129 protein-coding genes, 5 pseudogenes, 4 riboswitches and 1 other annotated feature (2 of these 139 running past the window's edge) are annotated in these 114,891 nt (G+C 35.5%); of the genes and pseudogenes, 37 read left to right on the top strand and 97 right to left on the bottom strand.

Annotated elements, in window-relative coordinates; translation table 11 throughout:
• The 5 genes from sat to AC1Q8N_RS16460 form a co-directional block, all read right to left on the bottom strand.
• Positions 1-66 carry the 5' end (the start) of a sulfate adenylyltransferase gene (sat, locus tag AC1Q8N_RS16480; RefSeq protein WP_098077892.1) on the bottom strand. The gene continues 1,071 nt to the left of window position 1, outside the view, so the window shows 66 of its 1,137 coding nt (coding positions 1-66); it begins with the start codon at positions 64-66; the stop codon falls past the left edge of the window.
• 38 nt (positions 67-104) lie between these two features.
• Positions 105-809 (bottom strand): phosphoadenylyl-sulfate reductase, encoded by a 705-nt coding sequence (locus AC1Q8N_RS16475; RefSeq protein ID WP_098068892.1) that lies wholly within the window; start codon positions 807-809, stop codon positions 105-107.
• An 86-nt stretch (positions 810-895) separates the two neighbouring features.
• Entirely contained in the window at positions 896-1,039 is a 144-nt protein-coding gene (locus tag AC1Q8N_RS16470; RefSeq protein ID WP_000116163.1) for a YezD family protein, read from the bottom strand.
• Between the two features lie 72 nt (positions 1,040-1,111).
• A riboswitch (SAM riboswitch) is annotated at positions 1,112-1,220 on the bottom strand.
• Between the two features lie 116 nt (positions 1,221-1,336).
• Entirely contained in the window at positions 1,337-2,653 is a 1,317-nt protein-coding gene (gene lysA / locus AC1Q8N_RS16465) for a diaminopimelate decarboxylase (protein WP_048544900.1), read from the bottom strand.
• Between the two features lie 180 nt (positions 2,654-2,833).
• Positions 2,834-3,015, bottom strand: a riboswitch (Lysine riboswitch).
• Positions 3,016-3,104: 89 nt separating this feature from the next.
• Positions 3,105-3,500 carry a DUF3888 domain-containing protein gene (locus AC1Q8N_RS16460; protein WP_001228833.1) on the bottom strand — a complete coding sequence of 132 codons (396 nt, stop codon included), beginning with the start codon at positions 3,498-3,500 and terminating at the stop codon, positions 3,105-3,107.
• Positions 3,501-3,754: 254 nt separating this feature from the next.
• On the opposite strand from AC1Q8N_RS16460, the gene AC1Q8N_RS16455 reads away from it, so the two are divergent.
• Positions 3,755-5,641 carry an LTA synthase family protein gene (locus AC1Q8N_RS16455; RefSeq protein ID WP_493521281.1) on the top strand — a complete coding sequence of 629 codons (1,887 nt, stop codon included), beginning with the start codon at positions 3,755-3,757 and terminating at the stop codon, positions 5,639-5,641.
• 182 nt (positions 5,642-5,823) lie between these two features.
• Complete coding sequence (pssA, locus tag AC1Q8N_RS16450) at positions 5,824-6,525, top strand: CDP-diacylglycerol--serine O-phosphatidyltransferase (RefSeq protein WP_098077888.1); 702 nt, start codon at positions 5,824-5,826, stop codon at positions 6,523-6,525.
• 29 nt (positions 6,526-6,554) lie between these two features.
• Here the strand turns inward: pssA and AC1Q8N_RS16445 are convergent, their stop codons facing one another.
• From AC1Q8N_RS16445 to AC1Q8N_RS16345, 21 genes are all read right to left on the bottom strand, one after another.
• Complete coding sequence (locus AC1Q8N_RS16445) at positions 6,555-7,526, bottom strand: NAD(P)-dependent oxidoreductase (protein WP_098077886.1); 972 nt, start codon at positions 7,524-7,526, stop codon at positions 6,555-6,557.
• A gap of 144 nt (positions 7,527-7,670) precedes the next feature.
• A complete protein-coding gene (locus AC1Q8N_RS16440) occupies positions 7,671-7,838 on the bottom strand; it encodes a DUF4025 domain-containing protein (RefSeq protein WP_098077884.1) in 168 nt (55 codons plus the stop codon).
• Positions 7,839-7,906: 68 nt separating this feature from the next.
• Positions 7,907-8,926, bottom strand: a complete 1,020-nt coding sequence (locus tag AC1Q8N_RS16435; RefSeq protein ID WP_098077882.1) for a histidinol phosphate phosphatase domain-containing protein — start codon at positions 8,924-8,926, stop codon at positions 7,907-7,909.
• A gap of 13 nt (positions 8,927-8,939) precedes the next feature.
• Complete coding sequence (gene hisE / locus AC1Q8N_RS16430; RefSeq protein ID WP_098048925.1) at positions 8,940-9,263, bottom strand: phosphoribosyl-ATP diphosphatase; 324 nt, start codon at positions 9,261-9,263, stop codon at positions 8,940-8,942.
• Positions 9,264-9,273: 10 nt separating this feature from the next.
• On the bottom strand, positions 9,274-9,579 hold the full coding sequence (gene hisI / locus AC1Q8N_RS16425) for a phosphoribosyl-AMP cyclohydrolase (protein WP_048544916.1): 306 nt from the start codon (positions 9,577-9,579) through the stop codon (positions 9,274-9,276).
• Positions 9,576-10,334: an imidazoleglycerol phosphate synthase cyclase subunit gene (gene hisF / locus AC1Q8N_RS16420; RefSeq protein ID WP_048544919.1), complete on the bottom strand. Its 759-nt coding sequence runs from the start codon at positions 10,332-10,334 to the stop codon at positions 9,576-9,578. The genes hisI and hisF overlap by 4 nt, the downstream gene beginning before the upstream one ends.
• Entirely contained in the window at positions 10,328-11,047 is a 720-nt protein-coding gene (gene hisA, locus AC1Q8N_RS16415) for a 1-(5-phosphoribosyl)-5-[(5-phosphoribosylamino)methylideneamino]imidazole-4-carboxamide isomerase (RefSeq protein WP_098077880.1), read from the bottom strand. Before hisA ends, hisF begins: the two co-directional genes overlap by 7 nt.
• On the bottom strand, positions 11,020-11,649 hold the full coding sequence (hisH, locus tag AC1Q8N_RS16410; protein WP_000560363.1) for an imidazole glycerol phosphate synthase subunit HisH: 630 nt from the start codon (positions 11,647-11,649) through the stop codon (positions 11,020-11,022). The genes hisA and hisH overlap by 28 nt, the downstream gene beginning before the upstream one ends.
• Positions 11,650-12,234: an imidazoleglycerol-phosphate dehydratase HisB gene (gene hisB / locus AC1Q8N_RS16405; protein WP_098048929.1), complete on the bottom strand. Its 585-nt coding sequence runs from the start codon at positions 12,232-12,234 to the stop codon at positions 11,650-11,652.
• Positions 12,234-13,523, bottom strand: coding sequence for a histidinol dehydrogenase (gene hisD, locus AC1Q8N_RS16400; protein WP_098077878.1), 1,290 nt, complete (start codon positions 13,521-13,523; stop codon positions 12,234-12,236). The genes hisB and hisD overlap by 1 nt, the downstream gene beginning before the upstream one ends.
• Before the next feature lie 11 nt (positions 13,524-13,534).
• Positions 13,535-14,170, bottom strand: a complete 636-nt coding sequence (hisG, locus tag AC1Q8N_RS16395; protein WP_001244476.1) for an ATP phosphoribosyltransferase — start codon at positions 14,168-14,170, stop codon at positions 13,535-13,537.
• Positions 14,146-15,408 (bottom strand): ATP phosphoribosyltransferase regulatory subunit, encoded by a 1,263-nt coding sequence (gene hisZ / locus AC1Q8N_RS16390; protein ID WP_098077876.1) that lies wholly within the window; start codon positions 15,406-15,408, stop codon positions 14,146-14,148. The genes hisG and hisZ overlap by 25 nt, the downstream gene beginning before the upstream one ends.
• A 308-nt stretch (positions 15,409-15,716) precedes the next feature.
• Entirely contained in the window at positions 15,717-16,298 is a 582-nt protein-coding gene (gene leuD / locus AC1Q8N_RS16385; protein WP_048544930.1) for a 3-isopropylmalate dehydratase small subunit, read from the bottom strand.
• Complete coding sequence (gene leuC, locus AC1Q8N_RS16380) at positions 16,276-17,670, bottom strand: 3-isopropylmalate dehydratase large subunit (protein WP_048544931.1); 1,395 nt, start codon at positions 17,668-17,670, stop codon at positions 16,276-16,278. The genes leuD and leuC overlap by 23 nt, the downstream gene beginning before the upstream one ends.
• A complete protein-coding gene (gene leuB / locus AC1Q8N_RS16375) occupies positions 17,670-18,734 on the bottom strand; it encodes a 3-isopropylmalate dehydrogenase (protein WP_048544933.1) in 1,065 nt (354 codons plus the stop codon). The genes leuC and leuB overlap by 1 nt, the downstream gene beginning before the upstream one ends.
• Before the next feature lie 78 nt (positions 18,735-18,812).
• Complete coding sequence (gene leuA / locus AC1Q8N_RS16370; protein WP_098077874.1) at positions 18,813-20,333, bottom strand: 2-isopropylmalate synthase; 1,521 nt, start codon at positions 20,331-20,333, stop codon at positions 18,813-18,815.
• Position 20,334: 1 nt separating this feature from the next.
• Positions 20,335-21,351: a ketol-acid reductoisomerase gene (gene ilvC / locus AC1Q8N_RS16365; RefSeq protein WP_493521280.1), complete on the bottom strand. Its 1,017-nt coding sequence runs from the start codon at positions 21,349-21,351 to the stop codon at positions 20,335-20,337.
• Between the two features lie 20 nt (positions 21,352-21,371).
• Entirely contained in the window at positions 21,372-21,881 is a 510-nt protein-coding gene (ilvN, locus tag AC1Q8N_RS16360) for an acetolactate synthase small subunit (protein ID WP_000822948.1), read from the bottom strand.
• Entirely contained in the window at positions 21,878-23,578 is a 1,701-nt protein-coding gene (ilvB, locus tag AC1Q8N_RS16355; RefSeq protein ID WP_098077870.1) for an acetolactate synthase large subunit, read from the bottom strand. The genes ilvN and ilvB overlap by 4 nt, the downstream gene beginning before the upstream one ends.
• Before the next feature lie 73 nt (positions 23,579-23,651).
• Positions 23,652-23,879 (bottom strand) — a binding site (T-box leader).
• Between the two features lie 17 nt (positions 23,880-23,896).
• Positions 23,897-24,793, bottom strand: coding sequence for a branched-chain-amino-acid transaminase (gene ilvE, locus AC1Q8N_RS16350; protein ID WP_048544941.1), 897 nt, complete (start codon positions 24,791-24,793; stop codon positions 23,897-23,899).
• Positions 24,794-24,912: 119 nt separating this feature from the next.
• Positions 24,913-25,140 (bottom strand): hypothetical protein, encoded by a 228-nt coding sequence (locus tag AC1Q8N_RS16345; protein WP_098077867.1) that lies wholly within the window; start codon positions 25,138-25,140, stop codon positions 24,913-24,915.
• A gap of 68 nt (positions 25,141-25,208) precedes the next feature.
• On the opposite strand from AC1Q8N_RS16345, the gene AC1Q8N_RS16340 reads away from it, so the two are divergent.
• Both AC1Q8N_RS16340 and AC1Q8N_RS16335 read left to right on the top strand, forming a co-directional pair.
• Entirely contained in the window at positions 25,209-25,448 is a 240-nt protein-coding gene (locus AC1Q8N_RS16340) for a DUF3911 family protein (RefSeq protein WP_000752504.1), read from the top strand.
• Positions 25,449-25,534: 86 nt separating this feature from the next.
• Positions 25,535-25,774, top strand: coding sequence for a YkuS family protein (locus AC1Q8N_RS16335; protein ID WP_000101010.1), 240 nt, complete (start codon positions 25,535-25,537; stop codon positions 25,772-25,774).
• 363 nt (positions 25,775-26,137) lie between these two features.
• Here AC1Q8N_RS16335 and AC1Q8N_RS16330 read toward each other — a convergent pair whose 3' ends face one another.
• Together AC1Q8N_RS16330 and ytfJ are read right to left on the bottom strand one after the other, a co-directional pair.
• The gene (locus AC1Q8N_RS16330) at positions 26,138-26,227 is read right to left on the bottom strand and encodes a hypothetical protein (RefSeq protein WP_000608225.1); all 90 of its coding nucleotides are present in this window, start codon (positions 26,225-26,227) and stop codon (positions 26,138-26,140) included.
• Between the two features lie 108 nt (positions 26,228-26,335).
• Positions 26,336-26,803, bottom strand: coding sequence for a GerW family sporulation protein (gene ytfJ, locus AC1Q8N_RS16325; RefSeq protein WP_053078521.1), 468 nt, complete (start codon positions 26,801-26,803; stop codon positions 26,336-26,338).
• Positions 26,804-27,005: 202 nt separating this feature from the next.
• Here ytfJ and AC1Q8N_RS16320 point away from each other — a divergent pair, with 202 nt between their 5' ends.
• Positions 27,006-27,398 carry an imidazole glycerol phosphate synthase gene (locus AC1Q8N_RS16320; protein ID WP_116442972.1) on the top strand — a complete coding sequence of 131 codons (393 nt, stop codon included), beginning with the start codon at positions 27,006-27,008 and terminating at the stop codon, positions 27,396-27,398.
• A gap of 33 nt (positions 27,399-27,431) precedes the next feature.
• On the opposite strand, the gene AC1Q8N_RS16315 is transcribed toward AC1Q8N_RS16320, so the two are convergent.
• Entirely contained in the window at positions 27,432-28,775 is a 1,344-nt protein-coding gene (locus tag AC1Q8N_RS16315; protein ID WP_098068902.1) for a TrkH family potassium uptake protein, read from the bottom strand.
• Between the two features lie 995 nt (positions 28,776-29,770).
• On the opposite strand from AC1Q8N_RS16315, the gene AC1Q8N_RS16310 reads away from it, so the two are divergent.
• Positions 29,771-31,006: a dicarboxylate/amino acid:cation symporter gene (locus AC1Q8N_RS16310; protein WP_000814822.1), complete on the top strand. Its 1,236-nt coding sequence runs from the start codon at positions 29,771-29,773 to the stop codon at positions 31,004-31,006.
• A 22-nt stretch (positions 31,007-31,028) separates the two neighbouring features.
• Here AC1Q8N_RS16310 and AC1Q8N_RS16305 read toward each other — a convergent pair whose 3' ends face one another.
• Both AC1Q8N_RS16305 and AC1Q8N_RS16300 read right to left on the bottom strand, forming a co-directional pair.
• The gene (locus tag AC1Q8N_RS16305; RefSeq protein WP_000184933.1) at positions 31,029-31,184 is read right to left on the bottom strand and encodes a hypothetical protein; all 156 of its coding nucleotides are present in this window, start codon (positions 31,182-31,184) and stop codon (positions 31,029-31,031) included.
• A 135-nt stretch (positions 31,185-31,319) separates the two neighbouring features.
• The gene (locus AC1Q8N_RS16300; protein WP_000081442.1) at positions 31,320-31,739 is read right to left on the bottom strand and encodes a MarR family winged helix-turn-helix transcriptional regulator; all 420 of its coding nucleotides are present in this window, start codon (positions 31,737-31,739) and stop codon (positions 31,320-31,322) included.
• A gap of 162 nt (positions 31,740-31,901) precedes the next feature.
• Between AC1Q8N_RS16300 and AC1Q8N_RS16295 the strand changes: the two genes are divergently transcribed.
• Positions 31,902-32,333, top strand: a complete 432-nt coding sequence (locus AC1Q8N_RS16295; protein WP_046958205.1) for a regulatory YrvL family protein — start codon at positions 31,902-31,904, stop codon at positions 32,331-32,333.
• Positions 32,334-32,366: 33 nt separating this feature from the next.
• Positions 32,367-32,954, top strand: a complete 588-nt coding sequence (locus tag AC1Q8N_RS16290; RefSeq protein ID WP_098068903.1) for a thioredoxin family protein — start codon at positions 32,367-32,369, stop codon at positions 32,952-32,954.
• 29 nt (positions 32,955-32,983) lie between these two features.
• Here the strand turns inward: AC1Q8N_RS16290 and uppP are convergent, their stop codons facing one another.
• Positions 32,984-33,778: a bacitracin resistance undecaprenyl-diphosphatase gene (gene uppP, locus AC1Q8N_RS16285; protein ID WP_000796251.1), complete on the bottom strand. Its 795-nt coding sequence runs from the start codon at positions 33,776-33,778 to the stop codon at positions 32,984-32,986.
• Between the two features lie 181 nt (positions 33,779-33,959).
• On the opposite strand from uppP, the gene AC1Q8N_RS16280 reads away from it, so the two are divergent.
• The 3 genes from AC1Q8N_RS16280 (at position 33,960) to AC1Q8N_RS16270 (ending at position 35,736) form a co-directional block, all read left to right on the top strand.
• Positions 33,960-35,318, top strand: coding sequence for an MATE family efflux transporter (locus AC1Q8N_RS16280; RefSeq protein WP_098077864.1), 1,359 nt, complete (start codon positions 33,960-33,962; stop codon positions 35,316-35,318).
• A 76-nt stretch (positions 35,319-35,394) separates the two neighbouring features.
• Positions 35,395-35,568: a 2-isopropylmalate synthase gene (locus AC1Q8N_RS16275; RefSeq protein WP_046958206.1), complete on the top strand. Its 174-nt coding sequence runs from the start codon at positions 35,395-35,397 to the stop codon at positions 35,566-35,568.
• Between the two features lie 18 nt (positions 35,569-35,586).
• On the top strand, positions 35,587-35,736 hold the full coding sequence (locus AC1Q8N_RS16270) for a hypothetical protein (protein ID WP_098077861.1): 150 nt from the start codon (positions 35,587-35,589) through the stop codon (positions 35,734-35,736).
• A 63-nt stretch (positions 35,737-35,799) separates the two neighbouring features.
• Here the strand turns inward: AC1Q8N_RS16270 and AC1Q8N_RS16265 are convergent.
• Positions 35,800-36,319, bottom strand: a pseudogene (locus AC1Q8N_RS16265) (biotin transporter BioY).
• Between the two features lie 83 nt (positions 36,320-36,402).
• Between AC1Q8N_RS16265 and AC1Q8N_RS16260 the strand changes: the two are divergent.
• A pseudogene (locus AC1Q8N_RS16260) lies at positions 36,403-37,311 on the top strand (aminoglycoside phosphotransferase family protein).
• On the opposite strand, the gene AC1Q8N_RS16255 reads toward AC1Q8N_RS16260, so the two are convergent.
• The 5 genes from AC1Q8N_RS16255 to AC1Q8N_RS16235 form a co-directional block, all read right to left on the bottom strand.
• Positions 37,308-37,469: a hypothetical protein gene (locus AC1Q8N_RS16255; RefSeq protein WP_046958209.1), complete on the bottom strand. Its 162-nt coding sequence runs from the start codon at positions 37,467-37,469 to the stop codon at positions 37,308-37,310. The pseudogene AC1Q8N_RS16260 and the gene AC1Q8N_RS16255 overlap by 4 nt on opposite strands.
• A gap of 98 nt (positions 37,470-37,567) precedes the next feature.
• Positions 37,568-38,341, bottom strand: coding sequence for a hypothetical protein (locus AC1Q8N_RS16250; protein WP_098077855.1), 774 nt, complete (start codon positions 38,339-38,341; stop codon positions 37,568-37,570).
• 24 nt (positions 38,342-38,365) lie between these two features.
• Positions 38,366-38,812, bottom strand: a complete 447-nt coding sequence (locus AC1Q8N_RS16245; protein WP_087979909.1) for a flavodoxin — start codon at positions 38,810-38,812, stop codon at positions 38,366-38,368.
• Positions 38,805-38,981 carry a hypothetical protein gene (locus tag AC1Q8N_RS16240; RefSeq protein WP_000929010.1) on the bottom strand — a complete coding sequence of 59 codons (177 nt, stop codon included), beginning with the start codon at positions 38,979-38,981 and terminating at the stop codon, positions 38,805-38,807. The genes AC1Q8N_RS16245 and AC1Q8N_RS16240 overlap by 8 nt, the downstream gene beginning before the upstream one ends.
• Before the next feature lie 226 nt (positions 38,982-39,207).
• Complete coding sequence (locus tag AC1Q8N_RS16235; protein ID WP_098078580.1) at positions 39,208-40,377, bottom strand: M20 metallopeptidase family protein; 1,170 nt, start codon at positions 40,375-40,377, stop codon at positions 39,208-39,210.
• 328 nt (positions 40,378-40,705) lie between these two features.
• Here AC1Q8N_RS16235 and AC1Q8N_RS16230 point away from each other — a divergent pair, with 328 nt between their 5' ends.
• The 5 genes from AC1Q8N_RS16230 (at position 40,706) to dltD (ending at position 45,022) form a co-directional block, all read left to right on the top strand.
• Positions 40,706-40,852 carry a teichoic acid D-Ala incorporation-associated protein DltX gene (locus AC1Q8N_RS16230; protein WP_000440293.1) on the top strand — a complete coding sequence of 49 codons (147 nt, stop codon included), beginning with the start codon at positions 40,706-40,708 and terminating at the stop codon, positions 40,850-40,852.
• A gap of 12 nt (positions 40,853-40,864) precedes the next feature.
• Positions 40,865-42,379 (top strand): D-alanine--poly(phosphoribitol) ligase subunit DltA, encoded by a 1,515-nt coding sequence (dltA, locus tag AC1Q8N_RS16225; RefSeq protein ID WP_000770525.1) that lies wholly within the window; start codon positions 40,865-40,867, stop codon positions 42,377-42,379.
• On the top strand, positions 42,376-43,542 hold the full coding sequence (dltB, locus tag AC1Q8N_RS16220; RefSeq protein WP_048544963.1) for a D-alanyl-lipoteichoic acid biosynthesis protein DltB: 1,167 nt from the start codon (positions 42,376-42,378) through the stop codon (positions 43,540-43,542). Before dltA ends, dltB begins: the two co-directional genes overlap by 4 nt.
• Before the next feature lie 68 nt (positions 43,543-43,610).
• On the top strand, positions 43,611-43,850 hold the full coding sequence (gene dltC, locus AC1Q8N_RS16215) for a D-alanine--poly(phosphoribitol) ligase subunit DltC (RefSeq protein ID WP_000807310.1): 240 nt from the start codon (positions 43,611-43,613) through the stop codon (positions 43,848-43,850).
• Positions 43,847-45,022 carry a D-alanyl-lipoteichoic acid biosynthesis protein DltD gene (gene dltD / locus AC1Q8N_RS16210; RefSeq protein ID WP_048544965.1) on the top strand — a complete coding sequence of 392 codons (1,176 nt, stop codon included), beginning with the start codon at positions 43,847-43,849 and terminating at the stop codon, positions 45,020-45,022. Before dltC ends, dltD begins: the two co-directional genes overlap by 4 nt.
• A gap of 17 nt (positions 45,023-45,039) precedes the next feature.
• Here the strand turns inward: dltD and AC1Q8N_RS16205 are convergent, their stop codons facing one another.
• A complete protein-coding gene (locus AC1Q8N_RS16205) occupies positions 45,040-46,134 on the bottom strand; it encodes an NAD(P)H-dependent flavin oxidoreductase (RefSeq protein WP_098077847.1) in 1,095 nt (364 codons plus the stop codon).
• A gap of 115 nt (positions 46,135-46,249) precedes the next feature.
• Here AC1Q8N_RS16205 and AC1Q8N_RS16200 point away from each other — a divergent pair, with 115 nt between their 5' ends.
• Positions 46,250-47,170 (top strand): S66 peptidase family protein, encoded by a 921-nt coding sequence (locus AC1Q8N_RS16200; RefSeq protein ID WP_098077935.1) that lies wholly within the window; start codon positions 46,250-46,252, stop codon positions 47,168-47,170.
• 27 nt (positions 47,171-47,197) lie between these two features.
• Here the strand turns inward: AC1Q8N_RS16200 and AC1Q8N_RS16195 are convergent, their stop codons facing one another.
• From AC1Q8N_RS16195 to AC1Q8N_RS16185, 3 genes are all read right to left on the bottom strand, one after another.
• On the bottom strand, positions 47,198-47,596 hold the full coding sequence (locus tag AC1Q8N_RS16195; protein WP_000435201.1) for an SseB family protein: 399 nt from the start codon (positions 47,594-47,596) through the stop codon (positions 47,198-47,200).
• An 85-nt stretch (positions 47,597-47,681) separates the two neighbouring features.
• On the bottom strand, positions 47,682-48,236 hold the full coding sequence (locus tag AC1Q8N_RS16190) for a cysteine hydrolase family protein (RefSeq protein ID WP_048544974.1): 555 nt from the start codon (positions 48,234-48,236) through the stop codon (positions 47,682-47,684).
• A complete protein-coding gene (locus AC1Q8N_RS16185) occupies positions 48,226-48,720 on the bottom strand; it encodes a carboxymuconolactone decarboxylase family protein (RefSeq protein WP_098077844.1) in 495 nt (164 codons plus the stop codon). Before AC1Q8N_RS16185 ends, AC1Q8N_RS16190 begins: the two co-directional genes overlap by 11 nt.
• Positions 48,721-48,783: 63 nt before the next feature.
• Here AC1Q8N_RS16185 and AC1Q8N_RS16180 point away from each other — a divergent pair, with 63 nt between their 5' ends.
• On the top strand, positions 48,784-49,236 hold the full coding sequence (locus AC1Q8N_RS16180; RefSeq protein ID WP_001175500.1) for an Lrp/AsnC family transcriptional regulator: 453 nt from the start codon (positions 48,784-48,786) through the stop codon (positions 49,234-49,236).
• Between the two features lie 100 nt (positions 49,237-49,336).
• A complete protein-coding gene (locus AC1Q8N_RS16175; protein WP_000707104.1) occupies positions 49,337-49,519 on the top strand; it encodes a DUF3913 family protein in 183 nt (60 codons plus the stop codon).
• 29 nt (positions 49,520-49,548) lie between these two features.
• Here AC1Q8N_RS16175 and AC1Q8N_RS16170 read toward each other — a convergent pair whose 3' ends face one another.
• The 12 genes and pseudogenes from AC1Q8N_RS16170 to ykzS all read right to left on the bottom strand — a co-directional run bounded on the left by AC1Q8N_RS16170 (position 49,549) and on the right by ykzS (position 59,424).
• Entirely contained in the window at positions 49,549-50,562 is a 1,014-nt protein-coding gene (locus tag AC1Q8N_RS16170; RefSeq protein ID WP_098077842.1) for a CPBP family intramembrane glutamic endopeptidase, read from the bottom strand.
• Between the two features lie 202 nt (positions 50,563-50,764).
• Positions 50,765-51,541: an ABC transporter permease gene (locus tag AC1Q8N_RS16165; protein ID WP_098077839.1), complete on the bottom strand. Its 777-nt coding sequence runs from the start codon at positions 51,539-51,541 to the stop codon at positions 50,765-50,767.
• The gene (locus AC1Q8N_RS16160; protein ID WP_048544983.1) at positions 51,541-52,443 is read right to left on the bottom strand and encodes an ABC transporter ATP-binding protein; all 903 of its coding nucleotides are present in this window, start codon (positions 52,441-52,443) and stop codon (positions 51,541-51,543) included. Before AC1Q8N_RS16160 ends, AC1Q8N_RS16165 begins: the two co-directional genes overlap by 1 nt.
• A gap of 14 nt (positions 52,444-52,457) precedes the next feature.
• Positions 52,458-53,252, bottom strand: a complete 795-nt coding sequence (locus AC1Q8N_RS16155; protein ID WP_048544985.1) for a hypothetical protein — start codon at positions 53,250-53,252, stop codon at positions 52,458-52,460.
• Complete coding sequence (locus tag AC1Q8N_RS16150; RefSeq protein WP_098077837.1) at positions 53,249-53,947, bottom strand: ABC transporter ATP-binding protein; 699 nt, start codon at positions 53,945-53,947, stop codon at positions 53,249-53,251. Before AC1Q8N_RS16150 ends, AC1Q8N_RS16155 begins: the two co-directional genes overlap by 4 nt.
• The gene (locus AC1Q8N_RS16145; RefSeq protein WP_000687513.1) at positions 53,944-54,324 is read right to left on the bottom strand and encodes a GntR family transcriptional regulator; all 381 of its coding nucleotides are present in this window, start codon (positions 54,322-54,324) and stop codon (positions 53,944-53,946) included. Before AC1Q8N_RS16145 ends, AC1Q8N_RS16150 begins: the two co-directional genes overlap by 4 nt.
• 216 nt (positions 54,325-54,540) lie before the next feature.
• Positions 54,541-55,509: a class 1b ribonucleoside-diphosphate reductase subunit beta gene (nrdF, locus tag AC1Q8N_RS16140; RefSeq protein ID WP_493521279.1), complete on the bottom strand. Its 969-nt coding sequence runs from the start codon at positions 55,507-55,509 to the stop codon at positions 54,541-54,543.
• Positions 55,510-55,602: 93 nt separating this feature from the next.
• Positions 55,603-56,553, bottom strand: a complete 951-nt coding sequence (locus tag AC1Q8N_RS16135; protein ID WP_306295567.1) for a ribonucleotide reductase barrel domain-containing protein — start codon at positions 56,551-56,553, stop codon at positions 55,603-55,605.
• Between the two features lie 383 nt (positions 56,554-56,936).
• A pseudogene (locus AC1Q8N_RS16130) lies at positions 56,937-58,064 on the bottom strand (ribonucleotide reductase barrel domain-containing protein); the annotation flags it as partial.
• Complete coding sequence (gene nrdI / locus AC1Q8N_RS16125) at positions 58,051-58,410, bottom strand: class Ib ribonucleoside-diphosphate reductase assembly flavoprotein NrdI (protein ID WP_000634376.1); 360 nt, start codon at positions 58,408-58,410, stop codon at positions 58,051-58,053. The gene nrdI and the pseudogene AC1Q8N_RS16130, both read right to left, overlap by 14 nt.
• A 476-nt stretch (positions 58,411-58,886) precedes the next feature.
• A complete protein-coding gene (locus AC1Q8N_RS16120; RefSeq protein ID WP_097816701.1) occupies positions 58,887-59,204 on the bottom strand; it encodes a hypothetical protein in 318 nt (105 codons plus the stop codon).
• A 25-nt stretch (positions 59,205-59,229) separates the two neighbouring features.
• Complete coding sequence (gene ykzS, locus AC1Q8N_RS16115) at positions 59,230-59,424, bottom strand: protein YkzS (RefSeq protein WP_000356682.1); 195 nt, start codon at positions 59,422-59,424, stop codon at positions 59,230-59,232.
• Between the two features lie 245 nt (positions 59,425-59,669).
• Here ykzS and AC1Q8N_RS16110 point away from each other — a divergent pair, with 245 nt between their 5' ends.
• A complete protein-coding gene (locus AC1Q8N_RS16110) occupies positions 59,670-60,248 on the top strand; it encodes a GNAT family N-acetyltransferase (protein ID WP_048544992.1) in 579 nt (192 codons plus the stop codon).
• Positions 60,249-60,285: 37 nt separating this feature from the next.
• Here the strand turns inward: AC1Q8N_RS16110 and AC1Q8N_RS16105 are convergent, their stop codons facing one another.
• Positions 60,286-60,888 carry a histidine phosphatase family protein gene (locus AC1Q8N_RS16105; RefSeq protein ID WP_075308623.1) on the bottom strand — a complete coding sequence of 201 codons (603 nt, stop codon included), beginning with the start codon at positions 60,886-60,888 and terminating at the stop codon, positions 60,286-60,288.
• Between the two features lie 88 nt (positions 60,889-60,976).
• Positions 60,977-61,132, bottom strand: coding sequence for a hypothetical protein (locus AC1Q8N_RS16100; protein WP_048545344.1), 156 nt, complete (start codon positions 61,130-61,132; stop codon positions 60,977-60,979).
• Between the two features lie 263 nt (positions 61,133-61,395).
• Here AC1Q8N_RS16100 and AC1Q8N_RS16095 point away from each other — a divergent pair, with 263 nt between their 5' ends.
• Positions 61,396-61,581 (top strand): YkvS family protein, encoded by a 186-nt coding sequence (locus tag AC1Q8N_RS16095; protein WP_001165081.1) that lies wholly within the window; start codon positions 61,396-61,398, stop codon positions 61,579-61,581.
• Positions 61,582-61,636: 55 nt separating this feature from the next.
• On the opposite strand, the gene queF is transcribed toward AC1Q8N_RS16095, so the two are convergent.
• From queF to queC, 4 genes are read right to left on the bottom strand one after another with little or no spacing between them, the layout of a single operon-like run.
• Positions 61,637-62,134, bottom strand: coding sequence for a preQ(1) synthase (queF, locus tag AC1Q8N_RS16090; protein ID WP_000918895.1), 498 nt, complete (start codon positions 62,132-62,134; stop codon positions 61,637-61,639).
• 18 nt (positions 62,135-62,152) lie between these two features.
• Complete coding sequence (queE, locus tag AC1Q8N_RS16085) at positions 62,153-62,869, bottom strand: 7-carboxy-7-deazaguanine synthase QueE (RefSeq protein ID WP_098077831.1); 717 nt, start codon at positions 62,867-62,869, stop codon at positions 62,153-62,155.
• Positions 62,862-63,353 (bottom strand): 6-carboxytetrahydropterin synthase QueD, encoded by a 492-nt coding sequence (gene queD / locus AC1Q8N_RS16080; protein ID WP_000368411.1) that lies wholly within the window; start codon positions 63,351-63,353, stop codon positions 62,862-62,864. The genes queE and queD overlap by 8 nt, the downstream gene beginning before the upstream one ends.
• Positions 63,353-64,015: a 7-cyano-7-deazaguanine synthase QueC gene (gene queC / locus AC1Q8N_RS16075; protein WP_000711595.1), complete on the bottom strand. Its 663-nt coding sequence runs from the start codon at positions 64,013-64,015 to the stop codon at positions 63,353-63,355. The genes queD and queC overlap by 1 nt, the downstream gene beginning before the upstream one ends.
• A 93-nt stretch (positions 64,016-64,108) precedes the next feature.
• A riboswitch (PreQ1 riboswitch) is annotated at positions 64,109-64,152 on the bottom strand.
• A 207-nt stretch (positions 64,153-64,359) separates the two neighbouring features.
• Here queC and AC1Q8N_RS16070 point away from each other — a divergent pair.
• Positions 64,360-65,568, top strand: a complete 1,209-nt coding sequence (locus AC1Q8N_RS16070; RefSeq protein WP_098077829.1) for an ATP-binding protein — start codon at positions 64,360-64,362, stop codon at positions 65,566-65,568.
• Between the two features lie 11 nt (positions 65,569-65,579).
• Here the strand turns inward: AC1Q8N_RS16070 and AC1Q8N_RS16065 are convergent, their stop codons facing one another.
• From AC1Q8N_RS16065 to AC1Q8N_RS16050, 4 genes are all read right to left on the bottom strand, one after another.
• Positions 65,580-65,696: a DUF6254 family protein gene (locus AC1Q8N_RS16065; protein WP_000038254.1), complete on the bottom strand. Its 117-nt coding sequence runs from the start codon at positions 65,694-65,696 to the stop codon at positions 65,580-65,582.
• Between the two features lie 100 nt (positions 65,697-65,796).
• The gene (locus AC1Q8N_RS16060; protein ID WP_048545002.1) at positions 65,797-66,330 is read right to left on the bottom strand and encodes a DinB family protein; all 534 of its coding nucleotides are present in this window, start codon (positions 66,328-66,330) and stop codon (positions 65,797-65,799) included.
• A 144-nt stretch (positions 66,331-66,474) separates the two neighbouring features.
• Complete coding sequence (locus tag AC1Q8N_RS16055; protein WP_075308615.1) at positions 66,475-68,169, bottom strand: M3 family oligoendopeptidase; 1,695 nt, start codon at positions 68,167-68,169, stop codon at positions 66,475-66,477.
• Between the two features lie 160 nt (positions 68,170-68,329).
• Positions 68,330-68,776, bottom strand: a complete 447-nt coding sequence (locus AC1Q8N_RS16050) for a MarR family winged helix-turn-helix transcriptional regulator (protein ID WP_000203344.1) — start codon at positions 68,774-68,776, stop codon at positions 68,330-68,332.
• Between the two features lie 194 nt (positions 68,777-68,970).
• Here AC1Q8N_RS16050 and AC1Q8N_RS16045 point away from each other — a divergent pair, with 194 nt between their 5' ends.
• Positions 68,971-70,467 carry a DUF3149 domain-containing protein gene (locus AC1Q8N_RS16045; RefSeq protein ID WP_098047505.1) on the top strand — a complete coding sequence of 499 codons (1,497 nt, stop codon included), beginning with the start codon at positions 68,971-68,973 and terminating at the stop codon, positions 70,465-70,467.
• Between the two features lie 29 nt (positions 70,468-70,496).
• Here the strand turns inward: AC1Q8N_RS16045 and AC1Q8N_RS16040 are convergent, their stop codons facing one another.
• Complete coding sequence (locus AC1Q8N_RS16040; protein ID WP_000495532.1) at positions 70,497-70,778, bottom strand: aspartyl-phosphate phosphatase Spo0E family protein; 282 nt, start codon at positions 70,776-70,778, stop codon at positions 70,497-70,499.
• Between the two features lie 397 nt (positions 70,779-71,175).
• Between AC1Q8N_RS16040 and AC1Q8N_RS16035 the strand changes: the two genes are divergently transcribed.
• Positions 71,176-71,946 carry a divergent polysaccharide deacetylase family protein gene (locus AC1Q8N_RS16035; RefSeq protein ID WP_046958227.1) on the top strand — a complete coding sequence of 257 codons (771 nt, stop codon included), beginning with the start codon at positions 71,176-71,178 and terminating at the stop codon, positions 71,944-71,946.
• Between the two features lie 66 nt (positions 71,947-72,012).
• On the opposite strand, the gene cbpA is transcribed toward AC1Q8N_RS16035, so the two are convergent.
• The 12 genes and pseudogenes from cbpA to ykzP form a co-directional block, all read right to left on the bottom strand.
• Positions 72,013-72,636, bottom strand: a complete 624-nt coding sequence (gene cbpA, locus AC1Q8N_RS16030) for a cyclic di-AMP binding protein CbpA (RefSeq protein WP_048545012.1) — start codon at positions 72,634-72,636, stop codon at positions 72,013-72,015.
• Positions 72,637-72,760: 124 nt separating this feature from the next.
• Positions 72,761-73,390, bottom strand: coding sequence for a class II aldolase/adducin family protein (locus AC1Q8N_RS16025; RefSeq protein ID WP_048545015.1), 630 nt, complete (start codon positions 73,388-73,390; stop codon positions 72,761-72,763).
• A 247-nt stretch (positions 73,391-73,637) separates the two neighbouring features.
• Positions 73,638-73,736, bottom strand: a pseudogene (locus AC1Q8N_RS16020) (S-layer homology domain-containing protein); the annotation flags it as partial.
• Positions 73,737-73,742: 6 nt separating this feature from the next.
• Positions 73,743-74,991, bottom strand: a pseudogene (locus AC1Q8N_RS16015) (leucine-rich repeat domain-containing protein); the annotation flags it as partial.
• Between the two features lie 378 nt (positions 74,992-75,369).
• Entirely contained in the window at positions 75,370-76,152 is a 783-nt protein-coding gene (locus AC1Q8N_RS16010) for a DeoR/GlpR family DNA-binding transcription regulator (protein WP_048545017.1), read from the bottom strand.
• 40 nt (positions 76,153-76,192) lie between these two features.
• Positions 76,193-77,377 (bottom strand): saccharopine dehydrogenase family protein, encoded by a 1,185-nt coding sequence (locus AC1Q8N_RS16005; protein WP_048545019.1) that lies wholly within the window; start codon positions 77,375-77,377, stop codon positions 76,193-76,195.
• Positions 77,374-78,471, bottom strand: a complete 1,098-nt coding sequence (gene phnW, locus AC1Q8N_RS16000) for a 2-aminoethylphosphonate--pyruvate transaminase (RefSeq protein WP_000138234.1) — start codon at positions 78,469-78,471, stop codon at positions 77,374-77,376. The genes AC1Q8N_RS16005 and phnW overlap by 4 nt, the downstream gene beginning before the upstream one ends.
• Before the next feature lie 15 nt (positions 78,472-78,486).
• Positions 78,487-79,281, bottom strand: a complete 795-nt coding sequence (gene phnX, locus AC1Q8N_RS15995) for a phosphonoacetaldehyde hydrolase (protein WP_048545023.1) — start codon at positions 79,279-79,281, stop codon at positions 78,487-78,489.
• A 172-nt stretch (positions 79,282-79,453) separates the two neighbouring features.
• Positions 79,454-81,211 carry a putative 2-aminoethylphosphonate ABC transporter permease subunit gene (locus tag AC1Q8N_RS15990; protein WP_141501639.1) on the bottom strand — a complete coding sequence of 586 codons (1,758 nt, stop codon included), beginning with the start codon at positions 81,209-81,211 and terminating at the stop codon, positions 79,454-79,456.
• On the bottom strand, positions 81,212-82,213 hold the full coding sequence (locus AC1Q8N_RS15985; RefSeq protein WP_048545027.1) for a putative 2-aminoethylphosphonate ABC transporter ATP-binding protein: 1,002 nt from the start codon (positions 82,211-82,213) through the stop codon (positions 81,212-81,214).
• A 20-nt stretch (positions 82,214-82,233) separates the two neighbouring features.
• Positions 82,234-83,310 carry a putative 2-aminoethylphosphonate ABC transporter substrate-binding protein gene (locus AC1Q8N_RS15980; RefSeq protein ID WP_000750887.1) on the bottom strand — a complete coding sequence of 359 codons (1,077 nt, stop codon included), beginning with the start codon at positions 83,308-83,310 and terminating at the stop codon, positions 82,234-82,236.
• Positions 83,311-83,538: 228 nt separating this feature from the next.
• On the bottom strand, positions 83,539-83,691 hold the full coding sequence (ykzP, locus tag AC1Q8N_RS15975) for a protein YkzP (protein ID WP_000240799.1): 153 nt from the start codon (positions 83,689-83,691) through the stop codon (positions 83,539-83,541).
• A gap of 146 nt (positions 83,692-83,837) precedes the next feature.
• On the opposite strand from ykzP, the gene AC1Q8N_RS15970 reads away from it, so the two are divergent.
• Positions 83,838-84,173: a DUF3905 domain-containing protein gene (locus AC1Q8N_RS15970; protein WP_000725963.1), complete on the top strand. Its 336-nt coding sequence runs from the start codon at positions 83,838-83,840 to the stop codon at positions 84,171-84,173.
• A 38-nt stretch (positions 84,174-84,211) separates the two neighbouring features.
• Here the strand turns inward: AC1Q8N_RS15970 and AC1Q8N_RS15965 are convergent, their stop codons facing one another.
• From AC1Q8N_RS15965 to phaR, 5 genes are all read right to left on the bottom strand, one after another.
• Entirely contained in the window at positions 84,212-85,561 is a 1,350-nt protein-coding gene (locus AC1Q8N_RS15965) for a TrkH family potassium uptake protein (RefSeq protein WP_001204694.1), read from the bottom strand.
• Between the two features lie 24 nt (positions 85,562-85,585).
• On the bottom strand, positions 85,586-86,779 hold the full coding sequence (locus AC1Q8N_RS15960; protein WP_431096780.1) for an NAD(P)/FAD-dependent oxidoreductase: 1,194 nt from the start codon (positions 86,777-86,779) through the stop codon (positions 85,586-85,588).
• 94 nt (positions 86,780-86,873) lie between these two features.
• Positions 86,874-87,959, bottom strand: coding sequence for a class III poly(R)-hydroxyalkanoic acid synthase subunit PhaC (gene phaC, locus AC1Q8N_RS15955; protein WP_000206842.1), 1,086 nt, complete (start codon positions 87,957-87,959; stop codon positions 86,874-86,876).
• Positions 87,960-88,041: 82 nt separating this feature from the next.
• Positions 88,042-88,785 carry an acetoacetyl-CoA reductase gene (locus AC1Q8N_RS15950; protein ID WP_000250411.1) on the bottom strand — a complete coding sequence of 248 codons (744 nt, stop codon included), beginning with the start codon at positions 88,783-88,785 and terminating at the stop codon, positions 88,042-88,044.
• 153 nt (positions 88,786-88,938) lie between these two features.
• Positions 88,939-89,421, bottom strand: coding sequence for a polyhydroxyalkanoic acid synthase subunit PhaR (phaR, locus tag AC1Q8N_RS15945; protein ID WP_000566954.1), 483 nt, complete (start codon positions 89,419-89,421; stop codon positions 88,939-88,941).
• 199 nt (positions 89,422-89,620) lie between these two features.
• On the opposite strand from phaR, the gene phaQ reads away from it, so the two are divergent.
• The 7 genes from phaQ to AC1Q8N_RS15910 all read left to right on the top strand — a co-directional run bounded on the left by phaQ (position 89,621) and on the right by AC1Q8N_RS15910 (position 95,094).
• Positions 89,621-90,073 (top strand): poly-beta-hydroxybutyrate-responsive repressor, encoded by a 453-nt coding sequence (gene phaQ / locus AC1Q8N_RS15940; protein ID WP_000903018.1) that lies wholly within the window; start codon positions 89,621-89,623, stop codon positions 90,071-90,073.
• A 42-nt stretch (positions 90,074-90,115) separates the two neighbouring features.
• On the top strand, positions 90,116-90,640 hold the full coding sequence (gene phaP, locus AC1Q8N_RS15935) for a polyhydroxyalkanoic acid inclusion protein PhaP (protein ID WP_000448583.1): 525 nt from the start codon (positions 90,116-90,118) through the stop codon (positions 90,638-90,640).
• A 101-nt stretch (positions 90,641-90,741) separates the two neighbouring features.
• Positions 90,742-91,185, top strand: a complete 444-nt coding sequence (locus tag AC1Q8N_RS15930) for a MaoC family dehydratase (RefSeq protein ID WP_001067917.1) — start codon at positions 90,742-90,744, stop codon at positions 91,183-91,185.
• A 147-nt stretch (positions 91,186-91,332) separates the two neighbouring features.
• A complete protein-coding gene (locus AC1Q8N_RS15925) occupies positions 91,333-91,518 on the top strand; it encodes an alpha/beta-type small acid-soluble spore protein (protein ID WP_000241212.1) in 186 nt (61 codons plus the stop codon).
• Positions 91,519-91,632: 114 nt separating this feature from the next.
• Positions 91,633-92,952: a TrkH family potassium uptake protein gene (locus AC1Q8N_RS15920; RefSeq protein WP_048545032.1), complete on the top strand. Its 1,320-nt coding sequence runs from the start codon at positions 91,633-91,635 to the stop codon at positions 92,950-92,952.
• A gap of 38 nt (positions 92,953-92,990) precedes the next feature.
• Positions 92,991-93,156: riboswitch (yybP-ykoY riboswitch) on the top strand.
• Positions 93,157-93,246: 90 nt separating this feature from the next.
• On the top strand, positions 93,247-94,041 hold the full coding sequence (locus AC1Q8N_RS15915) for a TerC family protein (protein ID WP_048545033.1): 795 nt from the start codon (positions 93,247-93,249) through the stop codon (positions 94,039-94,041).
• A 201-nt stretch (positions 94,042-94,242) separates the two neighbouring features.
• A complete protein-coding gene (locus AC1Q8N_RS15910; protein ID WP_048545034.1) occupies positions 94,243-95,094 on the top strand; it encodes a formate/nitrite transporter family protein in 852 nt (283 codons plus the stop codon).
• A gap of 27 nt (positions 95,095-95,121) precedes the next feature.
• On the opposite strand, the gene AC1Q8N_RS15905 is transcribed toward AC1Q8N_RS15910, so the two are convergent.
• The 9 genes from AC1Q8N_RS15905 to AC1Q8N_RS15865 all read right to left on the bottom strand — a co-directional run bounded on the left by AC1Q8N_RS15905 (position 95,122) and on the right by AC1Q8N_RS15865 (position 103,278).
• A complete protein-coding gene (locus tag AC1Q8N_RS15905) occupies positions 95,122-95,433 on the bottom strand; it encodes a cyclic-phosphate processing receiver domain-containing protein (protein WP_048545036.1) in 312 nt (103 codons plus the stop codon).
• A 14-nt stretch (positions 95,434-95,447) separates the two neighbouring features.
• The gene (locus AC1Q8N_RS15900; RefSeq protein ID WP_098077823.1) at positions 95,448-96,170 is read right to left on the bottom strand and encodes a prepilin peptidase; all 723 of its coding nucleotides are present in this window, start codon (positions 96,168-96,170) and stop codon (positions 95,448-95,450) included.
• Between the two features lie 112 nt (positions 96,171-96,282).
• Positions 96,283-96,993: a LutC/YkgG family protein gene (locus AC1Q8N_RS15895; protein WP_000147203.1), complete on the bottom strand. Its 711-nt coding sequence runs from the start codon at positions 96,991-96,993 to the stop codon at positions 96,283-96,285.
• Positions 96,993-98,414: a LutB/LldF family L-lactate oxidation iron-sulfur protein gene (locus tag AC1Q8N_RS15890; RefSeq protein WP_000061936.1), complete on the bottom strand. Its 1,422-nt coding sequence runs from the start codon at positions 98,412-98,414 to the stop codon at positions 96,993-96,995. Before AC1Q8N_RS15890 ends, AC1Q8N_RS15895 begins: the two co-directional genes overlap by 1 nt.
• 16 nt (positions 98,415-98,430) lie before the next feature.
• Positions 98,431-99,150 carry a (Fe-S)-binding protein gene (locus AC1Q8N_RS15885; RefSeq protein WP_000869144.1) on the bottom strand — a complete coding sequence of 240 codons (720 nt, stop codon included), beginning with the start codon at positions 99,148-99,150 and terminating at the stop codon, positions 98,431-98,433.
• A gap of 168 nt (positions 99,151-99,318) precedes the next feature.
• Positions 99,319-100,008 (bottom strand): FadR/GntR family transcriptional regulator, encoded by a 690-nt coding sequence (locus AC1Q8N_RS15880; RefSeq protein WP_255256195.1) that lies wholly within the window; start codon positions 100,006-100,008, stop codon positions 99,319-99,321.
• Between the two features lie 227 nt (positions 100,009-100,235).
• Positions 100,236-101,636: a sensor histidine kinase gene (locus AC1Q8N_RS15875; protein ID WP_000494801.1), complete on the bottom strand. Its 1,401-nt coding sequence runs from the start codon at positions 101,634-101,636 to the stop codon at positions 100,236-100,238.
• A gap of 3 nt (positions 101,637-101,639) precedes the next feature.
• Positions 101,640-102,311, bottom strand: coding sequence for a response regulator transcription factor (locus AC1Q8N_RS15870; protein ID WP_098077820.1), 672 nt, complete (start codon positions 102,309-102,311; stop codon positions 101,640-101,642).
• Positions 102,304-103,278: a YncE family protein gene (locus AC1Q8N_RS15865; RefSeq protein ID WP_001234162.1), complete on the bottom strand. Its 975-nt coding sequence runs from the start codon at positions 103,276-103,278 to the stop codon at positions 102,304-102,306. The genes AC1Q8N_RS15870 and AC1Q8N_RS15865 overlap by 8 nt, the downstream gene beginning before the upstream one ends.
• A gap of 136 nt (positions 103,279-103,414) precedes the next feature.
• Here AC1Q8N_RS15865 and AC1Q8N_RS15860 point away from each other — a divergent pair, with 136 nt between their 5' ends.
• The 4 genes from AC1Q8N_RS15860 (at position 103,415) to AC1Q8N_RS15845 (ending at position 108,678) form a co-directional block, all read left to right on the top strand.
• A complete protein-coding gene (locus AC1Q8N_RS15860; RefSeq protein ID WP_048545040.1) occupies positions 103,415-104,530 on the top strand; it encodes a CdaR family transcriptional regulator in 1,116 nt (371 codons plus the stop codon).
• Between the two features lie 117 nt (positions 104,531-104,647).
• Entirely contained in the window at positions 104,648-106,060 is a 1,413-nt protein-coding gene (gene glcD, locus AC1Q8N_RS15855) for a glycolate oxidase subunit GlcD (RefSeq protein ID WP_493521278.1), read from the top strand.
• Positions 106,057-107,385 carry a (Fe-S)-binding protein gene (locus AC1Q8N_RS15850; protein WP_048545043.1) on the top strand — a complete coding sequence of 443 codons (1,329 nt, stop codon included), beginning with the start codon at positions 106,057-106,059 and terminating at the stop codon, positions 107,383-107,385. Before glcD ends, AC1Q8N_RS15850 begins: the two co-directional genes overlap by 4 nt.
• A 465-nt stretch (positions 107,386-107,850) precedes the next feature.
• Positions 107,851-108,678 carry a CAP domain-containing protein gene (locus AC1Q8N_RS15845; RefSeq protein ID WP_493521277.1) on the top strand — a complete coding sequence of 276 codons (828 nt, stop codon included), beginning with the start codon at positions 107,851-107,853 and terminating at the stop codon, positions 108,676-108,678.
• 40 nt (positions 108,679-108,718) lie between these two features.
• On the opposite strand, the gene AC1Q8N_RS15840 is transcribed toward AC1Q8N_RS15845, so the two are convergent.
• The 6 genes from AC1Q8N_RS15840 to potD all read right to left on the bottom strand — a co-directional run.
• Positions 108,719-109,324: a DUF1648 domain-containing protein gene (locus AC1Q8N_RS15840; RefSeq protein WP_060489453.1), complete on the bottom strand. Its 606-nt coding sequence runs from the start codon at positions 109,322-109,324 to the stop codon at positions 108,719-108,721.
• A 91-nt stretch (positions 109,325-109,415) separates the two neighbouring features.
• Entirely contained in the window at positions 109,416-110,339 is a 924-nt protein-coding gene (locus AC1Q8N_RS15835; protein ID WP_048545049.1) for an RluA family pseudouridine synthase, read from the bottom strand.
• Positions 110,340-110,439: 100 nt separating this feature from the next.
• Positions 110,440-110,856: a YodN-related protein gene (locus tag AC1Q8N_RS15830; protein WP_000490295.1), complete on the bottom strand. Its 417-nt coding sequence runs from the start codon at positions 110,854-110,856 to the stop codon at positions 110,440-110,442.
• Between the two features lie 101 nt (positions 110,857-110,957).
• Positions 110,958-113,150, bottom strand: coding sequence for an MMPL family transporter (locus AC1Q8N_RS15825; protein WP_098077817.1), 2,193 nt, complete (start codon positions 113,148-113,150; stop codon positions 110,958-110,960).
• A 109-nt stretch (positions 113,151-113,259) separates the two neighbouring features.
• Positions 113,260-113,907: a phosphatase PAP2 family protein gene (locus AC1Q8N_RS15820; RefSeq protein WP_098077814.1), complete on the bottom strand. Its 648-nt coding sequence runs from the start codon at positions 113,905-113,907 to the stop codon at positions 113,260-113,262.
• Between the two features lie 59 nt (positions 113,908-113,966).
• Positions 113,967-114,891 carry the 3' portion of a spermidine/putrescine ABC transporter substrate-binding protein PotD gene (gene potD, locus AC1Q8N_RS15815; protein WP_000772499.1) on the bottom strand. It continues 125 nt past the right edge of the window, so the window shows 925 of its 1,050 coding nt (coding positions 126-1,050); its start codon lies beyond the right edge, outside the window; it ends in the stop codon at positions 113,967-113,969.

Raw genomic sequence — 114,891 nt, 5'->3', positions numbered from 1 at the left:
TTTTTCGATTTGTGATACGTCGTAAGTCTCGTCTATACGATTTATTAATTCGTTTCTTGTACTCATTTTCTATTTCCTCTCTTAGCTTTATTTTCAAATTCATCTTATTGGTAATGAAGACCACATTCTGTTTTCACTTTCCCAGACCACCTACCATCTCTCGAATCGCCACCCTCACCTACAGGTAACGTACACTTCTCACACCCAATACTTGGATATCCAACATCATGCAGCGGGTTATACGGTAAGCTATGTTTGTATACATATCGCCACACTTCTTTCCACGTCCAATGAATGAGTGGACAAACTTTAATAGATTGAAAGCGATGATCTTGATTTATAAACTTTGTATGCTTACGTGTTTCTGATTGTTCCCTCCTTAAGCCCGATATCCACGCTTTTTCCGCTGCCAATGATTTTTCTAACGGTAAAATTTTTCTAATTTTACAACAAAGATTCGGATTACTTTCCCATAATTTCTCACCATGCAACTTCGCTTGTTCATCAAGCGTAAGTTCCGGCTGTTTTTCTATAATATTTAATGAAGGAAATCGTTTACGCACTTTTTGAATTAATTCATACGTTTCTTGAAAATGAACATTCGTATCTAAAAATACAACTTTAGCAGATGGATTTACTTGGTTTATAAGATGCAGCAATACCATCCCTTCCACTCCGAAGCTACATGCGTATACAATTTCATTTTTATATTCTTTATAAGCCCAACTTAATACAGATAGCGCGCCTTTCGTTTCATCTTCTTCTGAAAATGAAACATTATTTTCTTCCCACGTTTCATACGTCAACATGTTCTTTCCCCCTGTAAAAGCAAAAAGACGGTTTTAACCTAATATAATAGGTTAAAACCGCCTCTAGTTTTTCTAGTCAGCGCTTTTTACTTTAAACGTACCTTTTCACTTTTCTCTAATTGAATGACTTTCCCATCTTGCACAACAATTGTAATTGAACCATATTTCATATCAGCAAGCATCGCTTGAATTTTCTCAGATACTTCCTCAAAATGTTCCCGTACGCTCACGCGAACAGCCCCCCTTTTTATTCATAAAAAAAATCTTTCCCATTTCGAAAAGACTGTTCGGTAATATATTTTACCTTATCTTTCAAAATGGATTCCATTTTGCTGGATTTAGCACCTTGCTTTCTATAAGCAGGTTGCCGAGCTTCTTCGGGCCAGTTCCCTCCGCTTCTCTTGATAAGCTTTGTATTTGTATTTTATCACAATTCTGATTTTTTTCAATCCTAGTTTTCCGATATATTTTAATTATTTTATTTTATAAAAAAGGAATTGCCCATCCGAACAACTCCTTTTTCCCATTCACACAAGTTCTTTAATACGTATGCGATCGTTCCCAATAATATTTTCATATGTTTCACGCTCTACAACAATTTGTGATGTGCCGCCTTTCGCGAAGACGACAGCTGGTCTACGAATCCGATTATAATTATTCGCCATCGAGTATCCATATGCCCCTGTACAAGAAATTGCTAATAAATCGGCTGAAGCAACTTTCGGTAGAGTGATATCCCAAATTAACATATCTCCACTCTCACAGCACTTCCCAGCAATCGAGACAAGTTCCTCATTCTCATCATTCCCTCGATTCGCTAACATCGCTTCATAACGAGCGTTATATAAAGCAGGTCTTAAATTATCAGTCATCCCACCATCCACTGATACATATTTCCGAATACCAGGAATGTCTTTCACAGATCCGACTGTATAAATTGTCGTTCCAGCATCCCCTACAATACTACGGCCTGGTTCAACCCATATTTCTGGCAGGGGATAATTACATACTGTAAATTGTTCCCTCACAGCACTTGTTACAGCTCGCACATATGTCTCAAGAGTTAATGGTGTATCTGACTCTGTGTAGCGTATTCCGAATCCTCCGCCTACATTTAGCACTTTTACTACATAGTTTGTTCGCTCTCTCACTTCTTCTAAAAATTGACGAAGAACTTCAATCGCTCGCACAAAGCCGGCCGTTTCAAATATTTGTGATCCGATATGTGAATGAATTCCTAACACATTATAATTTGATTTTTGTAAAGCAATCTCAATTACTTGCATCGCTTGACCATTTGACACGCCAAATCCAAATTTCGAATCATCTTGGCCTGTTGTAATATATTCATGTGTGTGCGCCTCTACTCCGGGCGTTACACGAATTAATATGTTCACAAATTTCCCATGTTGCACTGCTAAATCATGCAAAATTTCTAATTCTAAGAAATTATCTACGACAAAACAACCAATATTCGCCTGAAGAGCCATCACAATTTCTTCTTCTGTTTTATTATTGCCGTGAAAATGAATGCGTGATGCCGGAAATCCTGCTTGCAGCGCAGTATATAATTCTCCTCCAGAAACAACATCTAATGACATATTCTCTTCACGAGCCACTCGGCACATCTCCATGCACAAGAACGCCTTGCTTGCATATGCTACTTGATAAGAGAAACCACTTTCTTTAAACGCACGATGAAACGCGCGGCACTTTCCTCGAATAGACTCTTCATCGTATACATAAAGTGGTGTTCCGTATTGTTTTGCTAGCTGCGTCGTATCGCACCCTCCAATTTCTAAGTGTCCTTGCCCATTGATTCGGCTTGTGCCGTGTAAATACATTTGAATTCCTCCCTTATTTCCTCTAAAACTCATAACCCCAATCTTCTATTCATTGCAGCACGCTTTTAGATAGACAAAAAACGCGCGGAACAATGTTCACACGCGTTTCTTATTAGGAAAAATATATATTGAAAAAATAAACGAGTTGTTATCTCCTCAAAATAAGAAACCGCATCAACATCTCCAAATAGCTCTCCATAAAAGAAATATTATGACAGTACTACATTTATTCAATGTAGTCCCAATATATGAATAAGATGGTTATTCTTATATTTCGGCAATAGTCCCTTTCAACCTATGATCACAGATTCCATTAAATCTCCCATAGCTTACTCTTTCCTATCGCGGCCTCTACCTTTGAGAGTAGATGAGGTAAGTCTATTTAATTTTCAAACATCTAATTGTTGCTATTAACAATACCAAAGGACCATTTTATTTGTCAAACAATTTTTTATATTGTTTTTTTACAGTTTAATTTCGTATCATTTGGTAAGCGCTTTACTGAAATCTTTGACACTTCCCATTCGCCTTCTTCATTATTAAATGTAATCGTTACCTTCTCAAATGGTGGAGCAATTTTCCCAGCAACTCGTTCATACTTCGTTACTTCAATACTTGCTTGAAATAAATATGTACCGCTATACACTTTTTTTAAACTAATAATTTTAGGACATTGATAAGGCTTCAAGCTCCCATATTGTTTTTCAATTGCTTTATTTATTTTCGGAAATAAAACAGAATAAAGGGCATCTTCCATAAGAGGTGCATCATATTGGGCTACCGACACACTCGGTGAAGCAAAAAGTATAACACTACTGCATACTATAAAATATAATAATTTTCGCATTATAACCTCCGTATTATTACACGATTCTTTCTGCGCACGATAATTATCATACATAGAAACTCCGTTTTATTGTCTCCCACTGCCCTTTTTCTACTCAATTATTATAAAAAAGTCCACAACTCTCTTTTATTTTCGTATAATGATACTCATAGTATAATAAACATAATAACAAAGGACTGTTCGTATATATAAAATGAGGCGCTAATCAAACCGGCTCACAAGAACTGTCATGCTTTTTAGGAGAGGAGTATATTATGCTACAACGCCTGTTTCCAAAACTGCGATTTGCACTCGTTGCAGTCGTTTTATTATGGATAAAAACATATATTGTGTACAAGCTAGCATTTGATATTAAAATTGATAACTTCTTTGAAGAATTTATGCTTTTTATTAATCCACTAGCTGCGTTACTTTTATTTTTCGGTTTTGCTTTACTTGCATCTAAACACCGAAACCGCATTATAGTTGGAATCAGTTTTATACTGTCCTTTATTTTATTTGGAAATGCAATGTTTTATGGGTTTTATAACGATTTCGTTACGTTCCCAGTTTTATTTCAAACAAATAATATGGCTGATTTAGGGACAAGTATAAAAGAACTCTTTACGTACAAAACATTACTTTTATTTGCAGATGCAATTATTTTAATGTTTCTTTCACGTAAATTCCCAGCATTTTGCGACAAGACGCCACTTTCTCGCTCTGAGAAGCGAACTTTCTTTAGCGGTGTAACAGCTCTATTAGCATTACAAATTGTCGTTTCAGTTATTTATAAGCCACAAATGTTCTCACGCTCATTTGATCGTCAAACTGTCGTGAAAAATTTAGGTTTATACACATATCATCTATTTGATATTACACTTCAATCTAAATCTTCGGCTGAACGTGTATTTGCAAGTGGTGACGGATTCTCTGAAATTAAAAACTATACAGACTCAAAAGATAAGCAAGTTGATAAAAACTTATTTGGAGCTGCAAAAGGTAAAAATGTAATTTTGATTTCAATGGAATCTACACAAAGTTTTGTTATTAATAAAAAAATAAATGGAAAAGAAATTACTCCATTTTTAAATGAATTTATTAAAGATAGTTTTTATTTCGATAACTTCTATCATCAAACGGGACAAGGTAAAACTTCTGATGCTGAATTTATCGTTGAAAATTCGCTTTATCCGTTAGACCGCGGTTCTGTATTCTTTACTCACGCAACAAATGAATATACAGCTACACCAGAACAATTAAAAAAATACGGATATTCTTCTGCTGTCTTCCATTCAAACGATAAAACGTTTTGGAATCGTGATGTAATGTATCCTGCACTTGGATATGATCGTTACTTTAATTTAAATGATTACGTAGGCACAGAACAAATGTCTGTCGGTTGGGGATTAAAAGATAAAGGGTTCTTTGAACAATCGATTCCAAAGCTAAAATCTTTACCACAACCGTTCTATACAAAATTTATTACTTTAACAAATCATTTTCCATTTCTTCTAAATCCAGAAGATCAATATGTTGATGAGTTTAATTCGGAAAGTGGTGTTGTAAACCGCTACTTCCCAACCGTTCGTTACACGGATGAAGCTCTTAAACTATTTATTAAACAATTAAAAGAGGAAGGACTGTATGATAATTCCGTTATTGTCATTTATGGAGATCATTACGGTATTTCTGAAAACCATAATGCAGCTATGGCTCAGTTCCTTGGTAAAGACGCTATTACACCGTTTGATTCTATGCAATTACAACGCGTCCCTCTCATTATTCATGTACCTGGTCAAGAAGGAAAAGTCATTTCTAAAGTATCTGGTCAAATTGATATTAAACCAACGCTATTTCATTTACTTGGTATTAAAACAAATCAATCAGTTGAATTTGGAACTGACCTATTTATTAAAGAAGAAGATCCACTTATGGTAATGCGTGATGGTAGCTTCGTTTCGGAAAACTATGTTTATACAAAAAACATGTGCTATAAACGAAATACAGGTGAAGAAGCGGACATTTCATTATGTCAACCAAATATTGAAAAAGCAAAAACTGAATTGAAACTCTCCGACAAACTCATTTATGGAGACTTATTACGTTTCGACCCTAACAATCATTATAAAACCGGAACAATGACAACGAAATTTGAATAGCGCCAGAAGCAACTTTTATAAAAGTTGCTTCTTTTTTCACTTATTTTTCAAATCATTCCGCTATGAAATCTTTCACAAATTGGGAATTTTTTTCGTATGAGGAAGAAATTTATGGTATGATAAAATAAGTAAAATTTCATAAACTAATTAAGAATTTATTACAGAAAGCAAGGGATCAGATTTTGTATAGAGCAGCTATTCCAAACTTATTTACGCTCGGAAATTTATATAGTGGATTCTTGTCAATCGGCTATGCATCTTTAGGATATTATAAATCAGCTGCTATTTTAGTACTTATCGGGATGATGTTAGATAGTCTTGATGGACGTGTTGCTCGTTTATTACGTGTTGATTCACAAATGGGAAAAGAGCTTGACTCGCTGGCGGATGTCGTAACATTTGGTGCAGCACCTGCTGTTCTTATGTATTACACATCTTTCTCCAATTACGGAATCATCGGACTATACATAGCGGGATTATTCCCTCTTTTCGGAGCATACCGTTTAGCACGATTTAATGTAACACCATCTTCTACTTCAATGAAATATTTCACTGGCGTACCGATTACAGCAGCGGGAGGGCTTGTTGCTTTCTTAACATTATTTTCACATACCATTCCAAAAATCGTTCTTATTACAGTATTTGTAACGTTCGCATTTTTAATGGTGAGCCGCATTCGTATCCCAAGTTTAAAAGATGTACCAATTCCACGATATAGTATCATTATTACACTATTTTTAGTTGGAATCATTATAACAATGTACCAAACAGGGTTCGGTAATTTTTCTGTTTTCTTATTCATTGCTATTCCACTATATATTTTGTATATGCTATCTCAATTTCTTAGACAAAGACCATCTAAAAGAACAAATAAAGAAAAATAAGAAACCTTCCGGAATCGGAAGGTTTCTTTTTATTTTGTAACTACTACTTTTTGATTTACAGGTGTTACAGGCTCTTCCCCTTTTAATACGGCTAAAATATTTCTTACTGCCATTTCAGCCATCGCATCACGAGTTTCGAACGTAGCATTTCCTACGTGAGGAGCAAGTACTACATTCTTTAATCCTTTTAGCTCTTCTGTAATTTTCGGTTCAAATTCAAATACGTCAAGAGCTGCTCCTTCAATTTCATTCGTTTTTAATGCATGAGCAAGTGCCGCTTCATTCATAATTGGTCCACGTGAAGCATTTACAATATACGCTGTTTTCTTCATCATTTTAAACTGTTCATCATCAATCATATGATGCAATTTCGGATTATAAGCACAATTAATTGTAATAAAGTCTGCTATTTGTAATAATTCTTCCAATGTTACATATGTTGCTTCCAGTTCACTTTCAGCTTCAGGCTTTCGATTTGGACCTGTATATAAAACATTCATTCCAAACGCTTTCGCACGCTTTGCAACTGCCTTTCCGATTTCTCCAAGCCCAATAATTCCAATTGTTTTACCATGTACTTCACGGCCTAAGAAAAATAATGGCGCCCATCCATTAAATCCAGTTGTACGACATAATGTATCGCCTTCAGGAATTCTACGTGCAGCTGCTAAAAGAAGTGCAAATGTTAATTCTGCTGTCGCTTCAGTTGATACTTTCGGTGTGTTCGTTACCGCAATCCCTTTTTCTCCGGCATACGAGTAATCAATATTATCGTAACCAGCACCGTAGTTTGCAATAATCTTCAAATTAGGTGCCGCATCAATAACTTCTTTTGTCACCTTTGTAGAAAGTAGACTTAACAATGCATCTTTATCTTTTACACGATCTGTTAATTCATCTAAAGAAATTAACGCATCTTTATCGTACATTTCTACATCATGATCCTTTAATAGTTCTAATCCGATTGCTGGAATTTTCCCTGCTACTAATATTTTTGCCACTACTAACACCTCTTCTATAAAAAATAAGATATCTCTTATCTTTCATTGTAAGAAATCCACCTATAAAAACCAAGGAATTTGATTATAGTTTTGAAAATCGACACTTTTCCACAAAAAAAGAGGAGATGCAAGTCTCCCCTCTTCTTATGCCTTTTCTTGCGATTGTTTTCCAAGCTTCACATCGATCGTTCCTTCTGCAACTGTATCACTAATTTGTTCCTCAATAACGGATTGAGATGTAGCATTCGTTTCAGAAGTATACGCTTGTTCCTGTGCACCTTGTACATTTTGTTTATTTTGTTGTTTCGTCATTTCTTTACCCTCCTTTTTATTCTTTCTTATTTTGAACAAAAAGGTGAATTTTCATCAAAAAATCGTGATCATTTTGAAATTGTTACTTCTTCTTCCAGTAATCGCATCGTTCTGACTCGTTTCGTAAATGTAGCTAAATGCGAAATATCATGATTGCGTAACGTCTTTATATTCTCTTCCACATATTTTCCTAAATCATGCGGATAATGAGCATCTGAGGAAAGTGTAATCGGGATCCCATGCTTAGCTAATACTTGTAAATATAGTGGACTCGGGCACATCTCGCGCACAGGGTAGCGATAGTACAACCCCGCATTTATTTCCGTTGCCGTATTAGTTTCTACTAACGCACGCGCAATTTCCGTATAATAAGAAAGTTGTTCATTCTCATCTAGCCGGTAGTTAAATACTTTTATGTTATCAAGATGAGCTATTATATCAAATAACTTAGAACGAACTGCACGATCCACCGTTTTGAAAAACGTATCATATAAAACATATAAGTCATGTTCCTTAAAATATTCTTTCGTATCTGGATTATCAAATCCCCAGCCATTTAAAAAATGAACAGAACCTATTACATAATCAAAATCCCCTAATGCGAGTAAAGATTGTAATTCTTGTTCACCACCAATAAAATAATCCGCTTCAATTCCAAGTTTAAGCGTAACACCTCTTTTACTCCATCGTTCTTTCGCCTCTTCAATTGCCTTTGTAAAATCATGTAGTGACGCTACCCTTACTTGGTCTAACCATTCCTTCTGTAAATGACCAAGCCTCGAATTACTAATATCGACATATCTTTCATAGTATTCTTTCGCTTCATAAAAACGGTATAAATGATCGACAATCCCGACTTCTTTTATACCTTTTCGCAAAGCTTCTTCTAAATATAAATCAATCCATTTCACCGTAAATGGCCCTTCTTTCACACGTCTTTGCAGGCGTTCTTGTGTTTTCACAAGCCATTCCATAGAATGTTTTTCTTCTTTAAGTGGTTCATAATGTTGCAGTGCTTCATTTATTTTAGCTAGCCATCCTATTGAATATGGCCCTTCTTCTAAATGAATGTGATAATCCACCTTCATCTACATTTCCCCCTTATAATGTATCTATTTCTCTCCTGTCTCCTACTCTCGAATGCTTCCCATTTCTTTCTTTCACTTCCTCCATAATATCTTCTAATGGTATATTTTTTTCGGCTAATAAAACGAAGCAGTGATACATTACATCAACCATTTCTTTCACTAACTCTTCTTTATCATTATTTTTAGATGCGATAATTACTTCGGAACATTCCTCACCAATTTTCTTTAAAATTTTATCTTCCCCTTTTGAAAACAAGTAATTTGTATATGATTCAGGAAGCGGACTTCTCTTTCGTTCTTCAATTGTTTCAAATAGTAATGTAAAGGCGTTTTTCATATGTATCCCCCTATATAATTTTGTAATGAAAACATGTCTTTTCTCCCGTATGACATGCAGGTCCTACTTGCTTTACGACAACAACAATTGAATCTTGATCACAATCTAAATAAAGAGATTGCACATATTGGATATTCCCTGATGTTTCCCCTTTATTCCATAACGACCTTCTTGACCGAGAATAAAACCAAGTTCTTTTCGTTTCTAACGTTTTTTCATATGCTTCTTCATTCATATAAGCTAGCATTAAAACTTCTTTTGTACCTTCTTCAATTACAACTGTTGGTAGTAATCCTTTTGAAAAGTTAGGTTTCATAACCGCACCTCGACGTTTGCATTTCTTAATTTTCTCTTTACATCCTGCATTGTCGCCTCACCATAATGAAAGATTGATGCCGCTAACGCTGCATCAACTGTTGTCTTTTGAAAAACTTCTATAATGTGATCAACATGACCGCACCCGCCTGACGCGATGACTGGTACGGAAACGCTTTTTGAAATTTTTTCTGTTAAGCGAAGGTCATATCCATTTTTCGTTCCATCTGCATCCATACTCGTTAATAAAATTTCCCCTGCGCCTAGCTCGGTAACGCGCTTTGCCCACCAGATGGCATCCATTCCTGTATCAACTCTTCCGCCGTTCACATATACATTCCACTTACCTTCTGTTACTTTTCTAGCATCAATTGCGACGACAATACATTGTGAGCCAAAGTGTTCTGCTCCTTCTTCAATTAATTTTGGATTTCGCACTGCTGCTGAGTTAATTGAAATTTTATCTGCTCCCGCTCTTAGTAAATTGTACATATCTTTAACACTTGAAATTCCCCCGCCAACTGTAAGAGGAATAAATACTTTTGAAGCTGTTTTTTCTACAACATCTAGAATTGTTTTTCGTCCTTCATGCGTTGCCGTAATATCTAAAAATACAATTTCATCTGCTCCCGCCTCATTATATAAAGCGGCTATTTCAACAGGATCACCAACGTCTTGTAATCCTATAAAATTTACACCCTTTACGACTCGGCCCTCTTTCACATCTAGACATGGAATAATGCGTTTCGCTAACATAACTTTGTTACCTCTAACACTTCTTCTAAATCAATCGTTTTCTCATAAAGAGCCTTACCAATTATGACGCCGTATATATTCATATCATTTAATTTTTTCACATCTTGAATAGATGCCACTCCTCCAGAAGCAATAAGACGAATAGCAACGCTTTTTTGTAGTAACTCCAATTGCTCTAAATTCGGCCCTGCAAGCGTCCCGTCTTTCGAAATGTCTGTAAACACAATCGTTTGAACACCTACATTCTCCATTTGCTTTGCTAAATAAATGTAAGAAATTTCAGACACATCAAGCCAGCCTCTCGTTGCTACGAAACCATTTTTCGCATCAATTCCAACAATGATTTTCTCTTTATATAGAAGAACTGCTTCTTCTAAAAATTCCTTATCATAAAGAGCAGCTGTTCCTAAAATCACTTTATCTACACCTACTGACAATAACTTCTCTACCGCTACAAGTGATCGAATTCCCCCTCCAACTTGCACAGGAATACGTACTGCCTTGCAAATCCTTTCAATAACGAGCAAATTTACTGACTCGCCAGCAATTGCGCCATCTAAATCAACAATGTGCAACTTTTTCGCTCCCAATTTTTCGAATATAATCGCTTGCGCAACCGGATCTTCATTCATTACTGTTTCTTTACTAAACTCTCCTTGATAAAGTCTAACGCATCGCCCCTCTTTTAAATCGATAGCTGGGAAGATTTCCATGCCTCTACCACCCCTTTGAAATTTTTCAACATTTGCATTCCAATGTCACCGCTTTTTTCAGGATGAAACTGTGCGCCGTATATATTTCCTTTTGCTACAAAACCAGGTACTTTCACTCCATATTCACTTATTCCATACACAATTTCATTTGGACAATCTGCATAATAAGAGTGAACATAATATACGAAAGAGCCGTCCTCTACTCCATTCCAAAGTGCTATTTCTCCCTCTTTCTTTAACTCATTCCATCCCATATGTGGAATTTTATAAGGAACCTTTAACTTTCGAATAACACCTGGCAATAAACTTAATCCGTTACAGTCTTGTAGTTCCTCACTTTTTTCAAATAAAAGCTGCATCCCTAGGCAAATGCCCAGAAGCGGTTTTCCTGAACGCCCGACTTCTTTTAACACGCGCACTAAATTTTTTTCTTCCAATACATCCATCGCTTTCGGAAATGCACCTACTCCTGGTAAGATCACTCCATCACTTCTAAAAATCTTTTCTTTATCACCCGTTACGATGTACTCTGCTCCAATATATTGTAATGCTTGTTCCACACTGCGAATATTTCCCATTCCATAATCTATAATAGCAATCAATTACAACATCCCTTTCGTTGAATTTACACCAGTAATGCTGGCATTTCTTTCGACTGCTTCTCTAAGCGCTCTACCAAACGCTTTAAATAACGCTTCAACTTTGTGATGTGTATTGCTTCCGTATAAAATGCGAGCGTGTAATGTAATATTGGCAGCATGAGCAACTGCTCTAAAAAATTCTTCTGTTAGTTCTGTATCAAAATCCCCTAGCTTCGGATTCGTTAATTCTCCTTGAAATACAATATATGAGCGCCCGCTAATATCAATTGCGACAAAACCTAAAGATTCATCCATCGGTACATATGCGGAGCCATAACGGTTAATCCCCTCTTTATTTTGCAATGCTTCTTTCAAACAATTTCCGAGTACAATTCCAACATCTTCAACTGTATGATGCGCATCAACGAATACATCGCCTTCCGCCTCCACTTGTAAACCGAATCTTCCATGCCTTGCAAATAAAGTTAGCATATGATCAAAAAATCCAATTCCCGTTTGTACAGAAACGTTTTTGCCTTCATCAAGCTGCAAACTTAATTTGATTTTTGTTTCTGTCGTCTCACGTATTTGACTGCACTCACGCATTATTCTTCCTCCTCAAATCTTATTTGAATTGCTCTCGCATGCGCATGTAATCCTTCTTTATTGGCAAGTTCTACAATATGATGTTGTACATCTCTTAACGCTTCCTCCGTATAAGACAGAAAGCTTGATTTTTTCACGAAATCATCGACTGATAACGGTGAGAAAAATCTTGCTGTTCCACTTGTCGGTAACACATGATTCGGTCCTGCTAAATAATCACCGAGCGGTTCCGGTGCATATGGTCCAAGAAAGATAGATCCCGCATGTTTCACATAAGCTAGAGCATTCATCGGTTCTTTTATATGTAACTCTAAATGTTCTGGAGCAATTTCATTGGATAATTGTAGCGCCTCATTTAAAGAAGGAATGATAAAAATGGCTCCATTTCTATTTATCGATTCACGTGCAATTTCGCTTCTTGGTAATGTTTCTAACTGTCTTTCTATCTCTTTTTCTACCTCTTTTGCTAACTCTATATTCGTTGTAATACAAATTGCTGTTGCTCTCACGTCATGTTCTGCTTGTGATAATAAATCAGCAGCAATGTATTTTGCATTGCCAGTTTCATCAGCGATAACTACAATTTCTGACGGTCCAGCAATCATATCAATATTTACTATCCCGTATACTTCTCGTTTTGCCAGAGCGACGTACAAATTTCCCGGTCCAACTATTTTATCCACTTTCGGAATCGATTCCGTCCCGTATGCTAAAGCAGCAATTGCTTGCGCGCCACCTATCGTATAAATTTCATCTACTCCTGCAAGGCTTGCAGCAACTAAAATATGTGGATCAATTCCTCCTTCCCTCGGCGGTGTTACCATTACAATTTTTTTCACACCAGCGAGTTTTGCTGGCAATACATTCATTAATACTGACGAAGGATACGAAGCAGTTCCGCCTGGCACATATACGCCTACATTCTCTAACGGCCGAATGATTTGTCCTCTAATGATGCCATTACTCTCGCAATCGAATATGGATTGCCTTTTTTGTTTTTCGTGATATGAAATAATGTTTTTCTTCGCCTCTTGTAACGCTTCTAAAAATGAATTCTCTACAAACATACCCGCTCGTTTTATTTCTTCTTCACTTACGCGAAATTCTTTAACTTTTACACCATCAAACTTTTTTGTATAAAAAGATAGGGCCTCATCCCTACTCTCCCTTACATTTCGAACAATTTCATTTACATTTCTTTGAACAGTTTCTTCTATTACATTAGCGTTTTCTCGTAGCAATTTTATTTTTGATAACGCCTTTTGAAAATCTTCATAAACGATTTCCATTACAAGTCCCCCTATTTTCCTGACAAAATTTCTTGCTCCATCATATTTACAATACTGAATATTTCGTCTTTTTTAGTTTTTAATGCAGCCTTATTTACAATCATTCGAGCAGATATAGAACACATTTCCTCAAATACAATGAGCCCATTTTCTTGTAATGTTTTTCCTGTTTCCACAATATCAACAATTGCATCTGCCAATCCAAGAATAGGAGCGATTTCTACAGAACCTTCTATTTTAATAATTTCTACATCTTCCCCTTTATCATGAAAATAGTTAGAAGTAATATGTGGATATTTCGTCGCAATGCGTTTCTTTCGGTAGCTCTTCGGATTATACGTAGGAATAGAAGCAACACAAAACTTACACACGCCCACTCCTAAATCTAACATTTCATAAATATCTTTCTCGTTTTCCATTAAAATATCTTTTCCAACGACCCCAATATCAGCTACTCCATGTTCTACATAAGTAGCAACATCTACTGCTTTCACTAAAATAAATGAGATATCTGTATTTTTACTTTGAAAGACAAGCTTTCGTCCTTTATTTTTGAGCTCCGAACAATCAATTCCAATCTGCTCAAAGAGCGGAATCACATGTTTTTCTAATCTTCCCTTCGTTAACGCAATTTGAATGTTACGCATGAAGTTTCTCCTTCTTTCTGGACTACCCATTTCTCTTTCCATACATATTCCACTAATGATTCGTTCTTCGCCTCAACGACCGTTACTATTTGATTTTTTCTTGCAAATTGAAAGGTGTCGTTTACATTAGAGTATAAGGATAGCTCTACTTTTTTCCCGTCCTTTTGAAGTAAATTTCGTAATCTTTCCGCTTCTGCTAATCTATTTAACTCATAATGAATAATAATATCTATTTCCTTTCGTTCATATGGTTCTTGTTGCTCTTGCAGCGCCTTCACAATTTGATTGACTTGCACCGCGAGTCCAACAGCCGGCAGCATCTCTCCAAAATTTCCAATTAACTCATCATATCTTCCGCCACTAACAATTTCTTCTCCTATTTCATATATATACCCTTTGAAAATAACTCCCGTATAGTAATCTAAATGTTGGATCATACCTAAATCAATTGATATGTAAGATCCATAGCCTAGTTTTTCAATTGCTTCATATATTTCTTTCACTCTTGCAATCGCCATTTTCATTTCATTACTTGAGGCGAGTTTTTCTGCTTCCTCAATCACTTCTAAGTTTCCAAATAGCCTTGGTAACTTCTCAAGTAATCTTACTGTTTCATCACATCGATCTAATTTCTTTTCTCTAATAAAATTTGATAGAGCCGCATAATTTTTACTTTCAATGTATGTCCTAAGTACTCTCTCTTCTTCCTCATGAATGGAGAGTTTTTTTACAATACATTTATATAATTGCACTTGCCCAATCTCTATTGTAAAAGATTGTACCTTCACCTTTTGAAGTGATTGAATGACGCTTATGACGCATTCAATTTCAGCTCTTACGTTATCAATACCTATAATTTCAATACCACTTTGTACAATTTCATTATATTTTCCAGTAAGGGACTCATTCGCCCGAAATACATTCCCGCCATACGTCAGTTTAAGCGGCGTATCCCACCTCTGCGTTCCCATCACTCTCGCTAAAGGAATTGTCATATCTGGACGCAATACGATAATCCGTCCCTTTTCATCAAAAAATTTATACATCTTTTCTTCATCTATCGGTCTATTTTGAAAGGCAAAAACATCATAAAATTCAATTGTAGGTGTCCTTATTTCCTCATAACCTCGCCCTAAAAAAGTACGTCTTAATTTTTGCTCCACTTCCTCAATTAACGTACATTCTTCGAATAAATAGTCTCTCGTTCCATTTGGGTTTGCACGTTTCCATTTTGTCATCTAAATTCTCACACCTTTCCCTTTCTAATGTATGCTCATTTCATTCACCTAAACCGAAAATAAAAAGAGCCTTGTAGACAAAATACCTACAAGGCTCTTTAGTAGAGTGTAGGTACAACGGGAATAACCCTTGTACCCACACGTTTTCACGCTAGGTTCAAGGGCTTTATGTATGATGATGTAGTTGTGTAAGCACTTTAATAGATTGCATGATATTCATAATACTTACTCCCTTTCTCCTCTGATTTTTACATAGTATATAATACTTAATTCTGAATGTAAATACTTTTTGAACATTCCGTTATTTCTTAATGTAAAGCTACTTTCCTTTCATACTCTACAATTTCTTGTTCATATTGCATCGTAATACTAATTTCGTCTAGACCATTTAATAATTTCTCTTTCCACATTTTCTCGATTGTAAAATGAAACCTGTGCGTACTTGTTTTAATTACCTCATTCTCTAAATCTACTTCTATTTGTTCTCTCGCATCCGTTATGGCAAGTTGTTCTCGCATTTCTTTATCCATTACAATTGGTAACATACCATTTTTCATACAATTCATATAAAAAATATCTGCAAACCCGCCGGCGATAATAACGCGAAAACCATAATCAGCAAGCGCCCACGGAGCATGTTCTCTTGAAGAACCACAACCAAAATTATCACCTGTAATTAATATACTTGCTCCTTTTCTATTTTGTGCATTAAGCGGAAAATTAGGGTTTTCATGGCGGTTATTATCATAACGCCATTCATCGAATAAATATTTTCCAAATCCCGTCCTTTCAATTCTCTTTAAATATTGCTTCGGAATAATTTGATCTGTATCAATGTTATCATTCATCAGTACTGCAGCAGTACCTTTATGAATACGAAATGGCTCCATCATAACTCTCCTTTCTAGTATCAACAAAATGACCGTATAACGCAGCTGCTGCCGCCATTGCCGGGCTAACTAAATGTGTTCGTGCCCCTTTTCCTTGTCTTCCTTCAAAATTACGATTTGAAGTCGAAGCACAATGTTCTCCTGCAGGTACTTGATCTGGATTCATTCCAAGACACATTGAACATCCAGGTTCTCTCCATTCAAATCCAGCTTCTTCAAATATGTGATGTAGCCCTTTTTGCATCGCAGCTTCTCTTACTCTTTTCGATCCAGGCACAACGAGCGCTCGCACACCTGCTTTTACCTTTCTCCCTTTCACAACAGATGCAGCAATTTCTAAATCAGAAAGCCTGGAATTTGTACAGGATCCAATGAAAACATGCTGAACAGGAATGTCATACGTGCTTTGTCCAGGGCTTAATCCCATATAAGAAAATGCTCTTTCGTCATTTGTATCCTGCTTTTCTGGCAATTTTTCATCAATACGAACACCCATACTCGGGTTTGTTCCCCATGTAACGTACGGTGCTAAATCCGTCACATCTATCGAAATATGCAAATCATAAATTGCATCTGAATCTGTATAAAGTTCAGACCATTTCTTCTCGAATGTTTCAAATTCTTTCGGTGCATATTTACGTCCTTTTACATAAGCAAATGTTTTTTCATCTGGTGCTATAATACCAGCCTTTGCTCCTCCTTCAATTGCCATATTACAAAGCGTCATTCTCTCTTCCATCTCCATAGCCTCAATCGTATCTCCGTAAAATTCCATTACATATCCAGTTCCAACTGCTACACCGTACTTTGAAAGGAAATGCAAAATAATATCTTTTGCGTAAACACCTTTCTGTAATTTTCCTTTTAACTCAATACCCATCGCTTTCGGCTTTCGTTGCCATAACGTTTGCGTTGCCAATACATGCTCCACTTCACTCGTACCAATGCCAAATGCTAGTGCGCCAAACGCACCATGCGTTGCTGTATGACTATCACCACAAACAATTGTTTTTCCTGGTTGTGTAAGTCCAAGTTCTGGTCCGATAACATGAACAATCCCTTGCTCTTCATCCCCGATATCTGCTAACGGCACCTGAAATTGTTTACAATTTTCCCGGAGTGTATCTAGTTGCTGCTTCGCAATGCGATCGGTAATATTCCAAACATCTTTCGTTGGAATATTATGATCCATCGTTGCGAATGTTAAATCCGATCTGCGAACCGTTCGATTTGTAAGCCGCAAGCCTTCAAAGGCTTGCGGTGACGTTACTTCATGAACAAGATGAAGATCGATATATAATAAATCTAATCCATTTTCGTTTGTCGTAACTACGTGTCTTTCCCAAAGTTTATCTAGCAGCCTTTTTCCCATTATCTCCCTCTCCCTACTAACGCTTGCTCTTCCATCTCTTGTATAACTGCCTTCGTAAATGAAGTTGTCGTCTCATCTCCTCCGATATCTGCTGTACATTTTCCTAATTTAAGAACTGCAGATATCGCAGATTCAATTGCATTCCCTTCTCTCGTTAATTCAAATGATTGCCCAAGCATCATTGCAACAGAGCGCATCATTGCAATTGGATTCGCCTTATTTTTCCCCGCAATATCCGGTGCTGATCCGTGAATAGGCTCGTATAATGAAGGCCCCTTTTCCGCGTGACTTGCTGATGGAAGCATTCCTAATGATCCCGCTAATACTGAAGCCTCGTCACTCAAAATATCCCCAAATAAATTTTCCGTTACAATTACATCAAACCGTCCTGGATTCCGTATTAACTCCATCGCAGCTGCATCTACTAAAATATGTTCTAGTTCAACGTCTGGATAACGAAGTGCTACTTCTTCCGTAACAGTTCTCCATAGTTTACTAGATTCTAAAACATTCGCCTTATCAATAGATGTTACTTTTTTCTTCCGCTTACTCGCTAATTGAAAGGCATAAGAAACGATTCGTTCAATTTCATGACGATGATACGTAAGTGTATCTGTTGCTACTTCGTCCGTTCGTTCTTTCGGATAAGAAAAATAAATTCCGCCTGTTAATTCACGAACGACAACGAAATCAATTTCATCAGCGTTTTTTAATGGCGATAAATGTGCCGTTGCGCTTTCTACCGTTACAGGGCGAACGTTCGCAAATACTCCAAGTCCTTTTCTTAGAGCTAATAATCCTTTCTCCGGTCTTTCTTTCGCGCTATCCCACCTTGGTCCACCAACCGCTCCAAGTAAAACCGCATCACTTGCTAAACAAGCGGCAAGCGTTCGTTGTGGTAATGGTTGCCCATTTAAATCGATAGCACTCCCGCCAAAGTACTCATCTTGTAAGTGAAAATGATGTCCATATAACCTTTCTACCATATGCAATACTTCTTTCGCACTTTCCATAATTTCTGGGCCAACACCATCACCAGCTAAACAAACGATACGTTTTTCCAATTTCAACACTCCTTTTAATTGAATTTTCAGAACTTTAATTTGATAGGTAAGGAAACTTCTCCCTCACCCATCAAACACTTATTTCACAAGCGCTATCAGAGATTTTAATTTCCCTGCTGCATGGACATATGCTCTTGCCGACGCTTCCAATACATCTTGCGCAACACCAAAACCTGATACTTGATGCGTTCCTTCTTTTAATTCAACATGAACATGAGCCAGTGCGTCTTGACCTTGTGTAATAGATTGTATGCGATAATCCGCCAATTCACATTCTAATCCTAAAATTCTTTGGATTGCATTATAGATCGCCTCAATACTACCAGAACCAGTGGCTGCATCTTCGTATGCATTTCCTTCTTCGTCTTTTAGTACAACTGTCGCGCATTGTGTACTATTTGATACGAAATGAACTTGTAGTTGCGTAATGTTATATTGCTGAGCTGCAAATGCTGCTTCACCAAGCATAAGCGCACGTAAATCTTCCTCAGTAATTTCCTTCTTACGATCAGCTAATTTTTTGAACGCTTCAAACACCGCATCTCGTTCTTCCTTTGTAAATTCATAGCCAAGCTCTTTCATTTTTTCTGTAAACGCGTGACGTCCAGAATGTTTTCCAAGTACGAATAGATTTTGAGATTCGCCTATTAGCGCTGGTTCAATAATTTCATATGTTGTCACTTCTTTTAAAACACCATCTTGATGAATTCCGGATTCATGAGCAAATGCATTCGCTCCAACGATCGCTTTATTTTTCGGTACAACCATACCTGTTAATCTACTTACTAATGTACTCGTCGCTTTAATTTCTTTTAGCGTCATAGAAGACTCCGCCTTATAGAAATCTTTTCTAATATGAAGAGCAACTGCGACCTCTTCTAGCGCCGCATTACCTGCTCTTTCTCCAATTCCATTAATTGTTCCTTCTACTTGCAACGCTCCGCCTTCAACCGCAGCTAATGAATTTGCTACTGCCATCCCAAGATCATCGTGACAATGACAAGAGAAAATTGCTTTTTCATATGAAGGAACGGATTCTTGTAAGTATTTAAAAAGAGAATAATATTCTTCTGGATTCGTATATCCAACTGTATCTGGAATATTAATTACATTCGCTCCTGCACGAATCGCAACTTCAACTGCTTCAGCTAAAAAATCTCTTGCTGTTCTTGTCGCATCTTCTGCAGAAAATTGTACTGTCGGAAATAATGATTTCCCGAGTGTAACCGAGCGGTGAATACTATCTAATACATCTTCTTTTGACATACAAAGTTTATATTTCATATGAATATCACTTGTGGCTAAAAATACGTGTAAACGAGGAGATACAGCACCTTTCACCGCTTCATATGCTCTTCGAATATCACTTTCTTTCGCTCTAGCTAAACTCATAACTGTAGCATTTTGAATGGTATTTGCGATGCGTTTTACCGATTGAAAATCCCCTGCGGAAGCTGCTGCAAAACCAGCTTCCATGACATTAATACCTAGTCTCTCTAATTGCCTTGCAATTTGCAATTTCTCTTGTTCATTTAAATTTACTCCTGGTGATTGTTCGCCATCACGTAGCGTCGTATCCATGAACAAAATCTGCTTCATATTATTTGACCCCTGCCTTTACTCGCGGCTGTACAAACGGCATCATTTCACGTAATTTACGTCCAACTACTTCAATTTCGTGTTCATTCTCTTTCTCATTTGTCGCATGGAAATTTGGTTTTCCTGCTTTATGCTCTGCAATCCAGCCTCTTGCAAATGTACCATCTTGAATTTCTGCTAGCACTGCACCCATCGCTTTCTTCGTATCTTCCGTTACAACGCGTGGTCCTGATACGAAGTCGCCCCACTGCGCTGTATCTGAAACTGAATATCTCATATTTTCAAGTCCGCCTTCATACATAAGGTCAACGATTAGTTTTAGTTCATGTAAACATTCAAAATATGCAAGTTCCGGTTGATAACCAGCATCAACTAACGTTTCAAATCCAGCTTTTACTAGCGCAGTTACTCCGCCGCAAAGCACAGCTTGCTCTCCAAATAAATCTGTTTCTGTTTCTTCTTTAAATGTCGTTTCTAATACACCAGCTCTCGTCGCTCCAATCCCATCAGCATAAGAAAGTGCCTTTTCAGTCGCAACTCCTGTTGCATCTTGGTATACTGCAAATAATGCAGGAACAGCTCCGCCTTCAGCAAATGTACGGCGCACAAGATGACCTGGCCCTTTTGGCGCTACTAGAAATACATCTACATTAGCTGGTGGTTTCACTTGATCAAAGTGAACATTAAATCCGTGTGCAAAAACGAGAGAATTTCCTGCCTTTAAATTTGGCGCAATTTCCGCTTCATATACTTCTGACTGGAGTTCATCTGGTAGTAGAATCATTACTACATCAGCTTTTTCCGCTGCTTCTGCTACTGTATATACAGAAAATCCATCTTCTTTCGCTTTATCCCAAGACTTCCCTTTTCTTAAACCTACTACTACATCAAATCCGTTATCACGTAAGTTTTGCGCATGCGCATGACCTTGCGAACCATATCCAATGATTGCTACTTTCTTTTCTTTTAATACATTTACCATTACATCTTTCTCATAATAAACTTTTGTCATTTTCATTTCCCCCTATATTTAAATGATTATTGAATTAACATAACTTGCTTATCTTGTTTTTTCATACTACGCGTAAATGCTGTTACACCTGTTCTAGCAATTTCTTTCAAACCATACGGACGAAGTAATTCAATTAATGCTTCTACTTTCTCTTGCGTACCAGTTACTTGCACAACTATGGAATCCTTCCCAACATCTATTACAGCGGCTCGAAACGGTTCAATTAAACTATATAATTCTGCTCTTGCTACTGATGTTGCTACTTTAATAAGTGCAAGTTCTCTTGCGATCATCGCTTCTTCTGTAATATCTGATACTTTCAGAACATCAATTTGCTTATGAAGTTGTTTAATTAACTGCTCCACTTGCTGTTCATTTTCAACGTGTACAACAATCGTCATCCGCGATATGTCCGATGATTCCGTATGACCTACTGAAATACTTTCAATATTAAAATGTCTTCGTGTCATAACACCCGTAATTCGGTTTAACACACCACTTTGATTTCGAACTGTCGCTGTAACAATTCTCTTCACCTTTTTTCCACTCCCTCCATTTGGTGAACACCTTTCCCTGGCGCAACCATCGGCATTACCTTTTCTGATTGAAGTACACGGCAATCAATTACGACCGGTTCTTTTAATTCAATCGCCTGCTGTATTTGCTTCTTTGCAAGAAGTGGATCCTCTATGCGAACTCCTTTTATGCCATACGCATTCGCAAGAGCGACGAAATCTGGTTGACACGACAATAAAGAGTGTGAGTATCTTTGATTATAAAATTCATCTTGCCATTGTCTTACCATTCCTAAAGCTTCATTATTTAAGATAAATACTTTAACAGGCAACGAATGTTCTTTTAACACACTTAATTCTTGCAAGGTCATTTGAAATCCGGCGTCACCGACAATTGCAATAACTAGTTCCTCAGGCTTTGCAATTTGCGCACCAATTGCTGCTGGAAACCCAAATCCCATCGTTCCTAATCCTCCTGAAGTTACCCATTTATTTGGATTTTTGAGCGGATAATATTGTGCCGCCCACATTTGATGTTGCCCAACATCTGTTGTTACAATCGCTTCTCCTTTCGTAATTTCATATAACATATCAATTGCGTATTGAGGCTTAATACTTTCCGAATTTCGTTTGTAAGAAAATGGATACTTTTCTTTTCTACTCTTTAGTAAAGAGATCCATTCATGATGATTTTCTTTCTTTCCTTCTGGTTGAAGTAATACTTCCAAAGCTCGCTTAGCACTTGCAACAATAGGAATTTCAGTCGGCACATTTTTTCCGATTTCGGCTGGATCAATATCGATATGCGCAACAGTCGCCTTTTTAGCAAAATAAGCTAAATTCCCAGTAAGACGATCGTCGAATCTTGCACCTATATTAATAAGTAAGTCGCATTCATATAACGCCATATTGGCTGTGTAAGAACCGTGCATTCCTCCCATCCCTAGAAAAAGTTCATCATCTGGCGGAAACCCACCAAGACCAAGTAATGTATGCACAACAGGAATTTCATATTTACGAGCAAAACTTGTTAACTCTTTCGAAGCCTTCGCATGCAATACACCTGCTCCAGCTAAAATTAACGGCTTGTTTGCAGCCCTAATTGCTTGTAATAATTTGTTTATTTGGAGTAAATTTGGTTCATAATTAGGGTTGTATCCTGGTAAATCCATTTGTACGTCATTACAGCGTTCTCCTTGCTCTACTACCATATCTTTCGGAAGGTCAATAACGACTGGGCCTGGTCTTCCTGTTCTAGCAATATGAAATGCTTCTTTAATAATTCGAGGTAAATCTGAAGCCTTTCGCACTTGATAGTTATGTTTTGTCACTGGCATCGTAAGCCCCATAATATCCGCTTCTTGGAAAGCATCACTTCCAATTAACGTCGTTGCTACTTGCCCTGTAAATACAACAAGTGGTAATGAATCAATCATCGCATCTGCTAGACCGGTAATAACATTTGTAGCACCTGGCCCACTCGTTGCAATGACAACCCCTGGATTGCCAGTAATTCTGGCATACCCTTCCGCGGCGTGAATAGCTCCTTGCTCATGCCTTGTTAAAATATGCGGAATTTCACAGTCATAGAGTGCATCATAAAGAGGTAAAACAGCACCACCAGGATAACCGAAAATCACTTCTACTCCTTCCTTTTCTAACGCTTCTAACAATAGCTGTGCACCCGTTGCCAGTTTCTCTTCCGTTTTTGAAGACATTGTTCTTATAAGCCCCCTTTTTGAAAATTTTTATCAATAAAAAAAATCCTACGTCCACACTCCAGCTATGTGCTGAAGGGACGAAAGATTTCGCGGTACCACCCTTCTTCGCAAGAATACTCTTGCCTCAGTGACTCATAAATGAGTCTAGCTAATAACGGAGCTACCGTCTAAGCCTAGACAAATGCTTCAGCTTAGCACTCAAGGGCGATGTTCGTCGACGTGAACCATCGGTTTTCAGCAACCACCGACTCTCTGTGAGGCTTCACAATCAACTACTCCTCCCTCTCAACGCTTTCTTATTGTTATAAAGAGTTGTTATCCAACTTTATTTTCTTCGTAAATCTTCTCTCCATCTTCTACAACTAACTTTCGGAATTCTTCTAATAAACGATTCGTATGTGGACCTGTTTGCCCTAAACCAATCGTTCTACCATCTACTGTCGTAACAGCAATTACTTCAGCAGCCGTTCCTGTTAAAAATACTTCATCAGCTACATATACATCATGCCTTGTAAATAACTCTTCTCTAACGTCATATCCAAGTTTTTCACCGATTTCTAATATAGCGTTTCGTGTAATGCCTTCTAACGCTCCAGCAGAACTTGGTGGTGTAATTAATTTATTTCCTTTTACAATAAACACGTTATCTCCTGAGCCTTCAGCTACGTATCCTTGATCATTTAACATAAGTGCTTCTTGTACTCCAGCTAATTTCGCTTCAATACGAACTAAAATATTGTTTAAGTAATTTAAAGATTTTACTTGAGGCGACAAAACATCTGGACGGTTTCGGCGCGTTGCAACTGTTACAACCGGAATCCCCTTTTCATAATATTCTTGCGGGAATAAAGATAGTTGTTCTGCAATTACTACTACATTCGGTTTCTTACAAGAATCAGGATCTAATCCAAGATTTCCTGCTCCTCTCGATACAACAAGGCGAATGTATCCATTAGATAATTTATTTTGTCGAATCGTCTCAACAACAATATTCGTTACTTCATCTAAAGAATATGGAATTTCTAACATAATGGATTTTGCTGATTCATATAACCGGACAAGATGCTCTCTCAAACGGAAAACATTACCGCTATATACTCTAATTCCTTCAAATACTCCATCGCCATATAAATAACCATGATCATATACTGAAACTTTTGCCTCGTCTTTTGGAACAAATTCTCCATTTAAGAAAATCCATTGCTCGTTCACTGGAAAGCGCCTCCTATGTTCTATGAATTTTTTATTGTTTCCTAGTTTACTCTCCTTTCTAAATAAATCAAGTTAATTTTTAGAAAATTTATAATTTTTAATCGTACGTACATCTTTGATTATATTGATTTAACAGCATTGTTAACGTTTACAAAAAATAAAAAATTTTTTTCGTCAATTTCTACTAAAAAAATTATTTGTTTAAAAGAAGGATTTTCATCAATTGATACGAATCTATTGTATTCAATAAACGGACGTCCGTTTTTATAAATTCGGGAATATATAACGACTTTTGCTGAAAAAGGGGGGAAATAATAAGAATAACGCTGTCTAAAAATAACATTCATATTTTTCGTTTCGTAATCATAATCCTATTTTTAAAAAACAATTTGTCAAAATGAAGGAGGAAATCAATATGGCGTGTGTACAAATTAAAGGAACGAGACAAGAGGTAGTAGAAATGCTTCAACTATTTGATCTAATGGATACGAAAGGTTTTTGTAAATTCGATAATTATGTAGAGGTAGAACCAAATAATAAAGAACATAATAATTTTATTGCTTCAATTGACATTCATTCAAATACTTCTTCTGCCCAAGATACTTTAAACGATCAATTCGTAAGTCAAATGCTTACTGGTGTATATAACGACTAAACAAAGATTTACTTCCTACCGTCTTTTCATAAATATATGCAGTGGACTTGAGCATACTAGCAACTAGATGGTAGGAGGTGAGAATTATGGCTAGAATTGGCGTTGAAAACTCATTAACAGATGTTCAACAAGCTCTTCAGCAACAGGGACATGAAGTTGTTACCTTGGGCTCCGAACATGATGCACAAGGGTGCGATTGTTGTGTTGTAACTGGGCAAGATTCTAATATGATGGGTATTGCAGATGCATCAATTAAGGGATCGGTAATTGCAGCTCATGGTCTAACAACAGATGAAATTTGTCAGCAAGTAGAGAGCCGCACTTAAATGTATTATACAAAAAGAAAGAGGACTCCTTTTGAAAAGGAGTCCTCTTTTTTATATTCACCTAACGGGAAAGTAACATATACTGGATGAAAGCCCTACCTCTCTCTCATCATTACGGTTCCACTGACCGCTCCTTGATTCACTAGTATACATATAAAGCCTACAATAATAATTTATAGGGTTTGTTCACAAAAGTTGTTGGTAAGACTACCCGATCTTTCGCAAACTTTTCGTATTATATTTATAAGATTTATTTACTTTACACTAGCTGTAACCGAGACACGAATTAAAATTTTAACACTAATACAATAACTTGTCAACGTTTTTTGTAAATTTAAAACAGACAGTAACGGTTTGTCTGTTTTAGAATGGAGCTTTTTCTTTTATTACATATACAACAAAACCGCTTACTAACATACATAAGCCAACTACTAAGTTTTTGATATTAATCATAAATTCCTCTCCCTTATTCCACACATCATATATATTTACAGTTCAATTATTCCGATCATCTTAAAGCGCACTTTTTCTAATATATCATAATTCCTAAAAAATGCAAGTTCACTTTTGGCGACCATTTACAAATTTATCTACAGTGCTTGGTACCGTATTTAAAGCCTTTTCAATTAAATGTGTACTACTATTGAGGTGTAATACTTGCACACCGTTCGAACCGACTACTAAAAAAGCAACTGGGCTAATAGAAACCCCAGCCCCGCTTCCGCCTCCAAATGGATGGCTTTGCTTCTTCTCTTTATGCTGCCCTTGTCCGTTATTATGCTTTTCGGAAATAAAATCACCTTTAAAGTCACTTCCGCCGGCACCAAAACCAAAAGCCACTTGAGATACTGTTAATACTACATTTCCATCAGCTGTTGAAACTGGACTTCCGACAATCGTATTTACATCTACCATCTCTTTTAAATTTGTCATTGCTGTTTTCATTAAATCTTCAATTGGATGTTCCATTATGTATTGCACCCTTTCCTCATTATTCTTTTTTATACTTTCCAAAATAGAGGAAGTCATACTAACTTTTCCTATTTCAAAAAAACAATTTTACTCTTCTAAGTGGAATTACGCCTTGTACTCGTTCGGATAAAGTGAAACTTTAATCAGCAGGGCTTTGTTCATCCCCCACTGATTATTAGCCATCAGCAATCAGATGTTTACGGGCTACAATAGCGGGATAAAAAAGAAAAAGAGATGCATACTACTATTGAACCTTGTTATGAAAGGAGTCATGACTTTGACTGAGAAATTTGATGAGTATAAAAAAAGAGATAGAATAGATAGTGATTATAGTGACTATAAAGAAGAATATGCAGCTGAGGTTGCACCACAGCACATTGATTATGATTACGATGAGAAAGATAATAAAGATGATGTAAGATCGTCCGCCGCTGGATCAACTGCTGGCTTTATCGCTCTTGCCTTATCTATCTTATCACTCTTTACCTTCCCAACATTATTTGGTCTTGTTTCTGTATTACTAGGAATTTACGCTTATAATCGCGGAGCTACTGTAACTGGTGGTATCGCTGCGATTGTCGGCGGAATTGCAGCACTCATTGCAATTTTATTCCGAGTAGCACTTGTCGGATTATTGTTCTCCCTTTTTTAAAAAGAAAAAGGTATCTCGCTTATGCGGGATACCTTATCCTGTAAATACATCTTCCCATGGATATTTAATTTTTTGTTTTGCTGGTCGCGCTAAAGAAAAAACAAGTGTTAACGGTCCAATTAATCCACAAAACATAACAAACATAATAATACATTTTCCAAACGCTGATAACTTTGCAGTAATCCCCATCGTTAACCCTACTGTTCCAAACGCTGAAATTGTTTCAAATAGTAACTGAATAAAACTAAAGTTTTCTGTAAGCATTAATACAAATACTGCTGCAAAAATGAGTATTTGACTGGCAACAGCAATGGCTAACGCTCTCGTTACTGTTGACATTTTTATCGTGCGCTGAAATAAAACGATTTCCTCTTTTTTTCTAAAGAAAGAAAGGACGGATGTAACTAAAATAACAAACGTTGTTAATTTAATCCCTCCACCTGTCGATACACTTCCTGCACCAATAAACATTAAAACCATCGTAAGTAATATAGATGATTCTTCCATCCCCCCGTAGTCAACTGTATTAAATCCAGCAGTGCGAGGAGTAATACCTTGGAAAAAAGAAGCCCATAACTTTTCATTTAAAGGTAAATTCCCCAACGTCTTCACATTATTATATTCCAATACAAAAATCACAATCATCGCTATCACATTTAGCGCTACTGTTCCAACAATCATGATTTTGGAATGAAGCGATAATTTTCGAAAACTCCGGCTATACCATATATCAATTAATACAGTAAAACCGAGACCACCTATTACGATTAAAGAGCAGATCCCAATATTAATAATTGGATCTCCTACATACCTCGTTAAATTATCTGGCCATAGAGCAAATCCGGCATTATTATATGATGCGATCACGTGAAAAATACTATAGTATACACCTTTTCCAAAGCCAAACTCTGGAATAAAGCGAAATGATAAAAAGATAACTCCAATCAATTCAATACAAATTGAAAATATAAAGACACGTTTTACTAATTTTACAAGACCACCTATATTTGTCTGATTAAATGCCTCTCCGATTAATAATCGATGGCGTAACCCGATTTTTTTACCTAATACCCAAACAATTAAAATGGCAATTGTCATAAGACCTAAACCACCTGTTTGAATTAAAAACATAATAACAATCTCGCCAAACATCGTAAACGTACTTGCAGTATCTACTACTCCTAATCCGGTTACAGTTGCTGCTGACGTTGCCGTAAAGAAAGCATCTACCCAACTAATATGTACTTTCGTTGCGAATGGTAACTTTAATAACAAACCGCCAACCAGAATTAAGCAGAAAAAACCTAGTGCTAATATTTGTGGTGGATTTAATCGTATAAAACGATTATACAGCCCTTGTCTTTTTGTTACTTCCATGTTCACTAACTCCCTTTTCCCCTCATAACTAAAGGCTTATAAGAAACCTTACATAGCGGGATAAACCTTATATTCTTATAATATAGTTGAGCATAATCCTTTTTTTTAAAGATTTCAACTTTTATTTATACTCGAACTCCACTTCATTTTATGACAAGAAACTTTCTATTATATTTATTCGTACTCTACAACTCTCGTAACAATCATTTTATATGTATCATTTCTCAAATTCTCATACCTTTCACTCTATGTTCACATGGGGGTCACATCCAACTTTTATAGTATATATATCGAAGTTGTTCCTCCCTAATTTATAAGACATTCCCCAGTGTCTTGAACAACTTCCATCCCTAATTAAATTGACATAAATTGTCCCCTTCCTTAGGCCATCATTTGTGATGGTCTTATTTTTTGTTTACTCTACCTCTTATTTAAAACTCCCTCTCTCTTTCACTCTATGTTCACATGGGGGTCACATCCAACTTTTATAGTATATGTATCGAAGTTGTTCCTCCCTAATTTATAAGACATTCCCCAGTGTCTTGAACAGCTTCCATCCCTAATTAAATTGACATAAATTGTCCCCTTCCTTAGGCCATCATTTGTGATGGTCTTATTTTTTTATTTACTCTATCTTCTATTTAAAACTCCCTCTCTCTTTCACTCTATGTTCACATGGGGGTCACATCCAACTTTTATAGTATACGTATCGAAGCTGTTCCTCCCTAATTTATAAGACATTCCCCAGTGTCTTTGAATAGCTTCCATCCCTAATTAAATTGACATAAATTGTCCCCTTCCCTAGACCATCCTATGTGATGGTCTACTTTGTGTTCTAACTAAATTCCCCAAATTTTTTGCTTACTTTAGCAAAAGCAATCTATATTTAAATACATATTTTCATACAAAATATTCAGAAAATACTGTCGAAACAGGCGGTTTTTCTGTACAATTAATGTAGAAAGTAATTTCACAAAAATAAAGGGGGGGTTTTATTGAAACAAACAAAAGCAATCTTAATCGCATTATTTCTCGGTTTAGTCGTCGGACTCACTTTAAATTTAGCTGCACCATCCATTTTTGAACCATTAAATCAATATGTGTTCAATCCACTTGGTCAATTATTTATTCGCCTCATTAAAATGCTAGTTGTTCCTGTTGTATTCATTTCTATCGTGCTTGGATCTGCTGGGCTTGGAGACCCGAAACAACTTGGAAGAATCGGCTTAAAATCAATTTCATTCTTTCTTGTAACTACAGCCGTTGCCATCTCTATTGCAGTTACATTTGCACTGATTATACAACCAGGATCTGGCGGTAACTTTAAAACCGAAGGGCTTAAATATGAAGGGGCAAAAACCGAAACATCTTTCGTCGATACATTGCTAAATATCGTACCAGATAACCCAGCAAAAGCGATGGCTGATGGAAACATGTTACAAATTATTGCCTTTGCCGTATTAATCGGACTCGGTATAGCTATTTTAGGAAAACGAGTTCAAGGTATCCATTCATTACTTGAACAGGGCAACGAATTAATGATGTATCTTGTTAATCTCGTTATGAAATTAGCTCCAATCGGAACATTTGGATTGCTCGCTTCATCCGTTGGTAAAATGGGTCTTGCAGGCGTCGCTGCGATGTTCAAGTATATGATTGTCGTTATGCTAGTACTTATTATTCACGGCGTCTTCGTCTATGGCGGATTATTAAAGGTATTAGCAAAAGAAAGTATTGTCCGTTTCTTTAAACATTTCGGACCGGTAATGGCAATTGGGTTTAGTACATCTAGCTCTAATGCATCTCTTCCGTTTGCAATGAAAACAGCACAAGAAAAACTTGGCGTTCCAAAAGCGATAAGTTCTTTTGTACAACCACTAGGTGCAACAATTAATATGGATGGTACTGCCATTATGCAAGGTGTAGCAACTGTGTTTATCGCTCAAGTATACGGAGTTGAGCTTACTATGTCCCAATTAGCTGTCGTCGTATTAACTGCTGTACTAGCTAGTATCGGTACTGCTGGTGTACCAGGTGTTGGACTTGTAATGCTTACGATGGTTTTAAATCAAGTAAATCTACCCGTAGAAGGTATTGCCTTAATTATCGGTATTGATCGCATTTTAGATATGTCAAGAACAGCTGTAAATATTTCCGGTGATGCAATTTGCGCAATGATCGTCGCAAAATCAGAAGAAAAATATAATACGGATCAATCCGCAGCATCTTAAATCAAAAAAGGAGTGAATTATTTCACTCCTTTTTTGATTTACTTCCTTTTTTCGAACGATATTCTTTTCCTTTATTATCATTACCAGTCTCAAATTCAGTACTAAACTCTTGCTGAAATTGCCCTGATTTCGGTGAGCCTTGATTTCCGCTCCCTTTACTACCATTTCGATTTGTCATATGTCTGCCCCCTTCCTTACTAGTAGTATGTTACATATTTTCTTTTTTATAATCTTTTACATACGAAAGAAGACCTTCCTCACATAGGGAAGGTCTTCTCCTTTATTACGTAAGCGTTTTCTTACTTGTAATGAATTAAATAAGTTTTTTAGAAATTGATATCATTATATTCATTTCTTCTTCTGAAAGCGCGGAGAATCTTTCTTGTAAATATTTCTTTTTCTCCCCTTCCATTTTCGCAACTAAATCTTTTCCTTGTTCTGTAATCTCCAAATATACAACTCTGCGATCTGACGTAGAACGTGAACGAGTTACAAAACCTTTATTAATTAATTTTTCTGTAACAGCTGTAATATGACTATTCGACACATTTAACTCATTGGCTACACGTGATACCATTTCTTTATTCGTACGATTCAATATTCTAAGGACAATGAACTCATTCCACGGTATGTAACCACCAAATATCTTTCCAATATCATTACGCAACGTGCGGAACATAGCAAAAACATTTGTCGATAGTTCTTCCATTAATTGCTCTCGATTTTGAGACAACTTTGACAGCCCCTTTTATTTCATTTAGTTAAATAAAAACCTTATTAATAATTTTACATGAAATCTTACTTTTTGTCACCTTATTTTCCCATAATTCGTAGTTTTTAAATAGATATTTCATGATACAATAAAGTTGATTTTCCAGAAAAAGGGGATGAAATAGTGAGTGAAGAAGACAAATTTTCTAATCTCAATCTAAAAGATAAGACTTTGATTATTGGTTTTGTTATTCTGTTTCTCATTATAACTTTTGCATTTATATTCTTTGTATATGTAGGAATCTTTCATATTACAGGTATAGAGTATAGATCACGCACTGCTTTACTTCTATTTTTTCTATTAATCACTTTCTTAGACGGTATTACATTCTTTATCTTCGGCTTCCTCAAGGCGTTGCTATATCCAATGACAAAAAACATGCCAAATTGGCTGGCTATTACTCTTTTTGCAATCATTGAAATTACGCTAGATTGGTTCGTCATTCATACTGCCGATGATTGGATAGAGAGCGTACAACTGTCCAATCTTACTGAATTATGTGTCGTACTATTCTTTTTCCTATTAAATCAATTATTAAGTGACAAGAAAGAGTAAGAATACAAGCTTTTCTATATAAAAATTGGTACAATGAAAACAAATCATACTAAAGAGGTGTTACTTATGAACTTACAACAATGGGCTGATAAAGGTATGTCCTTTGATACATATGTGAATGAAATGAAAGTCAATCAATACGAGCTACTACACATTTACAATAACTTTTTAATTCCAAATGAATTACTTCCTGTATTAGAAGAACGCCAAAATGATGGCTGGCGTGTTATCGTATTAACAGCTGATTGGTGTGGTGACGCTCTTTTATGCGTACCTGTTATGAAACGAATTTCTGAAGTTGCAAATATTGATATGAAATTATTAATTCGCGATGAAAACTTAGAATTAATGGATCAATATTTAACAAATGGAACAGCACGTGCCATTCCAATTTTTATTTTCATTGATAAAGATGGAAATGAACAAGCCGTTTGGGGACCACGCGCTCCAAAAGTACAAGAATTAGTAACTTCAATGCGCGCTACATTGCCTGAAAAAGAAGATCCAACATTCGAAGAGAAACAAAAAGAAATGTACGCTAATTTCCGTGCCACATTAGCGGATGATACTACTCTTTGGGAACATGTAATGGAAAGCATGATGGAAAAAGTAGTAAAATAAAAAAACTGCCGAACTCGGCAGTTTTTTTATTACATAATGAAGAAGAAATAGAATACCGCAGCTAAAATGAAACGGTAGTAAGCGAACGGTGTTAGTTTTACACGAGCTAATAATTTTAAGAATGAAACAATTGCAAGCATCGCAACAACGAATGCTGTAATGAATCCTGTTGCAAATAATGGGATATCAGCCGTACTTAATATATCCCAGCTTTTAATTAAATCTAAACCACTTGCAGCTACCATCATTGGTACTGCTAAAATGAATGTATATTCAGCCGCCGCTGTATGTGACACGCGAGCTAATAAACCACCACTTATTGTAGATCCAGAACGAGAAAATCCTGGCCAAAGCGCTAAACATTGGAACATTCCAATTGTAAATGCTTGCTTATATGTGATTTCATCTAATGTTCTTGCTGTACTTGGTTTCGAAAACTTTTCAGCAACAATCATTAAAATACCACCAGCCACTAAACTGATGACAACTGGGCCTGGCCCAAATAAAACTTCTTTAATCGCGCTATGGAACAATACGCCAAGTACGCCGGCAGGAATCATCCCGATAATAATATGTAATAAATTTAACGATGGTCCTTCTGTTACTTTCCCTATACCTACTAAAGACCATAGACGCTTCCAAAATATAACAACAACTGCTAAAATCGATCCCAATTGAATAACAACTTCGAAAACTTTCGCTCTCTCATCGTCAAATCCAAGTAAATGACCTGTTAAAATCATATGTCCTGTTGATGAAACTGGTAAAAACTCTGTTAAACCTTCAACAGCACCCATGATTATTCCAATTAACCAATCAGCCACGAGTAGTGCCTCCTTAATAACGAATATGTAATTTTTCACACCTTATCATAATACCTTATCCCCTTTTAAAGTGCATCTTTTTTTTATTGATTGTACATGTTGTATGCGCGTATTTCTTTTCTATTTTTTGATTAAATTGTATGATAGTAAGAGTTTGTTTTTTTAGCGGAAAGGGGATTTTATGAAGGAAACTAATTCATTCTCACAAAAATTAAAGCAATTTGTATTACTATTTTTCCCGATTTTCGTAACGCAAATGTCATTATTTGCAATGAGTTTTTTCGATACGACAATGTCAGGGCACGCAAGTCCTATTGATTTAGCTGGTGTTGCTATCGGAACAAGTATATGGCTTCCCGTTAGTACCGGATTAACAGGAATTTTAATGGCTACTACTCCAATTGTTGCGCAGCTCGTTGGATCAAAGAAAAAAGAAGATGTTCCCCAAGTTGTCATACAAGCAGTATATTTAGCAATTTGTGCTAGTTTCGTGGTCATCCTTATCGGTTTCTTCGCTGTTTCACCTATTTTAAACGGCATGCGCCTGGAAGAACCTGTGGAACGTATTGCGGCACAATTTTTAAGTATTATTGCAATTGGAATTATCCCTTTATTTACTTACACTGTTTTGCGCGGGTTTATTGATGCATTAGGAAAAACTCGCACAACGATGATTATTACATTACTATCATTACCAATTAACGTAGTATTGAATTATGTATTAATTTTCGGTCATTTCGGTTTTCCAAAACTCGGTGGTGTTGGAGCGGCAATTGCTTCTGCAGCAACCTATTGGTGCATTTTAATTATTACCGTTATTATTATTCGTACGAAAGAGCCTTTCGCATCTTTCAATATATTTAAACAATTATATCGTCCTTCTCTTTCAAGTTGGACTGAATTCTTAAAACTTGGCGTCCCTATCGGATTTGCTATCTTTTTTGAAACGAGTATTTTTGCTGCAGTGACACTTATGATGAGTAATTTTAGTACGACAACAATCGCTGCTCATCAAGCAGCTATGAACTTCGCTTCCTTGTTATATATGACTCCTTTAAGTTTAGCAATGGCAATGACCATCGCTGTTGGATTTGAAGTTGGAGCAAAGCGATACAATAACGCAAAACAATATGGATTTATCGGGATTGGCTTAGCACTTGCATTCGCCCTATTATATTCAATTCTTCTCTACTTCTTTGATGATGCAATTGCTTCAATTTATACGACAGATATACAAGTTCATCATTTAGCAAAAGAATTTCTTATATTTGCGATTTTATTTCAAATTTCAGATGCAATTGCAACTCCCGTACAAGGGGCACTGCGTGGTTATAAAGATGTCAATGTCGCCTTAATTATGACGCTAATTGCTTATTGGGTAATCGGTCTTCCTCTTGGCTACATATTAGCAACTTATACGGAATGGGCAGCGAAAGGTTATTGGATCGGTCTTATTATCGGTCTAGCATTTGGAGCTAGCTTCCTACTTATCCGTCTCTTTCAAGTCCAGAGAAAATATACAACGCAAAACAGCCGCTAATGATATAGCGGCTGTTTTCTTCATGCATATTTTTTCTTTGAACGTATAACATAATGAAAAAGAAAGGTGGATACATATGGACGAAAAAGAAAAAAAGCAAGCATTCAATGAAGAATTCGCCCCTGAAATTTCACCTGGATATCGGCAAGATGTACATAAGCCACCTAAATATAAAAACACCTCGTTTTTAATGGGCATTACCATTTTTGCTGCGGTGTTACTCGTACTCATCATTTTCGTTTATTTTTAAGGAAAGGTGACATATTATATGAAGAAAAAAGATTCCAATCGTTCAAAAAGAACTGTGAAAACAGAAAAAGGGTATGCAGGTGATTCTGTTCTTACTCAGAAACAAGTCGAGCAAGGAAATTTATATATTGCTCAAAAAGAACTTGGTCAACAAAATGAAAACCTTTAGAATCCCTCAAAGAACTGGGGGATTTTTTTATCCGCTATTTGTAGCACTCATTCATGTTTCACTTTATTGTACATACTGTTTTTGTTCTAACACCTTAAATAAATTATTAACCTTTACAATTTTTATTTCATAATTCAATTTCATTTCGCTTCTCTTACCATTTTCAGTACCCGCAACGTACGCTGCAGTTTGATAACGAAAACTCTCATCTGTCTCTTCACGTATGTCCCTCGTCTGTAAATTTATACTCTAAATCCCGAAAGCGATTTGGATAATAATTTCTCATTAATTGTTCACACTCTCTATTTACAAATAGTTCTTCACCTTTTCGTTTCACATCTTCTTTATTATTAAACTCAAACACTGATAATTGCTCTGTCACAAAATGTTCTCCTACCTTTTTCATTTCATTATGAGTTAAAGTTTCTATACTTTTATTCTTTAATTCCTTATTTAACCCGTACTGATCAATCAGTTTAAAGGTAGCAAAAACCTCCTCTTTATATGACCAAAACAAGCCAAAAGCGATACATAGAGCAATGATGAATAGTCTTTTCTTCGTAATACTCCCGCCCTTCTTCATAATGATAGTTATATTTTAACATATAGAAAGAAAATTCTGATATCATAAAGTGGAATAACTTAACTTAGAAATGAGGAACAATTATGGACTCTTACAAACAGTATATAAAAGAAGCTTTGCCTAATCTTTCTATACATTCATATAAATAAAATGAAGAAGGCTGGGATAATGTAGCGGTTATAGTAAATGAGGAGCTACTGTTTCGTTTCCCTCGAAAACAGGAATATGCAACGCGAATTCCGTTAGAAAAAGAACTATGCACACTCCTCTCTTGTTCACTACATGAAATTGAGGTTCCACAGTATCACCTATTATATAGAAATGATGCTGATGCGGTTCCACTTTGTAGTTACTATACACTCATTCATGGTGAACCATTAAAAACAGACATAGTAATCAAGCTTGAGGATAAAGAACTGAAAACTATTATTACACAATTAGCCACCTTCCTTGCAACCTTACATAGTATTCCTTTAAAACAAGGTACAACGTTAGGATTCCCTGTTGAAAAAACACTCACCTACTGGAAAGAGCTACAAACAAAATTAACTCAATATCTTACTAACAGTCTTACTTCATACCAGAAATCAGCGTTAAATTGTTTATTTGAAAATTTCTTTACATGTATCGATACATCCACTTTTCAAAAAACAATTATTCACGCTGACTTTACACATCATCACATTTTATTTGATCACCAAAATAAAACCATTTCAGGTATTATCGATTTTGGTGATGCTCAAATTGGAGATCCTGCCTTTGATTTTGCTGGGCTATATTATGATTTCGGACATGAATTTACTACATCAGTATATGAACAATACAGTACGCTTATTTCACACTATGATCCATTACTCATTCATCGCATCACGACCTTTTATCAATACAGTCCTTTATTACATAATATGATTTATAACTTAGAAACAAAGAATGAACTTAAATTCCTAGCAGGTACAGAAAAACTGAAAGTAATACTACAGGGCCGAGATTAAATTCTCTCCCGATATTCTCTCTCTTCATACATCATTAACTTTTTATCCATTTCAACAATAATTTGATACAGTTGAAACGCTTGTAAAATTTGCAGTTGAATTCCAAAAGGAGCATTCTGTTCTTTTAACCATTGAAATACTTTCGTTTCATCTTTCATTGATTATTCCTCCCTTTATTAAAATCTGCTACAAATATACGTTAAATGATGAAAAGCTTTTCATGTCAATAACAAAAAAGGATGCAAAATTGCATCCTTTAATGTACGATATTTTTCTTCTGCTTCGCTTCTTTCTTTACTTCTTCCCTTTGGCATTCACTACGAAACGCACAACTCATACACTCAGAACGAAAATGACGCTCTGTATAATGCTCAGGTTGTTGCAACATTTCTTTCATTCTAGATAAATCAGCCATGCCAGTTATAATATCTTCCTGTTTCGGAATGTACTCATACTTAGTTCCTTCTATTAAATTAATAACTTCAATTTTTCCTGGAAGAATACCGAAAGCTTTATAACTGAATACTGTCATTAACTTTTGACAAAGAGCAAGCATTTCCTCATCCGCATCGACAACATACTTTTTAATTACAAACGACTCAGTACGCCACTCACCAACTTCTAATGTCAATGACATGTGGACACCTAACTCTTCCATATATGTTTGAAATTTTTCATATAAAAATAACGGTGGTGTCTGACTATCATCTCTTTCAACAAACTGTAATAAGTGATCCGTTAACTTCGCTAACACAATATAATACTCCGTCTTTGAAGCGAACATATTAATCCTTACTCTTTTCCAATACTTTTCTATTAATATTAAAAGTACGATTTTCGTTTGTTGGCCCGCAGGTAGTGTGTAATATTCATTAATAATTCGATTCACAATCATTTGTGCGATTTGTTGCCATTCAAATGAAGAAGGTTCTCTTCTTTTTATATGACGGAAATAAAATTTATGCGGACAACGCATAAAATCATACAAATGATAATCTGTCATCGTTTTGATTGCGATTTTCTCATGCACTTGCTCTTCATCTCCCTTCTGCCATTAAGAAAGGTGTTTTACAAATTCAGCTCCAAACTGTAAACATTTTTCTACATCTTCATCTTCTGGCGTTAATTCTACTTTTAGTCCTTCTAACACAACTGCAGCTCCGCGCTCTTGTAGCTTTTCTATTAAAATGTCAACCGCCACGCCGTATTTCGGATAAGCCGAATCACATGATCCGAATACTGCTGCTTTTTTCCCGGTTAAATCAATAGAATCCATTGCATCATAAAAATCTAAGAAATCATCAGGAAGGTCACCATCTCCCCAAGTGTAAGCACCTAAAATAATTCCGTCATACTGTTCTAGTATAGAAGCTTCTGGTGAATCCATAATATCGATAACTTCAATTTCATTTTCTGTTTCACGAATTGTACCTGCAATATGATCAGCCATTTCCTCTGTATTTCCACTCATACTTGCAAAAATCATTACTAACTTACTCAACTGAATCTCTCCTTTTACCTTGTATCTCTTTTTCTGTTGGAAGCGGACTCTTCTCATCTACATATTCAGAACGAATTACATTTCGTTGCCATTCCATATGCTGATCAACATCTTTATTTTTATCTTTTAATCCCCTCCGCAGAAGGTGAAATTTTTTTCTCATTAACATGTCGCATCCATCCTATTGATAATAATTATCAATTTCAACTACCCTTAGATTAATTGACAGTGATTATCAATGTCAATAACTATTTTTAAAAAAATGATTAAAATGTACAAGCTTGTCCGTTAGCTATTCATATACTATAAATGAGCATAGTTCTTTCTCAGCCCTCTCTGACGGAAAGAAATAAAAGCAACTGCGATAGAGCGCAGTTGCCTTTTTTTATACTTTTTTACGATTTTAGCAATCTTATCGCTGTCTCTAGAAATAATCCCACTCCATAAATTAAAGCTGCTTCATCTACATCAAATTTTGGATGATGATGTGGATAACAAGTATCTATCTTTTCATTCCCCGTCCCCAATTTAATGAAGCAACCCGGTGCTTTTCTTAAATATGCTGAAAAATCTTCTCCTCCCATAGAAGGTTCAAGCTTCACAACACGCTCATTCCCAAACAAATGTAGTGCACTTTCTTCTACTACTTTCGTAATATATTCATCATTAATAACCGGATCATATCCATATCGATACGTATATGTATACTTCCCTCCATGTGCTTTTGTAATTCCTTTCACGATTTGCTCAATTTTCTCTTCTGCTTCTATTCTTAACGCTTGATTAAAAGAACGCACAGTTCCCATTAAAGTTGCTGTATTAGGAATAATATTATCAGCCATTCCCCCATGAAACTGCGTAACTGAAACAACTCTTTGCATGAAAGCACTTGTATTTCTTGATACGATATGTTGTAAATTTGTAATAATCTGTGCTCCGATAGCAATAGGATCTATCGTTTCTTCTGGCCTCGCCGCATGCCCTCCTTTCCCTTGAATTTCAACTGTAAATACGTCCGGTGCTGCCATCATCGGTCCATACGTAATTCCGATTTTCCCGCTCTCAAGTCCTGACATAACATGTAAACCTATTACATAATCAACACCATCCATCACGCCTGCCTCAACCATTTCTTGTCCCCCGCCAGGATACACCTCTTCTGCGTGCTGAAAGAAGAGACGAATCTCACCTACGAAATCTTCCTTTATATTTGATAGCACCTCTGCTGTACTTAACAAAATAGCTGCGTGAGCATCATGCCCACATGCATGCATCATTCCTTTATTCACAGACGTATAAGATTTCCTTGTCTCCTCTTGAATTGGTAAAGCATCTATATCAGCTCGAATCGCAACTACTTTCCCTTGTCCCGTCCCTCTTTTAATTGCTAGTACACTATACTTCGTCGGTCTCGTTACTTCAAAAGAAGAAAATGAACATAATGTATCATATATAAATTGTGAAGTTTCTTTTTCATGAAATGATAATTCCGGATATTTATGAAAATGCTGTCTCCATTTAATAATGTTTTCTTCTGAAATAAGATCCTTCCACATCCTCTTCATCAGAAATTCCTCCTCTTATGAAACTTTAACAATTCATACATTAACTATGAAAAACTCAAACGAATATTACATTTCTATACATTCTCCCAGACCACTTTTATACATTCACACAATCCACTTCCTATTTACATGTCAAACCCATTACAAATTCATGCTGAATGTAATATAATTGCTAAGTTAGGGATTTTCTTTTTTAGTATTTAGTGCTAATATCAGAAAAGAGCCTTTTGACTTATTTTTACCTAAAATGTGGAATTTTGTTTTTTTCACAATAATGTAGGACATGATACCTACAAAGAGCTATCATTTCATTAAGAGAGGGAAAGACATGGAAAGATTAAAAGAGATATGGTCTCGACCACTCACACAATGGGTTGCAAAGACGGTTTATTACCTTGCAATTTTATTTGCATTACTTTGGTTGTATGGATTCCATGATACAAACACAAGTACATTTATTTACAACGAATTTTAGGGTGGGAACGTTATGAAGTTATTAGAACAAATTGAAAAGTGGGCTATTGAAACGCCTGATCAAACTGCTTTTGTTTGGCGAGATGCGAAAATTACGTACAAACAATTAAAGGAAGATTCTGATGCGTTAGCACATTGGATTTCTTCTGAGTATCCAGATGATCGTTCACCAATTATGGTGTATGGCCATATGCAACCTGAAATGATTATTAACTTTTTAGGATGTGTAAAAGCTGGACACGCTTATATTCCTGTAGATTTATCTATCCCAGCTGATCGTGTACAACGTATCGCTGAAAATTCTGGTGCGAAACTACTTTTATCAGGAACTGAAGTAACTGTAACTGATTTACCAGTTCGCATTGTAAGTGAAGACAACTTAAAAGATATTTTCTTTACTCATAAAGGGAACACTCCAAATCCTGAACATGCGGTAAAAGGTGATGAGAACTTCTACATTATTTACACATCAGGAAGCACAGGTAATCCGAAAGGGGTTCAGATTACTTATAACTGCCTTGTAAGCTTTACAAAATGGGCTGTAGAAGATTTCAACTTACAAACAGGACAAGTATTCTTAAACCAAGCACCTTTCTCATTCGATTTATCTGTCATGGATATTTACCCATCCTTAGTAACAGGTGGTACACTTTGGGCAATCGATAAAGATATGATTGCACGTCCAAAAGACTTGTTTGCTTCTTTAGAGCAATCGGATATACAAGTATGGACTTCAACACCATCTTTCGCAGAAATGTGTTTAATGGAAGCATCTTTCTCTGAGAGTATGCTTCCAAACATGAAAACATTCTTATTCTGCGGTGAAGTGTTACCAAACGAAGTGGCTAGAAAATTAATTGAGCGTTTCCCGAAAGCGACAATTATGAATACGTACGGTCCAACAGAAGCTACTGTCGCTGTAACAGGTATTCACGTTACAGAAGAAGTGCTTGATCAATACAAATCACTTCCAGTTGGCTACTGTAAATCAGACTGCCGCCTTCTTATTATGAAAGAAGATGGCACGATTGCACCTGATGGTGAAAAAGGTGAAATCGTAATTGTCGGTCCAAGCGTAAGCGTTGGATATTTAGGAAGCCCTGAATTAACAGAAAAAGCATTTACTATGATTGACGGTGAGCGCGCCTATAAAACAGGCGATGCTGGCTATGTTGAAAATGGTCTTCTATTCTATAATGGTCGTCTTGATTTCCAAATTAAGCTGCATGGTTATCGAATGGAATTAGAAGAAATTGAGCATCACCTTCGTGCGTGTTCTTACGTAGAAGGAGCAGTTATCGTTCCAATTAAAAAAGGTGAGAAATACGATTATTTATTAGCGGTTGTTGTTCCTGGAGAACATTCATTTGAAAAAGAATTCAAATTAACATCTGCAATTAAAAAAGAACTCAATGAGCGATTACCAAACTACATGATTCCACGTAAATTCATGTATCAATCTTCTATTCCAATGACACCAAATGGAAAGGTAGATCGCAAAAAATTATTGAGTGAGGTTACAGCATGACCGCATATGGATCATTTTATTTTTTCGCTATAGTGGGCATTTTATTAATACCTACTATCATAGCTGGATTAAAAGGTAAAATGTTGCGTAAATATAATGCCGTTTTAACATTAGTCATGATTGCTATTATCTTCTCGGATAAACCGAAGCAAGCGATTATGTTAGCCGTATTTATTATTTGGCAATATGCCCTGATTAAAGGCTATTTAATTTTAAGAAAACAAAATAATAGTACATTCATGTTTTGTATAGCTGTTATTTTATCGATTTTGCCACTTATTTTGGCAAAAGTCGCACCATTTGTACCTGAATTGCATTTTATTGTTTTCGCAGGTATGTCTTACGTAACATTTAGAGCTGTACAAATGGTCTTTGAAGTTCGTGATAATTTAATTAAAGAACTTTCCTTCTTTAATTTCTGGGAGTTTGTTTTATTCTTCCCTGCGATTTCAAGTGGACCTATCGATCGTTACCGTAGATTCCAAAAAGATATCCAAAAGCCACCTAGTGCTGAGGAATATCAAAAATTACTATATACAGGGCTTAACCGTATTTTCCAAGGTTTTCTGTATAAGTTTATAATCGCGCACTTGATAACAACATACCTTGTTAAGGCAGTATTCGCCAATCAAGATACACTTTTATCTAATGTGATTTTTATGTACGCTACTAGCATGCAATTATTCTTTGACTTTGCAGGTTATAGTGCGTTCGTAATTGGTATCAGTTACATGATGGGAATTAAAACACCAGAAAACTTTAATAAGCCATTCCTTAGTCGTAACATTAAAGACTTCTGGAACCGCTGGCACATGAGTTTATCATTCTGGTTCCGTGATTTTATTTACATGCGTTTCGTCTTTTTTGCAACGAAGAAAAAGTTAATCAAGAACCGTTACACAATTTCGTATATCGGTGCCTTTTTAAACTTCTTCATTATGGGAATTTGGCACATCCAAGGAAGCGCCATTGCGCAGTATGTTATTTATGGTCTCTATCATGCCGCACTGTTTATTTTATTCGATATTTTCGAACGAAAAAACAAGAAGCATAAGTTTTGGCCAAACAATAAATTTACACACGTCCTTGCGATTGTAATTACGTTCCACGTTGTATGTTTCGGTTTCCTAATTTTCTCTGGACACCTTAACAGATACTTTTAATGCACCCTTCTTATACTAATAAGAAGTTGCACATATAATATATTTCGGATATAAAGGAGATTTTAAAAATGGCAGAATTCAAAGAGCAAGTATTAGATATTTTAGAAGAAGTATGTGAAAACGATATTGTGAAAGAAAACTTAGATGTTCAATTATTTGAAGAAGGTATTCTTGATTCTTTCGCTGTAGTATCTTTATTAGTTGAATTCCAAGAGCGTTTAGATATTGAAGTTTCTATTTCTGATTTTGACCGTGACGAGTGGGCTACACCAAACATGGTTATTAAGAAGTTGGAAGAAATCCGATGAACAAAGCAAAATTTGGTCCGATGCTTTTAGCATTGGCCCTTTTTGCTGTATTCTTACTTATTCCAACGCGCTTTCTACTTCCACTTTTAAGTGATGAAAAAGTAGAACAAGCTGCCACTTCTTTAAAAGAAGAAAAGATTCAAAGTATGATTTTACAGCAAAAGATGTTAGCAGACCCGAAATACCTTCCGATGTACGGTTCATCGGAATTCGCACGTATGGATGCTTTCCATCCATCAAATTATTTCAAAGTAAAACCTGAAGGGTTCACACCATTCCTTCTTGGACGCGGAGGAACACAAGACCTTGTACATGTGTTAAATTTTGCATCTACAATGGATCAATTGAAAGATAAGAAAATGGTATTCGTTCTTTCTCCTCAATGGTTTGTACCACAAGGTATTGATGAAACACACTTTGCACCTAACTTTTCAAAACAACAAGGCTATCACTTACTTTTCAATGATGACCTAAAGCCTGAAATGAAAAAGCAAATTGCAAAACGTTTATTAAACTTTGAGATCGTTAAGAAAGAAACTTTATTAAAAATTTCGCTTGAAGGTATCGTTTATGATGATACAAAGCATAAAGTAAAAGCACTTGCTGCTAAACCTTTCGCTTATATTTATCGTAACATTTTAGATCGTAAAGATTTATTTACAGCAATGTTTGATATTAAACCGCATAAAGAAAAACTTGACCCTTCATTAAAACAAATGAATTGGGAAGAAGCTCGTAAACATGCAGATCAAACTGGTGCAGTAGAATCAGGTTCTAACGAATACGGTATCGAAGATGATTACTTCAACAGTAAGATTAAGAAGAAGTTAAAGCAACGTGAAGGCTACTTAAAAAATGATGCTTATGATCAATCGCCAGAATATGAAGATTTACAAATTGTACTTGATTTATTAAAACAATCTGGTGCAAAACCACTCTTCATTTCTGTTCCTGTAAAAGGTCCTTGGTACGATTACGCTGGCTTCCCGAAAGAACGTCGCGAATTGTACTACAAAAAAGTTCATGAGCAAATTGAGAAAGCTGGCTATCCAATTGCCGACTTCTCAAATCATGAGTATGATAAATACTTCTTAAAAGATCATATGCACTTAGGTTGGAAAGGCTGGGTTTATATCGATGAAGCCATCCAACAATTTTATAAAGCAAACTAATGAAAAGACCGCTTGAATTATTCAAGTGGTCTTTTTCTATATATATTTTGCAATTGTTCGATTACGTTACCTGCTTCTTTCATCACTCGCTCCACTACATGCTGAGCTGATTCTATTCGTGCTAATGATGACGCTTGCCCTGCCCAAAGCGACATGTATTCTCCTTTATTATGTTTTGCTGCTTCTTGGCGTATTTTAGAAGTTAATACATTTTGCACTGGATACATCGGAAGCCCTTTTTCTTTCCCTTCATATCTCTCTATAAATTCATTACGAATACCCCGTGCATATTTCCCGGAAAACGCACGGGTCACAGTTGTACTCGTATCTCTACTATGTAAAACTGCTTTTTTATACACATCATGCGTAATACTTTCATCACTCGTTAAAAAGGCTGATCCCATTTGAACAGCTTCTGCCCCCAGTGTAAATGCCGCAACAAGCCCTTGCCCGTTCATTACACCCCCTGCTGCAACAATTGGTATATGCGGGACTGCTGCTACTAACTGCGGAATTAATGCGAACGTCCCAATCATAGCGTCCTGTTCTTTCCCAATAAATGTTCCTCTATGCCCTCCTGCCTCGCTACCTTGACCGACAATAATGTCTACTCCTAATTCAGCAAGCACCCTCGCCTCTCTCACATGAGTAGCTGTTCCGATGACTTTTATTCCTCTTCTTTTTAAGTCATCTATTTCTTCTTTTTCTAACGTTTGAAATGCAAAGCTAACGACTGGCACGTTTTCTTCTACTAACACTTGTAATTGTTCTTTATAGCTTCTCGGAAGCTTTATCGTCTCTTCTTCCTCTATACCGAATTCTTTATTTACTCCGCTAAGTAATCCCTTTGCCAAGGTTACCTTCTCTTCTTCTATCTGTATCTCTTTCGTTAACAGTAAATTAACACTGAAAGGCTTATCCGTTCGTTCTCTTATTTTATAAATTGCGTCACGAATTTGTTCAGGGCTCATATAGCCTGCTCCAAGCGTTCCTAATCCTCCGCTATTACTTACAGCTGCAACAAGCTCAGGCGTCGTAATCGCACCTGCCATACCTGCTTGAATGATTGGATACTTAATTTGTAATAGATCTATTACGCGACTTGTAAACATCATTTCTCCTCCTATTCCCCTTATATCTTCTTTATTTGACAAACTTTCCCCTTCTTTTACAAGGGTTGAACTTCCTATGAAGCGAATATATTGAAAGGGAAGGAGGCTGAAAATGATGATTTATCCAGATGCGTTACAACAAGGTGATACAGTAATGGTTATTGCACCGTCCGGTCCACCAACAATTGAAAGTGTATTAAAAGGTGTAAATGTATTACAAGAGATGGGTTTATCTGTAGTAATCGGGAAGAGTGTTTATGAGAAATATGGATATTTAGCTGGAAGTGATCAAGTTCGCCTTGATGATATACATGAAGCATTTTCCAATCATGAAGTAAAAGCCATTTTCTGTGCACGGGGTGGTTACGGAAGTGCTCGTCTCCTCCCTCACATTCAATATGAAATCATTAGGCAAAATCCAAAAATCTTTTGGGGATATAGCGATATTACAGCTTTACATACGGCCTTTTCACGTTATGCAAAGCTCATTACTTTTCATGGCCCAATGGTTGAAGAATTAGGAAAAGGTGTAGATTCTCTCTCTTTATCTTCTTTCAATCAACTATTCCATCCGTATTCCACCATCTTATCTGCTTCAGAATGTATCGTACCTACCTCTTCTTGTACAGTTACAGGCACATTAGCGGGAGGAAATTTAGCTGTGTTAACGAGTATAATTGGCTCACCTTATGAGATAAATACGGCGAATAAACTTTTGTTGCTTGAAGACATTGGGGAAGAACCGTATCGCATTGACCGTATGTTAAATCAGCTACTTTTATCTGGAAAGTTTAATGAATGCAGCGGTGTTATTTTTACAAGTTGTCATGACTGCACTCCTTCTAAACCATCTCAATCATTACAAACAATATTATATGAATATTTCGCACCATATCATATACCTGTTCTATTCGGTTTACCGATTGGACATATAAGTCCAAACATCGGGATTCCTCTTGGAGCTACAGCGACAATAAATACAAATAATAAAACACTCTCTATTTCTTCTGGCGTAGCCAATCCGTATTCAAATTAAAAAGGAAAAGCGATTCCGCTTTTCCTTTTATTTATAATAATTAAAAATTCGTCCAGATGCGATATCTGCAACTTCTTCTGGAATAAATGTTTTACTTATATCAGTACCAACATTTAATACTGCTGTAGCATCTTTCTCAATGCTACCAAATAATTCTTTTCCACGTATCGTAATAAGGGGCGTTCCTTCTGGCAACACGTCTTTTACAAATTCCATTTGTGTAAAGAACGGAACGATCCATCTACCCTCTCCTTGGAAATGACGCAAACGAAGTATTCCTTCTGTTGCCCCGTCCTCTGCTTCTAGTGAACCAGCAACATAAAACTCAGTAGATAAGAGCAATTCATAAAATTCCTTTTGCTTCTGTTTATCGTCCCCTGCTACAACAAGTACTTCTTCTATTCTCTTTACCGGAATTTGCTCCATATGATGCCACCCCTATTTCAAAATGATTGTACTTAGATTATACGAAATATTCTTATTTTTTTCTACATAATTCGCAATTATTTTCTTAAAATAATTTTAATACTTCTTTTGTCGTTACAATCGTAGCAAACTCTTCATGTAAATTTACAAGTGTCATATTGTGAATATCCTCTGCATTATACTCTTTACCATCTAGACCTTTACGGTTAAAAGTAGCCGTTGCATCACTCACTAAATACGTTGTAAATCCTAAATTTCCTGCCATTCGTGTCGTAGTCTCCACACAATGATTTGTCGTTAATCCTACAACCACTACTGCATTACATTTGTTCTCTCTTAATTGCTCTTCTAAATTTGTCCCAATGAACGCGCTGTTAACAGATTTCTGAATAATCACTTCGCCTGGTAATGGCTTCAGCTCTTCTTTAAAGTTCACCGTTTCCGCTCCTTCATAAAACATCGATTGAGCATTTTCTTTATTTACATGTTGAATATGAAAAACTGGTCGTTTCCTTTTTCTCCATTCTGCTAATAACATTCTCATGTTTTCTTCAGCAAAAAGATTATTTCTCTCGCCCCAGTATGGTAACTGAAACGCCTTTTGTACATCAATTATAATAAGTGCTATTTTATTCATCATCATTTTCTCCTTCATTCGGCTGTAATTGAAACAGAAAACCAAGTTGTTGTGACGCAGTAATAAAACAAATATAAGCGCAAAGCTCTACAATTTCTTTTTCCGTCCAATATTGTTTCAATGCATGAAACATATTATCATCTATTGCCTTTTTATCATGAACAAATGTATGTGCAAAAGTAACTGCTACACTCATTTCTTCTACCTTTTGCATATCATCAGGTCTTCCCTTTGCCATACAGTACGGACATTCATTCCCGTACGCTAATGTTCTTCTTACTTGCTCCTTCAACTCTGCTGAAAGAGTTCCTTTACTATACAGCGTATTCTCTACCATACTCCATGCATGTAATAGATCCGGATTATGCCCTAATAACTTTTGAAATTTTGTATCTCCTATATTTGATAATGAAATTCTCTCCATCATTTCCCCTCCTATTTCCTTCTGTTTTATTGTAAAATAAATAAAGTTCACTTCACATTTCATATGAATCTTAATTTATATTTTTCCTTTACAAAAATTATTATTTTACTGGAGGTATATTTACAAATGCAACTAGACCGTGTCGATCGAAAGATTTTAAATGAATTATATAATGATAGTCGCCTTTCCATGCGTGAATTGGCGAAACGAGTAAATTTATCTGCTCCGTCTACTGCAGAACGTGTTCGCAAACTTGAAAGTGAAGGCGTTATTCAAAAGTACACAATCGATATCGATTATAAAAAAGCAGGACTTGTTTTAGATTGTATTTTAGAAATCACTTTAAAAAATGGTGATACAACACGTATGCAACAGTTTATTCAGTCTTATCCATCTGCAAGTTTTTGTTACCGAGTAACAGGGAGCTTATGCTACATTGTAAAAATTTCTGTTCCTTCACTCGTTGAACTTGAAGAATTTATCAATGATGTTTCTTCATATGCAACGACTGTTTCTCATATCGTATTATCAGAAGTATCTCTTACTCCTGATATTGAACATATCTTCCCAGAAGTTTAATTTATTTTTATTCATAAAATATATAAAAACCCCTTACAATAAGAATAAAAATAATATATTATGTATTAAAATACATAAAGTTCGAGAAAGGGGCTTTACATTGAAAATCTGGTTTTATGAAAAAACGGCACAATTAGATGACTTGCTTGGCATTTGGGACAATGTTCCGACTATCCCTCGAATTGGTGAAAAAGTGGAGATTTTAAAAACAGTCCGTATCGTTACAGATATTAAATATGTAAAGAACGGTAATAATTTTCGTGTAGAAATTATTACAAATTAAAAAGTAGCTCCTAAGGAGCTACTTTTTAATTATCTATCGTGCGCTTTCTTTATAACGATTTTATCGTCTTCTACAGCTACTGTTACATAATCATTTTCTTCTAATCGAAGCTTATTTACTGCTTCATCTGGTAGCTCTACAGCCATCAGTCTATCTGTTACAATCACTTGACTATACACTTCATTTTCTTGTAACAAACTTACTATTTTTTCCTCATTTATAAAGCGCATCGGCGGCACACCAACTTCTTTTACTGTACGCCATTGCTTCCAAACATACGGAGTTAACCACAGTAAACCAACAACTGTAAGACCGATACCGATCCATAAATTACTTTGCGCTTGTAATTCAGGAATTGAAATTGCACCACTCTCTTCTCCACCGACAAATTGCATACTTGTTGCAATCAAATTATTTAGAGCGTGTACAGCGATATTCGTCCATATATTTTTCGTCTTTATGTATAAAAGACACATCACAACACCAAACATAAATGCACCAATAACATCAAAATGTCCTAAACCAAAAATAAGTGAAGATATAATTACAGCTTTTTTAATTCCCCATTTATAAGCCATTCGCTGTAAAAAGAAGCCCCTAAAAATAACCTCTTCCATAATAGGTGCTAACACACACGCTGAAATGAAAGTAAATATCGTCATATATATGTTACTCGTATTAATAACGTTTCCGTCTTCTAACATAGTAACTAAGAAATTCGGTAACGTATGTGCTAATATGTAAAATTGAATATGAGATATACCAACTGAAAAAATCATTCCCATTATCGTTGCTAATACAATTAACCCCCACGGTAAACGTCCTGGCTTATCAAAAAAACTGTTAAATACAACATTATTTTTATTTGTTTTTACGTATAACCAAAATAACGGAAATACAAAAAATACAGTTATTTGTGAAATAACTTCCATCGTACTCTCAGAAACATTCGATAGACCTAATGGGATCATCGTAAGGAACAACCCTATAATCATCCATCCAAAAAAGCTACGGAGTCTTATACGTGAAAATGCATAGTGCATATAGAACACCCCCAAAGATAATATAAATAAATGGTCAGATAACTAAATTATAATTCGAATATAGTTGAAATTCTTCCTATTTTTCTCAAATACTTTCAAACAACATATCTTTTAAAATACCATATCACTGTTCTTCAAGTTGCCATTTAGGAGGAGGTTATGTAATAAAAATCCCCGTTTTTACAAGCGGGGATTTCTTTTATTATAATACGTCACGTTTTTGGAATAATACACTTGATGCTACAAGTAATACAATAAAGTATGCAGCTACAAGTAATAATGAAGTTGTAAATGTAAACTCTGTAAATGTTGGTTCCATTCCACCACTTACTAGTTTATTGCTATCGTAAACACTTAAATTCAAATGGAAAAACACTACAAATTTCGCTACACCTTTTGCAAACATCATCAGTACCATATTAATTGGTCCTTGTAAAAAGAAGAGGAACATCGTAATTATTAATGGTAATACAGATTTTCTAAATACATTTGCTAAGAAAAATGCAAGCGTCGCAAAGAAGAACGGCGAAAGTACTTGATATAAAGTAGATTTCATTACGATTCCTACCGTTAATTCTGTTTTACTACCATCCATTACAATTCCGCCAACAATCATTGCAATTAACGTGCTAGCAAATATGATAAATACTATAGTAAGTAACACTGTAATATATTTAGAGAATAAAACTGTCACTCGTTTTCTTGGACGGATTAATAACTGCTTAATTGTACCTTTTTGGAACTCATCAGTAATCATACGAGAAGCAATCGTAATGCCAAAAATTGTTGCAAACAAAGTAATTAAACCAATCTCTGAACTTGCAAAATCTAAATATGATCCTTTAAATTCAGTTCCGTCCCCCCATTTCAGCATTGCTAAAACTCCCAAAATCTCCAATACTGCAATAACACCAATTAAAATATACATACCTTTTTTCGCATGCAACTTTAAAAATTCATTTTGAATTAATTTAAACATTACGCTTTCACTCCCCCTGTAATCGCTAAGAACTCATCCTCTAACGTTTTATTTTGAACGGTAACCCCGTATACAAGCACATCGTCACTCACAAGTTTCTTTACAAGTTGTGGAATTTCTTCTTTCGTTACAGATACTACAATGACATTTCCTTGCGCCTTACCTTCAATGATTTCATTTGCTTTCTGTACTTGATCTACTTCAAACGCTACAACTACTGTCTCATCATGTTTTGCTTGTTCATGTAAGTTGTACTCTTGTACAAACTCACCTTGTTTAATAATAACAACACGATCACACATGAGTTCAATTTCACTTAATAAGTGACTTGATACGATTACAGCAATATTCTCCTCTTTCGCTAAACGTTGTAAATAATCACGAATTTGGCGAATACCAGCTGGATCTAATCCATTTGTCGGCTCATCTAAAATTAAGATTTTTGGCTGATGCAGTAATGCCTGTGCAATTCCTAAACGTTGTTTCATGCCAAGTGAATATGTTTTCACTTTTTTATGAATCGCATGCTCCAATTCAACAAGCTTTACAATTTCAGCAATGCGCTCTTTACTAATCGGTGTAATTGCCATGTTCGCAAAATGCTTTAAGTTTTGCATTCCTGTCATATAATCATATAGTTCAGGATTTTCTACAATCGCTCCAATTTGCTCTAGCGCCTTTTCACGCTCCGTGCGAATACTATGACCACAAATTGTAATATCGCCCTCTGTCATTGATATAAGACCTGTCATCATACGAATTGTCGTCGTTTTACCACTACCATTCGGTCCAAGAAACCCGTACACTTCCCCTTCACGAACTTCAAATGATAAACCGCGGATAATTTCCGTTCCACCAATCTTTTTTCGAACATTCTCTAACTTTACTACTACATTTCCCAATGTTGATTCCTCCTTTAGACTTCTAGTTTCTTATCGATTATGCGACCTGTTATATAAACAAATAAAACAAATATACCGATTGAAAAAGCAATACTATATAAATTCATAAGCTTTTCCGGATAAAGAAACACATTTGCTTCTGATGATTCATCTATATACACTAACTTTTTTATAAAAGCAGGTGTAGGTGCAAGTCCACCTAGCATTTCATATATCATATTGATTACTTTCGTTACTAGTAAAAATAAGAAGAAAATAATTACATACTCCATTTTTTTCTTTTTCAAAGAAAATACTTTAACGCCAGCTACTGTAAAAAGTAAAACTAACAATACACTTGATAAATTAAATACATATAACACACTGCTAAATAATTGTTTTACTATATCTAACGTAAGTGTACTTTCGGTAAATAACAATCCATAGAGTTCTGTACCTTTTATTACTTTCATCGAAATGCTATAGAAAAACATAGTACCTATTACTTCAAAACACATTAAGCTAATTGCCGCATATGACAATATTGCTAAAACAATTTTTTTACCAGATATCGGTGTTAATCGAAATAATGTACTTTCGGTCATTTTCCCAAACGCAGACATCGCCTGCAGAAATACTAATACCGCAAAAATTATATAAACTAAGAATACTAAGGCAACTATAATCATTTGCCTTACTTCTCCTGATTCTTGTTTAATATAATTCCCCATACTTACAAAAGCGACAGCTGCAATAAATATGAATGACAATAACGAAATGAAAATTTGTTTTTTATTCGCATTGTACATATATATTAAACTGGCCTTCATCTACTAAACACCTCCTTAAACAAATCCGTAACAGCTTTTCCTCTTTGGAAACGTAATTCCTCTACATTTTCATGCAATACACTCTCACCATCTTTTAAAAAGATTACTTCGTCAAAAATATTTTCCACTTCTCCAATTAAATGTGTTGCAATTAAAATAGTACAGTCTTCGCGATAAAACTGTAAAATAAGTTCCAGTACATGCTCCCTAGAAACGAGATCAATCCCGCCCAATGGTTCATCTAGTACGTATAACCTCGCTTTCCTAGAAAATGTTAAAATAATTTGTAGCTTTTCAACCATACCTTTTGATAAAGCTGTAATTTTTTCTTCTAACGGTATTTTAAATTCCGCAATCGTATCTACCGCTTTTTGAATGTCGAAGTCTTTATAAAAATCTCGATAGAAGAATAAAGAATCTTTTACCGTCATCCAATTATCAAATACTGGTTTATCTGACATAAAAGAAACAATTTCTTTCGTTTCTAATCCTACCTTTTTACCAGCAATTGTAATACTGCCTTCGGAAGGATGCTGCAGACCGGCAATCATTTTCAATAACGTCGTTTTCCCGCTCCCGTTATCTCCAACGAGTCCTATAATTTTCCCTTCCGTAATCTCTATGTTTAATTCACGGATCACTGCTTTCAATCCGTATCTCTTCCATAAGTTTTCTATTTTTAATAACTCTGTCATTCGCTCTCCTCCCTCTTCTCGTGTAATGAAGAACGAAGGATTGTAAGAATTTCTTCTTCTGAAAAACCTAAATTGTCCATTCCATCTATAAAAGAATGAAGTAATTCTTTCGCCATCTCTTTTCGCAGCTCCATAATTTTCTCCCCTTCATTCGTTACATATCGACCCATTCCTCTACGTGTGACAACAACCCCATCCCGTTCTAGCTCTTGAAATGTACGCTGAATCGTATTTGGATTTACTTGTAATTCACTCGCTAATTCACGTACAGAGGGAATTTTATCACCAGGCAATAAATGTCCTGTTACGATTTCTTTTTTTATGTATTCCATTACCTGAATGTAAATTGGTGTATTTGGAGAAAACTCTATTTTCATTTCTTCCCTCCTTTTGTATCGGTGTACTAGTTAAATAATACACTGATACAAATAGTTTGTAAATACCCATTTAATTACAAAAAAGTTCTATCCATTTGCTGGATAGAACTTTTTAAACAGAACTCGTTATACAAAAATAATAGTGTTATGTAAACAAATCCATAAAGAAAAGCTGTCTTATCAATGAATAAGACAGCTTTTCTTTATGAGTATATATTAAAAATCAAACACGAAGTCATCATCAGCTAACTTTTCAACGTTCGTTGCTTTTACGTAACCATTCCCTTTTACAGAGAAGAAATCATGGTTTTTCGTATCTGTACGTAAACCATTTAAAACGATTGGGTTAATTTCTTCTTCTTCAAACTTCGGCTCAAGTCCTAAGTTCATAAGTCCTTTATTCGCATTGTAACGAACGAAACGATTTACATCCTCTACAAGACCGATAGAAGTGTAAATTTCTTCTGTGTATGCCATTTCAATTTCATATAGTTCCATTAATAACTCTTGTGTTTCTTTTTGCACTTCTTGTTGATCTTCTGCAGAAAGTTCTGCGAAGAGTTGTTGTGCTAAAATACCGACGAATACGCCGTGAATTGACTCATCACGAATTATTAGGTTAATAATCTCACCACTTGCTGTCAATTTACCTTGACCTGCTAAGTAAAGTGGGTAGAAGAATCCACTATAGAATAAGTAACTTTCTAAGAATACACTTGCTACCATCGCCATGTATAACTCTTTTTTCATTACTTCAGGCTTTAATAAACGACGATAGTAACTAGTAACAATACCAGCTTTTTTCTCAAGTAATGGATGATTGTCTACCCATTCAAAAATATCATCAATTTCTTCTTCAGTAGCTAACGTTGTGAAAATATGACTGTAACTCTTCGCATGTACTTCTTCCATAGCTCCCATGAAAGCTAATACACTTTTCGCTTGTAAATTTTCAAGATGAACAAGTACAAGTGGCATCCCTTCGCCACCTTGTTTCGTATCTAAAAGTGTTAAACCACCTAATACACGCTTATAAGCAACCTGCTCTTCTTTTGATAATTGTGCCCAAGTATTTTTGTCAGAAGATACTGCGATTTCTTCTTCTGTCCAAAACTGAGCGATGTTTTGCTTCCAAAACATTAAACTAAAATCATCTTCTTTTTTGTTCCAGTTTACCGCACGCATTCAATCGCCCCTTCTCTAAATAAACATGAAAAATTGATAACTAAGCATGAGCAGGGTTCAGAAAACCCTGCTCATGATGTCTCACTTTTTATATTAAACGGTACAAGCTACGCACTCTTCCACGCTTAACTTACGTGTTCTCGTATAATAAAGACTCTTCAAGCCTTTTTTATGTGCATAGATGTAGTAACGTGCTAACTCACGTGTTGAAATATCACTATTAACGTAAAGAATTGTACTAATTCCTTGGTCAATATGTTCTTGGATTTCTGCGATTAAATCAATTAATTTAAACTGATTCATATCGTAAGAAGATTTATAGTACCAGAACGTATCTTTTGATAAATACGGCATTGGATAATATGTTGTCGCATTCGCATATGTTCTTGATTCGATTTGACTTACGATCGGCATTACGCTTGAAGTTGCATTTTGAACGTAACTGATAGATTGTGTTGGAGCGATAGCAAGACGGTATGAATTATATAATCCATTCTTCTTCACTTGCTCTTTTAAACTTGTCCAATCTTCTTTTGTTGGAATATGAATTCCTTCAAATAGTTGCTGAACTTTTTCAGTTACTGGGCTGTAATCTGTCGTTTCGTACTTTTCAAAGTATGTGCCATTCGCATAATCAGACTTATCGAAGTCTTTAAATGTTTCGCCTTTTTCTTTAGCGATCTCCATACTTTTTTCAATAGAGTAGTAATTTAACATCATAAAGAATGTACGAGCGAACTCTTTCGCTTCTGCACTTTCATATGCGATTTTGTTTTTTGATAAATATCCGTGTAAGTTCATTGCGCCAAGTCCAACTGAATGAAGCTCATCATTTGCTTTTTTCACAGTTGGTGCATTCGGAATGATCGTCATATCAGACACAGCTGTTAAAGCTTCCATTCCCGCATGAACAGCTTCACGAATTTCTTTATTTTCCATTACATTCACGATATTTAACGATCCTAAATTACAGTTAATATCACGACGGATAATATCATCTGTACCGTAATCATTTATTTCAGAAGTTTCTTGAAGCTGGAAGATTTCTGTCTCGAATGTTCAACCGAGTCCGCTACTCCTCAGTCCGTTGCTCATGCAACTGCTGTATGTCACCATACAGGACAGACTATATCATCACCTACAGCATTACCTGATTAGGTGCTCCGCTTTTCGAACGCCAATCGCTTGCGCTCTACTCCCATAAGGGATAGTCGTTAGGCTTTTACTTATCTTACATACTTCAGAATGTATCTTATTACTTTATGTTGTCCCATAACTCTGCTATACAAAATAATAAGATACATTCTGAACTTTTATATTTTCATTCTAAGATAAGATTTAGCACGGTAGGTTACCTCAAATTTGAGGCTTTCCCCGTTTAACGGAGTTTTCGACTAGCATTTCTACTAGAAGGTGCTACATATTTAACACAAGTTCGACATCTTCACAGTTCCAATATCCTTCAGTGGATGTTGGTTATTTGCATTTGATTTAAACATTAAGTATGGGTAACCAGACTCAAGCTGAATCATAGCAATTTTAATAAGCATATCACGTGCACTAATATCTAGCGGCTTCTTCTTCACTTTCGGATTGCTCATTAATTCATCGTACATTTCATCAATGTCTATATCATCTAAATGCTTTCCGTATTCTTTATACACCGTATAAGGCGCGAAAACATGGAAAGGTTCGTTTTTCTCAGCAAGCTCAAAGAACTTACTTGGAACGATAATTCCGATTGATAGAGACTGAATACGGCTCTTCTCATCGGCATTTATTTTTTTTGTATCAAGGAATTCAATAATATCCCAATGGAAAATGTTTAAGTATACTGCACCGGCACCTTTTCGTTGCCCAAGTTGATTTGCATATGAAAACGAATCTTCAAGTAATTTCATAACAGGTACTACACCACTTGCAGCGTTATCGATACCTTTAATTTGCTCACCGCGTGCACGTAGCTTAGACAAGTTTAAAGCTACTCCACCGCCGATTTTTGATAATTGCATTGCAGTATTAATGTTAAAGCCGATTGAATTTAAGCTATCATCCATCTCTAACAAGAAACAAGACACCATTTCTCCTCTTCTGCTTCGTCCCGCATTTAAAAAGGTTGGTGTCGCTGGTTGGTAGTTTTGTTTTACAATCATGCTTGCGAAGTGTTTTGCCTTCGCAACATCACCGCGTCCTAAGTATAATGAAACAATTGCTACACGATCTTCATAGCTTTCTAAGTATTGTTTTTGATCATTTGTTTTTAACGCATAATCTTTGTAGAACTTAGATGCTGCCATATAAGATTGGAACTCGAAGTTTTCACCATAAGCGATGTTATATACCTCTTCTACTTCCTCCAAGCTATACTCGTCCAGAACGTTGTAATAGTAATCATATTCTTTCATATACTCCATTCGCTCTGCCACGCTATTAAAATGAACGGTATTTTCTCTAGCTTCTTCCATAAAGACTTCTAATGCCTCTTTATCTTTATGAAGCTGATAAAAACCGTCCTGCATTTGCGTGATTTCATTATTCAGTTCAATGTGTCGCAATCTCCCGCACCCTTTCCTTAAAATATTCTACATCATTATTTGTTCCTGATAACTCAAATTTTGATACAATAGGCACTTCATATTTAGCAGAAATTTTGTCAGCACTTGCACCGAACATGTCTCCCCAGTTACGATTGCCGCTTGCAGATACGCCTTTTAATTTTTCATTATTGCGCTCTAAAAATTCTAAAACACGTTCTGGTACATTGCCAAAACCTGTTGTATACGTAATTAAAACAAAGTCTTCATCTATTACTAGATCTTCACCAATTTGAACGGCCGGCATATTTAATTTGTGAATGAAACGTTTCACGTTTCCTGTCATAGAATCATATGCAACTATCATTTCCGACCCTCCCTCTCCAATCTATACTCTCTGTATGTTGTTTCTTGATTTCTCTATATATTGTATTACGTTTCAAAATAAGACACAAGATATATGTATAAATTCTTTCTTTTTTTAAATTTTACTTTTCGACAAGACAGTCGATTTTTTTCAATACAATGACTATGAAACAACATTCTAAAACTCATGTCAATAAAGTGCTTTTCAAAAAAGTTGTCAACGAATTTAACCTTATTTTTAAAAAAGTTACCAATATATTTTGTCATAAAACGGCAAATGCTGGAGGAATATATTTCTCCAGCATCACGCAAAAAAGAACAGACATGAAACGATAATCTGTTCTAAAAAACGATTACATTTATCAGTTTTACTTTATTAAATATTATACATATACTTTCGGTTCGCGTTACATACTAAAAGATAACTATTATAGAAAAAGATTATTATTATGGAAATTCAACTTATTTATGAAAAGATTATTCTGAGTGCTCAATGCGCAAAATATCTTTTACAAATATATGATGTGGATTTTCATCTTTATCAATCATTGTACATACAGGAGCTTCTTCATCAAAGTACACAATCATTCCTTCTACATACTGAAATGTATGTTGAACTTGTACGGTTACTTTAATTTCTATAGCCTCTTCATATGCTCTTTTTATTTTCTGAAGCATTTTTGCCGAACACTTTCGTTTCTCTGGATACATGACCATCCCCATAAACCTATTGCCAGCTCTATCTTTCCACATATAATCCCAATGCGGTAATATGCCTTGTTTAAAATCGCCCATAATTCTCCTCCCTATATTCTTCTAGTTACGAACGTGGCGTTTCTGAATATGTATAAATTACTTGTCCGCCGCGCTGTGCGTTCCCAATAATATGTTTAAAATCTTCTCGACTTACTACAACTTCTCTGAACGTATAAAATACATCTTTCGTAACAACATACTCCTTTATTTCACCATTTTTCAGCTGATCCAAAATTGCATTTGCTAATTCTTTATCCATGTATTTCACCTCTATGCAATATTTTATTTTATCGTATATTCTATAGGTCAACAACTGTAAAATTATCCAGGTGCTATACCTTCATTTCATTTTCATTATTTTTCAAAAAAGATCTCTTTAGTATATGTCCACTAAATATCATATACTAACATAGCTACTTCTCTATATCAATCATTTCAGCATTCAATTATGCAAAGTTCCATACCACTATGCTACAATATATAAATAGAATTAGGAGGGATACTATGATTCGGAAAGCAAAAAAGACAGATGCGAAGGCAATTGCACCTTTATTATATAACGCTCTGCACGAAATTGCTGAAAAAATCACAGGCAGCACAGTTGAGACAGAAGTATTACTAGGACTTGAAACATGGTTCTCAAAAGAGAGAAATCGACTGAGCTATGAAAACTGTTTTGTATATGTACAAGACGGGGTTGCAGTTGGGGTTATTGTCGCTTATCACGGTAGTGAAGCAACAAGTCTTGATGCACCAATTGTACATTACTTAAGAGAATTACATAAAGATGAATCAATTACATTAGAAAAAGAAGCTGAACTTGATGAATATTACATTGATACATTATCAGTTTCAAGTGCATATGGCGGAAAAGGAATCGGTTCTCAATTAATTGAAGCTGCTGAAATCCATGCAACTGAAAAGGAGCATGAAAAAATCGCATTACTTGTTAATTTAGAAAACAAACGTGCCTATTCACTATATGAAAAACTAGGTTATAAAAAAGATCAAATCGTTATGCTTGTAGGCGAACCTTATGCACACCTCGTAAAAACATTAAACATCAAAATTTCTATATCTTAAAAAGAAAGCACACGATTTATATATAAATCGTGTGCTTTTATGTTAATTTTGTATTTAATATATTTCCATCCATCGCTTCGTGGAATGTATAGGTTGTACATCCCCATGGCTTCCTATGTAAAATAGGAGAACCAGACCATCCCATCGCTCTCAGCTCCGCACCAACCATTGCATTAATGTAATTATGACCTACAAGAGCAATACTTCCATGTACGAGAGCATAACGGTGTAATAAGTAAGCCGCTTGCCTTGCCCTCTCTCTTACTTCCTTATAAGACTCAACACCTTTATGGTAACCAAGTATCCATAATGTTCGCCCGATAAACATCCATACGTTAGGTTTACATTTCAACCATGTTGGAGCATAAAAATTCGTCGGAATTTCAGCTTCCCTAAAAAGAGAATTTTGCATAAAAGATAAAGAATTCATTAATTCAGCTGCTGACTGTATAGCACACCTTTGATCACTCGTTACAATCAACTTTGCTGCTTCAACCGCTTCCATTGTTTCCATTGGTATAGGTGCTTTTTCTGTTATAGTATGTAAGTCATATCCTTTCATCCATTCGTGAAAGGATGTAACCGTCATTGGTTCTATAGTACGATCTAAGCGGCCATGACGAATAAAAGAAATCTTCATTCTTTCCACTCTCCATTCATCACTTACGAACTCTATTATGTACTATTTTTAAATATCATACCACGCAAAAAAAGAAAGTTATACACCTTTACATATCCCAACCACTCTCATGTGTGACCCCAGCATGTATACCATCCATCCCATCAAAATATGTAGTCGTTTCATGATGACGAATCTTTTTTAAATTTATATAAGAAAATACAAATAAAGTTAATGCTATAACACTCCCCACAAATTCAAACATCATTTTACCGCCTCTAATTTCTCCCACTTTAGTAGGTTATTGTATTTTTTCATTATACCCCTATATAAAGATGCACGCATTTAAACCGTTCTTTTTTTCTAATAACTTGGAGTTCTTGCATATTTTCTTACAAAATGTGAATATTTTTCGAATTTTTACTTTGGAAACATTTACAAACTAGACAATATGGTTCAAAATAAGAGGAAATAAAAAAAAACCAAAATTATTCTTTTTTTGGAAAACTGTAACAAGGAGAGTTGCTTATGCAGATCGCAGAAACTGGAGATATCATTGAATTTAAAGGTGGAATGCAAGGCCGTGTTCAAAAAGTAAATCAAAACTCCGTTATTGTAGATATAACAATTATGGAAAATTTTAGAGAACTAGATATGGAACCTCTTACAGTTGTAAGTCATAAAAACTATACTGTCATTAATCAAAATGCATAATATAATAGAAAGAAAGGATCTGTATGTTATACAGATCCTTTCTTTCTATTATATATTAACGATTATCAATTGTTTCTGGATATAGATCATGGTTCATCATACGGTAGTCTGCCATTTGTTCATACTTCGTGCCTGGGCGACCGTAGTTGCAGTAAGGATCAATTGAAATCCCTCCACGTGGTGTGAATTTCCCCCATACCTCAATGTAACGCGGATCCATTAATTTAATTAAATCATTCATAATAACGTTCATGCAATCTTCGTGGAAGTCACCATGATTGCGGAAACTAAATAAATATAGCTTTAAAGATTTACTCTCTACCATTCTTTGTTCTGGAATGTAGCTAATATAAATTGTTGCAAAATCTGGTTGACCTGTTTTCGGACATAAGCTTGTAAATTCAGGGCAATTAAATTTTACAAAATAATCACGGTTTGGATGATTGTTATCAAATACCTCTAAAATTTCTGGGCTATATTCAAATAAATATTTTGTATTTTGATTTCCTAATAAAGTTACATCTTTTAAATCTTCATCTAATCTTCCTGCCATTTTAAACATCCCTTCTCATTATACTCCGCGTTTATTTCCCCATACTAACGCATGAAGCTGTGGCAATACTTTTGCATTATTCATTTCTTTACAGTTAACCGCTTTTTCAATAAGCCACTCGTATTTATCTAATAATTTTTTAATCAACATCGTATCATCCACAGTTTTTGTATCATCATTCCCTACTTGTAAGAAGAATGGAACATCTGGATAACGTTCGTGCATCTTAACTGCATACTCAAAGTCATAATCGTCAAATACTACTACCTTTAAACTAATATCTTTTCCTGCTAGTTTCTGAATAACAGCATCTAACTTCTGAAAATCAGTATTCATCGTCGAACTTGGTGGTTTTGGAGAAATCGTTATCTCATCAATTTGAAGTAACCAATCTTGCCATTTACTCCCTTGCGTTTCGATTGCCGTCCGCATTCCATTCTCTTTTAATATAGAAAGAAGAAACTCAATATTTTTCAACAATGCTGGATTTCCACCTGAAATCGTAACATGAGAAAAATTTTCGCCACCAATTTCTACAAGCTCGTTCCAAACGTCCTCTGCTGTCATCTGTCTAATTTGTTCCTTAGCCGATCCATCCCACGTAAAAGCAGAATCACACCATGCGCAACTATAATCACAGCCAGCTGTACGGATAAACATCGTCTTTTGTCCCACAACCATTCCTTCACCTTGAATGGTCGGACCAAATATTTCTAAGACAGGGATTTTACTCATCGAGCATCCACTCCCGTCTTACTTCCGCATAACTAGTTGGCGTCTCAAAAAGACGAACAAATTCAACACGAGCTCCTTTATATTCGTTCGCACGATTATCTTTTAGTAATGCTTCTGCCATCTTTTCATAAATCCAAACGACCATGTTTTCAGCAGTCGTATTCATTGCTGGTAACGTTTCGTTTAAATAACGATGGTCTAAATAAATTTCTATTTCATTCTTCCAAATTTCTTTTATATCTCCAAAGTCAATCGCAAGACCTATTTCATTTACATATCCACTAATCCCAAATACAACTTTATATGTGTGACCATGTAAGTTTTTACATTTCCCCTCATAACAGTGTAAATGGTGTGCTGCATCAAATGTAAATTCCTTGCTGACCATTACTCTTTTATTATGATATTTGAGCTGTTTACGCTGAATATCCTTGTCCATTTTTTGCAAATTTTCTACGATGCGAAATCCAAAGAAATTATCCATTAGTTATTTGCTCCTTCGCGTTCTTGTAGGTACGTATCTAATCCTGCTTTACGAAGCTGACATGCTGGACATTCACCGCAACCATCACCAATGATTCCGTTATAACATGTTAATGTTTTTTCTCGAACAAACTCGAATGCTCCAAGTTCATCTGATAATTTCCATGTTTCCGCTTTATCAATCCACATAAGTGGTGTATGAATTACGAACGGATAATCCATGGATAAATTTAAAGTAACGTTTAACGATTTCACAAACACGTCACGGCAATCTGGATAACCACTGAAATCAGTTTCACATACACCCGTTACAATATGACGTGCTCCAACTTGTTTTGCTAATACAGCAGCAAATGATAGGAATAGTAAATTTCGTCCATCTACAAACGTCGATGGCAATTCACCTTCTTCATGTGTAATCTCCATATCCGTTCTCGTTAACGCATTTGGAGCAAGTTGATTTAATAGACTCATATCTAGCACCGTATGTTTAATTCCTAGCTCTTTCGCAATTTCCGCTGCACAATCAATTTCTAGTTTATGACGTTGATTGTAATTAAACGTTACAGCTTCTACTTCTGCAAACTGCTCTATTGCCCAAAATAAGCATGTCGTACTATCTTGTCCTCCACTAAAAACAACAACTGCCTTTTCTTTTTTCATTTCACTCATTCTCCTTCTCTACTACGAATAAGAAGAAAGAACGTTCTTGAACTGTCACAATAAAAAAACAAAACAATACCTAAAGATATTGTTGTTTCCATAGTTTTTTATAGAGGGAGTTCGCGAACCTCTCCCGTGCAATGCACGGAATTCCTTCTTTCATTGACAAAGCTTATTGTAACATATTGTATACTACCAGAAAAAATTTCTGATTTTTCCGCTATTTTTCATTTCATTTCTTTCATTTTATAGTATGATGAATTTAATGTGAGAAGAGAGGAGGCACCCCACTGAAACCCTTTATTATTTATCTCTTTCTAAATATATTATTCATCCTTGTTACAATGCTCGTATACCATTTATTTTGGAATCAAAAAGGGAAACGTTCTCCTAAATTAAATTCAGCTATATTTATTGCATTATGTTGCCTCGCTACCATACTATGTATTACTTTCGGAGCAAAAACAAATTATGGATTTCAATTTGATATGCGCCATATCGTATTAATTGTCGGTACATTAACAGGGGGCCCTATTGCTGGTGCTTCCATCTTAACTGTATTAAACATATACCGCTTCTTATTAGGGGGAATAGGTGTTTTTCCATCCCTTATCGCCTCGGTTCTACTGTTTATTGTTCTACTATTAACATACAAACTATTTAACCGAAGTTCTAATCGAATAAAAATAGCACTCGCTATCTTTTACAGTCTCATATTTGGCTTGGGCTGGGTACCTTCTTTCCTCTCAGAGGTTACAAATAGCGCCGATTACATACCCCATATTATCGTGTACGAAATATGTACAATAATTGGAACAATCCTTATTTTATATTTGCTACACATACTACAAATGCAAGTTCGTCTTCAAAACGAACTTATGAATGCCGAAAAATTCCATTTAATTGGAGAAATGGCAGCGTCCATCTCTCATGAGATTCGCAATCCATTAACTTCAACAAAAGGATTTTTACAACTCTTGCAGTCAAATACATGCACTGAGCAAGAGCGAAAATTATATATCGACATAGCCATCAACGGAATCGAACAAGCAAATCATGTTCTTACAGATTATTTAACCTTTGCAAAACCAAGTATTGAAAAAGAACAAAGATTACAGTTAGAAGAAGAACTACTACATGCATTATCGTTAATTACACCACTTGCTAATTTAGCAAATGTGCGTACACATTATATAAAGCAAAGCTCTTCTTTTTTTATCGCGGGAGAAAAACAAAAACTAAATCAATGCTTGTTAAATATTTTAAAAAACTGCATTGAGGCCATGCCAAAAGGCGGTGATCTTTATTTCACATTAGTTCCTGATCATAAGCATATTCAGTTGTATATAAAAGATACAGGAATCGGTATGGATACTGAACAAGTGAAACGTCTTGGCTCTCCTTTCTACTCAACGAAAGAAAAAGGAACTGGACTTGGAATGATGGTCGTGTTCAGTGTTGTTCAAGCTATGAACGGAAAAATCGATATTATAAGCGAAAAAGGTACAGGTACAACCTTCTTATTAACTTTTCCACTCATACAAAAAACGTGATGAAATAATCATCACGTTTTTTCTGTTCCTTCAACTAATTCAGCAAAGGCTTTCACTTTACCATGTGGTTTTTGATTTTCTTTACGTGCTTTCCACGCGCGCTCTTCTTCTTTCTTTTTCTTGGACATACTTTTCAACTCCTTCTGTTCTTTCTCCATGTAGTATTCCAAAATAAGAAAGAAAACTATGCACGTATCAAAAAAGAAGTGGTCTCCCACTTCCTTCTGATTATCGTTGCAAAATTGCGTGTTTCGCCTCTTTTAACTGCGTAAGATGTCTTTGTTCATGCAAATCAAGAAATTGAACCCACTGATACAAATTCAACTCATTAAAAATAGGATGCTTTAATCCATTTTCAAATAAATCTTTTTCATCTACCACACTATGAAGCGCGTGTAATAGTTCTTGTCGTGAATGTTCTAGTAATTGAATTCCTTGCTGTTTTTTCATTAACGTTTCTGTTGGTTCCATTTGCTGAGGAGCTTCTCGTTTATGTGTGCGATCAAGCGTAAGTTGGAGGTCTTTAAATGGAGTCGTGTTTCTTTCATTTTTTTGTAAAGCATATACAAGGGCAGATGTAACTGATTGTTCAACTAAATGCAAGTGATGCAAAATTTGAATAATACTCCATTTATCACGGCGTGGCTTTACATTCACTTCTGTATCATTTAACATTTCAATTTCTGATAATAGCGTGCTTCGAGTAGACTGTAATGAGTTCACCAAACTTTCTAAACTCACATCCATATTAGATTGAAGCATACTTCTTTCCCCCCTTTTTGTTGGTGAAAAGAGGTGCTCCTTATTAGAAACACCTCTTTAGTATTCTGAATTTTCTTTTCTTTTATTATCTCATCATTTTCTCTTTATGTCGATGTTAAACATGTGAAAAAAAGCGCATGTTTTTTACAATTTTGTGTCGTCAATCGCACGTAGCCATGCTTCAATTTCTGTAATGACACTTTTCACACAGCCTTCAGCAAATGGTGATGTTAAATTTGCAACTTCTACTAATTCCAAAAATGATTTACTTCCACCTTGTTGACACAGATTCACATAATCTTCCCATGCCTCTTGTCTATTATCTCTTGCACGTTTCCAAAATTGCAGTGCGCAAATTTGTGCTAATGTGTAGTCGATATAGTAGAACGGCGAGCTATAAATATGTCCTTGACGTTGCCAGAATCCACCGCGCTCTAAATAATCATTATCTTCATAATCACGATGCGGCAAATACTTTTTCTCTATATTACGCCATGCTGTCTTTCGCTCTTCTGGTGATGCTTCTGGATTTTCATATACATAATGTTGGTATTCATCAACAGATACACCATACGGTAAAAACAGAAGTGCTGAACTTAAGTGAGAGAAATAATATTTATCTGCATCTTCTTCAAAGAATGACTTCATCCATGGCCATGTAAAGAATTCCATACTCATAGAATGAATTTCACATGCTTCATACGTTGGCCAATTGTATTCTGGAATTTCAAACTTACGACTTTCATATACTTGGAAAGCATGACCAGCTTCATGTGTTAATACATCAATGTCGCCAGATGTTCCGTTGAAGTTTGAGAAAATAAATGGCGCTTTATAATTCTCAATATATGTACAATATCCGCCACCAGCTTTTCCTTTTTTCGCAACTAAATCTAATAAATCATTATCTAGCATGAAATTGAAAAATTCATCCGTTTCAGCCGATAACTCTTTATACATCGTTTTCCCATGATTAACAATCCAATCCGCATCTCCTTTTGGAGTTGGATTACCAGTAGCAAACTCAAAGTTTTCGTCGTAATATGCTAACTTCTCTACACCGATACGTGCTTGTTGTCGCTTTCTTAATTCCGTTGTAACGGGAACGATATAATCAAGTACTTGCTGACGATAATTCGCCACCATTTCCGCATTATAATCTGTACGGTACATTCTTGCATATCCAAGTTCAACAAAGTTTTTGAAACCTAAAGATTTGGCGATTTTCGTTCTCACTTTAACAAGCTCATCATAAATACGATCTAACTCTTCCTCATTCTCAGCTAAAAATCCGTAATATGCCTCACTTGCTACTTTACGTTCATTTCTTTCTTTCCCTTGCATAAATGGAATCAGTTGCGATAACGTTCTTTCTTCTCCTGCAAAGTCAATTTTTGCAGATGCTAATAACTGCGTATATTGTGAAGACAATTTATTCTCTAATTGTAAATCTTTCACAACTTCATCAGAGTATGTTTTCAAATCACACTCCGCTAAAGCAAATAATTGCTTTCCATAATACGCTTCTAATTCTTCACGGAATGGAGAATGAATTAACGCATTATAATACTTTGTACCATATCCTTGTACAACTGGAGAGAATTCATCAAAGAAATCTTGCTCTTCCTTATAAAAAGCATCTGTCGTATCAACAGAATGACGAATGTAACAAAGATTCCCCATTGTACCGAAGTCGTTGCGAATTTCGTTAATTGAATTGATGACTTGTTTTTGTTCTTCTACAGTTTTTACATTATCAAACTTCTCTAAAGCAACAGTAAACTTTTCTTTTAATTCTTCAATATTTGGCCGTTTATATTCATAGTCTTTAAATGACATGAACTAGCCTCCTCTCCATTATGTGCATCCTTACTATAATTCAATGCTTACTTACAAATCTCCTCTTATTCTTCAACAAAATACGGCAGATGCTGTCATAATTACATGTAAACAAAAGAGCCTTGGATTTCTTTATCCAAAGCTCTTTTGGAACATACTATTATTTTTCATATTTTCCAATCTTTTTTAATAGAGCAAGTAATTCATCCTTTTCCTCTTTCGTTAACATTTCAAAAGACTGATGTATAACTTGCTCATGCCCTGGAAAAATAGAAGCAATAAAGCTCTCTCCAGATTCAGTTAGTTGTGCATAAATAACACGTCTGTCATTCGGGCACGGAATTCTCTTTACTAGCCCCTTTTTCTCTAGCTTATCTACAACATATGTAATGCTGCCACTAGCTATTAAAATACGCTCACCAATTTGCTGAAGTGGTTGACCGCCTTTATGATATAACAGTTCTAATACAGCAAATTCAGTTGGATTTAGCCCGTTACTTTGTATAGATTTATTTGTAGTATCCATAACAGAACGATGTACACGAGATAATGCAATAAATACTTTTAAAGATTGAGAAATATCTTCTCGTTCATTATTTGATGTCATACAACTTTCAACCCTTCACTTAAATTCTCAGTAATAAAAAGAAAAAACAACTTAGTACTTCATGTAAATTCCGAATGAGTATTCACTCATTCATTTCCTCTCCCCAAATATATTATGAATGATTCTTGAATAAAAACATGACAATTTTAACATAGTTTATATATAATGATAATAAAAAAGAAGGAGTACCAAATTTGAAAGTCAAATTCCACAGCATAGTTTTATATATAGTGCTTGTTATCCTACCAACGATAGGAATTGGTGCTACATTTTATTCATATCATTCGTATAAAATGAAGCAGGAAAACAAACTATCTGCTCACACGGTTCTCTTTTTATATAGAGACTATTTAGATCATCACCTTGGTGAAGCAATTTCCGCATTAGAAATGCTCTCAAAGGTCGTAGGAACCGAGACTGGAAATATAAATGGAGTTAAACAAATTGTACATGATACAGATGGAAACGATACACGTTTTTCTGGTTTATATTACGCTACATCAGAAGGCATCATTACAATCGCATCCGAAGGCGACCGACCACCTGTTGATGTCTCAGATCGCAAATATATTCAAGACGTATTGCAAACGAAGAAAACAACTGTATCATCAGCCATTACAGATCGTGTTCTTGGACATCAAGCTATTATGATTGCTTCTCCCATTTTCAATAAACAGAAGGAAATCTCAGGCTTATTGTTAGCAAGTTTACGCTTTGACTACATTTCAGCATCTTTAAATGCCATTAAGCCACAATATCATTTTGAAGTAACTGATAAACATGATGTAGTTTTTCTCACCGATGATAATAACGAAACAAGTGATGCGCATTCTAATATGCTTACTACCCCACTCCAAAGATTAAATTGGAAGGTCTCTGTTTCTCCATTGCCTATCCATCAAAAAACTTTATATCAGTGGGTTGCAATAGAGTGTATAGCTACTTTATTTTTAATGTCTATTTTATTTTTACTTGCTCAATATATGTTGTTAAAACGTCAATCAAAACTGGAAAGACAACAAAATGAACTACAAAAAATTGAATTGGTTGGAACTTTTGCAGCTAGTACAGCCCACGAAATCCGTAATCCTCTTACCGGAATTAAAGGGCTCGTCGCTCTATTAAAAGAGAAATATAAAGATGAACAAGATCAGTTTTATTTTTCCGTCATCGAACAAGAGATAGAACGGATTAATGAAATTGTAAGCGAATTTCTTATTCTTGGAAAGCCAACTGCTATCATTGAACAAACATATGATGTGAGAACCATTCTAAATGAGGTAGCATTAATTATTCAATCTGAGGCGAATCTACATAACATTGTATTCCATTTACATTTGCCAGACCATCCTGTTCATATCCGTTGCTCAAAAGACCATATGAAACAAGTGGTTTTAAACATTACAAAAAATGCAATTGAAGCCATGAATTCTGGTGACACACTGACCATTTCCGTAACAAACAATGAGACACACGCACAATTGAAAATTACAGATACTGGAAAAGGAATTCCGAAACATATTCAAAAACACCTCTTTCATCCGTTCTTTACTAATAAAGATACTGGAACCGGTCTTGGACTTGTCATATGTAAACGAATTGTAGAGATGTACAATGGGCATATTTTTATTGATAGTATAGAAAATGAAGGAACGACAGTTCATATCGAAATTCCGTTACACCTAGTATAATTATCCTTATCCCAAAAGGGTAATTATACTTATTTCATAAAACCAGCCACAAGCATTCGCCAAAAATTACTTGATTTCCCTTCATACCCAATTTGAAAAATAGGTACCTTTATAATTGATAACCATTTTGGTGTTTGTTTTTCTTTATAACACTGGTACTGTAAAATAAGCTTGTCCAATTCTTGACTCACTTGAATTGTCTCCATACTATTTAACCCACTTGTTAAACCTAATTGAATCATTTCTTCACGTTTCATATGAATATCACGTGAAAGCTTTTCTAATGTGTACTTCCTTTTTACAGTAAACATCCATATCCCCCTTATTATACTTCCGTGCTCTCGACTTTACTTCTCCATCGGCCTTTTAACTACTTAATCATATTTGAATTTGAAGAATCAGAAAATTTAACATTTTCTCCCTGTAATTTACAAATCTTTACCCTCACTTTGAGAATTATTACAAATTATTCTATCTTTGTAAATACATTCGCAATAATAGACATTTTTTTCATCTTCTTTTTTTACAAATACCAATTAAATAGCGGATTCTCTATTTTCCATATACTTTTCTTCGACATTTTTTGTTTAATTTATATAAAAACGCAAAACATAATGATGATTGATAAAGTGAAATTTAATCATTGGGGATTTTGTCCATTCCTCACTGCTCGCAAATAGCGGGATAAAATAGAAAGGAAATATTTATATGCGCAAATATACGATTGCATTACTTATATTTACTATGTTTTTACCATCCTTCTTGTTTCCTGTTCAAGCAAAGGCCCATACAAACAAAGTCGCTATTGTCATTGATGACTTCGGCAATAATATGAAGGGGACTGATAAAATGTTATCACTTCCTATTCCACTGACTGTTGCCGTTATGCCTTTTCTCCCTTCCACAAAGGAAGATGCGATAGCGGCTCATAAGAAAGGGCACGAAGTTATTATACATATGCCAATGGAACCTATTAAAGGTAAAAAAGAATGGCTTGGACCAAAAGCAATTACAACTGATTTAAGCGACGAAGAAATAAATAACCGACTCGAACAAGCGATTCAAGAAGTACCGCATGCAATTGGCATGAACAATCATATGGGATCAAAAGTGACCGCGGACGAAAGAATTGTACGACTTATACTTGCAGCTTGTAAAAAACACGGTTTATTTTATTTAGATAGCAAAACAAATCCTAAGAGTGTTGTCCCAAAAATCGGGAAAGAATTAGGAGTGCCTATTATTGAAAATCAATTATTTTTTGATGATGTGTATACAGCGGCACATATTTCAAAACAAGCCCAATTACTTATTAAAAAACTTCAAGAAAAACCGATTATGGTAGCTATTGGACACGTTGGACCTCCAGGTGAAATTACATCACGTGTTATAGAAACTTCTATTCCTAACATTCGCGCGCATGCAGATTTTATTTTTTTATCTGATTTAGCACTATCTCCACCTCCTGTTTCAAAATAAGATTCATTACTCACACTAAAAAGGTACCAATCTGCATATAGCAAATTGGTACCTTTCCTTTTCACCTTAAATATAATCTACATGACTCACCCTGAATCCTTTTTTCTCTATTTTTTCGATTAATTGCTTTAATCTTTTTTCATTTAACTCATCTGCTATATTTACGATAACGCGGCGAATATATTGATCACCATTATCTAGTGTAAATAATCCACCGATATTAAATGCTTTCAACAATGTCCCAAGTTCTTTAATCGTTCCCTTACAATCTTGTGTTGCAATTGTTAATATATAACCACCCGTCCGCATACCGAATGAATCTTCAATAACATCAAATATATTGGAATGCGTTAAGATACCGACAAATTCATTATAGTCATTTAGCACAGCTAAAAATGGAAGTCGACGAATAACATAAAATGCTCTAAAAAAAGAATCCTTTTCAAAAATAAATGCGGAGGAATCCCCCAGCATATGTTCCGCACTTAATTTCTCTAATCCGCTATTACACTTCTTTTCTAAAAGATCTACTTTATAAATAATCCCTATGAATTTCTTTTCATCTTCTGCTAATACAGGGATTGCTCGAAATCCCGTTTCATTCATAATGTGCAAAGCCTCTTCACCTGAATCATTCATTTTGCAAAATGTTACTTGCTGTTTTGGCAGAAAATGATATTTAACTCGCAAAATATGTTCCTCCTTACATGTCAACATGTAATCTATATATAATAAGGAGACCTATATTTTATGAGTGAAATTATTTTTAAAACGCTTTCATTTTTTATTGACTTGTAACGACATCACAAACATTTTATATAACAGAGCTCTTTGCACCTTTTATCATTAACAACTTTACATGATAATTCATTAAATATTCTATACCCTCTAGCCATTTTTTCGCTTCTTCTGGAGTTTTCCCCCACACAATCATGCCATAATTATGAACAAGAACTACTCCTCCACCTTCAATAAAATTCGGTACATTATTTTCTAATAAATCAGCAAATTTCTTCTCATCTTCTACAATGGGAATTGTCATTTCTGTTATACCTTCTTTTCCAAAAACACGTTCCACACTACGTTTATCGAATGTTACTTCCCCTTCTTCTCCATATAACTCTGATATTAAATGACTATCTACAGTCTGCACTTGTAAAATACATTCTGCACTACTTTTTTTATAAATATCCGCATGCATAAACGATTCTGCAGCTGGTTTTTCTTCATTTTCAAATACTGGCTCACACATACAATTAACAACAATAAAGTCTTCTTCTGAAAATAACCCTTTATCTCTTCCCTCAACGTTTATTAAAAAAGTTAATGGCTCTTTTGACGTACAGAGTGATAAACTAATTTTTGTACCATAAAACCAATCACGAAGTGCCAATTCAGATTTCACATCTTTTAATTCATTCCATTTTTTTAGAAAAAATAACATTTCGTCACCCCCGGCATAATATTTATATAATGTTCGAATCCTTTCTATGTAAAAGGAGTATTTTTTGATTATTCTAAAAATTTAATTGAATTATCACATGATAACGCCTTTTTGTCAATATAGTTTCATAGCTCTTCTTTAAAATGGGCCATCCATATATCTATACTTCTGTCTATTCCCTATTTCATTTTGTACATAAAAATGCGTTATTCTTTTTAAATCAAAGAATAACGTATTTTCTCATCTTTTATTTCTTTATTGCATTATATAAAAACTGTGCATATTGTTCACGTGTTACGAAATCATCACCTAAAAAGTTTCCTTTTCCATCACCTTTTGATATATTATTATCCGCTAAAGCTTTCACATAGCCTTCTGCCCAATGATCTTTTGGTACATCTTTAAACTCTATTACTTCTTCAGCTACTTTTTCATTTACAACCTTTTGAATCACAGAACCAGTGAAGAAAATACCTGTATCATTAAATGGATCTTTCACTCCAAATTCATATACTTTCTCACCTGGTGTACTCCATTTCACTACACCATTACTATGCGTACCACCATCACTCTTCAGACGGATTTTTGTAGATACCTCACCGTCTTTTTCGTATATAGGTACTTTTACTTCTTTATTTACTTCTGTATCCTCTAAAAAGACTTTTTGGTTTTGAACATTAATATAAGCTTTCTTACTTAGTTCTATCACTGGTCTAACATCACGGATTTCATTTGCAACAAAACTTAAATATACTAACTTATTCAACCTACTAACTGGCGATAAGTCTGAAATATAATTTGCTTCTAAATCAAGTTTTTGTAAGTTTACTAGATTTGATAATGGAGTAATATCCTTTAACTCATTATTAGGTAAATCTACTTCTGTAAGCTGAGTCATTTTAGCAAGTGGTGTCACATCTTCAATTTGATTTTTCCCGATAAATAATTTATTTAATTGCTTCATTTGATCAATACCCGATAAATCTTTAACTTTATTACGCGTTAATACTAAGTCTTTTAAAGGTAATGAATATAACGGTTTAATATCTTCAATTTGATTACCTGCTGAAGTTAAGTATGTTACATTTTTTAACGCGCTTAATGGAGCAACATTCGTAATTTTATTATTTGCTAAATTCAAGTAATCTAGTTGTTCCATTTTCGCTAATGCTGTTACGTCTTCTATTTGGTTGCCTGATAGATATAAACTTTTTACATTTTTCATTTCAATGAGTGGTGCAACGTTTGTAATTTTATTATTACTCAAATCAAGCGATGCTAAATTATCCATCTTAACAAGTAGTGTTACATCTGAAAATTCATTACCACGTAAAACTAAATGATTTAATTGCTTTAAATGCGCAAAGAACAACGGATCTGTTATCTTCGCATTCGCAACTGTTAAAGATTTTAAATTTGGCATATATTTTAATCTCAGTATCGTATGTACGTTCACTAGCTGTTGCCACCGACTGGTTTGCTTCAGCTTTTAGTGCTGCTAATGCTGGAGTAGAGTATATAGCAAATGGAATTGCTAATGTTGTGGCTACTACTAGCGCCTTAATATAACTTTTTTCAAAATAATATCCTCTATCATACATAATTTTTACAATTGATAAATGTTATCAATTATAAAAATAAATGATAATATTACATTAGGTTTATATTTCCAAAGATAAAATATAAAAAAACCCTTTAATCAAAGGGCCTTTTTACCTAGCGTATGAAGAATTTCACTTTTTTCTTTTTCATTAATAAAACCAATTTTTTGCAAAATATTTGCATACAATACAAGTTTATTATATATCCGTTCTGACATGCTTCTCCCTTCTTTCCTTCGACCAACTTTTTTTGTATTGGTAAATTATATGAAAGAGATGAGAAAATGTGTCCACTTTTTGCATACATACAAATCTTTTATCCCGCTATTTGCGGACAGTAAAACTCCCACCTCAAAAACAGGTGGGAGTTCAATTTATTTAGCAAATTGTCCATTGAATATTATGCTTTTTGACTTCCTCTTCAAAACTATAGGGCATTTTCTTATCACAAATTACATGTTGAATACGTGAAAATGCTGCTATTCGGTAATTTCCTTTTACCCCTACTTTTGTATGATCACATAAAATATATGTTTTCTCCGCTAATTTCAGCATCGTTTCTGACAGTTTCGCCTTTTCTAATTCAAAACTAGAAACCCCAAAACCAGGTAACAATCCATCAATCGAAACGAATGCTTTATGAAAATGAAATTGCTGGATTACTTGCTGCGAAATAGACCCTGACACACGTGAATGCTTTGGAGAGACTTTTCCACCAATAAATAAAACTTCACCGTGAAACATCTTTTTATTAATAGAAGAAATTAATTGTGTAGCTACTGGAAATGAACTTGTTACAATCGTTAAATTTTTACGATGAACAAGATATGGCACCATTTGAAGTGGTGTACTTCCATCATCAATCGCAATCACATCTCCATCTTCCACAAACGTTGCTGCTTTATACCCAATTCTCTTCTTCTCTTCTATATGCAGCATCTCTCGTTCTAACATTGGTGCCTCTATTCCAGCTCCCGGAAGTTGGACGGCTCCGCCATACACTTTCTTCAACTTCTTTTCACGATCCAATTCTTCTAAATAACGACGAATCGTCTCTGTTGATACAGCAAACTCTCTCGCTAACTCTGAAACTTTTACTTTCCCTTTAAACTCTACCTTCTCAAGAATGGTTCGCTTTCTTTCTTCACCTACTACAGACATAGATTCACCCCATTGATTTCTACCTCATACACTGCCTTACTTATACAAAGTTATAACTTTCTTTTTCAGTGAAAACTTCTTCATGAATATGAATACCACGCTTTTTTAGTTCATCAAAAATAATTTGTGGATTTACAAAAGCTTCCTCCGGTGTCACAACACCAACTTTGTTTACACTCCCTTTTGCGATTAACTCTGTAGCAATCCCAAATGGAATACCGACGTTTCTCGTATAAGCTCTTAATTTTTCCCATCCTACAACAGAACCATCAGATAACGGGTGTGTATGATATAATACGTGCCTTTGTTTCTCATTATTTTTCATACCTATTACTTCTACATGAAGCGCATAACCGTAAATTTCTGTTTCTTGCCCTTCTTTCGATTGCAATAAATACTTCGAAATACAATCCATAATGCCAATTTCTTTCCCATTTATGTCAACTCGATCATTACGCAATATACCATAATCATATAAAGCACGTACGAGCTGCATATTTTGCTTTGGCCAAGTTCCTCTCGTCTCTATCAGTTTGACCCCTTTATTTTCTAGTGCTTTTGCTAACGTAATCGTTTCAGAATGCGGTATTATATACTGCGTTTCCTTACCATAAGGCGCCGGTAAATCAATTTCTCTCGGACGCGCAAACGGCGGTACTTGCTTAAACTCACCATCTTCATATACTGTACGCGATGGTAAATGTGGATCATATTCATATGTCGTTGTTTCTGTAATTGATGCAGAAAAAGCAATTGGACGGTACGAGCCATGACTTACACGTACTGACTCTACAGTATCTAGCTGATTTGCTGCATGCATTGCCATCATTTGCGTTACACCTGGCGTCATACCAAAACCAGGTAAACACGTTTTTTCATTTTGAGCAAATATAGAATGAAATTCATTTTCTTCACCAAATCCATTCAAATTCACACCGTGACAACCTGCTTCTGCAATACATCGAGTAGACAATCCATTTAACTTAATTGTCGTACCGTCCATTACAATGTCATAACCTTTCATTTTTGCAACCGTATCCTCGTGATTCGTTACATCTACTTTCACAAAATCAACACGAGGATCGTTGAGCCATTCTACTACTTTCAGGCCCTCTTCTTCATTAAAATCAGCTACTGTAATCGCCTCAAAAGATGAAAATTGCACTAAATCTAAAATTGCTTCACGACAAATTTTACCTGCTCCACCTAAGCAAAATACTTTCAACCTATAACAACTCCTTTAGCGATACTATCAACTAAGCGATTGATATCTGCCTCATGTACATCACCGATATTTCCAATGCGGAATGTATCTACTTTTGAAATTTTACCTGGATAAATAACAAACCCATCACACTTTAATTCATTATATAACTGCCCAAAATCGAACCCCTCTTCTGGATAAATGAAGGATGTAATAATAGGCGATTGATATTTTTCATCTACTAGTGGCTTAAATCCGATTTCTCTCATTCTATTCACTAATATTTTTTGATTGTTATAATATCGATTGTAACGTGCTTCTACTCCGCCCTCTTTTTCTAATTCAAGTAGTGCTTGATAAAAAGCGTGTACAACATGTGTAGGTGACGTAAAACGCCATTTCCCATTTTGATGTTCCATCGTTTCCCACTGATCAAATAAGTCTAATGATAATGAACGTGCCTGCCCTTTACATTTCACCAATTCATCGCGCTTCGCAATAACAAAGCCAAATCCAGGAACCCCTTGAATACATTTATTCGCACTACTAATTAGAAAGTCAATTTGCAACTCAGCGATATCTATTTCAATACCACCAAAACTACTCATTGCATCAACCAGTGTTACTTTTCCGTATTGCTTCCCTAATTTACATACATCTACAATTGGATTGATAATACCTGTTGTTGTTTCACAATGAACAACTGCAATATGTGTAATCTCTTTATCTCGTTGCAATATCTTTTCTACTGCTGCAATATTAGTGGGCTCCCACTCTTCTGTTTGACTGACCACCACATCTATATGTAACATCTCTGCCATTTGTACAATTCGCTTACCATACGCACCATTTGTACATACGAGCAGCTTTCCATTTTTAGGAACGACAGATCCAATCACTGCTTCAACTGAAAACGTACCGCTTCCTTGCATGAGAACAGTTGTATATGTCTCTTTTTCCTTCGTTGCTAACGATACAAGCTTAGCTCTTACCTCTTGTACCATTTTGTTATATTCAGCATCCCACGTACACCAATCGTATAACATAACTTCTTTTACTGTTTTGGTTGTTGTTAATGGTCCAGGCGTTAATAATAAATAGTGATTTTCAGTCATGATCCTATTCCCCTTTTATGAAATAATAAGTTCTTGTTTCTCGATATGTTCCATTACGTTTTCGAGTTCCTGCATCGTTTCTATCGTAAAGTGCGCCCCATTTTCAACGAAACGATTGCGAACTACTTCTATTTTTTCACGAAGTTCTACCGGATCCATATTCTCCACTTCCTCTTCAGTTAAGCCGAGTTCGCTACTGCCGAGAATTACACCCACTGTCCACATACCAGCATTTCTTCCCTCTTTCATATCTGATACTGTGTCTCCAACTTTTATCATATGATTCATTGGATATACACCAAGCTCCATCGCATTTTTATAGCACATCCACGGATACGGACGACCTGCTGGAACATCATCTGGTGTTACAAGAAAATCAGGTTTATACCCTTGTAGTGCTGCTTCTTTTGCTACAATATCCATCATTTCTCTCGTATAACCAGTCGTTGAACCAATTTTAATTCCTCTTTCACGTAAAGAAGCAATCACTTCTTTTACTCCATTAATCGGCGACGCATAGCGCGGTAAAATAGCGAAGAGAATCTTTTCGAATTCTTCATACATCTCCTGAATGTCTGCTTCTGTTGGTAATTGTCCGAAAATACGATTCCACTCACTCGCAATACGAGGCATCTCTGTTAATGCCCTAACATGATCAATTTTCAATAATCCCATTGGCTTACGGGCTTCTTCTGCAGTAATTGCCACACCACGTTTATGGAAAATCTCCATAAATACTTCCAGTGGTGCAAAACATCCGTAATCAACTGTTGTACCTGCCCAATCAAAAATAACTGCTTCTACTTTCATCCAATCCATCACCCTTCTTATTTATCCCGCGTTAACGGGCAGTAAGATTTCCCCCTCAAAATTCGGCTGGAGCAAAAAAGTTAAGTGGGAGATCAACTGCCCGTAAACGCCCGATTGGTTCAACTAATAATCAGTGGGGGAGGAACACCCCCCCACTGATTAAAGTTTCACTTTATCTTTTTTGCCATTGTGACGTTCGGTTACGAAGTGCTTTCGTTCCCCATTCATATACAACTCTCACTACAATATTTGTAACAACAATAAGTACACTCATTGCAGCTGCTGGTGCTACATTTCCTGCATCGTCCATATTTACAATTGATACGGCAGCTAGTTTAAAATCAGCTGCATACAGGAATACAACTGCTGAGACAGTTACCATTGAATTTACGAAGTAGTACATTACCATTTCTAAAATGGCTGGTAAACACATCGGTACCGTAACTCGAAAAAATGTTTTATAAAACGGTATCCCCATCGACTGTGAAACAAGTTCAAACTCTCGATCTAATTTCTTTAAAGCTGTCGTTGCCGTAACAAATGTTACAGAATAAAAATGAATGATATTGACTAGTACTAGCACAGCAATTGTTCCGTATAGAGAATGGAACGGATTCGTTACGGAAAGTCCAAAGATTTGTATTGTTGGTTGACTAAAGAAGAAGACGTAGCCTAACCCAAGTACTAAACCTGGTATCGCTAAAGGGACGATAGAGAAAAAGTAACCTGCTTTTCGGAAAAATTGTAGCTGATCTATTTTCTCAATCGCATAAGCGAACATAAATGTTAAAACCGCTCCAATAACCGCAGTAATTGCTGAAACAATTACGCTATTTTTAAATGCTTCAAGTCCATCTCCTGTTAAACTGGAAAAATTAAAATGCTCAAATGTAAAGCTCATATTATATGGCCATACTTTCACACTTGCAGCAATACCAACTGCCACAAATAATAGAATGATCATAAGCGTTACTACGCTACAATATACGAACGAAATAACATCTCGTTTCTTATTATTTATTATTCTGTAAGGTACTGATTTGGAAGATAAGAGATTCGCCTGCTTTCTTTGCGTAATGCGATCAACTGCAAAGGCAAATATAGCTGGGATTAATAAAATCATTCCGACAGTTGCACCCATCGGCATATTTTGCTGCCCAATTACTTGCTTATATACGTCAGTAGCAAGTACATTATATTGCCCACCAACAATTTTTGGTGCCCCAAAATCAGTGAAACTAAGTGTAAACACAACGAACATCGCACTAATTAATCCGTACTTTACACTAGGTAAAGTAACAGTGAAAAATTGCTTTGTTTTACTCGCTCCTAACATATTAGAAGCTTCATATAAACGATAATCAGAGCCTTGAAAAGCAATTAATAATATAAGAAATGCTTGCGGAAATGTATACATGACTTCAGCCATTACAATTCCTACTGGTCCATATAAAGGGATTTGTATCCCTTCAAACAAACCAAACATTCCTTTCGTTACTAACCCTTGATTACCAAATAAATATGTAAGTGCGATACCATGCATCATCGTTGGTGCGAATAATGGTAACAACGCAATATATTGAAATACACGCTTTCCAAACACATTCGTACGAGCGATCGTATAGGCGTAAGCGAAAGCAAGTGTCACTGCAATAATTGTTGTCGCACCCGAAATCCATATCGTATTTTGTAATGATTGAACTAGCGTTGGTGTTGTGAAATATTTACTGAAATTCGCAACACCAATGAAAGCTCCATCTTTATCATAAAAAGCTTGTGAAAACAATTGTAATAGAGGTAATACAAGCATGATCAAAAACGCGAGAAGCATACCAATAATTAATAGTCTTTGTATCCACTCTTCTTTACCGATACGTCTCTTAATCTTTTTTTTCGTACTTTCTACCTTAAAATCTTCTAACATCTCCATCTATACAATGACCTTCTTTCCATATGACAACATATGATTTTCTGAGAAAGAGATTTGAATCGGCTTTCCTTTTCTAATTGCGGTTGCTTCTACTTCTGATGCCAATATATCCACTACAATTTTCTCGTTATAAAGATGTGTTTTTTCTTCTACGACCCGCACTTCCGTCCGATATACAGATCCGCGAAATTCCATGCTTTCCACAACCGTTTTAATACCATCCTTTTGTACAACTGTTACATGCTCAGGACGAATTGCATGTTCTTCATCGTTTTTCGAAAAGAAATTAATAGAACCAATAAAATCTGCCACAAATGGATTGGCTGGTCTTTGATAAATCTCCTCTGGTGTGCCAATCTGCATAATTTCCGCATGATTCATTACAACAATTTTATCGGCCATCGTTAATGCCTCTTCTTGATCATGCGTAACCATAATAGTTGTTACTCCTACTTTTTCTTGCAAATCACGCATTTCTCTACGTAACTTTTCACGCACTTTTGCATCTAAAGCAGATAATGGCTCATCGAGTAACAAAATATCCGGAGACAGAGCGAGCGCACGTGCAAGTGCTACTCGCTGCTGTTGTCCACCAGACATTTGAGCAGGATATTTATCTTTTACATTCAGCAAATCTACAAGTTCTAACGCCTCTAGCGCTTTCTCTTTTACTTCTGCTTTTCCATATTTTTTTGTCTTTAAGCCATATTCAATGTTTTCAAGTGCTGTTAAATTCGGAAATAATGCATACGATTGAAACACCATTCCGAAATTCCTCTTTCCAGGAGGTAATGCTGTAATATCTTTTCCATCCACAGCGATACTACCTGTTGTTGCCTCTTCTAGCCCTGCTAAAATTCGAAGCAATGTTGTTTTCCCACAACCACTTGGGCCTAATAAACATACAAACTCATTTTTTTTCACAGTAAAAGAAATATCTTTTAACGCTGTAAATGCATCAAACTGTTTTTGAATGTGTTGAATTGATAAATATTCGCTCATTTTTTCTCTCTCCCACTCACTTACTTTTTCGGTTCTGCTTTTTGGCCAAACTCTTTTTCCCATTTTTCTAAAATTTTGTCACGATTTTCTGCTGCCCATTTAAAGTCATTCTTTTTGTATAACTTTTCTGTCACATCTTTAGGGAATCCATCTGGAAGTTTATAATCATTTTTAATTGTCGCGAATCCATTTTTCTCGAAGTATAACTTCATTACATCATCAGTAATTGCCCAATCTAAAAATGCTTGCGCTAATTTTTCATTTTTTGCATTATCTTTTTTAATAAGTGCGTTCGCTTCTACTTCCCAACCTAATCCTTCTTTCGGCAATACAACTTCAACTGGTGCACCTTTTTGTTTCTCTTTCAAAGCACTATAAACCATTGATACGCCAACTGGATATTCACCTGCGCCTGCTAATTTCGCTGGTTTTGAACCTGAATGAGTATAAGTTGCCATATTATCATGAAGTTTCTTCATGTAATCCCAGCCTTTATCTTCACCCATAATTTGTAACCATGCAGAAACTGTTAAAAATCCTGTCCCAGAAGAAGCTGGATGTGGCATAACAAGCGTTCCTTTATATTCTGGTTTCGTTAAATCTTCGTATGATTCTGGCATCGGTAAATTTTTCTTCTTTAATTCTTCTTTATTTATAGCAATCCCCGTCATAAATGCCGTATTACCTACCCATTTTTCTGGTTGCTTATCATCTTTAAATTGCGGAAGAACACGATCCGCTCCTTTTGGAGAGTATCCTTTTAACATATCTTTTTTATCTAAAGCTAATAGACTAGACGCTGCTGTTCCCCATACAACATCTGCTTGTGTATTTTTTCCTTCAGCTAGCAATTTCGCTGTAATAACTCCAGTTGAATCACGAACAATGTTCAGTTTCACATCTGGATATTTCTTTTTAAAAGAATCAAGATAAATTGGTACAAGTTCTTCTTCAATCGCTGTGTAAACAGTTAATGATCCAGATAATTTATCATCCTTTACTTTTGCCCCAGCACTTTCTTCTTTCTTTGCACCACACCCCATTAATAACGAAAATACCATTCCAGTTGCTACAGCTTTAAAGATTGTTTTTTTCACTGTCTCTCTCTCCTTTTATAAATCTTATGTACAACTCTAATATAAACAACTAGTGTAAAAGCAGTATTAAACCAACATTAATCTTTTGTTTGTTGTTTGTTTTTGTGTAATACGTTGCTACTTCTATGTTTTTTCGCATTTTTCTGCTAATAATGAACACTAAATTTACAAATAATTAAAAAAACCTTTATAATCCCACAAAAAAATGAGGCGTTTGTAAAAAACGCCTCATTTTTGTTTACCTTTTTTTGAATTACGATTTGCATACTTCGCGCTATTTTCTCCTTCATACTCTAATGCAAATTCTGCATCTGGTAAGCTTTCTTTCGGAGTTTTATTATTGTTGATTGCCGCATTTTGTTTTACTTTTCTTTTTACCAATACATTCACCTGCTCTCAAGAATTCACTTTCTACTCTAGTTTGAAACAACATTAAATAATTATTACTGGCAAGTGTTAACAAGTACATAAAGCCGCTAGATGGAAATACTACCTATGAAAAAAACATTAGAAAAGGGGCGATTATTTTGAAGAAGAAAGATAAAATCCAGTCACCAATTTTAGATGAAACGCTCCCGCATCAAATGAATTTCCCATCTTTTAAAGGAACAGGAAAGAAGATGCAACAACCTTTCATAAATCAATATGACGTCGTAATCGGAGACAGTAAATATGATTCCGAGAATAGTCCACTTCACAATTGGACTGATGAAGTAGACCCTGCCATTATGGCTGGAGAAGAATGGATTCATCCTACAAATGATATTGGGTGGATTTCAGAAGAAAATCAAGAGTTGCTAAAAAAAGAAGTGGATAATAAGAATGAGGCTTTTATGCATCCGCAATTTGGCATTAACGACTAAAAAACCATTCTACCTCACATAGGTAGAATGGTTTCATACTATCCAATAATAATTCTCTCTTTCGGGTATTTATAGCGAGGTGGCTGTTCTCTTCCCCCACTAGCCAGTATAAATGTTAAAATACCGACACGCCCAATAAACATAAGTACAATGAGTACAAGTTTACCAACAGTTGTTAAATCTGGCGTAATACCTGTCGATAGCCCTGTCGTTCCGAAAGCAGAACACACTTCAACAATTAAACTCATAAGCGGTACATTTTCCGTAATAGATAAAATAAAGAGTGCTGTGGCACATAATAAAATCCCCATCGTCATAACGACAGATGCTTTTAGCACGTCTTCTTCATGTAACTGGCGTTTGAAGACTCTAACCGTTCTTCCGCCTCTTGCAAAAGTGTATAACGATAATATACTAACAGCAAATGTTGTTGTACGTATTCCGCCCCCAACCGAACTTGGAGATGCCCCTATAAACATTAATATACTCATAAATAAAAGCGTCGGTTGTGACAATTCACGTATATCCATTGTAGCAAGTCCACCGCTTCGCGTCGTCACAGATTGGAATAATGTATAGAAAACTGTTTCATGCCATGACTTTCCTGCTAAAAATTGATTTCGTTCTAGTAAAAAAATCATAATGGTTCCAACGATAACGAGGGCAAAAAATGTTGTTGTCGTCAATTTTGTAAATAACGAAAAGCGGAATAGTTGCTGTCGCCTTTTACTAAAGAATTGCTTTATTTCCATTAACACCGGGAAGCCAATCGCTCCTAAAATAATAAGTAACATATGAATCATTTGCACAATATAATCTTTTTTGTACGGAATTAATGATTGTCCAGTTAAATCAAATCCGCCGTTCGTAGTTGCACTAACAGCGGCAAAGAAACCGTGAAAATAAGCTTCTTGCCAAGTTGGAAAATAAAGTAGAAATCTTGTACCTAATAGTATCGCTCCGATAAGTTCTATCGAAATAATTACAATTAAAATAGAACGCATCAGTTCTACAAGGCCTGATAAATTCCCTTGATTATGGTCTGCCATAATGAGTCTTCTTCTCTGCAAACCGATCTTTTTCCCCGTTATAATCCAAACAAATGTACCAAGTGCCATAATTCCTAAGCCACCTAATTGTAAAATAAGGGCTAACATAATAATTCCTGCCGTAGTAAATGTATCTGAAATCGTAACAACAGACAGTCCCGTAACACTTACCGCACTAACAGATGTAAAGAGGGCATCGATAAATGTCCATTTCACACCAGACTTCGTAACAAACGGGAAACTAAGCAATATCACCGATACAACTACTGCTAATAAATAAAACAAAACAATGAGTTGTACAGGACGTAATTTTTGTAAAAACTTTTTTATATCTCTCATTCCATCACTTCGCTACCTTTTTTTCTATCGATTAAATAAAGAAAAATCTTCACTTTCTTTATTTGTAAATAACTGCTCAAATAATTTGGCAAATACCATTCCATACACAGTTCCATTACCTCCATACGGCAATGCGTAAAATAAATTATGTATCTCTTTGTCTTCTTTTAAAATAGGGAGACCATCATGACTACCGCCAAATGCTGCCGCCCAATAGTACTCTGCCTGTATATTCTTATACTGCGGGAACATCTCTTTTACAATGTTAATAAGGATATCACGCTTATGCAATAATTTCGTATCACCAATTGTTTGAATTTGCATCGCTTCATCTAATCCGCCTACAATAATACGATTTTGATACGTTCGAAAATATAAGTAAGGCCGTGCTGTTTCCCAAATTAATGATTGTTCATGCCAGCCTTCAAATGAATCTACCTTATTTGTCACCACTGCATATGATGTTTCCACCGTTGTATTTTTTTCTTTCTTTCCGAAAAGTGCTTCATAACCTGTCGCCATAATAATATTCTTTGCTACAATTTGATTTCCTGTTTTCGTGTAACAAATTAAATCATTTTGGCGTTTTTTTATATGTATGGCCTCTGTATGCTCAAGTATAGTAGCTCCCATTTGATTTGCTTTATGCAAAAGGCTATGCGCTAATAAATACGGATTCACTTCGGCATCACCATGCGTATATAACGCTGCTTGTTTTATAAATGAATACTTCTTCTTCATATGTGAATCGGTAAAATATTCAACCGGGAATCCATAATGGCGTAACGTATTATATTCTTCTTGTAAAAACGATACATCCTCATTTCTACTTGCATAATACAAACTACTTCGCGGAATAAACTGGGGATCAATATCGAGAGTCGGTACAACTTGCTCCATTGTTCGTAGCGCTTCGTAACAAAGCTTATATGCTCGTACCCCCTTTTTTTCACCAAATGTATGGATAAGTGAGGTTAGCGATTTATCATGAAGAAATTGTAGTAAACCTGTATTAGCAGTTGTGCTACCACATGCGATTGCTCGTTTTTCAATGAGCGTAATACGCATTCCAATTTTTGCTAACGAATATGCTATATGAGCACCTGCTTCTCCGCTTCCGACTACAAGCACATCACATATCATATCATTTTCTAATGATGGATAACAAGGTATAGAAACTCCTGTATTCCAAAACAACTTACCAGTCATAAGTTTCATAATTATACTCCTAAAATATAAATTTCTCCTTTCTATCTTTTGTTATTTCCCATAAAAAAATCCAACTAACATACGCTAGTTGGATTTTTTATTTTTAATTAGAACGCTCCTCCAGCCAATTTCCAACCGTCGGATATGTTTGTTTTACCGCTGTTCCACCGTAAACGATCGACATATGTCCCGTTGGTAAACAAACATATTGTTTATCTGTGCTAGAAATATGGTCTAGCAAAGCTTCTACTTGGCATGGCAGGGCGATATGATCACGTTTCGCAGAAATATTTAAGACATTCGCCTTAATATTTGCAAGGTCTACCTTTTGTCCACGAATAACGAGTTCACCTTTCACTAATTTATTATTTTGATAAAAATCACGAATCCATTGTCTATACGATTCACCTGGGAATGGAATACCGTCACCAACCCACTTTTGAACTAATTTCCAGCTTTCGACGAAGCGCTCATTTTCTGAACGATCAAGTAAAGCGACATATGGACCTACAAAGTTTGTAATTGGTTTTAACATCTTATTTCCGAAATCAATCATTTCTGGCGGAATATTTCCGAATGTATCAACCGCTTTATCTAAATTGAAGTATTTCTCATCTAATAAAGGACCGTATAATCCTGTTTCAGAGAAATCAAAAGGACTTGTCATAAAGATTAAGTTGCGAATTGGCATGTGTGGATGAAGTGCTGCATAAATAGAAGTTAGCGTTCCACCCATGCAATAACCAAGTAAAGAAATCTCGTCCGATTTCGCAGTTCTCATTACTTTCTTCACTGCTTTTGCAATATAATCAAACACGAAATCATCAAATTTCAAATGACTATCTTCTAAACCAAATGTGCCCCAATCAAGCATATACACATCAAAACCACGATCTACTAAATATTCCACTAAACTATTTCCTGGAGTTAAATCCATAATATACGGTTTATTAATAAGCGCGTATATTAATAAGATTGGAACTCTCTGTGTTTTTTCTTGTTTTGGAATGTAACGATACAGCTTCGTTTTATTCTTCGTCCAAATAACTTCTTTTGGTGTTAAACCAACTTGTGGTTCTGGTTCGCGTAATAAAACTTCGCTCGCTCTTTTCACACGGCGATATGCTTTACGATATTCTTCTGGGTACAACTCCAATTGCTTTTCCCATTCCGTTACGAATGTAGTCATTTTTCTATCTCCTTTTCGGTCGATTTATTTCTAAAAAAAGAAGTGCATTCCTGCTATGGATATGCACTTTTTTCTCAATTCATTACATGTATAATCCACCGTTAATGTTTAATTGCTGACCTGTGATATATGCACCGTCACGGCATAGGTATACTACACCTTTTGCAATTTCATCAGCTTGACCAAAACGTTTTTTCGGGATTTTCGCAACGATTTTTTGACGTACTTCTTCTGGTACTTCTGCTACCATTTCAGTATCAATAAATCCTGGGCAAATTGCATTTACAGTTACATTTGTTTTTGCAAGCTCTAATGCTAATGATTTTGTAAATCCTAACATACCTGCTTTTGCTGCAGAGTAGTTTGTTTGTCCAAATCCACCAGCTTGGCCAATAATAGAAGAAATACTAATGATTCTTCCTTCTTCTGCTTCCGATATGTATGGAAGTACCGCGCTTGTTGTATTAAATACACTGCTCAAGTTCACGTCAATTACGCGCTCCCAATCTTCACGATTTAATTTTTTGAATGTACGATCTCTTGTAATACCAGCATTATTAACAAGAATATCAACTTTACCAAAATGATTCACAGCTTCTTCTACAAGTCTGTTTGCATCTTCTACTTTCGAAACATCCGCTTGAACTGCATAAACGTCATGTCCTTCTTTTCCTAATTCATTTACTAAGTTTTCAGCTGCTTCTTTACTGCTGTTATAGTTAATAACTACTTTTGCTCCCTCTTGTGCTAATGCTACTGTAATTGCTTTTCCAATTCCTTTTGCCCCACCTGTTACGATTGCTACTTTGCCATTTAATTGAACCATTTCTTTTCCCCCTTAAATGAATTTGTGAACGATTGTTATGAATCATTTTGGTACTCATATGAATAGAGTCCATATATTAATTATGTTTCGTTGTTTATACATGAAAAAGAGATTCTCCCTTTCCCTTTTACACGTTATAAACAAACGCTATTATCATTTTTTATTTTCCGGCTTATTCGCAGGTTTTACTTCTTCTTTTGCAGGTACTTGTAGTTTCGCTAGTACTGCATTTTGCTTTTCTAGTAACTCTAAAATTTGATCAACTTTCGTTTCTAGCGTGCGAATATCTTGTTTTACTTTCGTAACATCACGCTTTAATGTAGGAGCTTGTCCTAATGAATCCACTTTCTCTTCTAGAATTTCCTCAATGTTATCAACTTTATTTTCTAAATTGATAACAAGCGTAGCTACTCTAGCGATATCCTCTCTCGTCGGCACATTCACCTGTTCTAAATAATTTTTTGTCGTATCATTTAATGCTTTTTGATAAAACAAATTCAAATCTAGAACGCTGCCCATCCAAGCAGAATATTCTTCTGTTTTAATTGTTTCATTGAGCGCTTTTCCCCAAAATGTTTCGGTTTGTTCATAAGCATTTTTCCATGCTTGCAATGGATCGAATTTTTGATCAATCACTTCGACTACACTCCCTTTTTCGTTTTTGAAACAATTCAACCTATTCACTATTTTCTAATATTCTGAATAAAACTTCAAGTCTATATTTTATTTTTCTTTATTTTCCAATAAATGTGTTGACATTAAAAACAGATAGGTGTAAATTGCACTTATAAGCAAAAAAATTCCATCTAACTGATTCATGAGGTGATGCACAATCATGCTACATAATGAACCAGAACACCCAGAAAGTTTGGAAAAAAACCAAGCGAAACAACCAAACTCCATGCCCAAAAACTTCTTAGTTCCTTTCTTACTTCTCTGTCTAAAAGACTGGAGTCTTCATGGTTACAAACTCATTCAAATGCTAATGGACATCGGCTTTTCTTCTGTTGACCAAGGTAATGTGTATAGAACATTGCGCAAGTTAGAAAAAGAAAATCTCATTTCTTCCACTTGGGATACAAGTGAAGGCGGGCCAGCGAAACGAATTTATTCTTTAACAGAATATGGAGAGCAATATTTAACAACATGTGCAACTTCTTTTGAACATTATCAAAATATGTTGCGGACGTTTTTTACGTTATACACCAATGCATTCTTTCCATTTTCTACTTCTCCAGAAAAGGATGAAAAGGATTCTTCATCTTCACCTGGTGGTACAGCAGAGTAATCTGCGTTCACAATATGCAAAAAAACATTTGGAGGTCAAACAATGGAAACTAAGCCATACGAATTAGTCGATGCATTTTGGAAAAACTGGTCTCAATCTCTTTCCCTCTTCTCTTCAGCTGGGAAACAATTAGAGCAACTTACTTTAGAAACTTTAAAACAACAACAAGACGCTTTGCATAAATTAACATCAGGAGTAGATGAACTAGAAAAAGAACTACAACAATTCACTGCTCAGTTCAATAACCAATATACAGATTACGTGAAGCAATTAACTGGAAACTCCTTAAATGATCAAATTAACGAGTGGCAAGGGAAATGGAATGAACTTTCTAATCAAATGCACCAACTGACTGTTTCTCCTACGAAAACATCTTTGTCTATTCTTACTCAAACTAGCGGTCAATTTGAAGAAACAACAAAACAATTTATTGAACAACAACAATTACAACGTGAAGAGGTTCAAAAACAGTTAGAAGTTTTTTTGGGAGAGTTCAAGTCCAAACAACTAGAACTCGCAAAGCAGTTCGAGGAAAACTCAAAAAATTTATTTACTTCCATCAAGTAAGAAAAATGTGGGAGCTAACTGCAGCACAAACAAAACTCTTTCTTCCTCCTACTACATCAAGATGGCTAGCATTTTTCGATATGGAAAAGAAGGAGGCCAAAATGAATCCATTTCAAGAAGCACAAACTGTTCCGGAGCTTCGTTATGATGAGATTCAAGTCGGTGATCAAGCATCCCTTACAAAAACTATTACGGATGAGGACGTTATTAATTTTGCAAAATTAACTGGAGATGTGAATCCTATTCATATTTTAGATTCTTTTGCAAAAACGACAATGTTTAAAGAACGTATTGCTCATGGCATGCTCGTTTCCAGTTTCATTTCGACGATTCTTGGAACGAAACTCCCTGGCAAAAACACGATTTATTTATCTCAAAACGTTTCATTCCGTGCTCCTGTCAAAATCGGTGATACACTTCGCGTTGTGGCAGAAGTCATTAAAAAACGAGACGATAAAAAAATCATTACGTTGCAAACAAACATATATAATCAATCCGGTGATATTGTCGTGGAAGGTACAGCGACAATACTGAAAAAAGAGTAGCAAATTTGCTACTCTTTTTTCTATCCAATAACTTCTAATCACACCGATTACTTCCGCGTATGAGTACGTCGTTTCCACATAAAATAACGTTACCAGTTTAGATAAGTATTTAGCTGAATTGGACTACTCATAAGGATGTGTATCAACATGGTAAAAACAAACAAATTACTAGTTCCAGGTGCAGAACAAGCGCTTGAACAATTTAAATATGAAATCGCACAAGAATTCGGTGTTAGCTTAGGTTCTAATACAGCATCTCGTTCTAACGGTTCAGTTGGCGGTGAAGTAACGAAACGACTAGTCGCTTTAGCTCAACAACAATTACGTGGATAATACAATAACCTATGGCTTAGAGGCAGATATTCTCTGCCTCTTTCTATTTTTAACATACATAATCGTGCTTTTTCACATACTAGTAAGAGCAAACTGAAAGGAACGATATGTGACATGAAACGGATTAATATTAGCATGAGTCCTCCCCGTGTTCTTACTTTGTCTTTTATTATGTTATCAGTTATCGGTACATGCTTATTAAAACTACCAATTGCTACAACAACTTCTATTTCATGGATCGACGCTTTATTTACAACAGTTTCTGCTTGTACTGTTACTGGGCTTGGTGTTGTAGACACCGGAAAAGTATTTACTTTGTTTGGACAGTGTGTCATTTTAACGCTTATACAAGTAGGGGGACTTGGCATTATGAGCTTTGCCGTTTTAATTGCGATTATGCTCGGCAGAAAAATTGGTCTTCAAAACCGAATTTTACTGCAACAAGCGTTAAACCAAACGAACATTGGTGGTGTCATTCGTCTTGCCAAAGCATTATTTTTATTCTCTTTTACAGTCGAATGTATCGCTACTTTGATTCTTTCTTTTGAATGGGTACCAAAATACGGGATTGCTAAAGGGATCTATTATAGCTTTTTTCATTCGATCTCTGCTTTTAACAATGCTGGTTTTTCTGTGTGGAGCGATAATTTAATGTCCCATTCTCATAGCATTCTTGTCAATCTCGTTATTTCCTCCCTCATTATTTTAGGTGGAATTGGTTTTACAGTAATCGTAGATATAAAAAGAAAGAAAAATTTTAAAAACCTTACATTACACTCAAAACTTATGCTCTCTTCTACTCTAATCGTCAATATTATTGCGACTGTTTTTATTTTTATATTCGAGTTCCACAATTCCCTTTCTATGAGAGGATTTACCCCATTTGAAGAAGGAATGGCCGCTTATTTCCAGGCGGTTTCAACTCGTACTGCCGGGTTTAATACAGTTGATATTTCTGCATTATCAAAGCCTTCCCTACTATTAATGATGCTCCTTATGTTTATTGGCGCTGGTAGTGCTTCAACCGGCGGTGGAATTAAGTTAACAACATTTTTAATCATGTTTTTTGGGGTATTTAAATTTTTACAAGAACAAGATGATATTGTCGTTTTTAAAAAATCTATTAAAGATACTCTCATTGTCAAAGCATTGACCATCACTATTATTTCCATTTCATTTATCTTTTTTGCTATTTTAATTTTAAGTATTACTGAGCGAGTTCCTCTATTGATAAGTGCTTTCGAAGTATTTTCAGCATTTGGGACTGTCGGTCTCAGTATGAATTTCACACCACACTTAACTATGATCGGAAAAGCTATTATCATCTTTATGATGTTTTTTGGGAAAATGGGACCTTTAACATTGGCTTTTTCATTTGCACGTAAAAAGAACCGAAAAATAAAATATCCGAATGAAGATATTTTAACAGGTTGACAACCGTATACATTATCCATATAATGAGAGTACAATAGCATATCTCCAAAGGGGAGTAGCGTCCAAGAATATTTCTTGGAAACAAAGTCGTCATTACGTAGAACTTAGTTCTTCCGGCTTTGTTGGCATTTTCATTACATATGTCTAGCAAGACCTTTGCCTATTAACGGCAGAGGTCTTTTTTGTATTAATTTCCAAATTCTTCCAAAGTTAATAGGCAGGAGTATGGGGAAACTAAATAGTGGGGAAATTCTTCACTTATTTAGTACTTATAGAAATGAGAGGAGAATGTACATGGATGTATCATTATTATTGGAGTATGGTTGGGTATTACTCATCCTAATTGCACTAGAGGGGATTTTAGCGGCTGATAACGCTCTCGTTCTTGCAATTATGGTAAAACATTTACCAGAAGAAAAACGAAAGAAAGCATTATTTTACGGATTAGCGGGGGCATTTGTTTTCCGATTCGGATCGTTATTTATGATCTCGTTCTTAGTCGACGTATGGCAAGTGCAAGCAATCGGTGCCATTTACCTTATGTTTATAGCTGGTAATCACTTATTTAAAACGTATGTTAAAAAGAATACGGATGAAGAAACAGAAGAAAAAGAAGCAAAGAAAAAACAAGAGAACTTTTGGTGGACTGTATTTAAAGTTGAGGTTGCTGATATCGCCTTCGCAGTTGATTCAATTTTAGCTGCAGTTGCGTTAGCAATGACTTTACCAAAAACAGGATTAGGTACAATTGGTAGTCTTGATACTGGGCAATTCGTTGTTATCTTTGTAGGTGGACTTATCGGGTTAATCATCATGAGATTTGCAGCAACTGCTTTCGTACAAATCTTAAAACGTAAACCAGGACTTGAAACTGCAGCATTCTTAATTGTAGGTTGGGTTGGTGTGAAACTAGCAGTTTATACATTAGCACACCCTGCATTAAATGTAATTCCGCATTCATTCCCAGAATCTACACTATGGAAGCTTACATTCTGGATTATATTAGTCGGAATCGCAGTTGGCGGTTGGTTCTTCTCGAAAGAAGTAGAAGTAAAAGTAGAAAAGAATTTAGACGAAAAAGCGCTGTAATTACAGCGCTTTTTCTTTTTCCCTTCCCCTCTCAATGTCCAGAAAAAATTCTATTATACTACCATTTGTAAGCGTTTTCTTAATATATGTATGTCCTTTTTGTGAAACATTGCACAAACTTATTGAAACTAAGAACAATTCCATGTACTTTATTCATATAAGGAGTATTTATAGATGATGTACTAAAGGAGCGTATTACTCATGCTAGAGCAAGGAATAGATTATGTTGTCAAACTGGCTAAGAGCAAAAAACAAATGCTAGATACAAACCCGATGCAATATTTCATTCGTGCCGCACTTGCGGGTATTTATATCGGTTTTATTATTGTACTATGTTTTAAATTAGGTAACTTTTTTCACATTGCAGATTCACCGGCAACTTATTTAGCTGCTTCTATGTTTTTCGGAATTGCCCTCGTACTTATTATATATGGCGGTGCTGAATTGTTTACTGGAAACACAATGTACTTTACTGTAGCAACTTTAAGAAAAGAAACAACGATTTCTGATACACTTCGTAACTGGGTCGCTTGTTATGCAGGGAATTTAGCTGGCGCTTTATTCTTTGCCTTACTATTTTATGCAACTGGAATTTTCGAAGCAATTGATCACGGCCATTTCATGAATAAAGTAGTAGAAGGAAAAATGAATACACCTACAATGCAATTATTCTTTAAAGCAATTTTATGTAACTGGCTTGTATGTCTTGCGTGTTTCTTACCTTCTCAAGTTAAAGGTGATACAGCAAAAATTATGATGATGATGCTACTCGTTTTCACATTCTTCTTATCTGGTTACGAGCATAGCATTGCAAACTTATCACTGTTTGCTCTATCTTTAGTTTCACCGCATCCGGAGACAATTTCTTTTGCAGGTGCTATTCATAACTTAATTCCAGTTACAATCGGTAACATTATTGGCGGGTCCGTCTTTGTCGGCATGGTATACCATTACTTAACAAAGAAAGTACCTGACGTGAAACAAGAAGAAACTGAATTAGTAGCGGCTCAACAAGAAGAAATCATTCCGTTACAAGCACATATGAAACATTAAAAACTCCAAAGTAAAACTTTGGAGTTTTTAGCTCCCCACATATTTAACAACAAGGTGCGGATTAATTTCGCCTTCTTCCTTTCCCTTATTAATTCTCTGTTTCATCTTGTGCATACCGATGACATCATTCGTATGAAGGTGAATTTCATTTACATATAAACCCTCTTTACAAAAAGCCTCTACAAAATCTAATCCATTTCTTTTCCCCCATCCCATATTAAAATCAAGGGAAAGAATATTCACATCATAATCCCGAACCATTTGCAAGGCACATTCTACTGTAGTGGCGGGCACATACCCGTACGGACAACTTCTTTGATCATCCATATATACATTCATGTTCTATCCTCTCTCTATTTTGTATACGTGAACAACATATAACATATTGCCCCAAGGCTAATAAAAGGACCGAACGGAATTTGGCTCCTCATTTTCATACGTTTTAATACTATACCAACTCCAAAGAAACAAAGACTAAAGCAAGATGCTAAAAATAAGATCATAAAAATCCCTTTCAGTCCCACTATAAATCCAAGTAACGAAAGTAATTTTATATCTCCTCCACCAAGCCCTTCTGGATATATCTTTTGCATGCAATATAACAAAATGAATATAACGCCACTACCAACTATACTATCTGTCCAAGTCACTAACGGCACAAAAACACATTCTAAAATGAGTAAACAGGCAAACCAAGCTAAAATACGATTGGGGATTAACATATATATGTAATCTGTAACTGAAATAATAAGAAGGAGAGAAAAAAGCGATAAAATGATGATAAGCTCCCGTTCCACCCCAATCATATATACAGTAAGAAGAAACATCATTCCTGTTACAAGTTCAAATACTACGTACAAAATTGAAATTTTCCTCTTACAATTCGTACAACGTCCTCTTTGTATACAAAAAGAAATGATTGGAATCAATTCTTTTGGCTTTAGCACATACTTACAATAATGACAATGTGAACGCGGGATAATGATAGACTCACCAAGTGGTACTCTCATCGCAATTAACATAAAAAAAGAACCAAACACCATCCCCACTAACAATGCATATAAATAAGTGAACATCCCTTCCTCTCCTTTCCAGAAGAACATAGCAAAAAAAGGAGAGAAATTCTACTCCATATTATTTCTATTCTATTAAAAAAGCAGGCCATTTTCTGGCCTGCTTTCCCCTCTTTTATACGATGAAATATACTGCTTTTAATGGTCCGTGTACTCCGACAACAAGATTCATTTCAATATCTGCCGAGTTACTAGGTCCTGTAATAAAGTTAATACAAGATGCTACTGCCTCGCCATTTTCTACACGTGTGTTCATATCCTGAACTGCTTGTGTAATACGAGGCACAAGTGTTTCACGTGGAATAATAGCAAAGTATACAGTCGGTAAAAAGTGTAAAGAACGACCTTGGCCTTTATGACTTTGTACAACAATCGTACCAGATTCAGCTAAAGTATAATCACTAAATGCGATTCCAATATTCGCTCTTTCTGCGATACGCATATTCTCTTCTTTTTTCTCAGGATCCCATACATTCACTTCAACATTTTGCTTTGGAAGCTCTTCTTTAAATAAAGAAGTCAATCCATAAGAATCAAAACGTTCGTCTGCCGATAACATAATAGGTCCCCCGCCGTTTTCCACGATTACTTTTTGAATATCTTCACGTAAACGGTCGTTTGTCGTTTCCACTACAGTTGTATGAATGTTTGTACATTGATTTTTAAATACTTCTAACAATTCTTCTTTTGAATAATCTTTTAGCGTTTCTACATTCACATTACTTTTCCATGCTGGACGCTTTACGCCTTCCGTTTTCCGCTCACGTCCAAGTTCTTTTGCAATATTATCTAGAAAGGACTCACGGTTTTGAATTAATCCTGTCATTATTTGTCCCCGCCTTTCTTATGATCTTTATACCAATCACGGAATCGTTCTTTACTTGGAGCCGGGAATTCACGAATATCTGTCCAGTTTTTAAGTGGCCCAACACCTTTTGATACACGGTTGCCCGATGTAAATGGACTCATTGCTGCTGGCGCCATTTTTGATCCCATTTTATATAAAGCTGCTGAAGATGCACCCATACTAAACATTTTCATTGCTAATTTTTCTGCAAGTGGTGCACGTCCTTCTTGCTCAACAATTACTTGACGATGTTTTAATAATAAATCATGCAATGGTATTTTTACTGGACAAGCTTCTGTACACGCTCCGCATAAACTAGAGGCATATGGAAGCTCTTTGTAATCATCGTATCCACCTAAAAGTGGTGTTAATACCGCACCGATTGGTCCTGAGTATATAGAACCATACGAATGTCCACCAACGTGACGATATACAGGACATACGTTAACACAAGCAGCACAACGAATACATTGCAATACTGAACGGAATTCAGACCCAAGAATTTGAGAGCGGCCATTATCAACAACAACTAAGTGGAATTCTTCTGGTCCATCTACTTCCTCTTCTTGGATTGGTCCCGCTACAGTTACATAACTTGTTAATTTTTGCCCTACTGCACTACGACATAGTAAACCAACTAAAACATCTAATTCTTCCATTGTCGGAACCATACGTTCCATACCCATTACTGCAATTTGAGTTTTCGGAATCGACATAACAAGATCGGCATTACCTTCATTCGTTACTAAACAAAGAGAGCCAGTATTTGCAACTGCAAAGTTACAACCTGTCACACCAATTTCTGCATCCATAAATTTCTCACGAAGTTGTTTACGAACAAACTTTGTCATTTCATATGGATCATCAGAATTTTCATAGCCAAGCTTCTCTTTAAATACATCACGAATTTGCGTTCTGTTTTTATGAAGTGCGGGCGCAATAATATGTGAAGGTGGATCGTTATCTACTTGCAAGATATACTCTCCTAAGTCACTTTCTAACACTTCACAACCAATCTCTTCAAGGGCATGATTCATACTAATTTCTTCAGTTACCATTGATTTTGATTTTACAACTTTCTTCGCTTGTTTCTTTTTTGCAACGTCTTGAATATACTTTGCTGCTTCCTCTTTCGTTTTCGCAAAGTACACATGTCCGCCTCTTTTTGATACATTTTCACTTAACTGCATTAAGTAATAATCAAGATTTTCTAACGTATGTTGGCGAATTTGTTCACCTAGTTCACGCCACTCTTCCCAGTTTCCTAATTCTTCCGCTGCTTTTAAGCGATTCGTATATAAGCGCGTTTGCGCAGAAGATACTGCTCCGCGCATAAAAGAATCTTGAATTCCATCGCCAACGCGATCATTAAATTTTTTCTCACTGATTTTCATAGACATAGCTTATGTTCCCCCTTCATGAGCGACTATTTAGTACCTCAGCAATATGCATTACTTTTATTTCTTTTCCTAAACGCTCAATACGTCCGCCAATGTTTAACAAACACCCACAATCTGCACCGATTAAATAATCAGCACCTGTTTCCATTGCACTATCTACCTTCTCATCTACCATTTGCTCAGAAATTGGAGTCATCTTCACTGAAAACGTTCCCCCAAACCCACAACAATTTTGTTCGTTTGGCAGTTCTCTCACAGTTAATCCTTTTACGTTTGATAATAAAATTCCTGGTGCCTCTTTTACTCCAAGCAGGCGTGTCATATGACAAGATTTATGAATAGTAGCTATCCCTGGTAAGCTTGCACCAACATCTGTCACTTTTAAAACATCTACAATAAATTGTGTAAATTCATATGTTTTATCAGCAACCTTTTGTGCACGTTTAGCCCACTTCGGATCATCTTTAAAAACATGCGGATACTCATGAAACATTGTCGCACAAGAACCAGATGGTGTAACGATATATTCTGCATCTTCGAAAGTTTCAATCATATGTTTCATCGCTTCCTTTGCTGCTTCTACATGGCCGCTATTATAAGCAGGCTGACCACAACAAACTTGTGCTTCTGGAAATTCAATTTCACAACCTAAACGCTCCAACACTTCAACTGTTGCTTTGCCGACGTTTGTTTCAAACATATCGACTAAACAAGTAACAAATAAAGTAACTTTCATAATTATTACTCCCCCTTTTTACAACTCCACCAACAAACATATGGTCATCAGATGACTAAGGAAAGAAGAAGTAGGCTCAATCATGGCCTATCCTCTCCCTCTTCTAAAGAAAACGCTTACTTAATCTTTCTCTATTTTATCAAAAAATTTGATTTTTAAAAGATTAAATTACGAATTTATATCGTTTTTACCTGTGACAATATGTTCTACATTTGTTAAATGATCTAGCATTGCTTGCTGCGCTAATTCTACATCTTGCTTTAACACTGCATCATATATAACTTGATGCTCTTCTATAAGTCGTTCTGATGTTGTTTGTTCACCATATAAAATAATGCGTCTTGATTCACCAATCGTTTCAGCAATCATCTCTGAAACGTGATTCATGAGTTCAAGCAAAATGTTGTTATGCGAAGACTCCGCAATTCCCATATGGAACTGAAAATCTGCTTTTTCGCCAGCCTTTTCATCTCCAATGCTCTTTACCATTTCATCTAACCAATGCTTCATATTTTGCAAATTATCTTCCGTACGTTTTGCCGCAGCTGCTCGAACTGCCCCCACTTCAAGCACCTTTCGTACTTCTAATAAGTTTAAAATATCTTCTTTCTTCATTAATAATTTATTGTTTAATGATTTTGTTAATGAAGAAGAATCGAAATTCTTCACATATGTACCTTCTCCTTGTTTCATCTCAATTAAGCCCATTGCTCTTAGCGCACTTAGCGCTTCACGAACAGCAGATCTACCCACTTGAAACTGCTCAGCTAATTGATGTACAGGAAGTAGTTTGTCACCAGGTTTTAACGTACCATTTTTAATCATTGTTAAAATAGCTTCAGATACTTCTTCGTAAATCTTTTTCGGTTTAATAGATTTGTACTCCAGTTAAATCACCTCAGTATCTTCCAAACAACAATTGAAACGATTTATAAGAACTTTGCATCATAACTATTTTAGAACGAATTGGTAAGAAGTACAAATGTTTTGTTCATAAAATCGTCAAATTTTTAATATTTATTTGATATTAATTTATATTTATTCCTCTATTCATTGCACTCATGAAGAAAAGCATGTCCTTCACGTTAGAACATGCTTTCTTCAACTTGTATTTTCAATTTAATACTAACCGTCGTTCCATGCCCTTTTTCACTTTCAATTCGCCACTGTCCATCATGTATATGAACAATTTGTCTGACAATGGCAAGGCCTAAACCTGTTCCACCATGTTGACGACTTCTCGCTTTATCAACGCGGTAAAAACGTTCACCAAGATTTTCTAAATGCTCTGTTTCAATACCGATTCCTGTATCTTTTATGTTTAATTCACAGTAATCATCTATCTGCCTGAGTGTTATCACAATATCCCCATTTTGATTTGTATACCGTATCGCATTATCTAACACGTTATGAAGCACTTGTTGCATACGATCCTCATCAATCATTACAATGATTTCTGGATTTAAATTTGTTGAAATACGAATTTTCTTTTCTATAAACTTAATCTCATACGTATCTAACACATCTTCAATCAGTTGTGAAAAAACGATAGGTTGTTTCTTTAACGGAAAATGTTCACCTTCTAATTGTGCTAAATCTAATAAATCATGAACGAGACGCTGCATACGACCCGCTTCTTTATGAATGAGCTGTGTTACTTTTTCCTGCTGTGGTCCCTTCGCTACACCATCTAAAATAGCTTCACTATATCCTTTTATATAACTAAGTGGTGTTCTTAGTTCATGCGAAACGTTAGCTAAAAATTCCTTACGCTTTACGTCTTCTGTCTCTAAAGAATTTGCCATTTTATTAAATGCTTTTCCTAATCGTCCAATTTCATCTTCGGAAGAAATTGTAATCCGTTCTGAGAAATCTCCCGTAGCCAAATGATTGGCAACTCGTTCCATTTGCGAAAGCGGTCTCGTAATAGCAATAATAATCTTTCTACCAATCCATATTGTCAGTAAAGTCATAGCAAGTGCTAATGGCGCTAAAATAAGGCCCATATCATATATTAAGTCTTTTATACTTTTTAAAGGAATATAAGAATATACAATGCCAACTAACTTTTTATTTTCTAAAACAGGGATGACAACCCCCATAATATTTCGGTCAAAATGTTCCTCATACCCTATTTTTGTCACAGTTTTTCCATCTAATAATGCTTGCCTGTCCCCTTCACTTATAAGAGAATGATGATGCACATCAAAAGGTAAACACGCGCTTAAATCACGCGGATTAGATACGAAAAGAACATCTGAACTAGATATTTGATCAAATGCTCTTACTTTCTCTTCAAAAGTTGCTATTCCTTCACGCTTATCATATTGCGCAGCAAGACGTTTCCCTTCCATTACTAATGAATCTTTTAAATTATCAACGTATAGTTTTTCATACGAGTATAAAGATACAAAATAAAGAAAGGAAACTGTTACACATACTGCACATACTACTGTAAGCCAAAGCTTCTGTACCATCGTAAACATACGTTACACCTCAAATTTATAGCCTACACCCCAAACCGTTTGAATGTAGTTTCCACTTTCTCCAAGCTTCAAACGCATCGTTTTCACGTGCGTATCCACTGTTCTTGTACTTCCGGCATAATCATATCCCCATACCTTTTCCAGCAATTGTTCCCGGCTAAATACTTGTCCCGTATGTTGGCAAAGAAAATAGAGTAAATCAAACTCTTTTACTGTAAGAGAAATCGACTCACCATCAGCCTCAATCTTCCTACTTTTTTCATTAATAAGTATCGGTCCAAACTGAATCTCTTCTTGTTGCTCTTGCTTTGTATAACGTCTTAGCACAGCTTCCATACGAGCAATTAGTTCTCCAGGACTAAAAGGCTTTACAATATAATCATCTGCTCCCATACGCAAGCCATTCACCCTATTCCACTCTTCACCTTTTGCTGTTAAAAATATAATTGGTACATCCGACGTTTTTCTAATTTCTTTACAAACTGAAAGTCCATCCATCTCTGGCATCATAATATCTAATACAACGAAATCATAATGATCAGTCTCTAATTTTTTTAGAGCCTCTTTTCCATTTTCAGCTTCTCCCCACTCGTATCCGAAATTATCTAAGTACATTCCAACAAGCTGCCTCATATCACTTTCATCATCTACAACTAGCACCCTATATTTATTCATTGTCCTTCCCTTCCCTCTCTATGAGTTGAAACGGCCCTTTTCCGACTTTAATTGTTTGTTTTATTTTCAAGCTCTTCATATCCATGACACACACTTCATCACTATCATAGCTTGCTACGTATCCTTCTGCTCCGCTCTTCAAAAATGCAAATGGATTCGATCCTACTTCTACAGAAGCCACCTCTTTATACGTGCTAACATCAAACTTTCTAAGCGTATTCGAACCGTGACTTAATGCATATACATTCTTATTATCCTTCGTTATATTCACAGGCATAAACGGAGCATGTAAAGAACGTACCATTTCTCCGCTCTGCAATGAATACACTAATACTTTTTCATTGACTTGATTTCCATCACCATGTCCGCCAATCCATATTTCTTTCCCATCCGGGCTAATTGTCGCTCCCGTTGATGCTGGGGGAATCATAAAGGATTGTATCACTTCTTTTTTCTTTGTATCAATGGTCGTTAGCTTCGTATCATAAAAGTTTAATACAGATAACTGGTTATCGTGCTCTACCATCGTAATTGGTCCTTTTCCTGTTGATACACTCCCTGTCTCTTTCCCTTTTATCGTAAAGAACCTTACCTTTTGGGCAGTTTGATCGGCAGCAAATAATTGTTTTTTATCCTCGGATACAATCACATTTACAATGCCTTTTCCCGTTTTATATTTGTCCACTTGCCTTCCTTCTGCTAGTGAATATACATACATGTACTCTAACTGCTTGCCATATACAAGTATGTCCTCACCGTTTGGAAGTAGTGCAACTCCTGCCATTGGCTCATTAAGTTCCCATGTCGTAATTAACTTTTTAGTTTTTTCATCAACAAAACTAATACTACCTTCTTTTATATTCGTTGTTATAATAACACTTTTATCTTTAGCAATCGGTGTATATGAACTTCCTTGACACCCTACTAATAGAAATAAAAAACAGAGAAGAAAAACATACTTTCTCAAAAGATTCCCTCCATCTTCGGATGATTTCGTTATAATTGTAAAATAACAAATAAATGTGTGGAAAGTGTGAAATTTTCCTTTCTTACTTTATTTACATATATAATGTACAACAAATAGAATTTGAGGTGTGCAAATTATGCTTTTTCCTGATTTAGCGAATAAAATTGTACGAGAAGTACGCAGATTAATTAAAGAAAATATCATTATCATTAATATACAAGGCGTTATTATCGCAAGTACAGATGTAGAAAGAATCGGCCAATTTCATGAAGGTGCACTCCGATGCGCGAAACAAAAGAAAACTGTCATTATTACAAAAGAAGATGAACGACGTTTGCAAGGCGTAAAGGCGGGTATGAACCTCCCCTTACTATTTCATGACGAAGTAATTGGTGTCATTGGAATTACAGGCGAACCTGAAAACATTTCACAATACGGAGAAATATTACGTAAAATGACCGAACTACTCATTCACGAAAACTACTTTTTAGAACAACTGGAACTTGAACACCGTTCTTATGAAGCATTTGTCTTTGATTGGCTTCAAAATACAGACTGGTCTCCAAGCTTTCTCGATCGCGCAAAAACACTTGGTATTGATTTATATAAGAAGAAACAACTTATTTTGTTCTCTATCGATCAAAATGACACGATGCTTCAGCGTAAGATTTGGCAACACGTACGCAATCTATTAACAAAGGAGCATCTATTTGTTCGTTGGGGAAATGATCGATTCATTTTATTTACAGCCACAAACTCCAAAGAGCAAACGTATCAATTTTTAAAAAGATTAAAACAAGACTGTGAAACTTTGTTTTCTATTCCTTTATATATTGGGATTGGACAATCCGTTACACCAAGCAATATGAACTTATCATACGAACAAGCATTACAAGCTCTTTCCGTATCACTTGAAACGAAAAAAATTGTATTTAATGAAGATTTACGTTTAGAAATGTGCTTACAAGATATTTCTGCTGAAACGCGGGAACAGTTTCTAAGGCGTACTATTGAAAACTTACTATCATCTCCTGAGCTTATGCACACTTTACGCTTATTTATTGATTATAACCAATCCTATAAACAAACAGCTGAACAATTACATATACACATTAACACATTGCATTACAGACTTAAAAAGATTGAGGAGCATACAGGACTTGACCCGAAACAATTCAAAGACTTAAACATTTTATACTTCTCGCTCCTCTTATTAGATAATCATACAAAAAAGAATGATAAAAAAGATTAATCTTTAGATGATTACACATAGAAAGAATCCCCCAACTTTTTTATCATTATAATGAAAGCACTGTTACAACGTTTTTTATGATGACTAAATACGTTAACAGTTTGAGGGGGATTTCCAATGTTAGAAAAGCAAATTATTCATTCATTCGTATCCATTGTTGGCGAAGATAATGTAGATACATCCAATATGGGGCGTTTAACGTATAGTTATGATGCCACTCCAAACTTCCAAGCAATGCCTGATGCAGTCATTGCTCCTCGTAATACAAATGAAGTAGCTGAAGTGTTAAAAATATGTAACACTCACAAAATTCCTGTATATGTTCGTGGTTCTGGAACAAACCTTTGCGCGGGGACATGTCCACTTGAAGGCGGTATCGTCCTTATCTTCCGCCATATGAATAACATTTTAGAAATTGATGAAGAGAATTTAACAATTACTGTACAAGCTGGTGTAATTACACTTGATATTATTAAAGCGGTAGAAGAAAAAGGTTTATTTTATCCACCAGATCCAAGCTCGATGAAAATTTCTACAATCGGCGGTAACATTAATGAAAACTCAGGTGGATTACGCGGATTAAAATATGGTGTAACACGTGATTATGTGATGGGTCTTGAACTTGTCTTACCAAATGGCGATATTATTCGTACTGGCGGTAAATTAGCAAAAGATGTAGCCGGTTACGATTTAACTCGTTTATTTATCGGTTCTGAAGGAACACTTGGCGTCGTAACAGAAGCAATATTAAAACTTGTTCCTATGCCTAAAACGAAGAAAACGATGCTTGCACTATATGAAGATATTAATGAAGCTGCACGTGCTGTTTCTTCTATTATTGCAAATAAAATCATTCCAGCGACACTTGAGTTTTTAGACCAGCCGACAATTGAAGTAGTAGAAGAGTTTGCACAAATCGGTTTACCAACTGATGTAAAAGCAATTTTATTAATTGAACAAGACGGTCCACCTGAAGTTGTCAATCGAGATATTGAAAAAATGGCTAACGTTTGCCGCTCTATGAATGCAGTCGATGTTCGCATTGCAAAAGATGAAGCGGAAGCAGATGCGCTTCGGACAGCTCGCCGTAGTGCACTATCAGCACTTGCAAGATTAAAACCTACTACAATATTAGAAGATGCAACGGTACCACGCTCACAAATAGCTCCGATGGTTGAAGCTATTAATGCCATTGCAAAAAAATATAATATTCCTATTTGTACATTTGGGCATGCTGGCGATGGCAACCTACACCCAACTTGTATGACAGATGCTCGTAATGAAGATGAAATGCACCGAGCTGAACAAGCTTTTGCTGAAATATTTGCGAAAGCAATTGAACTTGGTGGCACAATTACTGGTGAACATGGTGTTGGTGCGATGAAAGCTCCTTATTTAGAAATGAAATTAGGTAAAGAAGGTATTGCTGCCATGCAAGGAATTAAACAAGCCTTCGATCCAAATAACATTATGAACCCTGGCAAGATGTTCGCGAAAGACACTCGCAAAAGAGTGGTGGTTGAGCGATGACAACATTAAATAAAGAAAACATTCAAAAAGAATTTAAAGAAAGATTAAGTGAAGATGAACTACTAAACTGTATGCGATGCGGTTTCTGTTTACCTACTTGTCCTACTTACATTCAATCTGGATATAAAGAATCACATTCACCACGAGGACGTATTGCATTAATGAAAGCGGTCGTTGACGGTTTAATTGAACCAGATGAAGATGTTGAAAATACATTGAATGTTTGCCTTGGCTGCCGTGCTTGTGAACCTGTTTGTCCATCAGGTGTAAATTACGGACATTTATTAGAAGAAGCTCGTGATATTATAAATCAAAACAAAAAGTTCTCGGTGCCAGTGAGAGCCGTTCGTAAAGTCGTTTTTGAAGGGCTCTTCCCGCATCAAAATCGAATGAGAACATTAACAGGGTTAATCGGATTTTACCAACGTTCTGGTTTACAAACACTAACACATAAAATGGGTATTATGAAGTTATTCCCTGAAACACTTGCAACAATGGATCTCGTTTTACCAAAAGTCCCTAAAATGAAAGCAATGAAAGATCGTCCTGCATTTTTACCTGCTGAAAGTACAAAAAAGAAACAAGTTGCATTCTTCACAGGCTGTTTAATGGATACGATGTTTTTAGAAACAAATAACGCAACGATGAAACTTCTTCAGTTAGCTGGTTGTGATATCGTTATTCCGAAAACACAAAGTTGCTGCGGTGCATTACATGGGCATGCTGGTGAAAAGAGCGGAGCGAAAGAATTAGCGAAACGAAATATAAAAGCATTCGAAGATTTAAATATCGACTATATTATTACGAATGCAGGTGGTTGCGGAGCTTATCTCGTAGACTACGATTATCTTTTAAAAGATGATCCACAGTGGGCTGAACGCGCAAAGCAGTTTGTTTCTAAAATTAAAGATATTACTGCTATTCTAGTAGAACTAGATTTCCATAAACGAAATGACTTACGACTTCCATCGCAAATTATTACGTATCAAGACTCTTGTCATTTACGCAATGTTATGCGAACATCTTCAGAACCTCGTATGTTACTAGAAGCAATTCAAGGCGCAACATATCGTGAAATGAAAGATGCGGATCGCTGCTGTGGTTCTGCTGGTATTTACAATATTGTTCATTCAGAACTCTCCATGGAATTTCTAGATTATAAAATGGACTGTGTACATGAAACAGAAGCAGCAACTATTGTTACTGCAAATCCAGGTTGTCTACTACAAATGAAATTAGGCATTGAACGAGAAGGACTTTCTCATAAAATGAGAGGAATTCACATTGTAGATTTATTATTAGAAGCAATTGAAACCAACTCGTAATAACTCGTAACATACGTAATAATAGGAAAACGGCTATCTCCTTCGTCTATGTAAAGAGATAGCCGCTTTTTTGTCCGCTACAATATTAAAAGTATGTTACTTTATTATAAAAAAGAACAACAGATACATTACAGTTTTGTAAAAATCAATCCAGTATATTCCTAAAAAAAACTCTCAAACCATTGATACAATAGGATTCTTCATTTTCCGTTTAGGTAAATTCATCCAAAATACCCCTCTTAAAACCAAGTATAAAAATGCTGAAAATTCCTTTTATACTCTATGTTTCTCTTATTTTCCCTCTTTTCCTCTCTTAGGATAAATTAGGTAATTTTTAAGTCTATGAATTTTTTTCCATCTTTTTTCTCACATAATCTATGCTACGATGAATTTGTCAGTCAGACAGGCTGTCAAAAACAAATCGTGTGAAAACAAATTAAAACTTTATATAGGGGGACACACATCATGAAAAAACGTGTTTTATTATCTGTAGCTGCTGCAACGGCTCTTACTTTAGGAGTATCTTCTCTAGATGCACAAGCTGCAACAGTACAACCATCTAACGTAAATGTTCAAAATATTCAGCATTCAAAAGTGATGATGAAGCAAATGAACCAACAAGAATTACAAGCATTCTTACAATCTATGGGCGTGGAATCATTAGCACAATGGCAACAAGGAAACTTCCAACCAAATTGCATTATTCCTGGTCAACAACCAACTGAAAATGTTGTAACTGAGCAACCAACAGCTAAGCCAGAAACTCAAAAGCCTGCTGAGCAAAAGCCAGTTGAACAAAAGCCTGCTGAAGAAGTTCAAAAACCAGAAGCTCAAAAACCTGCTGAAAACAACAATACTCAAAAACCAGCTGAACAAAAACCTGCTGAGCAAAAGCCTGCTGAAGAAGCAAAATCTTTAAGCGAATTCGAACAACGTGTTGTTGAATTAACAAACGCTGAACGTGCAAAACAAGGCTTACCAGCACTAAAAATTGATACTGAATTAAGCAAAGTAGCACGTGTTAAATCTGAAGATATGCAGAAGAATAACTACTTTGATCATAACAGCCCTACATACGGGTCTCCGTTTGACATGATGAAGAAATTTGGTATTTCTTATACATCTGCAGGTGAAAACATCGCTCAAGGCCAACGTACACCTGAAGAGGTAGTACAATCTTGGATGAACAGTGCTGGACACCGTGCAAACATCTTAAATAACGGCTTCACTCACATCGGTGTTGGCTATGTAGAAAGCGGCAACTACTGGACACAACAATTTATTACGAAGTAAATAGATTAAAAGAGTCTTCTCATAATGAGAAGACTCTTTTTTATGTTTCATAACTTTCTATTATGTATGAGTATAAAATGTAAAACATGAACAAAATAGAACCACTACTTATTACACTAAGTAATACATAAAACCCCCACTTCAAGTTCAAAAATAATGAAAATAATATACTACATGCCATCATTTGAAAAATCCGCCTACTCACTAAACGGATCTTTTGTAATTTGATTGGGTCTTTTTCCGTACTCTGAACTTGTTTAAACAACTTACTAAGCATAAAAAGAAACATACTAATCCCAATTGTTAGTCCTGTTTGAAAGGATATCATACTTCCAAAATTAATAAAGAGAATGAGCATATGGATAAACAACATAAATAAAGTAATCGTCTTTAGAAATCCACTTATAATGACATGCTCGCCTTCATTAAACTTATATATATTATGTGAAATAATATACATCAATCCATGTAAAAAAATAAGAAAAAAAGGAATAAATGCTATAACAACTTGTTTACTCATAAAATCGTTCGGCCCACCATTTTCATCCCAATGTACAGCCATCTCATTTGGTAAATATGGATAGAGGCATAGAGTAACTAAAAGACAAACGAAAAATATTCCTAGTATGTATTTATATTTGACCAAGCAATTCTCACCTCTCTTTTCTCTTAACGGCTTCGCTTCTTTTAGAGAAATTCCTGCAAGAATCTACTTTTCTCAAATTTAAACTTACACTTTACGCATTCATTCTTTGAAATTCTTTCATTGTATCATTTAATTTTGCGGGGAATGGTACATCCACTTCGATCTCTTCTTTCGTAATTGGATGTAAGAAGTTTATCTTCATCGCATGTAATGCTTGCCTGGACATATATTGCGTTTGTCCACCATATAATACATCCCCAACTAATGGATTACCATGATAGCTCATATGAACACGAATTTGATGGGTTCTACCTGTTTCTAATTGTAACGTTACGAACGTAACATTTTGGTTTTTAAAATACTTCTCTACTTTATAAAATGTGATAGCTTGATCTCCCTTTGGAGAAACACGTCGTCTCGTCGCATGATGGCGATCTCTTCCAATAGCTGCGTCAATTGTTCCTTGCTTACCTTTTACTTTCCCTTCCACAAGCGCCGCATATGTTCTTTTAATTTTTCGTTCCATTAATAAACGATCCATAATTGCACCAGCAATTCTATGCTTAGCAAACACGACACCACCTGTCGTATCTTTATCTAACCGATGAATATGACGAACCTTCGTCTCTAAACCTTGCATTTGAAAATGAAAAGCAACAAGGTTTGCAAGTGTTCCCATCCCACCTTTTTCCGCAGGATGCGTATCCATCTTCTCAGGCTTATTTACGATGAGTACGTGATCGTCTTCATATACTACATCTAATTCACCATATTCAGGCTCTACATCGTATTCTTCTTCGATAAACATATGCACTTGTAACTTATCGCCTTCTTTTAAAAGCTCATTCCATCTTCTCTGTTCTCCGTTAACGGTAATACCTTTTTCCATACGAAGCTGATGTAACAACTTTTTCGGTATTTCCCATTCTATTTTTAATAACGAATCAATACTTATGCCATTCCATTTCGCTGGAACAGTAATTTCGCACCATTCGCCCTTCTTCTTCGTTTCCATACTGTATCACCTTATTTCTATTGATTCTCTCATTGTAACGGAAAACACAATTTGATGCACCGTCAAAAATAGAGGCCAGTCTTATAGTAGACTGGCCCCCTCACGCTCTACGCCGTTTCATTTCCTGCAATACTTCTTCCGCTTTTTGCTCATACGATAAATCTTTAAAGAAATCCGCCAATCTTTTATAATCATTATACGTATCTAATAAGTCATCAATTTTTTCTACTTTCATCACTTGTTGTTTTTGCTTCATTTTTACTGGATAACGATAGCCCGATACTTCTTGTATTTTGTAATACTCATCCTCTACTTGAATGACCTTTACAAGTTCCTCCTCTTCCGCATCCATCGTATACCCATCAAAATCTCTAAGCAATTCATAAATGATATGAGTCCATTCATCTTTTGGATAAAATCCTTTTTCTAACCGATAACCGACAATGCGATACATATGCCCATCGTTTTCTGCAAACTGTACTGTATCATTTAGCTTAAACTTAAAATAACGAAACATTGCCTTCACCTACTTATATGTAATGTTCTTATCACATACTATTTGCAAAATGTAGGTCTTGCTATTCATAAAAAAATACTCATCTATAAGATGAGTATTTTTTACGATGATTTTTCTCTTTTCTTTCGAAATGGTAACCACCAGTTCCAATCTCCAAACAGTTTCATTAAACTTGGTACAAGCATAAGACGAATAATTGTTGCATCAAGGAATATTGCTAATGCAACACCAAGCCCCATTTGCCGTACTGGTAAAATATCAGTAAAGGCGAACGCACCTGTTACAACAATCATAATTAACGCAGCTGATGTAATGATCCTACTTGTTGACACAAGTCCTTCTAACGTTGCTTGATCATTATCTCCTGTTTCTTCATATAACTCATGAATACGTGAAATAAGAAAAACTTCATAATCCATACTAAGCCCAAATACAAGACCGAAAATAAAGATTGGTAAGACAAATAGAACAGGACTCGCTTCTAAACCAAAATGCCCACCTTCAAATAACCAAACAACAATTCCAATTGTTGCGCTTAAACTAAGTATATTCATAATAATCGCCTTAATTGGAATGAGTATAGATCGGAATGCAAATAATAATATAACAAAGGTCGATCCAAATATAACAGACATACCAATTGCAACTTTATCTTTAATTTCATCTTCTAACTCTTGTTGGAACGTTGTCATCCCGCCTAAATAATACGTAACATCTGTTTCTTTATACTTTTGTTTAAAATCACGAACCCACTGTTTAGCAGTTTCAGTACGTGGTTTTGTTTTCAAAAAGATTTCTATCGTCGTCTTATTTCCTTTCGTATACGCTTCAAATATAGGAGCTAGTTTCGCCGCTTCTGGCGACTCTAACATTCCAGCAACTTGATCTGCTTTCATACGAGTTAACCCGTCGTATAAGCTTCTAACTTCATATACTTTCTTATCATCTTTTAACTTTTGAACGACTTCTTCTATCTTTTGTAAACTTTCTTTTTCTTTCATATCTTTTTTCGTCTCTACCACTAACGTAACATCAGCGTGTTTTTTTGCAGTTTTATTAAATGCCTCTTCGTACTTCTCATATGCAATTCTTGTATCACTTTGTTTAGGTAGAGCTTCTACGTCAGGGAACTGCAAATTAGCTGTACGTAACGGTAATAAGCAAATAACAATAAATGTTGTAACAACAATAATCATTGCGATTGGATGTTTCATTACAAATTGTGCAAATTTACGCCACGCCTTTGCCGGCGTATGTGCTACTTGATTCTTTTTTAATATTCGTTTCCCAATTAATGATAATAGCGCTGGAAGAAGCGTGAGTGAGAATAAAATACTCATAATCACAACAATCATTCCGCTAATTGCGACAGACTGAATATAATCGATTTTAAAGAAAAACAAGCCAGATAATCCAACAAATACACATAATCCTGAAAATACGATAGCGCGCCCTGCTGTTTGATATGTAATTGCTATCGCTTCTTTTACCGTTCGCTTTGCAACTTCCTCTCGAAAGCGATTTACAAATAATAGTGCAAAATCAATAGATAGCGCAAGTCCAATCATCGGTGCAACATTTAACACAAAGATAGATAGTTCCTTATCGCTACCTATAAAGTATAATATGCCCATCGTACTAATAACACTAAGTGCCCCATTTACAATTGGTAAAATAGATGCCAAAAGACTACCAAATGAAAATAGTAATACGAGAAATGCAATTGGTAACCCAATCATCTCTGCTACTTTTAAATCATTTTGCGTTCTTTCATTAATCTCTTGATTAATTTTTGGAAACCCTGTAGGCGTTACTTTTAATGCGGCATTACTTTCCTTTTCGATTTTATCAGCAAATTGCAATGTCTTTTCCATTCGTTCTTTATTTGTTTTCCCGGAAAATAAAATTGTCGCATAGCCGATATCATCTTGTAACATTTCTTTATTTTGCACTGGGTGATGGAAAGATTCATATGTCTCTTTCTCTTGTACATTCTTTACAATTCCCTCTACTTGCTTTTGAAATTCCTCATGTGAAACACCCTTATTTTTTTCAAAAACGAGTAGAAGTGTGTCTTGAGACCTCTTAAAATCTTTATCTAAAATTTCTTTCGTTTTTTGATAGTCCCCTTCCGTTTGGAAACCATCACCGCCTAATACTCCCGGCAGCTTTGGGGCGAAAATACCGAGTGCGATCGCAACCAATAGTAATGCTACAATTACTGTATAACGAAACTGATACAAAAAAGCTCCTAATTTCCCCCACTTATCTACTTTATGTACATTTGTTTTCACACATTTTCACCTACTTTAAATAATTCAATTGTCATTTATACTGTATCACATCTTCGTACAAACAAAAAACGTCTGGAAACACTATAATGATAGTTTTTCCAGACGTTTTTTATCCCGCTTTATTAAGTCCCAATCTCTTGGTAAGTAAACGATGGCAGTAAATCGCCATAATTAACAAAATACCACCTACGCAATAACCAGCTAAAATATCAGTTGGATAATGTACATTTAAAATAACTCTACTTAATCCAATCGATACAATTACAATTCCCATCAAAATCGTTATAACATATTTCCCCGTTACACTCTTCAAATTTGCCCCAATGATATAAGCAAGAAATCCGAATGTCATAATAGATAACATTGCATGTCCACTAGGGAAGCTATACCCAAGCGCATCCAACGCTTCATTTAACGATGGGCGCTCCCTTTTCACAATTTCTTTTATCCCTTTATTAACAAGATGTGTTATTAAAATGCCCATTGGATACACGATCATCGCAGCATAATAACGTTTTCTCCAAAAAACAAGTAAACTTATAGCCAGCGTAGTTACGATCCCGATAGCAGAACCTAATTTTGTATAGTGTGAAAAAAATGTAAGCGAACCTTCTGTTTGTAATCCTTTTACTAATGCTCGGACATATGTATCCATCACTGTAACGCCACCCGCATGTACGCGCCAAGCAACAATGCCAAATACAGCAAGTAATAAAACGATACATACTACCTCATATTGATGTAACTTCTTGTTCAAACGATTTCCTCCTACTATGAAAAAATGCGATTTCTACTTTAGAAACCGCATTTCCTTACTTATTTACCTTTTGTTTTTAACTCTGTCCAGTAACGATCATAGTCTTTTAGCTTATCGTCTACATCAACAAGCCATTCTGTACGATCTAATTCTTCTTTCGTTAAGAAGATCATATGATTATCACGATATTCTTTACTATGAAGAGGATGAGCTTTTTCATTAGGATTACTGTATCCAATTGACTCGTAGTTTTTCACACTTACTTTTTCATCTAATAAGTAGTTCATAAACTTCTCTGCAAGCTCTTTGTTTTTTGCACCTTTTGGAATTGCTAACGTATCAGCCCAAATTGTGCCGCCTTCCTTTGGTACAACGTACTCTACATCTTTATTATCTTTTGCGATAAATGCTGCATCTCCAGACCAAACTGTTCCGATCCAAGCATCTTCTGTAATGAATTTTTGTTTAATATTATCTGTATCAAATGCTAATAAGTTTGGAAGCAGCTTCTTTAAATCATCTGCTGCTGTCTTTAACTGTGTATCGTCTTTCGTGCTGTTTGAGAATCCATGCTTCTTAAGACCCATACCTAACACTTCACGAGAATCATTTAATAAAGTTACATGCCCTTTATATTTCTCATTCCATAGGTCAGCCCAGCTTGTAGGAGCTTCTTTTACATACTTTTTATTGTATGCAATACCTGTTACGCCCCAAGTATATACTAAAGAATATTTATTCTCTGGATCAAACGCCGGTGTTTTGAAGTTAGAAACCATATTTTCGATATTCGGGATATTCTTTTTGTCTAACGGCGCTAATAAATCCATTTTCGCCATTGTTTTAACCATGTAATCAGACGGCTGAATTAAATCATACTTCGCGCCACCTGCTTGTAATTTCGCAAGCATTTCTTCATTACTTGCATACTTATCATAGTTAATTTTCACGTTATATTTCTTTTCAAAATCTCTTAGCACTTGC

Source organism: Bacillus sp. GW823-FHT06B01 (assembly GCF_058952315.1).
Note: the sequence above shows the minus strand (reverse complement) of the source record. Positions and strands in the feature narration are given on the sequence as shown.

Excerpts from the sequence above, each read along its gene's own strand:
- AC1Q8N_RS16475 (WP_098068892.1), bottom strand. The coding sequence starts at position 809 with ATGTTGACGTATGAAACGTGGGAAGAAAATAATGTTTCATTTTCAGAA.
- lysA (WP_048544900.1), bottom strand. The coding sequence starts at position 2,653 with ATGTATTTACACGGCACAAGCCGAATCAATGGGCAAGGACACTTAGAA.
- AC1Q8N_RS16460 (WP_001228833.1), bottom strand. The coding sequence starts at position 3,500 with ATGCGAAAATTATTATATTTTATAGTATGCAGTAGTGTTATACTTTTT.
- AC1Q8N_RS16455 (WP_493521281.1), top strand. The coding sequence starts at position 3,755 with ATGCTACAACGCCTGTTTCCAAAACTGCGATTTGCACTCGTTGCAGTC.
- AC1Q8N_RS16440 (WP_098077884.1), bottom strand. The coding sequence starts at position 7,838 with ATGACGAAACAACAAAATAAACAAAATGTACAAGGTGCACAGGAACAA.
- AC1Q8N_RS16435 (WP_098077882.1), bottom strand. The coding sequence starts at position 8,926 with ATGAAGGTGGATTATCACATTCATTTAGAAGAAGGGCCATATTCAATA.
- hisE (WP_098048925.1), bottom strand. The coding sequence starts at position 9,263 with ATGAAAAACGCCTTTACATTACTATTTGAAACAATTGAAGAACGAAAG.
- hisI (WP_048544916.1), bottom strand. The coding sequence starts at position 9,579 with ATGAAACCTAACTTTTCAAAAGGATTACTACCAACAGTTGTAATTGAA.
- hisF (WP_048544919.1), bottom strand. The coding sequence starts at position 10,334 with ATGTTAGCGAAACGCATTATTCCATGTCTAGATGTGAAAGAGGGCCGA.
- hisA (WP_098077880.1), bottom strand. The coding sequence starts at position 11,047 with ATGGAAATCTTCCCAGCTATCGATTTAAAAGAGGGGCGATGCGTTAGA.
- hisB (WP_098048929.1), bottom strand. The coding sequence starts at position 12,234 with ATGCGTGAGTGCAGTCAAATACGTGAGACGACAGAAACAAAAATCAAA.
- hisD (WP_098077878.1), bottom strand. The coding sequence starts at position 13,523 with ATGGAAATCGTTTATGAAGATTTTCAAAAGGCGTTATCAAAAATAAAA.
- hisG (WP_001244476.1), bottom strand. The coding sequence starts at position 14,170 with ATGCGTAACATTCAAATTGCGTTAACGAAGGGAAGATTAGAAAAACAT.
- hisZ (WP_098077876.1), bottom strand. The coding sequence starts at position 15,408 with ATGACAAAATGGAAACGTGCAAACCCAAATGGAACGAGAGACTATTTA.
- leuD (WP_048544930.1), bottom strand. The coding sequence starts at position 16,298 with ATGGAGCCATTTCGTATTCATAAAGGTACTGCTGCAGTACTGATGAAT.
- leuC (WP_048544931.1), bottom strand. The coding sequence starts at position 17,670 with ATGGGAAAAAGGCTGCTAGATAAACTTTGGGAAAGACACGTAGTTACG.
- leuA (WP_098077874.1), bottom strand. The coding sequence starts at position 20,333 with ATGAAGCAGATTTTGTTCATGGATACGACGCTACGTGATGGCGAACAA.
- ilvC (WP_493521280.1), bottom strand. The coding sequence starts at position 21,351 with ATGAAAATGACAAAAGTTTATTATGAGAAAGATGTAATGGTAAATGTA.
- ilvB (WP_098077870.1), bottom strand. The coding sequence starts at position 23,578 with ATGTCTTCAAAAACGGAAGAGAAACTGGCAACGGGTGCACAGCTATTG.
- AC1Q8N_RS16345 (WP_098077867.1), bottom strand. The coding sequence starts at position 25,140 with ATGAATGTTATTTTTAGACAGCGTTATTCTTATTATTTCCCCCCTTTT.
- AC1Q8N_RS16340 (WP_000752504.1), top strand. The coding sequence starts at position 25,209 with ATGGCGTGTGTACAAATTAAAGGAACGAGACAAGAGGTAGTAGAAATG.
- AC1Q8N_RS16335 (WP_000101010.1), top strand. The coding sequence starts at position 25,535 with ATGGCTAGAATTGGCGTTGAAAACTCATTAACAGATGTTCAACAAGCT.
- AC1Q8N_RS16330 (WP_000608225.1), bottom strand. The coding sequence starts at position 26,227 with ATGATTAATATCAAAAACTTAGTAGTTGGCTTATGTATGTTAGTAAGC.
- ytfJ (WP_053078521.1), bottom strand. The coding sequence starts at position 26,803 with ATGACTTCCTCTATTTTGGAAAGTATAAAAAAGAATAATGAGGAAAGG.
- AC1Q8N_RS16320 (WP_116442972.1), top strand. The coding sequence starts at position 27,006 with ATGAAAGGAGTCATGACTTTGACTGAGAAATTTGATGAGTATAAAAAA.
- AC1Q8N_RS16315 (WP_098068902.1), bottom strand. The coding sequence starts at position 28,775 with ATGGAAGTAACAAAAAGACAAGGGCTGTATAATCGTTTTATACGATTA.
- AC1Q8N_RS16305 (WP_000184933.1), bottom strand. The coding sequence starts at position 31,184 with ATGACAAATCGAAATGGTAGTAAAGGGAGCGGAAATCAAGGCTCACCG.
- AC1Q8N_RS16290 (WP_098068903.1), top strand. The coding sequence starts at position 32,367 with ATGAAAACAAATCATACTAAAGAGGTGTTACTTATGAACTTACAACAA.
- AC1Q8N_RS16280 (WP_098077864.1), top strand. The coding sequence starts at position 33,960 with ATGAAGGAAACTAATTCATTCTCACAAAAATTAAAGCAATTTGTATTA.
- AC1Q8N_RS16275 (WP_046958206.1), top strand. The coding sequence starts at position 35,395 with ATGGACGAAAAAGAAAAAAAGCAAGCATTCAATGAAGAATTCGCCCCT.
- AC1Q8N_RS16270 (WP_098077861.1), top strand. The coding sequence starts at position 35,587 with ATGAAGAAAAAAGATTCCAATCGTTCAAAAAGAACTGTGAAAACAGAA.
- AC1Q8N_RS16255 (WP_046958209.1), bottom strand. The coding sequence starts at position 37,469 with ATGAAAGATGAAACGAAAGTATTTCAATGGTTAAAAGAACAGAATGCT.
- AC1Q8N_RS16240 (WP_000929010.1), bottom strand. The coding sequence starts at position 38,981 with ATGTTAATGAGAAAAAAATTTCACCTTCTGCGGAGGGGATTAAAAGAT.
- AC1Q8N_RS16235 (WP_098078580.1), bottom strand. The coding sequence starts at position 40,377 with ATGAAGAGGATGTGGAAGGATCTTATTTCAGAAGAAAACATTATTAAA.
- AC1Q8N_RS16230 (WP_000440293.1), top strand. The coding sequence starts at position 40,706 with ATGGAAAGATTAAAAGAGATATGGTCTCGACCACTCACACAATGGGTT.
- dltA (WP_000770525.1), top strand. The coding sequence starts at position 40,865 with ATGAAGTTATTAGAACAAATTGAAAAGTGGGCTATTGAAACGCCTGAT.
- dltB (WP_048544963.1), top strand. The coding sequence starts at position 42,376 with ATGACCGCATATGGATCATTTTATTTTTTCGCTATAGTGGGCATTTTA.
- dltC (WP_000807310.1), top strand. The coding sequence starts at position 43,611 with ATGGCAGAATTCAAAGAGCAAGTATTAGATATTTTAGAAGAAGTATGT.
- dltD (WP_048544965.1), top strand. The coding sequence starts at position 43,847 with ATGAACAAAGCAAAATTTGGTCCGATGCTTTTAGCATTGGCCCTTTTT.
- AC1Q8N_RS16205 (WP_098077847.1), bottom strand. The coding sequence starts at position 46,134 with ATGTTTACAAGTCGCGTAATAGATCTATTACAAATTAAGTATCCAATC.
- AC1Q8N_RS16200 (WP_098077935.1), top strand. The coding sequence starts at position 46,250 with ATGATTTATCCAGATGCGTTACAACAAGGTGATACAGTAATGGTTATT.
- AC1Q8N_RS16195 (WP_000435201.1), bottom strand. The coding sequence starts at position 47,596 with ATGGAGCAAATTCCGGTAAAGAGAATAGAAGAAGTACTTGTTGTAGCA.
- AC1Q8N_RS16190 (WP_048544974.1), bottom strand. The coding sequence starts at position 48,236 with ATGATGAATAAAATAGCACTTATTATAATTGATGTACAAAAGGCGTTT.
- AC1Q8N_RS16185 (WP_098077844.1), bottom strand. The coding sequence starts at position 48,720 with ATGAAATGTGAAGTGAACTTTATTTATTTTACAATAAAACAGAAGGAA.
- AC1Q8N_RS16180 (WP_001175500.1), top strand. The coding sequence starts at position 48,784 with ATGCAACTAGACCGTGTCGATCGAAAGATTTTAAATGAATTATATAAT.
- AC1Q8N_RS16170 (WP_098077842.1), bottom strand. The coding sequence starts at position 50,562 with ATGCACTATGCATTTTCACGTATAAGACTCCGTAGCTTTTTTGGATGG.
- AC1Q8N_RS16165 (WP_098077839.1), bottom strand. The coding sequence starts at position 51,541 with ATGTTTAAATTAATTCAAAATGAATTTTTAAAGTTGCATGCGAAAAAA.
- AC1Q8N_RS16155 (WP_048544985.1), bottom strand. The coding sequence starts at position 53,252 with ATGAAGGCCAGTTTAATATATATGTACAATGCGAATAAAAAACAAATT.
- AC1Q8N_RS16150 (WP_098077837.1), bottom strand. The coding sequence starts at position 53,947 with ATGACAGAGTTATTAAAAATAGAAAACTTATGGAAGAGATACGGATTG.
- AC1Q8N_RS16145 (WP_000687513.1), bottom strand. The coding sequence starts at position 54,324 with ATGAAAATAGAGTTTTCTCCAAATACACCAATTTACATTCAGGTAATG.
- nrdF (WP_493521279.1), bottom strand. The coding sequence starts at position 55,509 with ATGCGTGCGGTAAACTGGAACAAAAAAGAAGATGATTTTAGTTTAATG.
- nrdI (WP_000634376.1), bottom strand. The coding sequence starts at position 58,410 with ATGATAGTTGCATATGATTCTATGACAGGAAACGTGAAACGTTTCATT.
- AC1Q8N_RS16120 (WP_097816701.1), bottom strand. The coding sequence starts at position 59,204 with ATGGGCGATTTTAAACAAGGCATATTACCGCATTGGGATTATATGTGG.
- ykzS (WP_000356682.1), bottom strand. The coding sequence starts at position 59,424 with ATGGATAAAGAATTAGCAAATGCAATTTTGGATCAGCTGAAAAATGGT.
- AC1Q8N_RS16110 (WP_048544992.1), top strand. The coding sequence starts at position 59,670 with ATGATTCGGAAAGCAAAAAAGACAGATGCGAAGGCAATTGCACCTTTA.
- AC1Q8N_RS16105 (WP_075308623.1), bottom strand. The coding sequence starts at position 60,888 with ATGAAGATTTCTTTTATTCGTCATGGCCGCTTAGATCGTACTATAGAA.
- AC1Q8N_RS16100 (WP_048545344.1), bottom strand. The coding sequence starts at position 61,132 with ATGTTTGAATTTGTGGGGAGTGTTATAGCATTAACTTTATTTGTATTT.
- AC1Q8N_RS16095 (WP_001165081.1), top strand. The coding sequence starts at position 61,396 with ATGCAGATCGCAGAAACTGGAGATATCATTGAATTTAAAGGTGGAATG.
- queF (WP_000918895.1), bottom strand. The coding sequence starts at position 62,134 with ATGGCAGGAAGATTAGATGAAGATTTAAAAGATGTAACTTTATTAGGA.
- queE (WP_098077831.1), bottom strand. The coding sequence starts at position 62,869 with ATGAGTAAAATCCCTGTCTTAGAAATATTTGGTCCGACCATTCAAGGT.
- queD (WP_000368411.1), bottom strand. The coding sequence starts at position 63,353 with ATGGATAATTTCTTTGGATTTCGCATCGTAGAAAATTTGCAAAAAATG.
- queC (WP_000711595.1), bottom strand. The coding sequence starts at position 64,015 with ATGAAAAAAGAAAAGGCAGTTGTTGTTTTTAGTGGAGGACAAGATAGT.
- AC1Q8N_RS16070 (WP_098077829.1), top strand. The coding sequence starts at position 64,360 with ATGCTCGTATACCATTTATTTTGGAATCAAAAAGGGAAACGTTCTCCT.
- AC1Q8N_RS16065 (WP_000038254.1), bottom strand. The coding sequence starts at position 65,696 with ATGTCCAAGAAAAAGAAAGAAGAAGAGCGCGCGTGGAAAGCACGTAAA.
- AC1Q8N_RS16060 (WP_048545002.1), bottom strand. The coding sequence starts at position 66,330 with ATGCTTCAATCTAATATGGATGTGAGTTTAGAAAGTTTGGTGAACTCA.
- AC1Q8N_RS16055 (WP_075308615.1), bottom strand. The coding sequence starts at position 68,169 with ATGTCATTTAAAGACTATGAATATAAACGGCCAAATATTGAAGAATTA.
- AC1Q8N_RS16050 (WP_000203344.1), bottom strand. The coding sequence starts at position 68,776 with ATGACATCAAATAATGAACGAGAAGATATTTCTCAATCTTTAAAAGTA.
- AC1Q8N_RS16040 (WP_000495532.1), bottom strand. The coding sequence starts at position 70,778 with ATGTTTACTGTAAAAAGGAAGTACACATTAGAAAAGCTTTCACGTGAT.
- AC1Q8N_RS16035 (WP_046958227.1), top strand. The coding sequence starts at position 71,176 with ATGCGCAAATATACGATTGCATTACTTATATTTACTATGTTTTTACCA.
- AC1Q8N_RS16025 (WP_048545015.1), bottom strand. The coding sequence starts at position 73,390 with ATGTTATTTTTTCTAAAAAAATGGAATGAATTAAAAGATGTGAAATCT.
- AC1Q8N_RS16010 (WP_048545017.1), bottom strand. The coding sequence starts at position 76,152 with ATGTCTGTAGTAGGTGAAGAAAGAAAGCGAACCATTCTTGAGAAGGTA.
- phnW (WP_000138234.1), bottom strand. The coding sequence starts at position 78,471 with ATGACTGAAAATCACTATTTATTATTAACGCCTGGACCATTAACAACA.
- phnX (WP_048545023.1), bottom strand. The coding sequence starts at position 79,281 with ATGAAAGTAGAAGCAGTTATTTTTGATTGGGCAGGTACAACAGTTGAT.
- AC1Q8N_RS15990 (WP_141501639.1), bottom strand. The coding sequence starts at position 81,211 with ATGGAGATGTTAGAAGATTTTAAGGTAGAAAGTACGAAAAAAAAGATT.
- AC1Q8N_RS15985 (WP_048545027.1), bottom strand. The coding sequence starts at position 82,213 with ATGAGCGAATATTTATCAATTCAACACATTCAAAAACAGTTTGATGCA.
- AC1Q8N_RS15965 (WP_001204694.1), bottom strand. The coding sequence starts at position 85,561 with ATGAGAGATATAAAAAAGTTTTTACAAAAATTACGTCCTGTACAACTC.
- AC1Q8N_RS15960 (WP_431096780.1), bottom strand. The coding sequence starts at position 86,779 with ATGAAACTTATGACTGGTAAGTTGTTTTGGAATACAGGAGTTTCTATA.
- phaC (WP_000206842.1), bottom strand. The coding sequence starts at position 87,959 with ATGACTACATTCGTAACGGAATGGGAAAAGCAATTGGAGTTGTACCCA.
- AC1Q8N_RS15950 (WP_000250411.1), bottom strand. The coding sequence starts at position 88,785 with ATGGTTCAATTAAATGGCAAAGTAGCAATCGTAACAGGTGGGGCAAAA.
- phaQ (WP_000903018.1), top strand. The coding sequence starts at position 89,621 with ATGCTACATAATGAACCAGAACACCCAGAAAGTTTGGAAAAAAACCAA.
- phaP (WP_000448583.1), top strand. The coding sequence starts at position 90,116 with ATGGAAACTAAGCCATACGAATTAGTCGATGCATTTTGGAAAAACTGG.
- AC1Q8N_RS15930 (WP_001067917.1), top strand. The coding sequence starts at position 90,742 with ATGAATCCATTTCAAGAAGCACAAACTGTTCCGGAGCTTCGTTATGAT.
- AC1Q8N_RS15925 (WP_000241212.1), top strand. The coding sequence starts at position 91,333 with ATGGTAAAAACAAACAAATTACTAGTTCCAGGTGCAGAACAAGCGCTT.
- AC1Q8N_RS15920 (WP_048545032.1), top strand. The coding sequence starts at position 91,633 with ATGAAACGGATTAATATTAGCATGAGTCCTCCCCGTGTTCTTACTTTG.
- AC1Q8N_RS15915 (WP_048545033.1), top strand. The coding sequence starts at position 93,247 with ATGGATGTATCATTATTATTGGAGTATGGTTGGGTATTACTCATCCTA.
- AC1Q8N_RS15910 (WP_048545034.1), top strand. The coding sequence starts at position 94,243 with ATGCTAGAGCAAGGAATAGATTATGTTGTCAAACTGGCTAAGAGCAAA.
- AC1Q8N_RS15905 (WP_048545036.1), bottom strand. The coding sequence starts at position 95,433 with ATGAATGTATATATGGATGATCAAAGAAGTTGTCCGTACGGGTATGTG.
- AC1Q8N_RS15900 (WP_098077823.1), bottom strand. The coding sequence starts at position 96,170 with ATGTTCACTTATTTATATGCATTGTTAGTGGGGATGGTGTTTGGTTCT.
- AC1Q8N_RS15895 (WP_000147203.1), bottom strand. The coding sequence starts at position 96,993 with ATGACAGGATTAATTCAAAACCGTGAGTCCTTTCTAGATAATATTGCA.
- AC1Q8N_RS15890 (WP_000061936.1), bottom strand. The coding sequence starts at position 98,414 with ATGTCTATGAAAATCAGTGAGAAAAAATTTAATGATCGCGTTGGCGAT.
- AC1Q8N_RS15885 (WP_000869144.1), bottom strand. The coding sequence starts at position 99,150 with ATGAAAGTTACTTTATTTGTTACTTGTTTAGTCGATATGTTTGAAACA.
- AC1Q8N_RS15875 (WP_000494801.1), bottom strand. The coding sequence starts at position 101,636 with ATGTTTACGATGGTACAGAAGCTTTGGCTTACAGTAGTATGTGCAGTA.
- AC1Q8N_RS15870 (WP_098077820.1), bottom strand. The coding sequence starts at position 102,311 with ATGAATAAATATAGGGTGCTAGTTGTAGATGATGAAAGTGATATGAGG.
- AC1Q8N_RS15860 (WP_048545040.1), top strand. The coding sequence starts at position 103,415 with ATGCTTTTTCCTGATTTAGCGAATAAAATTGTACGAGAAGTACGCAGA.
- glcD (WP_493521278.1), top strand. The coding sequence starts at position 104,648 with ATGTTAGAAAAGCAAATTATTCATTCATTCGTATCCATTGTTGGCGAA.
- AC1Q8N_RS15850 (WP_048545043.1), top strand. The coding sequence starts at position 106,057 with ATGACAACATTAAATAAAGAAAACATTCAAAAAGAATTTAAAGAAAGA.
- AC1Q8N_RS15845 (WP_493521277.1), top strand. The coding sequence starts at position 107,851 with ATGAAAAAACGTGTTTTATTATCTGTAGCTGCTGCAACGGCTCTTACT.
- AC1Q8N_RS15835 (WP_048545049.1), bottom strand. The coding sequence starts at position 110,339 with ATGGAAACGAAGAAGAAGGGCGAATGGTGCGAAATTACTGTTCCAGCG.
- AC1Q8N_RS15830 (WP_000490295.1), bottom strand. The coding sequence starts at position 110,856 with ATGTTTCGTTATTTTAAGTTTAAGCTAAATGATACAGTACAGTTTGCA.